The sequence below is a fragment of the Eubacterium sp. 14-2 genome (assembly GCF_000403845.2).
Classification (GTDB): domain Bacteria; phylum Bacillota; class Clostridia; order Lachnospirales; family Lachnospiraceae; genus Petralouisia.
The window spans coordinates 288,356-403,698 of record NZ_KE159568.1 but is presented as its reverse complement, the minus strand read 5'-3'; the positions used below and the strand labels follow the sequence as shown (position 1 = coordinate 403,698).

Sequence of the window (115,343 nt, the reverse complement as noted above, 5' to 3'; positions counted from 1 at the left end):
GTTTAAAAACACTGCCCTGAAAAAAAGAAATCAGACTGCTGTGATAAGGGGTGAAAATTCTGTAACCTACGGTCAGCTGGATCTGATGTCAGACCGTGTGGCCGCAGCCCTTGTTTCTGAAAATGTAAAGACAGGCAGTTATGTGGGAGTGATTGCATCTCATACAATTGAGATGGTGGCCGCAGCCCTTGCCGTGCTGAAACTGGGAGCCGCTTATGTGCCTGTTGACGCCTGCCTTCCCATGGAGCGGATCAGGTATATTCTGAATGACTGCGGAGCAGTTATCGCTTTGTCGGATGATTCCGTTCCGGTACAGATGGAAGGCGTCAGAGTCATATCTGTCCGGAGTATTTCTGAGAACCCTCAGGGAGAAACGGTGGATCTGCCGGAGGTTACAGGCAGCTGTCCGGCATATGTCATATACACTTCCGGCAGCACAGGGTATCCAAAAGGAGTGGAGATTACAAATGAAAATCTGATGACTTATATCCGGGCATTTATGGATTATGTCGTAAAGAGGGAAGATTTTACAATGCTTCAGATGGCCTCCATATCTTTTGATGTTTCAGTGGAAGAAATCTTTGGCACCATTCTGTCGGGAGGCAGACTGGTGATGGTGTCAAAGGAAGAAATGTTTGATCTGGACAGGATAACCGCCATCATAAACTGCCAGGATGTGAATTACATGAGTACAAGCCCTCAGTATGCAAAAGTGCTGGGGGAAGCCATAACATCGGATACGCCAGAATGTATTGTTATCGGCGGAGATGTGTTTACGGTGCACTGTGCAAAAAAGCTGGCGGAACACGCAAGAGTCCTGAATTCCTATGGGCCCACGGAAACCACCATTGCCGCCACATACCATGAATATGACCCTTCCGTTTCCTATGAGAGAGTACCGGTGGGGCGTCCGCTGTACGGATATAACGTATATGTCATGGATGAGGCCGGCCGGCTTTGCGGCTTTGATATTCCAGGAGAGATATGCATATCCGGTCCGGGGGTATCCAGAGGGTATCTGAATTTATCGGAAGAAAATGCAAGGGTATTTTGCCGGGATCCCTTTACCGGCGAGAGAATGTACCGCTCAGGTGACTGCGGGGTACTTCGGCCGGATGGAAACATATATTTTATTTCCCGTCTGGACAAACAGGTGAAAATCAGAGGCTATCGGATTGAGCCGGAAGAAATTGAACGCTGTGCCGTAAGTTCAGGAATGGTTTCTGATTTTGCAGCAGGCGTATATACTTCTCCATCAGGCCAGAGTGTTCTGTTCGGCGCTTATATATGTGACAGGGAGGCGGGCAGAGATCTTCTGGATTACCTTGCAGAGCGCCTGCCTGCCTATATGATTCCGGAGACAGTCATCAGAGTTGATCATTTTCCGGAGAATGTAAACGGAAAACTTGACAGAGATAAGCTGGCGTTGCTGTGCAGCAGCAAAACAGTAGAACAGACAGCTGATCTGCCAGAAACCGAAGAAGAAAAGAAGCTGGCAGCGTTATGGCAGAATATTCTCCATTGCAGGACTGTTTCGCTGAGGGATAATTTCTGGTCGCTGGGAGGAAATTCCATTCTGGCCATTCAGATGGTCAGGGAGGCTCAGGAACAGGGATTTCACGTTACGATAAATGACGTATTTGAAAGTCTCACCTTATCGAAGATGCTGGAGAAGTCAGAAGCCAGGAAAAAAGATGATGCCGATTCCGGATATGTAAACGAAAGATTAAAAAACATCATGGATGGGAAGGTTCAGATGGTTCCGGGTGATTCAGGTTTTGTGATTCAGGCAGACCTGGAATATGATGGGGACACAGAAGAACAGATTCTGGAAGTGCTGCGCGGCTGTGGAGAGGTAAGAGGAGGAATATCACAGATTGTATGGAGAAATCAGACCGGCCCCGCAGCCGGCAGTCTGGAATTTCCGCCGATGCCGGTACAGAAAAAAGCCCCCGGCGCCCAGAGCCAGGAACTGCTCCCGGCCCAGTATTACTATATCAGGATGGATGAGCAGTATTGCTTTGATGAAATCCCGATAGAAGGCTGTTACAGCAGGCGGCAGATCTGCCGGGCCATGCATCAGGTGATGGAAGAACAGCCGGCCCTGAGCAGCGGATACACAGCCAGAGGGCATATTTTCCGCTGCATGGCTCTGGAAGAACAGGAAATACCCTACAGAGATCTGTCAGGGCTGGGCAGCCAGCAGAAAAATACACAGCTGGCCTTGTACAGGGAGGAACTGTGTTCTGTCAGACCGTCCGGCAATACGCCCTTCAGAATGCTGATTGTCCGGACAGAAGCCGGAAGCCACCGGGTTCTTTTGTATATCCATCATGCATTTTATGATCTGTACAGCGGAAAGGCCCTGTCACTGGCCATGGTGCAGGCGCTGGAAGGCAGGATGGCAGCTCCCGGAAGACAGCAGACGGAGCTTCTCCCCTTTGACCCACAGCAGATCCATATGGATGAATTCTGCGAATTGTCGGCTCAGCTGGCCAAAACAGCGGGGAAAATGGAAAAAGGCAGCCTGAGGGTTACCTGTACCTGTTTCCTGAAAGGCTCGTTGAATGAAATGGAGGTTATCGATCAGGCAGCGTCCCATATTGCCTCAGTGTTTGGCAGACTTTATCATATGGAAAAGCTGCCGGTATGGATGCTGTATCATGGCCGGGGAGAGGAAAGCAGCGTTGGGTTTTCAGCGATAGGTGCTTTTACGGATGTTGTACCCATGGTGGCAGACACAGCATGTACGCAGGGATTTGCGAAAGCCTTTGAAGAAAGCAGAAAGCTGCTGGCCCGGTCAGGCATAAGTATCGGTGGGGTGCTGATGGGAAAGGAAACCAGGTTAAAAGGAGAAAAATGGGTGAAATTCCTCCGCAGGCTGGCGCTCAGGCAATTTATAGTGATTAACTATCAGGGGACAGGGCCAGAAGAAAATCCTGAGGCAAAGGTGGGGACAGAACTGAACATGAACAGAAATATGGCGGTTGTCCGCCGGGATGGAGAACATATTGCAATTACCTATTCCCTGCCGGTTTATCCGGACAGGATTGACTGCAGTATATTCGGAAAGGATTACAGGGTGGAAATATAATGAACTGGGCCAATAAGCTGGGATTTGGAAGGGTGCCGGGACCTGTGCGGGGAATTTTTCTGATTACTTTAACGGTTAATATCGGGAATTATATGACGCCGTTTATGTCAGTATTTCTGACCGCCAATCTGGGAATCCGTTCACAGCTCAGCGGGATTTTTGTATCTCTTGCAGGAATGGCTTTTCTCCCAGGGTCGCTGCTGGGCGGAAAACTGGCTGATATATGGGGAAAGAAGCAGGTGTTCGTTCTGTTTCAGCTGCTGGCTGCCGCAGTAACTGTGATCAATGCTTTTGTGCTGGATAAAAACTGGTCGCCCTGGCTGTTTATATTAAATGCCATGTTCGTAGCGGCCACAATACCCGTATATAACGCCACCATCTTTGCTGCTGCCAGCGAAGATAATCTGAATGAGTCCCTTTCTTTGTTTTTCGTGGGAATGAATGTGGGAAACCTGTTTTCAGGCCTGATTGGCGCTGCCTTTTTTTCCAGGTATGTTACACTGATATTTTGCTTTGAAGGGCTGATTAAACTGCTTTCCGTTATCCTGTTTCTGAAATGTGTGGATGACAGACCGGCAGAATCAGAGCAGCCAGCCTGCGGATTAAAAGACAGTGACAGTGATGGCGAAACGCCCGTAAAGGGCGGCCTTGTGGGACAGCTGATAAAAAATCCGGTGTTACTGTTGTTCAGCGTTTCCTGTATGCTGTTTTCCATTGTGCTTTCTCAGAACAATTATTCTCTGCCGCTGCATTTGAACAGCGTATTTGGCGCTGCAAAGGGCACAACATATTATGGAATCATCCTGGGCGTAAATTCCCTTACAATCGTGACCCTGACAGGGACTGTGAGCCGGCTGACTGCCGGCAGGAAAAAAACGGATATGGTACTGCTGGCATGTGGGCTGTTGGGCACCGGTTTCGGGATGCTGTATTTTGGAAGGGTTCTGTGGGTAAACATTGTTTCAACTGTGCTCTGGTCCCTTGCTGATATTCTGAATACCCCTAATTCCAGCGCATATTTTGCGGAGTATGCTCCGGCGTCCATGTTCGGACGTTTTGCGGCATGGATAAAAATCGTAACGGGCGCAGGTTACGCAATCGGCCCCATATGCATGGGATTTATTATGGAACAGTACGGGATTCGTGTAATATGGCCTGTACTGGCGTCCCTGGCATGCTTCAGCGCCGCAATACTATGCATGGTAAAAATACTGGAAAAAAAGAAGAAACAAGGTAGTGCAACGTAGAGAAAAGTATATTAAGGTGAATAAACGATGGAAAAACTAAAGCTGCATATTCTTAATGAAATAAAAGAGAACAGACTGGATGTAAAGACCGGTTCGGAATTGCTTGCTGAATTGTCAGATGGCGCGGAAAACAGAGAGCCGGTTGCGGTGGTGGGAATGGCATTGCGCTGTCCCCAGGCCGATAATCTCAGGCAGTTCAGATGCAATCTGCTTAATAAAACCGACTCTGTACGGGAATTTCCGGAAACACGCAGAAAGGAAATTGCCCACTGGCTGCCGGATGAGTTCTGCGAAACCGACGATCCATACCAGATTCAGGGATACCTTGACGATATCAGTCTTTTTGATGAAAGTTTTTTCGGCCTGTCAGCAGCAGAAGCAAAGAAAATGCATCCCATACAGCGCCTGTTTATGATGTGCGCTTTTGAGGCGCTGGAAGACGCCGGATATGTGCCGGATGAAGGGATGAAAACAGCAGTGTATGTGGGCAATGCACAGCTTGGAGAGCCAGGTTACAATGATTTTATGCAGGAAATGGACGGAACCGGATTTATCGGCGCGGCTGCCAGTATGATTCCTGCACGTATTGCGTATTTTCTGGGACTGAATGGTCCCGGAATGGTGATTGACAGTGCCTGTACGTCCGGTCTTCTGGGCGTGCACATGGCATGTGAGGCTCTCCGGAAAAAAGAGATTGACTGTGCCATTGTCTGTGGCGCCGCATTGAATCTTATGCCGCTGGTAACAGAACGCATTACTTTTATGGAATCTCCGGAATATGTGATTTCCCCCTTTGACGAGAGGGCAGACGGTACTGTCTGGGGAGAAGGCGCAGGCGTTGTGGTACTCAAAAGAGCAGGTACGGCTGCAGCCTCAAAAGACAGGGTATATGCACTGATACGGGGAAACGGAGCAAACAGTAACGGCGCCTCTGCCTCCCTTACAGCCCTGGACGTCAACGCACAGTCGGACCTTATGGACAGTACCTGGAAACGTTTTTCCATTCAGCCGGAAAATTTCAGATATTTTGAGGCCCACGGGACAGGGACTGCAATCGGCGATGCCATTGAGGTTAAGAGCATATCCCAGTCCCTGGCAAACTATACGGACCGTAAACAGTTTTGCGGCCTTGGAACGGTAAAATGCAATATCGGACATACCACAGGGGCGTCCGGTGTTATTTCAATGATAAAAGCGGCTCAGGCCCTGAATACGGGAGAAGTGCCTCCTGTGGGCCGCTTTTCCTCCCCAGGCATCCATATGGACCTGGTGAATACGCCGCTGTTTATTGCGGATGAGAAACTGGTGTTAGATCCGAAGGACAGAGAAGCCCTGATTGGAGTAAACAGCTTTGGCATCAGTGGAACCAACGTGCACGTTGTGCTTGGGCGTCCGGAACCCTGCGAGGGTCCCGTCAGGGTGAGAGAGGGCAGTTATCCCCTGCTGCTGTCTGCCAGAAACGTACATTCGCTGACGGAACTTCTGCTCCGTTATGCCCACAGAATGCAAAAGGGTGATGCAGACCTTGAGGATATCTGTTTTACAGCTTATAAGGGGCGGATGCACCATAACTTACGGGCCGGCGTGTATGGTTCGGACAAAGAACAGATGGTTCTGCGGCTGAAAGGCCTGCGGGAAGCTGTTCTCTCAGGTAAAGAGCTTCCGGAAGGGTGTTTTTATTCGGAAAGAACGGAAAAAAATACCGGGTTCTCTGAACCCTGGGCCCGTGTCTGTGCAGAATATGCTGCAGGCAGCCTGCCGGATGCGGGCAGCCTGTTCCCCGGCGGAGTAAAGGTCTCACTGCCGGGCTATCCCTTTGAATTAAACAGAAGATGGGCGGACAGCCCCGAAAAAATTCCGCACCACCCGGTAACCGGAAGGGTAATTTATTCAGGAAATGAAGAAGATATGTATGAAACGGTCCTGGATCCCCGAAGCTGGCGTTTTGCCGGGGGCAGTATTTCCGCTCTGTCGCTCCTTGAGATGATCTGCCAGACAGCAGAGATATACTATCCAAAGGAGGCTGTTCTCATAAAAAATATACGGGTGGAGCATACGGTCAGCAAAGAGAAAACCGGGAGAATCAACACGGTAGCTGTGAAGCGGGAGGATGGCATTGCCATGGAGCTTTCGGCAGTTTCCCTGAAAGATGGCAGGACCGTAAAACTGGCAGAAGCAGAGGCTGTTCCGGCTTTATCTGCCCGTGAAAAAGTACAGATTCCGGAACAGGAGAAACAGTGTTTTACCAGAGAGGCAGGAAGGCGCTGGCATTATCATCTGACAGAGGAAGGCCGGGAATGTAAAATTGAGCTGAAACTGGATCAGAGATACTCCGGGGATATGGAGCTGCATCATTTTCATCCCGATATGCTTGAGACCCTGTCTGACGTGCTGGGAATGAAGGAAAATACCGGCTGGTGCCTGAAAGAATGTGAAACCATAATCCTTTATGGAAATCTTCCGGAACATGTCCATGCAGAAGTGGCACAGGAAGCTCATACAGAAGGGCATACCACCTGGAATATCCGTATCTGCAGTGAAGAGGAAGTGATTGCGGATATAAAAGGCTTTGTTTTGGGCAAAGTACCAGGAGACGATTCGGATGAAAATGACGTATGGACAGAAGCAGATGACAGGGGGCTCACAGGCAGGCCGGATCACAGTTATACCCCCTGTGAGAGAGCAGTCGGCCAGGTCTTTCGGGAAACGCTGGGCCTGGAGGAAGTCCATATAGACCACAGCTTTTTTGAACTGGGCGGCGATTCCCTTATGGCCATTTCCCTTGTGAATCAGCTGGAAAAACGGTTCGGATATAAAGCTGACTTTTTAAAGGCAGCCGAAGCGCCTTCCATACGGTCCCTGGCGGCGGCAGTTACTCAAAATGACAGGGAAGAAAATGTGCTGGAAAAGGCGCCGGAGATGGAATATTATCCATTGTCTTTCTCTCAGAAACAAATCTACAGCGCATGTATGCTGAATCCTGAAATTTTGACATATAATTTTATCATTGTGCTGGAACTGAATGGAATCGCAGACCGGGAAAGGATAGAAAAAGCCTTTCATCAGACAGTGCAGGATAACCCTTCTTTACGGACGAAATATACGGTGGTTGATGCACAGCCTGTTCAGTCTGTGTGTCCCGGCGGCTGTGAATTTAACTGTATTGAAATGGAAGAGAGGGTGGACAGGGATTCTCTGGAGGCCATGATTCATTCTTTTCACAGGCCCTTTGATCTTTCGGAGGGCAGGCTTTTGAGAATTACCCTTGTGAAGGATGGAGAGGAACATGGATATATTCTGGCCGGAACACATCATATAGCGGCCGACGGATATTCCATGGCTCTGCTGTTTGAACGATTTACCGCATATTATATGGGCGGTGAGGTGACGCGTCCGGAACTGGAATACACAGATTATGCGTACAATTTGGCTGATTTGCCTGAAAGTGTAATTGCGCCCTGCCGCAGATACTGGCAGAGCCAGTTTGCGGACGAGATCCAGGCCCTTAATCTGCCCGGGGATTACGAGGCTGCCTCTAACACCGGAAAAGGTGCGGTAACGATGGTTACCCTGGATGAGGCTGTTTCTTCTGAGATAAAAAAACATGCGGCCAGAGCCGGGGTAACGCCGGGGTCGTTTTTACTCACTGCTTTTTTCCTGGCCCTGCGCAAGTTCAGCGGACAGAATGATATTGTAATCGGAGTGCCCTTTGCAGGACGAAAGAGACATGAACTTTCCGGCGTGATCGGAATGTTTGTGGAAACCCTTCCCATAAGACTGAGAACAGAGGGAGGGATGGAGCTGGAGCAGCTTGTCAGAAATGTACATAAATGCTGTATGGACGGTATCACGTATTCCGGAGCAGACAGTGACAGGCTTGCCCGTGAAGGGGATGGAGTCACCTGTCTGGCCAGAGAGCCACTGTATCGTGTCATGTATACCTTTCAGAATTTAAAGGGCGATATTGAAATTACAGATGTAATTTCACCAAAGCTGCAGATGGATCTGGGAGATTTACACGCTGAAAGCACAGAGTTTTTGCGCAATACAGCCCACTGTGACCTGATGATGGAAACAATCGAGCGGGACGGAAAGTATCTTTGCTGTTTCGAATACAGTACGGATCTGTTCCGGGAAAATACCGTTCAGCGGTTTGCAGAGTATGTCAGAAACATCATTCACAGAATGGCGGGGCCGGAAAAATTATCGGTAAGTGAAGCGTCAGTGGTCAGCGAAACAGAAAAGAAACGTCTGCTGGATACATTCTGCGGGAACAGGGTCAGCCTTACCTGGGAAGACGGCGTTATTCCCTCTTTCCTGCGGGCGGTAAAAAAATATCCTGAGCGTACTGCCCTCATATACGGAAACCGGCATATAAGTTATGCAGAGCTTAATGCCATGTCGGACAGGATCGCCTGTCAGTTTGCAGATTACGGAATACAGGAAGGAACCGCAGTTGTTCTTCGCATCAAAAGATCACCGGAGCTGATCGCAGCTGTGACTGCCCTCTGGAAAACAGGTGCCGTATACGTTCCGGCAGGGGTGGACTATCCTCTGGAACGCATCCGGAACATTTTTGAAATGTCAGAGGCGTCATGTATTGCAGTCTGCAGTGACAGTCCGGAAGAAGAACTTGCTGAAGTGACAGGTGACAGGCTGATTTATCTTGATCTGTCATATCCTGCCAGGACGGTGACCGTGGCCGAATACAGTAAGGAGCGGCCGGCTTATATTATCTTTACCTCTGGCTCCACCGGCCGGCCCAAAGGCGCGGTGGTTGCTCACGGAGGAATGACCAATCATATCAGCGCCAAAATAAATGATCTGGGGTTATCTCACAGGGATGTTATGGCTGTTACCGCATCTCCCTGCTTTGATATTTCCATATGGCAGTTTTTCTGCCCTCTTATGGTGGGCGGAAAAGCAGTAATATTTGATGAGGAACATATTGTGGATGCTGACATGTTTGTCAGAAAAGTGACAGAGCAGAAGGTAAGCATTCTCGAAGTGGTGCCGGCATATCTGCTGGCAGTGCTGGATTCCATGAACGGCCGCCCGGCAGATTTTCATAAGCTGAGATATCTTCTGGTCACCGGTGATGTGGTAAGCGTGGGCCTTGTGAACCGCTGGCTTACCCTGTTTCCGGACATACCTGTGGTAAATGCGTACGGACCTACCGAGGCTTCCGATGATATCACCCACTATGTGATAAAAGATAAGCTGGAGCGAAACAGCGTTCCTGTGGGAAAAACCATTCAGAACCTTGCAATTTATATTCTGGATGAAGATGACCAGCTTTGCCCGGTGGGAGTCCATGGGGAAATCGTCGTGTCCGGTCCGGGTGTGGGCCATGGTTACATCAACGACCCGGAACAGACCAGGAAAGCCTTTGGCAGAAATCCCTTCAGACCGGAATACGGCAGGATGTACCGCACCGGGGATCTTGGCCACTTTATGGAGGACGGTACGCTCTGTATTCATGGACGGAAAGACCATCAGATTAAGCTCAGGGGATTTCGAATTGAACTGAATGAAATAGCCATGGTGGCAGAGAGCTGCGATGGCGTCCGGGAAGCTGCTGCAACAGTCTGCGGCAGCGGGGATTCCGGATACATCTGCTGTTACTATACCAGTGAAACAGGAGAAATGGATCACAGAATCATGAAATGGCTGGAGGACAGGCTGCCTTCCTGTATGCTGCCCTCTGTCCTGATGCGGCTGGAAGAAATGCCTCACAATAACAACGGAAAGATTGACCGTAAGGCTTTGCCGGTTCCGCAGCAGGCGCCGGCCGCCTCTGAAATCAGAAGGGCAGAAAGCCCGGCCGAACTGGCGGTGGCAGCTTCCATGAGCCGGCTCCTGGGCCTTAATGAAATCAATATGAATGATACTTTTTTTGGCCTGGGAGGAGACTCCATCAGAGCCATACAGCTGGCCTCCACACTCAGGCAGTTCGGGTATTCCACAGACGTTCAGAGTATTTATGCCGCCGGTACCATCGGGGAGATTGCAAGAACCGCCCGGCCGGTCTCACGGGTGGACCAGTCTGACAGAACAGGGGAATTTGCCCTCACCCCCATGCAGAAAAAATATATTTCAGCCTTTGATTTGAAACATTCCGGCTGGAACCAGAACCTGACGCTGATTTTTACATATAAACTGGATGAAGAAATACTGAAACAGGCAGTTGGGTTTGTGGCGGAATCCTACAGTTCTCTGCAGCTTGTGTTTACCGGAGAACTGCAGCATTACGAAGAAGGCTCTGAGGTACACTGGATATGCGGCAGAAGTGAGATGGCAGCCTGGGAAGCGGCAGAATGGCTGAATCGTCAGGTGTCTGTTCAGAGCGGAATTAATTTTGGAGGAACTTTGTCATACGACGGAACCCATGACAGACTGATACTGGCAGCCAGCCATCTGGTGGTTGATTCTGTGTCTTTCCGTCAGCTGGCCGGGGATATTTACCGCGCGTATACATCCTTTGCCGGCGGCCGGAAACCGGAAGCAATTGTTGAGACCGGTTCCTTTAAAACATATTCACAGGTGATGGAGCGTCTTTTTGCAGAAGGCAGCCATCAGGACCATTACCGGTATTACAGAAAATATCTTGCAGGATGCCAGTCTGTCTTTGGCGGCAGAGAACGGGGGACGTATGCGCAGGCAGTTACCGAACGCCTGACAGCAGACCGGGAACTTACAGATGCAGTTCTGGGCGGGGCCTGCAGGGCATACGGAACCAGCGTGGAACATTTGCTGTTGTGCGCACTGGTAATGGGGGTATATAAAATATACGGAATCCACAATATCTGTGTTTTCTGTGAACATGATATGAGGCTTTCCGGGCTTCCCTCCCTTGATCTGTCTCAGTCTGTGGGATGGCTGGCAGCAGAGTATCCCCTGGTATTTCATACGGAAGGCTGTGATATGGAAAAAGTAATTATTCAGGTAAAAGACCAGTCTCTGCTGGTTCCCTGGAACGGCGCATGTTATATGTATGCGCGGGACAGGCTGGCAGCAGAAGGCCTGTCTGCTCCTGAAGATATACTGTTTAATTATATGGGCAGTTTTGACGGGGAGGAAGAAAAAGGAGCCTTTGACACAGACGAAGAGATGAGCGGACTCTGGAATGATACCAATGAGAAAATGCCCTTTGTGCTGGAAGTGAACGCAGGGATGAAATCAGGACATCTTATCCTGGACATCACCTGCGACAGCAAAGCCGCAGGTGCGGAGGCTGCCGGGAAACTGGCGGGCATACTGAAGGAATCCCTGAAGGAAATTACAGACCACTGCGTTGAAAAGAAAACAGTCACGGAAACACCGGGTGATTATAATAATCGTTATCTGAGTATGGATGACCTGAAGTACCTGGAAAATGCAGTAAGCAGAATAACAGACTGATACAGATGATATAAGAAGCAAGTTTGAGACAAGGAGACAGGAAAACATGAGTGACAGAATTTCCAAAATATATACGCTTACACCAGTACAGCAGGGGATGCTGCTGGGATGGCTGAGAAATCGTAATTCAACGCAGTATTTTGAGCAATTTTCCATACTGGTGGAAGGAAGGCCGAAGAAGCAGAAGTTAGAGGCATGTTATCAGGAACTGATTGACCGATATGATATTTTACGCACCATATTTGTGGGTGAGGGAGTGTCATGCCCCCAGCAGGTGGTTCTCAGGCACAGGCAGGGGAAACTGATTACAGTTGACCTGAAGGATACAGGCGCGGAAAACATAAGCCAGGTATGCGCATACTATCTGGAACAGGACAGAAAAAAAGGGTTTGATCTGGAAAGAGATATACCCCTTCGCCTGTCCCTGGCAGAGCTGCCTGAAAACAAAAGCATGCTGGTGTGGAGTTTTCATCATATTGCCCTTGACGGCTGGAGCTTTGGAAACCTTGTGAAAGAGTTTATGGCAGGATATGCCGCTGCAGAACCGGTTGTACTGCCTCCGGTTCCCCAGTTTGGAGCATACATACGCTGGTGCGAACAGCGCTGCAGAGAGATTTCCACCGGGGAGCTGGCCAGGTATCTGGAAGGGTTCAGTGAAACAGCACATTTGCCGGGATTTTGTGAGGGGGCGTCGGAGGGGGAGTATCGCGGTGAACTGACCGGCAGGCTGAAAAGGGCAACCTGCGCCGGAATCCGTGCCTTTGCTTCCGGATTCGGCTGTACCCTTTATTCCTGTATTGCCGCTGTGATTCTTAAATTAATGCATATTTATAATCAGACTTCCGATGCTGTAATCGGAAGCGTGGTATCAGGCAGGCAGGCGCCGGTCAGCGGTGTGGAGCAGATGGCGGGCATGTTAATCAACACCCTTCCCTTAAGGGCATGTGCGGCAGAAGGAGAATTGTTTTCAGAGATGATGAAACGCACAGCTGAGGGGATAAATTTCCTGGAGGAAAATGCCGACGCTTCCCTTTCAGAGCTGCAGAGCGGATTTTCTGCAGAATTGTTTGACTGTATCATTGCCTTTGAAAATTATCCGTATGGAGAACAGTTTGTAAAAATAATCAACAATATCGGGGATTTGCCCTTTACCGTACTGGAAACAGATTATTATGAACAGACCGACAGCAATATGTATATCAGCATTTTTCCATCGGATGAAGAAATTGCCTTTTCATTTCGGTTCAACGAAAAAGCATATACAGAAATGGATGCGGCATGTTTTCTGGAACAGCTTGACGATATGCTGTACCGTCTGGAAACAGAAGGGGACTGTCTCCTGGAGGATCTTTACATTACATGTGACAGGGATTACCATCTGCTGGATGCTGTAAATGACAATGCAGCTGATTATAATGAAGACGAAACGATTGTCACCATGTTAAAAACAGCGGCTTCTGAACAGAAAGACAAAACAGCCGTAATCTGTTCCGGCCAGCAGTTATCCTTTCAACAGCTGGATGATCTGTCAGATAAACTGGCCGGCCGGCTGCTGTCCCTTGGCGTAAAACAGGGAGAACCGGTAGGCGTGATGATGAAACGGTCCGTCAGGCTTCCGGCAGCGCTTTTTGCAGTAATGAAGGCAGGGGGAGCCTATGTTCCCCTGGGGCTTTCTTTTCCGGCCGAACGGCGGAATACCATGATTGCTGACAGCGGGATGCGTTTTATGATAGCAGATGAGGGGGCAGAGGGTGCGGAACATGTGCAAATCATAACGCCGGGGACGGAGGCCGCAGAGGAACGGGAGGTTCCTGGGCCTGTGATTTCAAAAGCCCGGTCTGATCTGCCGGCCTATATACTTTATACATCGGGCACAACAGGAAAGCCAAAGGGAGTGATAATTCCCCATAAGGCAATTTATAATTTTATCTGTTCCATGGAGGATGTTTTCCGGGACAGTAACTGCAGGGCCATGCTTTCAACAACAGACTATACCTTTGATATATTCGGGCTTGAATTGTATTTCTCAGTAAAATGCGGCATGACGATTGCAATGGCAGATGAGGAGGAAAGGCTGGAACCTTCCGCTCTGGAACGTATCATCAGAGAAAACAGCGTTGATATGGTTCAGATGACCCCATCGGGCATAAAAATGCTGCTCCCGGGTAAAAACAGGAACAATTCCCTGAAAAGTGTGAAATATGTACTGACGGGAGGAGAGGCTGTTTCAGACAGTCTGCTGTCGGAACTGAAAGGCAGTACCGAAGCGCGGATCTTTAACGTTTACGGCCCCACGGAAACCACAGTCTGGTCCACAATATGCGAACTGACCAACAGAGAACATGTGCTGATTGGGAGGCCTCTGGCCAATCAGCAGGTATATGTGCTTGACGGGAAAATGAGGCGTCTGCCTGTGAATGTTCCGGGAGAGCTGTACATTGCCGGTGCGGGCGTGGGGTACGGCTATCTGGGGCAGGCGGAACTTACTGCGGAGAAATTTCCCGACAATCCTTTCGGAACAGGAAAAATATACCGTACCGGCGACATAGTCCGCATGAACCGGGAAGGGATGCTGGAATTTATCGGGAGGAAAGACCTTCAGGTAAAAATCAGGGGACATCGGATAGAGTGTGACGAGGTTGCGGTAACCATTTCTTCCTGCCCCGGCGTTTTGCAGGCGGCCGCCGCAGGACGAAAAGACAGTTACGGAAATGATGTGCTGGCAGGTTACTATGTTGCGGACGAAAATATTGATATATCCGTATTGAAGCATCATGTCGGATCAAAGCTCCCTGAGTATATGGTACCGGATGTTTTCATGCGGATTGACACTATTCCCCTGACCACAAGCGGGAAACTGAATGTATCCATGCTGCCGGATATCACAGGTGACGGGGCAGGAGGCCGGAAAACCTCCGCTGAAAATGAAAAGCAGCTTGGATTAATAAAAATATGGCAGGATATTCTGGACAGTGACAGGGCAATCGGCATAGATGATAATTTTTTTGAAATCGGCGGGCATTCTCTGCTGGCTGCAGGTCTGGCTGCGGAAGTCAGCAAATTTTCAGGGGCAGCTTTTTCCGTCCGTGATATATTCACGTATCCCACAGTCCGTCAGATGGCGTCTGTTCTGGAGCACAGGGAAAAAGCGGATGAAACAGTCATACCCCATGTGGAAAAGAAGGAGCATTATATGGTGTCCGACGCCCAGAAGAGAATTTATCTCATGTCAGCGGCAAGCATGGGAGAGGAAGGCTGGCATATATCCTTCTGCGCAAAGATGAAGGAAAAGCCTGATATTGCAGGTCTGGAAAAAGCGTGTGCCCGGATGATCGACCGTTATGAGATACTGCGCACAACCTTTCATGTAAAGGATTCCAGAATTGTCCAGCATGTGCATGAAACGGCCGAATTCCATATAGATATCTTGGATGCGGGAAATCGTAATCCGGATCCGGTTATCGAAGGGTATTATGCCGGGGAATATGAGCTGGACAGGCTGTTTCTTTTCAGAATCGGTGTGATTTATACGGAAAAAGAGGCGTTTCTTGCAGTTGATTTCCATCATATTATTTCAGACGGGATATCCATGCGGGTGTTTATTTCTGAATTATATGCCCGCTATATGGGCGTATACCAGAGCAGTGACCTTTTGCAGTATAAAGATTATGTATATTATCAGAAGGAACGGATGAAGTCAGAGGAGTATGCACAGAAACTTAAGTTCTGGCGGCAATTAATGGCTCCGCCTCACGATACTGCGTATATCCTGCCTGATTACCCCAGAGGACTGAAAAAAAGTTATAAAGCCGGTTCCGTGGGATTTTTCTTTCATGACGAAGAATATGCGCTTCTTACAGAGTATGCGGTGCGGCACAATGTAACCCTTTTTATGCTGCTTGGTTCTCTGCTGGCGGTGACACTGGCAAAAATGACAGGAAAGCAGGATGTTGTGATCGGAACCCCCGTATCGGGCAGACAGCATGGAGCCTTTATGAATGCCATGGGTCTGTTTATCAATACGCTGCCCCTCAGATATCAGGTGGAAGACGATATGGAAACGGATAGTTATATGGAAAAGTCCCGCAGTATGGTGCTGGACTGCCTGGAGCGTCAGGAAATCGGGTTTGAGGACATTGTAAAGGTGTCGGAATGCAGAATGGAACAGGGGAGAAATCCTCTGTTTGATGTAACTTTTATCATGCAGAATACGGGACTGACAGAGACCGGAGAAAAAATGGAGGGACTTAAGAGGTATGAGACCGGGGTGAGAACCAGCAATCAGGATCTCTTGTTTGAGGCGGAAATTATAAGCGGCCAGCTCTGTCTTACCCTTGAGTACGTCAAAGATTTATATACGGTGCAGACTGCAGAAGTGCTGCTGAATAACTTCCGTTCTGTTGTAATGGAAGCTGTAACCGGAGACAGCAGAAAGCTGGGAGAGCTTCTGCCTGGCATGACGGATTTCATACAGGAGGATCTGACCGTGGATCTGGATGATATGTTTTAAGCAGGATACAGAATTTATGGAGAGAAAAAATGTGCGGTATAACTGGTATATTTGATATGAAGGGTGAAAATCGTATCAGGCCGGAAATTATGGACAACATGATACAGGCTGTGGCTCATCGCGGCCCGGACGGGCAGGACAGATATATGGATTCCCGTGTGGGACTGGGATTTGTACGGCTGAGTTTTCTGGACCCTGAAGGCGGTATGCAGCCCATAACCAACGAAACCTCAGATCTGGTTCTCGTCTGCAACGGTGAAATATTTAATTTTTTGGAACTGCGAAAAGAACTTGAAGGCAGGGGGCACCGATTCAGAACAGAGGTGGATGTGGAAGTGATTCTGCATTTGTATGAAGAATATGGCACAGATGCAGTGAAGCGGCTGAACGGACAGTTTGCCTTTGTGATATATGACAGGAGAGACAGGAGTATCTTCTGTGCCAGGGATCATGTTGGAATAGCCCCTTTCTTTTATACAGTGTATGACGGTTTCTTTATTTTTGCTTCGGAGATTAAGGCGATTCTGCAATATCCAGGGATAACAGGGCGGCTTAACATGCATGCGGTGGATCAGCTGCTGACTTTTCCCGGATGCCGTGCGCCGAATACTTTTTTTAAGGATATTTATACCCTGGAAAATGGTCATTTTATGAAATTTTGTACCGCAAAATCCATCCGGCAGCAGGAATACTGGGACGTGCGCTACCCGGAAATAACAGAGGACCGGGGCGAAGATTACTACGCAGAATCTTTACTGGAAAGGATAGAACAGGCGGTGAAGATCAGGCTTCATGCCCAGGTGCCCATTGGATTTTATATCAGCGGCGGACTGGATTCTTCTGTGATTGCAGGCCTGATAAACCGAAGTGCCAGAACACCGTACCATTCATTTTCCATAGATTTTGCGGACAGAAGCGTGTCGGAGTCGCGGTTTCAGCGCTGTGTTCAGAGGAATGTAAAATCCCTGCATCATAAGAAACTGTTTACGCAGCAGGATATGGCCCGGTATTTTAAACCGGTAATATACCATGGGGAAACGCCTTTGCGTGAAACGTATAATACAGCGTCAATGGCCCTTTCGGAAATGGTTCATGAAACAGGTGTAAAGGCTGTGCTTACCGGAGAAGGCGCAGATGAATTTTTTTCAGGTTATGTGGGATACAAATTTGACGCTGCCAGGAAGAAAGAACGGGGGATGATATTAACAGACGAAGAAAAAGCGGTAAATGATGTGGTGTACGGAGATCCTGATTTCTTCTATGAACGTTCTCTGACAGAGCTGGAAAACATAAAGCCTCAGATTTATTCGAAAGATGTCGGGGCGTCCTTAAAGGAGTTTACCGCTGTGGGCCGGCCTGTCCTGAAACCAGGAGTGATTAGAAATCTGGATGAGCAGCAAAAGCGCAGCTATGCTGATTATAAGCTGCGGCTGCCGGAACATCTGCTGGCTGACCACGGAGATCGGATGACCTTTGCAAACGCAATAGAAGCCAGATATCCGTTTCTGGATATCAATGTGTTGGATCTGGCAGTCAGAATGCCTTCCAGGTATAAACTGGACAGCAGCTTGAATGAAAAGTACATTGTAAAAAAGATGGCGCGGGGAATTGTGCCGGATGAAATCATATCCCGCACGAAGTTTGCCTTTGTTGCGCCGGGAGTTTCAGAGCTGCTGAAGTGTAAAGATGAATATGTGGAAACCCTTCTGTCTGAAAAAAGCATAAAAGGACAGGGGATATTTAACTGGGATTATGTGGAGGCGCTGAAGCGCAGATATCAGACAGAAGGATTCAGGCTTAACCTCCCCTTTGATACGGATTATCTTATTATTGTCCTGACAGTGAGTGCATTCTACGATATATTTGACCTGAGTTTATAAAAAAACAGGTCAGCGGGCGGATTTATCCCTTTGTTTTCGCCCGCAGCCGCTGTCCGATCCCCAAACCGCCGGGATTTTTGCAAAAATATATCAGTAAATGATTGCATAATGGTGGGAAAACCATGTATAATAATGCCTGAAATAAAATACCCCGTGGAAAACTGCGGGAATTGCAACATTAATCTGCGGCAGGAAGCGGCAGAAAGCAGGACAGAAAGAAAGAGGATGAAAAAATGGGCGGTTTTTTTGGCGTGGCATCACAGCAGGATTGCGTATTTGATTTGTTTTTTGGCATTGACTATCACTCTCATCTTGGAACAAGACGGGGCGGAATGGCAGTATATAGTGAAAAAGGCTTTAATCGGGCAATCCACAATATTGAGAACGCTCCCTTTCGGACAAAGTTTGACAAGGACGTCAGTGAGATGAAAGGATGGTTCGGAATTGGATGTATTTCAGATTATGAACCTCAGCCATTGATGATACGGTCCCACCATGGAACTTATGCGATTACTACAGTAGGAAGAATAGATAACAGTGACCAGCTGCTGAATCAGCTGTTTGAAGGAGGCCACTCCCATTTTATGGAGCAGAGCGGCGGAGAAATCAATGCCACGGAGCTGGTGGCGGCTCTGATTAATCAGAAGGAAAATCTCATTGAAGGAATTCGCTATGCACTGGATTCTGTGGAAGGTTCTCTGTCCCTGATTCTGATGAATCAGAAAGGACTGTACGCTGCCAGGGATAAATACGGCAGAACTCCGGTGGTGATTGGAAAAAAAGAAGACGCATTCTGTATTTCTGTTGAAAATTTTGCTTATCACAATCTGGGATATTCTGATTATAAGGAACTGGGGCCGGAGGAGATTGTCCTGGTAACGGATAAAGAATGTATTACGCTGTCGGAGCCTGGAAGTGAAATGAAAATCTGCACCTTTCTCTGGGTATATTATGGATATCCCGCCAGCTCTTATGAGGGGATGAATGTGGAGCAGATGCGTTACCGCTGCGGAGAGAAAATGGCAAAACGTGATGATGTGAAACCGGATATCGTGGCAGGAGTTCCGGATTCCGGCGTTCCTCATGCTATCGGATATGCCAATGAATCCGGTATACCTTTTACCAGGCCTTTTATCAAATATACGCCCACCTGGCCCAGGTCTTTTATGCCCACCATCCAGAGCAAACGTGACCTGATTGCCAGGATGAAGCTGCTGGCGGTGAAAGACCTGATTCAGGGGAAACGTATGATTTTGATTGATGATTCCATTGTAAGAGGGACTCAGCTTCGGGAGACGGTGGAATTTCTTTATCAGAGCGGGGCAACAGAGGTGCATGTCCGTCCTGCCTGCCCGCCTATTTTATATGGATGCAAATATCTGAACTTCTCCCGTTCCACCTCGGATATGGATTTGTTTTCCCGCCGGGTTATTGACAAGCTGGAAAATGGAAACGTGACGGAAGAAATCCTGGCGGAGTATGCGGATCCGGAGTCAGAAAGATATGAAAAAATGGTAGAAGAGATGTGTAAGGAACAGGGCTTTACTTCACTGCGGTTTAACCGGCTGGACGATATGCTGGATGCCACGGGGCTGGACAGATGTAAGCTCTGTACTTACTGCTGGAATGGAAAAGAATAGAAAATGGAATAGTTTCAGGGAAGTGCGGGAAAGATAAGTCAGTAACAGGCAGAAACTTGTCGAATGTACGGACAGAGTCTTTGCAAACAATACCCAAAAAAGTGCAAAGCATACCAAAATTCTTGAAATAAGGGCAGATTATGGTATATCATATCGAAAAATTGCTTATTTCAGGGAGGAATTAAGGTATGCTGGGAGGTTCATTCTGGATTGCTGTTTTGCGCAATGCCATGAGTATGGGACTGATGATGAGTTTTTTTCTGATGTTGGACCGGCCCAGGTATTTAATGAAAAAAACCATCGGATGCTATGTGATTTTCGGGTGTCTTACTGTTACAGGTTACAGCCTCTGGTATCTTAATGCACCAGAGAGTTTTGTAAAATTTGCCGGTCTTTCATCTATTGTTGTTACCGGACTTTTCTGTGGACTGATGAGCAGCGACAGAGTCTATCTGTCTCTGTATAAAATGGCGGTGTCGTTTTATCTGCTGTCAGTATGTGTTTTCTGCGGCGTGGATGTGGCACGCTGGTGGTTTGACGCAAATGTATGGGTGGACATTCTGGTCAGGTTTGTCTGCACTGTGATAGTTCTTGTATTTACCTGGAAAAAGCTGCGGCGGCAGTTTCTGGACGGAGTGGATTTTCTGATGGAAGAAATGGATCTGTTCAGTTCGGTAACCCTTCTTATTTCGGTTATGATTGGGGCGGTGGTGGCTTACTGGCCGAATCTGCAGGGTTTTTCCATATTTAATATGGTGCGTGCATTTGTGACTTTGTTTATGGTAGGAATTCTGCAATATACAATTCTCCATTTGTATATCCATCTTGGGCAGGAGCATTATTATCAGAGGGAGAAAGAACTTCTGGAAATTAATGAGCAGCTTCTGTACCGGCAGATGGAGCTTATGAGAGAGTCGGAAATGGAAGCGGCCAGAATCCGTCATGATGTGCGTCACCACACCCTTCTCATCAAGGAATATGCGCAAAAAGGAGAAATTGAAGAACTTCTGGAGTATCTGAATCAGTATGATGAGGATATAGAGAATCAGAAAATAAAATATATTTCCAGAAACCGGGCGGTCAACAGTATACTTTCCGTTTATGCCAGGAAGGCCAGGAGCCGGGGTATTCAGGTATATATGGATGTGAAAATAGGGGAACAGCCTGCGATCCGGGATATTGACTGGATTGCGATTCTTGCCAATGCCTTTGAAAATGCAATTCATGGCTGCGAATCTTCGGGAGTGTCCCATCAGGAAATCAGTATCTATATTGCCCGGAAAGGAAATAAAGTGGTTATCCGGTTTTCCAATACAAGTGCCGGAAACGTGAATTTTCATAAGGGGCTGCCCACATCAGAAAAAGGCACAGGACTGGGAGTGCCCAGTATAATGAAAGCAGCTTCCCGTTATGATGGAGAAACAGATTTTGAACTGCAAAACGGAGCGTTCGTGACCAGAATTCTGCTGAATATTCCCTGCTGTATGGAGAACAGGGCGTAGCTTTCTCTGTTGTTCTGGAATGATACGCGAAAAACGCTCTGAAAATCCAGGTCGCTGAGGCAGGCCTTGCCCCGGCGATCTGTGCGAATGGAAAATGTAACTGCGGCGGGTATGAATATGCCGCAGAAAGGACTTAACTCAGGCAAAGAATCCTGCATTGCAGGATTCTTTTTTTATCTTACAGGAAATACCTTGTCACACTAACGTGTGAAAGTATTTCCTATAAGACAAAAAACAATGATGCGCACTTGTTCTGTTCAAATGTGAAATCGGTTTCAGTATTTTGCACAAAAAAGTATGAAAGAATTGTTAAAACTGACTATTTACAGGAAAAATATGAAATAGTATTATAGTACCAACATAAAACCGATAACATAATTTCCGGAAAATGTATCAGAAAAATTCTTAACAAAACCAGGATAGGAGATTCAGGGAGGAATACTTATGCAGCAGGTGAATGTAAGATTTCGTGATGTGGAACAGATCAGACAGTTTGTGAACATTATTGACAAATGTGATGCTAATTTCGATTTGGGTTCCGGCCAGAGAATTGTGGACGCCAAATCAATTCTGGGAGTAATGGCACTGGATTTTTCAGGCCCTTTGTGTCTGAAATACGATTCGGAGGATTCGGCTATTAAAGAAAAAATAATGTCTTTCATCTGTTAAAAAGGAGCAGTTCGGATGAATATTGCAGAGATTGCGGAACTGGCCGGAGTATCCAGGGCAGCAGTTTCGCGCTATTTTAACAATGGTTATATTTCAGAAGAGAAGCGCCAGGCTATCCGCAGGGTGGTAGAGGAAACAGGCTACCGGCCTTCGGTACAGGCTCAGACCCTCAGGACCAGGAAAACGAAAATGGTGGGCGTGATTGTACCGAAGGTAGCTTCTTCTGCCATTGGAAAACTTGTGGACGGCCTTCTTTCCGTACTGGATGAGACGGAGTTCCGTCTGCTTCTGGCAGTAACCCGAAGCGAGCCGCAGAAAGAGCTGGATTATCTGTCCGCCTTTCATGAAAAGCAGGTGGATGGTGTGATATTTGCAGCTACGGTGCTGACGCCGGAGCATAAGCGTGAGTTGAAGAACATAGATGTTCCGGTTGTAATCGCAGGCCAGAAGCTGAAAGGCTATTGCTGCGTTTACCATGATGATTACCATGCCGCTTATGACCTTACACGTTTTTTCTGGGAAAAGGGAAGAAAGAAGCTGGGATATATCAGCGCCCGGATGCAGGATAAAGCGGCAGGAGAGGAGAGGTGCAGAGGATTCCAGGATGCGGTGCAGGATTTCGGCTGCAGAGAACTGGCTGAAAATGTGGTGATCGCCGATTTTTCCTTTGATTCCGGCCGGGAAAAGGCAGGCGAGCTGTTGGAAAAATGCGGTAATCTGGACGGAATTATCTGCGCAACGGATACTATGGCGGCAGGAGCCATGCAGTATCTCTGCCAGCATAAAATAAAAGTTCCGGACCAGATGCTGGTGGCCGGACACGGTGGTTCTGAACTGGCAAAAGTAACGATGCCGCCTCTGGTTACCGTTCAGTATTTTTATGAGAAAAGCGGGGAAATTGCCGCCCGGATGCTGCTTGATCTGATGGAAAAAAGAGAAGCGGCCCTACAGGAGGTGAAGCTGGGGTACCGTATTGTAGACGGTTTCGGTGAGGAATGGTCTGCCTGAAAAAATGCTGAAATAGAATAAAAATTTAGCAGACAGAGGACTGTCCTGAAAATATATTTCAGAGGCAGTCCTTTTTAGGTGCATCCGGTATGAGCGCAATCCCGTTGCAAAATCCTGTTGTAAAAATACAGCAAAGCCTTTGGTTATCAAATAAAAAGAGTTTGACGGATAAAGTAAAGCAACAGGCATTGGATATTGACTGGTACAAAGGGAAGCTGCTGGAACAGGCGAATATTGCAGAGAAATATATAGGATGGAAATTGAAAACTTTGCTTCTGTGCCGTTAAAAAGTATGAATCGGTAAAAATTTGTCGAAAACAGGCGAATAACCATAAGAATGAGAACCCTTGTAAGTGGTGTGGGAATGCCATTTGCAGGGGTTTTAATATGTGCTATAAAAGTGATAATGGATATTTTTTATAGAGTATGGTAGAATATACAAAAATAAAATTTGGGAGTTGATTTTATGCTGGTCAGTACAGATAAAAAATGGGATTATGCATTAGGTATGATTAAAGTAGACGGGTTAGAACCATCCCCGGAATTTAAAGAATTAATTGAAAAAGAAAGTCGTGGAGAGATGACTACAGAGGATATGCGTAAAGTTTTAGACAAAAAATATAAGATGAAAGAATAAGGACAATATTATGAAAGATCCATATTTATATCCTCATACAGATATTCTGAAGAATCTTGCTGATATACGGGACAGGGAAATGTTATCGTGCATGGAAGCAGAATATACGAGTATACGGCTTGCGGAACCTGTGACAGGAGAATCCGTCAGCCGTTTTGATTTTGCATTCGTAAGATTGTATATTGGAATCGTTTAGAGCGGTATGAGCATGGAGAGTGGGATGTTAGATTATATTTATTACAAAATGAGGAAAGCGAATAAATGGCTTATAGAACAAAGTGGGCAAGCCCACTTCAACTCCCCTAACCCCTCACTCATGAGGGGCTTGCACATTTTGCTGCGCCATTTGCGGTGCGTCAGAGTATACGCAGTATGCTGAACGTATCGCGTTTTAGCACAATTGCGAAGCAATATCTTACCTCTTGTGCGAGAGCGCATATTATTTTTTGTCTTATAGGAAAGATACTTTCACACTTTAGCGTGGCAAGGTCTTTCCTATAAGATAAAAAACTTCCCTTTGTCGAAACGACAGGCAATCACATTTCGTATTATCTGCCGCACGATGGCAAAAGAAAAAAGCCATCGTACAGAAGAGGTATTTACACACGTCTGTTCTTACACGATGGCTTTTTGAGAAATCAAAGCCTCCAATTCCGAATAATTGTAAAGTTCACAATTAATATCCTGTATTTTGTACACTTTTGAGATTATGTCAATTTACATAAAGAGAACTTACCTGGTAAAATAAAAGTAGAATAGTATACCCTGCAGAGGAATTTTTCAGAAAAGGAGGGGTGTTATGGCTGCAAAAATTCTGGCAGTGGCCGGAAAAGGAGGCGTAGGAAAAACTTCTCTGGCGGCTGCAATGGTGAAAGTGCTGGTATCTGCTTTTCCTGAAAAAAAGATACTGGCCATTGATGCAGACCCGGCAGTGGGACTTTCCACGGCCCTGGGCCTGGAAACGGAAGTGACGGTGGATGATATCCGCAGAGAGGTAGTGGACCAGGCGAAACGAGGTGACGCCGCGGGAGCCATTGAACTTCTGGGAGAAGCAAGGTATCGGATTTTTGACGCACTGGTGGAACAGGACGGATTTTCCTTTATAGCCATAGGAAGGCCGGAAGCGGCAGGATGTTACTGTAAAATCAATGGTTATCTGAAAGAAGTGATAGGGATCCTTTCCGGGAACTTTGACTATATTGTGATTGACGGAGAAGCAGGAATTGAACAGATTAACCGGCGGGTGATGGAGAAGGTAACCCATCTGCTTCTGGTTACAGATTCCAGCAGAAAAGGGACTCAGGTGGTGCAGACCATCAAAAAGGTAGCGGATGAGCTTGTGATGTACGAGGATGCGGGCGTGATTTTCAATCGTCTGCCCAATCTGGAAACAGCTTCTTACATGGATGTGGGCGATCTTCCGGTTCTGGCCAGAATACCGGATGATGCAGCCCTGGCAGAATTCGATTTAAAAGGCGAGAACGTATTTTACCTGCCTGAGGATGCGCCCATTGTCCGGGGTATCCGGGAAGCCCTGGAAAAGATACATATTTTATCTTAGGGGGAAAATTATTTTACGAAAATCTGAAAAAAGGAGGGTACATGAAAGATTTAAAATATTTATATGAATTTGAACGGTTGCTGGATGAAGCCAATAACGGGCTGGTCCGCAAAGCCCAGGAGGAGGGAAGAGTCTGTATCGGAACTGTGTGCAGCCTGGTGCCGGAAGTGCTGCTGGAACTGCCGGGGGTTTTTACCGTCCGGCTCCGTGCGCCCCGGACAGGTTCCATGGATATGGGAACCTACTATATGACCAGCTTTCTGTGCGAATACAGCAGAGCGCTGCTGGAGCGGGCCATTGAGGGCGGTTACCAGTTTCTGGACGGTCTGATTGCTCCGGATGCCTGTTCCATGATTAACCGTGCAGTGGAGAACATGGAACTTCTGAAGACCATGTCCAAAGAGAAGTTTTTCTACCGTTATATGGAAATTCCCATGAAAGCTGACGACAACGGCCTGTCAGTGTATGTGTCAGAGTGCAGAAGCAAGATTCTTAAGCCCCTCCGGGAGGCATATGGCATTGATATTTCAGAAGAAGCTCTGAGAAAAGCAGTGGAGAACCACAATAAGGTCTGCCGGCTGCTCACGGAAATCGGGGATTTCCGCAAGGAAGAAAATCCCCGGATTACAGGATATGAATACCATATACTCACACTGGCTTCCTATGTGTGCCCGAAAGACATGCTGGTGGATAAACTGGAAGAAACTCTGGAGGAGTTAAAGAACAGAGAGCCGGATGACAGGAAACGGTTCCGGGCCAGAGTGGTGGTGGCAGGTTCTGAGATTGATGATGTGGATATGATAAAACTCATTGAAGAGGCGGGAGCGCTGGTGGTGGCAGACCGTTTCTGCTTTGGAGCATTGCCGGGCAGAGAGGTGATCCCCTTAAATGACAGTGAGGATATTGTAACCCAGGTGTGCCGCCATTATATGTATATCAGCGCCTGCGCCCGCTATATGAACCGGGAGAAAATAGAAGAACGCCGGGCTTATGTGGATAAACTGGCCAGAGAATACCATGCGGACGGGATTATTTACGAGCAGATGAAATTCTGTGATTACTGGGCTTACGAGCGTATGGTGGGAACCCATGTACTGCGGGAAGAATACGGGTATCCGGTACTTTCTGTGGACCGGCCCTATGCGGTGGGCAGTTCCGGCCAGCTTCGCACACGGGTACAGGCCTTTGTGGAGAGCATTGAAATCAAAAAACTCCGGAAGAACAGGGGAGGTGAGAGGTAATGGGCAGGAAAATCGGAAGCGAACGGCTGGGAGATTTGTACCAGCCTGGAAAAAAGGTCCGAAAACGCCGGGAATGGAGGGGCGTAAAAGATACTCTTTACGATTACAGCCGCTGGCTTCATACCATGGGCGTACTGGGAAAATTTATGCTGAATAAAAATAATGTAAAGGCATTTTTCCGTTACCGCTGGATGCTGAATTATCTGGCAGTTCCCATGATGGTGGACCGGCATACCGCCGGACTCCGGGGAAATCAGCTTCGGATTGCCCATACGGAATACGATCTGGTGGTGGAAGACATTGCAAAACTGATGGCAAACATGTTTCGTGCCGATAAAAATACCGGAAATGATCAGGAATTTTCCAGGAAACTTGTGATTCTGGATGAAAATGAAATGTCCCATCTTCTGTGCGGTTTTCCCAACCTCATTGGTGTGGGCCGGGAGATTCCCGCGGTGTATGTGAGCGTGCTGCTGCGGCAGGACGCAGTGTGCCATTACATAGATGTGGCCCAGGAATACGGACTGTCAGGAGATGTATGCCCCATGCCGGAGGCAGAAGTGGGGGTGTCCATTGACGACGACTATCCCATATTCGGCGCCTGTGCCATTCAGTGCAATACCACATGCGATGGCAGCCTGATGGGAAATGGCGTGGTGGCAAGACGTCTGGAAGGAGAACATGGCATACCATGCTTCCAGCTGGCGGCTCCCATCCGCCATACGGAAGAAGGAGTGCAGGAATATGCGGCCCAGGAAATCCGCAATGCCATTAAATTTATTGAGGACTGTACCGGAGAAACCTGGGACTGGGACGCTTATTTTGAATGTGCGAAACGGTTTAACGCAGAAACCAGGGAACGGATGGAATGGCTGGATCTGAGCACCACGGAATATCCCCAGGTTATCGGGGCCAATCTGGCGCTGTACACCGAGACAGTTTATATGGCCATCGGCGGAAAAGTACCGGCCTTTCTGGAGGCGGATAAGAAAATTACCAGACTGGCCATGGACTCATATAATAAGAAAGAAATGATTGTGCCCCAATACCGTCACCGGGCCATAATCTGGGGCGTGCAGGCCCAGTATTACACGGATTTTCTGCCCTGGCTGCAGAACTGCTGGGGAATTCTGCCGCTGGTGGATATGCTGAGCCTGGTGTCCACGAAAATGATTTCCGAAGACGACCCGGAACAGGCCATTTACGATATGGCCCATCTCTACGAAAATATGATTATGCGCAACCGTACCCATGGAGGATATAAAGTGCTTTTGGATGATCTGTGGAGATTTTGTGAGCAGTTTCATGCAGATATGGTGATTCTCTGGGAACATATGAGCTGCAAAGCTCTGGACGGAATGCACGGACTGTTTGAAGAACAGGCCAGAGAGCACGGAATCCGGCTGATTTGGGCAGTCCATGATTTGATGGACCCCCGTGTGGTGCCGAGGGCGAGCCTCAGACAGGACGTAAACCGCTATATGAGAAGCGTGCTGAGGGAAGAGCCTCTGGATCCCAGCCTGGAAGAAATTGACGATGCTTCTTCCTGGTAAAAGGAAGGGAGCCGCTTTGCAGTGAAAGTTTTTCCTGCAGACATGGCCGGAACACAGGCCGGGAAACAGTCATGAGACAGAAAGGACAGGAATATGAAATATTTTGGAGGCTGCGATTCAGGCAGCACCTATACCAAATGTGTGATTATAGATGAGACCGGAAAAATAGCGGCAGACGTCACCCTGAAAAGCCGCATCAATTCTGTGCTGAGTGCGCAGGCGGCATTGGATGAAGCCATTGCGCAGGTAGAAGGACTTAAGAGCGCCGAAGACCTGGCTTACCTGGTGGGAACCGGATATGGAAGAAATAAAGTCCCCTTTGCCGATGAAAATATTTCCGAGATAAGCTGTCATGCCATGGGCGTTCATGTGGCGGACCCTACGGTAAGATCCATCATTGACATTGGAGGACAGGATGTAAAGGGGATTGGGGTGGATACCGACGGAACCGTGCAGAATTTTGCCATGAATGACAAATGTGCGGCAGGAACCGGGCGTTTTTTTGAAGCCATGGCAAAGGCCTTTGAAATGGATTTGCCGGCGTTTTCCAGGCTGTCCCTGAAAGCAGAAAACGTTATTCCCATCACCTCCCAGTGTACAGTGTTTGCAGAGAGCGAAGTAATTTCCCTGGTGGGAGAAGGAAAACCCATGGACGAGATTGCGGCCGGCATTGAACTGTCCGTGGCCAAACGGTGCTTTGTTATGGCCAAAAAGGCAGGAGCGGTGGACAGAATTACCCTGACAGGAGGCTGCGCCAAAAACGACGGGCTGAAAGCCGCCATTGAAAAAGTGCTGAAACTGAAAGTCATTGAACTGCCCGTTGACCCTCAGTTAATCGGAGCCCTTGGGGCGGCGGAATTTGCAAGGCAGAAGGGAATGCATAAGGGGGACAGAATATGACATATATCAGAAAAGCAGCGGTAAAAACAGTAAAAGCGGCCGCAGTGTCTGCTGTTTTGTTTTTTGTAATTTCCTTTACCATATATTTTTTTAATCTGGATATGAAGCTGACTGCGGCAGCAGAGCCTTATCTGGAAAAGTGGCATGACCGGGTGAAACGGGAGCGTAAACTGTAATGATGAAGCTGTATGATCCCATCCTGAGAGAACTGCTGGCCGGACTGGAGACATATCCTGTCCGGAGGCTGAATAAGGAGAAAGGCAGCAGCTGGAAGGATGCGGGCAGGGAGGCCATGATTCTCCGCAGCGATATGGCTTATGAGCTGGGCAAAGGGACACTGCCGGCTCTGGGGAGTACCATTCTTACCATGGATAAAGAACTGGTGCCGGAAGATGAAATTTTACTGTACGGAGAAGATCTGAAAGAAATCCGTAAAGACCGGCCCTATGCCAGAATTGCAGCGGTTCGCATGAAACAGGGAAGTCTGGGAGAAGGAAATGAGCTTTACAATGAGGTACGGAAAACAGAATACACCAGATACCGCCTGTTTCCGGAAGGATTTATGATGCGGGTTTCCGCTTCCCAGGAGCGGGAGGCGGTACGGGTGGGCAGACAGGCCCTGGAAAAAGGACTGGGCTTTGCCCAGGTGGGCAGTATGTTTCTGACAGCGTATCACAGGAATCCGAAAGTGGAAGCGGTAAAGTTGATTTTTATCACCAGAAAGGAATTTCCCTGGCCAGAACTGGGAGGATATATCCGGAAAGCAGAACAGATTACCAGAGCCATTGACCATGTATTGAAAAATCTTTCCATGGACTGCAACGCCTGCAGTCTGAAGCAGATTTGCGATGAAGTGGAAGGTCTGAAGGAACTGCACAGAGCCCCTTCAGAGAACGGAACGTGTATCGGATGAGAAAAACGAATCCATCGGATGAGAAAGAAAGGAGAACATTATGCCGGAAATGAGCAAAGCGGTTATCCCGCCTCATATGAGCGACAAAGCGCCCAGTGAAAAAATAATGAAACTTGGAAGAAAGATTACCGACGTGGCACTGCACAAGCTGAAAGGACTGACAGTGGCCGATCCGGAATACTGGGGACTGGCGGAAATCGTCACAGAAGAAATGGCAGATATTGCCCTGACCATGAAAGTACGCCGCCATTACAGAGTTGAAGAACTCTGGAAAATGAATAAAGTGGAGAAAGAGGACAGGGAGCATTTTCAGGAAGTGCTGGATGAAATGAGCTATATCGGCCTTCTGGAATATGACTACGGCAATAACTACGACCACTACGGTTCCATTCCTGGGCCCACAGACCGCAGATACTGTCTGCCCATGTTCGTGCCGGGCTCCGCGGAGCTCTTTAATATGGAAGAAGGGCCGGAAGGCAATAAACGTCTCCGGGAACATCCGGCGCTGGCCAGTTTCTTTGAGCGCATGACCTTTATCCCCCTGGACGGGATTACCCATATGGTGCCGCCGGGAGGAGCCGGAATCGGTATGCACGTGATTCCTGTGGAACAGGCCATCTCCATGGAAAATGGAACCATTGACCTGGAACATATTTCCTACTGGCTGAAAAAATACGAAGGACATATCGGCGTGGGCCAGTGTTCCTGCCGAATCAGCCGCCAGATTCTGGGCGAAGGCTGCGGCGATGATGAGATGAACTGGTGTATCGGTGTGGGAGATTTTGCAGACTACTGCCGGGAGACAGGAAAGGGCCATGATATTACATACGAAGAGGCCATGGAAATTTTCCGTAAAGCAGAAGACAACGGATTTGTACATCAGATTACCAATATTGACGGAGAAAATAAAATATTCGGTATCTGCAACTGCAACGTGAATATCTGCAACGCGTTGAGAACCTCCCAGTTATTTAATACGCCCAATATGAGCCGAAGCGCATTTACCGCAAAGGTGGAAAAGGAAAAATGCGTGGCCTGTGGAAAATGTGTGGAATACTGTCCTGCCGGTGCGGTGAAGCTGGGACAGAAACTCTGTAAGAAAAACGGAAAAGAAGTCCGCTATCCCAAACATGAACTGCCCGACAGGCTGGTATGGGGTAAAGACAAATACGATGAAGATTACCGGGACAACAACCGGATTAACTGCTATAAGACAGGTACCGCACCCTGTAAGGCAGCCTGTCCGGCCCATATTGCAGTACAGGGCTACATCCGCAAGGCAAAAGAGGGCAAATACCAGGAAGCGCTGGCATTGATTAAAAAAGACAACCCGTTTCCGGCAATCTGCGGCCGTGTCTGCAACAGACGCTGTGAAATGGCATGTACCAGAGGAACCATTGACGCTCCGGTGGCCATCGACGATATTAAGAAATTCATTGCGGAGCAGGATCTTAAGGAAGAAACCAGATACATCCCGCCGGTGGTTATTGCGTCTAACCGGCTGACTCAGTGGGAGCAGAAAATTGCCATTATCGGAGCAGGCCCCGCCGGATTATCCTGCGCTTATTATCTGGCAACCAGAGGCTATAAGCCCACAGTATTTGAGAAAAATGCGAAGCCGGGCGGAATGATGACTTACGGCATTCCTTCCTATAAACTGGAAAAAGATATCATTGAGGCGGAAATTGAAGTAATCCGTGAACTGGGCGTTGAGATAAAATGCGGCGTAGAAGTGGGCAGAGACGTGACGCTGGATGACCTGCGCAAGGAAGGATATCAGGCGTTTTATCTTGCCATCGGCTGTCAGGGCGGCAGGATTCCGCCGATTCCCGGAAATGACGCGGAGGGAATTGACATTGCGGTAAACTTCCTTCATCATGCAGCGGAAGACCAGGAGCAGAAGATGAAAGGCAGGGTCATTGTAATCGGCGGAGGCAACGTGGCCGTTGACTGTGCCAGAACTGCTTATCGTTTCGGCGGAAAAGAAGTGGAAATGTTCTGCCTGGAATCCAGAGAAACCATGCCGGCTTCTGAAGAGGAGATTCAGGAAACACTGGAAGAAGAAATTAAAATCAATAATGGCTGGGGACCGAAGGAGATTATAAAAGATTCCAGTGGAAAGGTACAGTCTGTGGTATTTAAGAAATGTATCAGCACACTGGATGAAGCAGGTAAATTCAATCCTCAGTACGATGAAAACCAGCTGATGACGGTGGAATGTGCACAGGTGATTTTTGCCATCGGACAGAGCATCGAATGGGGCGGCCTGCTGGACGGAAGCAAAGTGGAATTCTGCCATGGCAATTACCCGGCAGCGGACGCACTGACATATCAGACGGCAGAACCTGATATTTTCGTGGGCGGAGATGTGTACACAGGCCCGCAGTTTGTTATTGACGCCATTGAAGCCGGCAAAAATGCCGCTGTGTCCCTGCACCGTTATGTACATCCGGGCACCAGTATGACCATTGGGCGGAACCGCCGGGATTTCCATGAGCTGAACAAAAAGAACATTAAGGTGGAAGGATACGATACCATCGGCCGCCAGGAAGCAGGCATGGATGAAAAAATTGATTATAAACACTCTTTCCGGGACGCACATAAAACTCTGACAGAGGAACAGGTACATCTGGAAGCAGGGCGCTGCTTAAGCTGCGGTGTGTCCGTTGTGGATGAAAACAAATGCATCGGCTGCGGCGTATGTACCACCAAGTGCGAGTTTGACGCCATTAAGCTCCACCGGGATCACCCGGAATGTTCAAAGATGAGCAGATCCGAGGATAAATTAAAAGAAATCGGAGCTTATGCGGCGGGAAAAGCCTTTAAAAGCATGTTTACCGGGAAACCCGCAGTGAAAAAAGCCGGGAAAAAGAGCAAAAGACCTGTGAAAACCGCCGGGAAGCAGGCCGCAGGAAAAAAACAGAGACAGAAATAATAACGGGACAGAGAATGGAGAGCAGCCGTGCATGAATTAGGAATTGTGTTTCATATTGTGAAAACCGTAGAGCGTGTGGCGGAGGAAAATCAGGCAGATAAAATCACAAAGGTGACGCTGCAGATTGGAGAAGTTTCCACTGTCATTCCGTATTATCTGAAGGACTGCTGGAAATGGAAATGCTCCAAAAGCGAACGGATGGACGGATGCGAACTGGTGATAGAGACCATCCCGGCCATTACTTACTGTGAAGCCTGTGAAGAAACCTACCCCACAGTGGAGCACGGGAAAATCTGCCCTTACTGCGGCAGTGAACACACTTATCTGATACAGGGAAATGAACATCAGATTAAAGAAATAGAAGTGTCTTAAGGGATATCTGCCGATGGAAAGAAGCAGACCTGACGCAAAGATACTTTCAAATTCAGGGAAGCAGAGTGTCTTTTAGCCCTCTGCTGTCCCATGGAGAAGGAGGTGTGGAATGAAGAAAAGAAAAATCAGGTATTTCAGCCTGTTGCTTGGGGCAGCCATGCTGCTTATGAGCCTGCCTGAAACAGCTCTGGCCCGGAGCACGGAAACAGTCCCGCTCCATACGGAAAGTTATGGAACGGTCAGAGAAGGCGGAGTTACAGTTTATACAAGGGAAGACTTTATGGCAGCACTCCAGCAGAAACAGAGTCCCATTACCATAAACAACCTGATTACCATTGGACAGGAGGCAGAAGCAAGCGGACGGATGATTCCTGTGAAAATCCCGGCCGGAACGGTGATCCAGGGTTCTGGCACCGAGAGTCATCTGAACTGCCGAAGTCCCCTTCAGCTGGAAGGAGACAATGTTGTCTTCCGGAATATGAAACTCACCATGGAATCTTCGGATGCGCTGGGGAGTGTTCCTCACAGGGAGATTTTCCTGGCGGGCCACAGCCTGACAATGGATAATGTGAATACTTATCTGGCAGGCGGCGAAGAGGGAATGGGAGGTACAGAAACGGAGCTGCTGCCCACCATCTATGCCGGCGGTTATCCGGGAACGGCAGTTGGCAGCAATGCTTCCCTGACGGTTCAGAATTCCAATGATAAAACAATTTTTCAGGCAGTTTATATGGGCCATGAAGCAGTGGATGGAAACGTGCCCTATAAAGGCAGGGCATCGGTGAATCTGGATACCAGAGTAAGGGTGAGGGATTATGTGGATACCAGTCTGACCAGTCAGGCCGAAATTCAGGTTACAGGAGCAAAGAACAGTTCGGCGTGGACTCGGCAGTATCGCGGAAATGGGCAGACCACTCTGACAGTAAAAGGAATTATGATTTCTGAGGCTTCTGTGGAGCATATTGGAAATCTGGTGCTTGCAGATGGGGGAACACTTGGTTTCAAGTCGGGGACCCTGGAAAATGTTACGCTGCGTAACGGGGGCGGTCTGGACTTAAGCAAAGTCAAAACAGCGGAAATCACAGGCAGTTTTATCGGTACCGGCTCACAGGATGGGGAACCAGGCGTTCTGATTCTGGGACAGGAAACGCAGGCAGTTATCCGCGGAACGGTGACAGGCACAACGGAAGTATGTCCGGGAAACCGCATGGGTACAGGAATTATATATGCAGGAAGAGATTATATTATAGCAGATCCTGCCAGAGCAGTCCGGAGTAATTTTGTGCTGACCCAAAGAAGTGTTGAAAATGGTTTCAGCCTGAATTATGACAAAGGGGTGTGGAGTGTGGTCAGAGGAACTGTGTCAGCAGATCCTCTGGTGGGAAAGATTTCCATCAACTCCGGGCCGAAAGAAGTGGATTTGAACAGAATCAGAAGTAATCAGGAGGATACAATACCGGATGAGAACGTCTTTTTTGAACTGGTGTGGTACGATGAAAACGGAACGCCTTATACCAGTGAAGAGGCGGAAGAACTGGGACTTTATGAAGCAGATTATGTACTTAAGATAAAGGCAGAATACTGGGAAGGAAGCAGCGGAGCTATCCTTTCACAGACTGACTGGAGCAATGAAATTACCCTCAGGTCCGATTCGGCACATCCGGGCAGATATTATCTGCAGGCAGAACCGGAGGCGAAAGCAGGAGAATATACGTTCCTGTTTCTGTCTGAGTATTATACGGAAGATTTGAATACAGTGGCAGATGTAAAGAATCTGAAAGACAATGTGCTGGCGGAGCAGAAGGTATTGTTTAAAGACGGGACGCAGGTTATTCCCCCGGAAGAAAAGCCGCCGGTAAATCCGCCTGTTACGCCGCCGGAGGAGAAGCCGCCGGTAAATTCGCCCGTTACGCCGCCGGAAGAAGAAAGTCCGGAAGAAGAAAGTCCGGAAGAAGATCCGGAAGAAGAAAGTCCGGAGGAAGAAGACCATGTCCACGATTTTAAACCTGTGGTGCAGCAGGCCACACCTTCGCAGGACGGATTTCGGATGGAAGCGTGCAGCTGCGGAAAAACCACGGCTCAGGAAATGATTTACCGGCCTGAAAAAGTCGTACTGTCCATGGAACGCACCGTTTATAACGGAAAAAGCAAAAAACCGCAGGTATGGGTGAGAGACCGGTCAGGTAAAAATATTAACAGCAGACAGTATCAGGTTTCTTACCGGAATAATGTTTCTGTGGGAAAAGCGGAAGTAACAGTCCGGCTCAAAGGGAATTACACCGGAATTCTGAAAAAGAATTTTGTGATTGAACCGGGAAAAACAGAACTTACAAAACTGACAGCAAAGACCGGAGGATTTACGGTAAAATGGAAAAAGCAGAGCACCCAGACCAGCGGGTATGAAATCCAGTATTCCACCAGCGGGAAATTCACCGGAAAATCCACAGCAAAAGTGACAGTGAAAAACAGCCGGACCACATCCAAAACCATTTCCAGGCTGAAGGTCCGGAAAAAGTATTATGTCAGAATCCGAACTTATAAAACAGTAAAATCAGACGGAAAGCAAACGAAAATTTATTCCGGCTGGTCAAAAACGAAGTCTGTCACAACCCGAAAACAGTGAGGCGGTAAATCAGTTGGTCAGAAGAATTTATACAAGTACAAGAAGATTAAAAGAAGGAATGAGAATTGATCAGGCCATTGTGGACCGGTCAGGCAGAGTATTAATTGCAAGAGGGGCTCCTCTGGATGATTATCTGATTGAATCCCTGCTGAAAATGGGCATTATGGGCGTGTACATCAGAGAAGGCGAAGAAGATCCAAAGGAGCCGGGCAGTCAGGAACCGGTAATACCGGAATCCGTTCAGAAAGTCATTGAGAAGACCCGGAAATCAGATCCTGCCAAAGTAAAATTATCGGAAAGTGTGAAACAGCGGGTATCTGAGGGGATTCAGTATTTGTACAGCAATACGGATGCGGAAAATTTTGCAGATACCACGGACGCCATTACCCGGAACCTGATGAGGGCCATTACAGATAATCAGGCCATTGCGGTGGACATCAGCGCTCTGAAGGTAAGCGATGAATATACCTTTAAGCACAGCGTGGATGTGGCCACCATGGCGATGATTGTGGGGAAGAAGCATGGACTGTCAGACAAACAGGTGTACGATATCGGGATTTCCGGTCTGCTCCATGATGTGGGAAAGTCACAGATTCCCAATGAAATTCTGAATAAAGCGGGCAAACTTACAGACGGGGAATTTGCAGTAATGAAAAAGCATTCCCTGTTTGGATATACCATACTGAAAGACAAAGAAGATATTTCGGAGCCCATTGCCATGGGAGTGCTGCAGCACCATGAGAAAATCAATGGAAGAGGCTATCCCATGGGGCTTCCCGAAGAAAAAATACATCTTTTTGCCAAAATCCTGTCTGTGGCGGATATCTACGATGCACTGGTGACGGAACGGGTATACAAGAAAGCCTATTCCCAGAGAGACGCGGTGGAAATGATTATGTCCATGACCGGAGAGCTGGACATCAATGTGATGAAAAGTTTTATGGAAAGCGTGATTCTTTATCCGGTGGACTGTATTGTGGAACTGAGCAACGGGGAAAAGGCAAAGGTAGTGGCCAACAAGCCCGGTTATATTTTAAGGCCTACGGTGGTCGGGCTGAAATCCGGCAAAGTTTACAATCTGGCAGAGGATATGAACTGTGCCAGCATCATTATAAAATAGTAGCTGTCAGATAAGGATATGGTGAAGTTGTATGGAATGGAAAACAAAGATAAGACGTATAATATCTGGCTGTTATGCTGGCTGCGTAGTGACAGTATTTTTCTTTTTTCTCTATCTTTCCGCAAACATAGCCAGTCATGCGGTACATAACCAGATGAACACCAGTTTCGGTGAATTTAAGGAATATAAAATGGTCCATACAGAGGATGAAAATACTCCGCTGGGAGTGAAAGATGTGTATACCATGCGGATTTCCGATGTGTCTGAAGGAGGCAGCAGTCTGGCTTTTTACAGCATTCATCAGAATGTGGAGGCATACATTGAGGAAGAATGTGTATTCACTTATCGGCCGGAAGAAACCAATGCTTTCGGCAGGACGCCGGGAAGCAACTGGAACACAGTGCTGATTAATGCGGCAGACGCCGGAAAAGAGGTTCAGGTGGTACTGGCTCCCGTGTATGAAAGCTCCAGGAATATTATACCGGAATTTTATGTGGGCTCCAAATATGGCATCTGGCTGCATATTATCAAAGAAGATTTACTGCCCCTGCTGCTGAGTCTTGCGGCTATCATAATGGGACTGGTGTTTATCTTTTTTACCGTGTCTATTTATCATACGGCAGAGGTGGATAAAAGCCTGTTTATGCTGGGCATGTTTTCCCTGAATATCGGACTGTGGAAAATAACGGATATCACTTCCATGTCGCTGATTTTTCCTTTTTCCATTCCGCTGGCCAACCTGCCTTTCCTGTGTCTGATGCTGGTGGTAGTTCCTTTTATTTTGTATGTAAAAGAGCTTTATTCCACCAGAGACAGTATCATATGGTATATTCCCTGTGCAGCCAGTATGATGATTTCTCTGCTGGAACTGGGGCTTCAGATAAAGGGGATTGCAGACTTAAGAGAGACGTTGTGGATGACCCATGCATCCATGGTATTTCTGGCGCTGGTTTTTGTTTTTATGTCAGTACGGGAGCTGCGCACCGTTGGATGGAATAAGAAACTGCAGACATTGTTAGGGTGCGGCTGTGCCTGTATTCTGGGAATGGCCGTGGATATTGTGGTTTATTATGTATCCAATGGGACTTCCATGATGGTTCTGGGCATGGTTGGATTTCTTACATATATCATTGTGCTGGGCGTCCGCTCTGTAAAAGAAACCAGGCGGCTGATGGCCATCGGCATACAGGCGCGGAAATACGAAGAAATGGCCTACCATGACCAGCTGACAGGAATCTTAAACCGGACAGCCTATGCCGAATATATTGAACAGAAAGATTTTTCTCCGGAAAACAGCATTGTGGTTATGTTTGATCTGAATAACCTGAAAAAGTGCAACGATACTCTGGGACATGAGAAAGGAGACCGATATATCCGGTGCAGTGCAGAGCTGATAGAAAAAGTATTCGGCGATATCGGAAAATGTTACCGTATGGGCGGCGATGAATTCTGTGTGCTTCTGAAAGGGGTATCTCTGGAAGAATGCGGAAAGCGGGTGCAGAGACTGAAAGTGGAAGTGGACAGATGTAATCAGAGCAATCCGAAAGAATACCCCATTCAGATTGCCTGTGGCTACAAACTGTATGACAGCGAGGTAGATTATGATCTTGGTGATACCCTGCGCAGGGCGGACAAAATGATGTATCACGAGAAATTTGCCATGAAGCAGAAAGCTGTACCTCTCTCATAAAAAATTATATGGAAATTTTTGTCAGAAATCGTGTTCCACAGCTTTTTTAATGGCTGCAAAGCTCTCACGACTGATAACATGTTCCATGCGGCAGGCGTCTTCTGCCGCAGTTTTTTCGTTTACTCCCAGACTGGTCAGCCAGCCGGAGAGAAAACGGTGGCGTTCGTAAATCATTTCCGCGATTTCACGTCCTGATTCCGTTAAAGTGATAAAGCCCGCTTCAGAAACAGTAATGTGGCCTTTTTCCCGCAGGTTTTTCATGGCCACGCTGACACTGGATTTCTTAAAGTTCAGTTCCACCGATACGTCTATGGAACGGACCACGGGCAGCTTCCGGCTCAGGATCAATATGGTTTCCAGATAATTTTCTGCAGATTCACTGGTTTTCATTATAAAATACCCTCCCTGGTTTCGCTCAGTATGCTGATAGATCCAGTATACTGGAAAAGACAGAAGTTGGCAAATATTTTGAAAGCTGGAAGTAGTAAAAAATGTAAGTACACGGAAAGGAAGAGCCGGACCCGGTTTCCCTTTCCGGAATACTTTCCGGTTCTGATAAAAATTTCCATTTGGTTATTGACAACGAATAAATGTTAGTATATACTAACTAAAGAAATCAAATGAGAATCATTATCAAAAAGAAGAAAGAAGTGATGAAAATGCCTTTAACTATGGCGTTGCCAGGAGAAGTGAATACCATCCGAAAAGTGGGAGGAAAAGAAGAGACCAGGAAGTTTCTGGAAAATCTGGGGTTTGTGGCCGGCGGACAGGTAACCGTAGTGTCACAGAACAGCGGCAATATGATTGTGAATGTGAAAGAATCAAGAGTTGCCCTGGACAGAGATATGGCAGGCAAAATACAGATTTAACCTGTAAAACAGAGAAAGGAAAGGATATGAGAACATTAAAACAGATTTCATGCGGGAAAACAGTAAAAGTGGCAAAATTACATGGAGAAGGCCCTGTAAAACGCCGGATTATGGATATGGGAATCACCAGAGGGGTGGAAGTGTCTGTCCGGAAGGTGGCCCCTCTGGGAGATCCGCTGGAAGTAACAGTGCGGGGGTATGAACTGTCTCTGCGGAAGGCGGATGCGGAAATGATAGAAGTGGAGTGAGGCGGTTTTGCCGGATAAGAATATGAAAGAAGTTTCAGAAGAAAAAACGGGCGGGATTATTTTTTTGCCCATGGGTTAGCATAGACTAATCTTAATAAGTTGTATAAAACAAATGGTCTGATATGTAAAATAGTAAATGAAAAGCGCCGAAAGGCAGGAGGTGGGAAAATGTCTGTAAAAATAGCATTGGCAGGAAATCCAAACTGCGGAAAAACCACATTGTTTAATGCACTGACCGGTTCCAGCCAGTTTGTGGGGAACTGGCCCGGAGTCACAGTGGAGAAAAAAGAGGGAAAACTGAAAGGCCATAAAGATGTGGCTGTTATGGATTTGCCGGGAATATATTCCCTTTCTCCCTATACACCGGAGGAAGTGGTTGCCAGAAATTATCTGATGGAAGAACGCCCCGATGGGATTTTGAATATTGTGGACGGAACGAACCTGGAGCGGAATCTTTATCTTTCCACCCAGTTGATGGAGCTTGGGATTCCTCTGGTTCTGGCTGTAAATATGATGGATATCATGAAAAAAAACGGAGTTCAGATACATGTGGAGAAGCTCAGTGAGAAACTGGGCTGTCCGGTGGTGGAAATCTCTGCCCTGAAAGGAGAAGGTGTGAAAGAGGCAGCGGAACAGGCATTGCGTGCTGCAGAGAGCCAGAGAGCGGTAAAGGCAGCTCCTGCATTTTCTCCGGAGCTGGAAAAGGCGTTAAAGGCTGTGGAAGATAAGCTGGGAAATGAAATACCAGAAGAACAGAAGCGGTTTTTTGCTGTGAAACTTCTGGAACAGGATAAGGGGATTGCAGAGAAAATGAAACATGTGCCTGATGTGACAGCAGAGATTGCAGCTCTGGAAAAAGAAATGGATGACGATGCGGAGAGTATTATCACCAGTGAACGTTACCTGTATATTTCTTCTGTGGTAAAAGAATGCTGTATCAGACAGCAGAAAGAGAAAATCACAGTCTCTGATAAGATTGATAAAATTGTCACGAACCGGATTCTGGCGCTGCCTCTTTTTGCGGCGATAATGGCATTTGTGTATTATGTTTCCGTGACTACGGTGGGAAGCCAGGCCACAGACTGGGTGAACGACGGAGTGTTTGGAGAAGGATGGAACCTGTTTGGTGTGGAGAGCCTTCATGTGGCGTCAGTTCCGGAATTTCTTTCCGGCGTGCTGGATGGGGCTGGCTGTGCTGCCTGGCTGCAGGGGCTGATTTTGGACGGAATTGTGGCCGGTGTGGGTGCAGTGCTGGGATTTGTACCCCAGATGCTGGTACTGTTTGTTTTTCTGGCATTTCTGGAGTCATGTGGATATATGGCCAGAGTGGCCTTTATTATGGACCGTATTTTCCGCAGATTCGGTCTTTCCGGGAAATCTTTTATTCCCATGCTGATTGGAACAGGCTGCAGTGTGCCGGGAATTATGGCCTCCCGAACCATTGAAAACGACAGGGATCGAAAAATGACCATTATAACCACTACCTTTATTCCCTGCGGTGCAAAACTGCCCGTTATCGCACTGATTGCAGGCGCATTTTTCAACAATGCCTGGTGGGTTTCCTGGAGTGCGTTTTTTGTGGGAATCGGGGCGGTGATCTGTTCCGGAATTATTTTGAAGAAAACAAAAATGTTTGCGGGAAATCCGGCTCCTTTTGTAATGGAGCTTCCGGCCTGGCATATGCCCACGGCCGGGAACGTGCTCAGGAGCATGTGGGAGAGGGGATGGTCCTTTATCAGAAAGGCTGGGACAATTATCCTGTTGTCTACGATTTTTATATGGTTTACTACATATTTCGGCTGGGTGGACGGTCAGTTTTGTATGCTGGAAGATATGGAAACTGACCACAGCATTCTGGCCTCCATTGGAAATATGTTTGCATGGCTCTTTCTTCCCCTTGGCTGGGGCGACTGGAAATCAGCAGTTGCAGCTGTGACTGGCCTGGTGGCAAAAGAAAATGTAGTGGGTACGTTTGGAATTCTGTTTGGATTTGCGGAAGTGGCAGAAGACGGAAAGGAAATACAGGAAATGCTGGCAGGTCATATGACAGCTGCCGCCGCTTATTCCTTCCTGATATTTAACTTGCTGTGCGCACCCTGTTTTGCGGCCATGGGCGCTGTCAGACGGGAGATGAACAACATAAAATGGTTCTGGTTTGCCATTGGATATCAGTGTCTGCTGGCTTACGCTGTGTCGCTGTGTATTTATCAGATCGGAACCTGGCTTACCCTGGGAACCTTTGGAGTCGGGACAGCGGCTGCCCTGATTCTGATGGCAGGATTTGTTTATCTGCTGTTTCGTCCCGACAAAAAACAGGCTTTCGGGAAAATGAAAGGTATGGTCGGAGCCAGATAAGGGGTGTAAGAATCTTTTTTCGGGGAATACTGACGGTAAGCCAGGATGGGCGGTTTTGCATATGAGGGCCGCACGCACATCTGTACGGGCTGAAATTTTTACAGAGACAGGAGAAATAAAGATGTATATTTTAGCTGGCCTGCTGATCCCTTTTCTGGGAACAGCCCTGGGAGCGGGAAGTGTGTTTTTTCTGAAAAAAGATGAACTGAAACCTCTGGTACAGAAGGCGCTGCCGGGATTTGCCTCCGGGGTGATGGTGGCGGCCTCTGTCTGGTCCCTTCTGATTCCTGCCATGGATGCTTCGTCGTCCATGGGGAAACTGGCTTTTCTGCCGGCGGCAGTGGGATTTGCCCTTGGAATCCTCTTTCTGCTGGGGATGGACCGGATGGTGCCCCATCTTCATCTGAATCCGGAACAGCCGGAAGGCCCCGGAAACAAACTGAAAAAAACCACCATGCTGGTACTGGCCGTTACCTTGCACAATATCCCGGAAGGCATGGCGGTGGGCGTGGTGTTTGCGGGACTGCTTTCCGGAGAACAGACCATTTCCCGAACCGGGGCGCTGGCATTGTCCCTGGGCATTGCCATTCAGAATTTTCCGGAAGGAGCAATTGTTTCTCTGCCTTTGAAAAGAGAGGGCGGAAGTCGCCGGAAAGCATTTTTTCAGGGACTCCTTTCCGGTATTGTGGAGCCTGTGGGAGCAGCAGTCACCATTTTGCTGACAGGTCTTGTGGTGCCCCTTCTGCCTTATCTTCTTTCTTTTGCGGCAGGCGCCATGATTTATGTGGTGGTGGAGGAACTTCTGCCGGAATCTTCTCAGGGCAGCCATTCCAATGTGGGTACCCTGGGATTTGCCCTTGGTTTTCTGATTATGATGGTGTTGGACGTGGCCCTTGGATAAGGGCAGAGGATTCGGGGAGTTGAAATTTACTGCTTTGAAGTCCCTTCATCTGAAGCTCTCCGGGGCCGGAGAAAGCCCGTACCCGCCCTTTTTCAGGATTCCCGGATGCTGCTTAGAAATGCAATCAGCGGTTCTGCATAGGCTTTGTCCGAAATATCATAGGAAGATGAGATTGCTCGTTCAAATTCCAGATCCTGGGCAGTCTTGTTTTTCTTCTTTTTCATCATCTTTGCTGCAACCTTCATCATCAGTCTGTCCGACAGGGACATTTTTTCATAGCACAGGCCGCCGGGCATATAAAAATGCGGAATGTCTGCCAGCTCTTCTTCGGTGAGGTTCTGAGCCCAGAATTCATTTATGGTGCCGCTGGCGGCAGCAGGCGTGGCTCCTGTGACAAACAGCAGGAATCTGCGGGCAGTGCTTTTGTGAAACATCTCTCTTATTTTCTTATAGCCGTCAATTCGGCCTGCATGGGCGCGGCTTCCGAAAATAACCAGATCGCAGCCGGACATCAGCTCCGGGGATGCTTCTTTAAAATCCACCAGTCTGGCTCCCGTTTTCCGGGAAATCAGACTGGCATATTTTTTTGTGAATCCGGTACTGCTTTTGCAGATAATTATAATTTTATTTTCCATGAAAATCTTCCTCCTTCTGATTTAAAATCTGTGCCAGAAATGCCTGGCAGGCCAGCTCCTGCTGAGTATGGATTTCACTCAGAGGAATGCCAGGCGTTGTCATGGCGAAAATGGTTCCCATGCCGATGGTGTAAATCAGCATGTTCAAATGCAGCTGCTTTGCCTGAGAGATGCTGATTTTTAATTCCTCTGCAATGTATTCCGAAACTTTCGGACTGGTTTCTTTCTCATATAAATCCTGCAGAGAGGAAATACTGTCTCGCCTGTGCAGGATAAATATTTTAAAGAGATGGGGCTCCTCCTCGGCCAGCCGGATATAGGCTTTTCCGGTACTGCGAAACAGGTCTTTTGGGTCAGTGTGGGCTCTGATATACTTCCGTATAAAGTCACTGGTCTTTGCGGCTACCTCCTGCCGCAGGCTGTCCATATTCTGGCAGTAGCTGTAAATGGGCTGTACAGAACAGCCGATGGTATCTGCAATGGTTTTGACCATAACACCTTCCATTCCATGTTTTCTGGCTATTTCAAACCCGGCGTTAATAACCATTTCTCTTGTGATTCTCTGTTTTGGCATGGTTACCTCCATATAATCCAGTTATATAAATAGTTTATATAATTGGATTATATATTATGAAAGCAGGGAGTGTCAATGGGAAAATTCTGATGGAAAAGTGGACGGAACCGACAAAATGTCCATAAGCAGCGTCCGGAAGGTATATATTTTTCAGAATGGGATATACTGACAGAAAAAGGAAAAGGAGAATGAAAAATGGATAAATATCTTTGTGAGCCCTGCGGCTACGTTTATGATCCCAAAGAAGGAGATCCGGACAACGGAATTGCGCCGGGGACTTCTTTTGAAGATTTGCCGGAGGACTGGGTATGTCCTCTGTGCGGACTGGGAAAAGATGTATTTGTAAAGGAAGAAGCATAGCCCATCAGGCTGTGCTTTTTTGGTATGTAGTTTTTTAAGAAGGAAATAGAAGATTATCTGTTGATATGTTATAATTCCTGTGACTGTGGCAGCAGGTGTGGTTTGCACCTCATCAGCAAATGGCTGGGCAGGCACCATAAGGACAGCAGATGGCCTGGTGGGCGCTTTGCCTGCTGGCATTATAGCATATGCAAATTTTAACTGCAGGATATAAAATCAGGATTGACCGCTGTAGCAGATATTTTGAGGAGATGTCAGAGATGGATGCTTTAAATGATTTACTGAAAAGTTTTGTCACACAAAGTCAGAAAATATCAGGAGATAATCTGATTGGGATTTATCTTCATGGTTCTGCTGTTATGGGATGCTATAATGAGAAAAAAAGTGATATTGATTTGCTGGTTGTAGTAAAGGAAACTATTCCGGACAACATAAAACATCGCTTCTTGGATATGGTTGTAGAATTAAATACATATGCTCCTCCAAAAGGAATCGAACTAAGCATTGTTAAAAGAGAGGTATGCAATCCGTTTGTTTATCCGACCCCTTTCGAATTGCACTTTTCTATTGCACATTTAGAATGGTATAAAACGAATCCTTCAGATTATATTGATAAAATGAAGGGAACAGATAAAGATCTGGCAGCTCATTTTACTATTATTTATCACAGGGGAAAATGTCTTTATGGAAACGATATCAAAGATGTCTTTGGAGCAGTCAGTAAAGAAGACTACTTTGACAGTATTTGGAGTGATATTAAGGAAGCTGAAACGGAAATAATGGACAATCCCACTTACATTATTCTAAACTTATGCAGAGTATTAGCATACAAAAAAGAAGAACGTATCCTGTCAAAACAGGAAGGTGGTAAATGGGGAATATGCAATGTCCCTGAAAAGTATCAAACTTTAATAGTACAGGCACTGGATGAATATTTATCTGATAAATCAACAGAATGGGATGAAAATAATGCCCTTGAATATGCTGCATATATGATAACACAGATAAGGAATTAGATAAATTTCCTGTTCTGGCATTGAAAAAAAGAAAGAATCTGGCTCTGTAAAATTTTTCTCATAAAGGGTATGATACGGATAAAAATCAAAGGTCCGTACAGAGGACAGAAAGAAGGAAAAATTATGTATAAGATTATGACGCCGGGACCCACCCAGGTAAAGGAAAATGTTCGTCTGGCCAGAGCCAGGGAGTGTACCAACCCGGATCTGGATGAAACTTTTGTAGAATTTTACAGAGAGACCTGCAGGCAGATCAGCCGTCTGCTTCACACCGAAAATGAAACGCTGATTCTGGCCGGGGAGGGAATTCTGGGGCTGGAAGCCGCCTGTGCCTCCCTGACGGAGCCCCAGGACAGGGTGCTGGTGCTGGATAACGGAATTTACGGAAAAGGATTTGCAGATTTTGTATCCATGTACGGAGGCCGGCCGGAGTTGTACACGGTGGATGACAGAAGGCCCATAGACCCGGAAGAACTGGAAAAATTTCTGGAGAAAAACCACGATTATAAATACGCCACACTGGTGCACTGTGATACGCCCAGCGGTATGCTGAATGATATTCATGTTCTCTGCCCTCTGCTGAAAAAGTACGGACTTCTGACGGTAGTGGATTCCGTTTCTGCCATGTTCGGGGAACGGGTGGATGTGACAGAAGCACAGGTGGACATTCTCTGCGGCGGTTCTCAGAAAGCAGTTTCCGCACCTCCCGGACTGACCTTTGTAACGGTGAGCCAGGAGGCAAAAAATGCCATGCACGAACGGAAAACACCCATTGCGTCTTTCTACGCCAGCCTGAAAATATTTGACGGGTATTATGAGAAGAAGTGGTTTCCCTATACCATGCCCATCAGTGACATTTACGGGCTGCGGGCAGCTTTTGATAATATTGAACAGGACAGGGAGATGATTTCCCGCCATGCTGCAATCGGAACCGCCTGCAGACAGGCCCTTGAAGAAGCAGGGCTGCAGCTTCATCTGAAACAGGGATTTTCCAATACAGTTACGGTATTTGATGTGCCGAAAGGAACCACAGCTCAGGAGATTCTCACAGCCATGCGCAAGGAGCACAACATTATGCTGGCCGGTTCTTTTGATAATCTTGCCGGGCAGGTGATCCGAATTGGGCATATGGGAACCAACGCTGACTTTACAGATATGACAGAAACCATGGAGGCGCTGGAACAGACGTTGAAAAAACTGGGGATTACTCTGGCCGTTTCCCTGAAAGAACGGTTCCGTGAATTATTTCTTCTCTTGACAGAAAAGTAATATTATGAGATAGTAAGCAGAAAGAAAAGCATGGTGAAATGTTATTATTGGAAAGGAAAGCGGGAGAAGATATGTCAGTTACAGACAAAATCAACCAGTTGAAACAAGAGCGGGATGCGGTGATTCTCGCCCACTATTATGTGGACGATGAAGTGCAGGAAATTGCTGATTATGTGGGAGATTCCTTCTATCTCAGCAAAATTGCCACAATGGTAAAGGCAAAGACCATTTTATTCTGCGGAGTGTCTTTTATGGGGGAAAGCGCGAAAATTCTCAATCCGGAGAAAACGGTTATTATGCCGGATATGGGGGCGGACTGTCCGATGGCTCATATGGCGGATGTTGAGAAAATCAATGAGGTTCGGAAACAGTATGAAGATCTGGCAGTTGTATGTTATATCAATTCAACTGCAAAACTGAAGACATATTCTGATGTGTGCGTCACTTCATCCAATGCGGTGAAAATTGTAAAGGCGCTGCCAAATAAGAATATTTATTTTATTCCCGATGAAAATCTGGGACGGTTTGTGGCCTCCCAGGTACCGGAAAAAAATTTTATTTTCAATGACGGATACTGTCATGTACATACGAGCATTCTGGCCAAAAATGTGCAGATTGTGAAAGATATCCATCCAAGGGCAGAGATTCTGGTACATCCGGAGTGCACCATGGATGTGATTGCTATGGCGGATTATGTGGGCAGCACTTCAGGCATTATCAAACATGTGACAGAGAGTAAGGCAAAAGAATTTATTGTCTGCACAGAAATGGGCGTGCTCTATGAGCTGCAGCTGAAAAAGCCTAAAAAACTTTTCTTTGACGCAGGCCAGAAAAAATGTTCCGATATGAAGCGGGTCACACTGGACAATGTGGTGGAAGCACTGGAAAATATGACAAATGTGGTGGAAATGGACGAAGAACTCCGGATCCGTGCTAAAAAACCTCTGGAGCGTATGCTGGAACTGGGATAGGAAACCTGACATATATACACGCTGCTGGGGCGTGGGAAAACATATCATGACTGATTTTAAGGGGGAAGAAAACAGGAATGGCTCGAAATAAGAATCCGGAAGAAACGATTCAGCTGATTCTGGATGTATCCACCCGGCTGTTTATGGAAAAAGGCTACGAGTATACTTCTGTGCAGGATATTATTAATCATCTGGGAGGACTCAGTAAAGGTGCTATTTATCATCATTTTAAGTCAAAGGAAGATATTCTGATTGCAGTGACGGAAAGGATGACTTCAGAGTCCAATTATCTTCTGGAAAAAATCAGAGATCGTTCCGACCTGAGCGGCAGAGAAAAGCTGAAAGCAATTTTTCGAGAATCCATCTGCCGGCCCGTACAGGATGAAATCTTTGCGGTGGCTCCAAATTTTCATAATAATCCAAAACTGCTGTTCAGTCTTCTGGATGAGACGGTAAATGAGGTGGCGCCTCATTACATTGAGCCCATTATCCGGCAGGGAATAGAGGATGGTTCCATACAGACGGAATATCCAAAAGAACTGGCAGAACTGATTATTCTTGTGGCCAATGCCTGGATGAATCCCATGATACTTGACGATACTCCGGAGGAGTCTTATCGTAAGTTCATGGTGTTCCGGCAGATGATGGAAGGCTTCGGCCTGGATATTGTGGATGATAAACTGCTGAACAGACTGCAGGAACTGGTAGTTATTTATGACAAAAAGAAACAGGGGAGCGGGAGATGAAACACCCAAAATGGGAATACAGGTGTTTTATCTCCCGGTTTTCATCCTGAAGATAAACAGGTCTTGCTGAAAAATCTGTCTTCATGATGCGGAAACATTCTTCATAATTTTGTACACGTTCTACCTGTTTTTCCCGGATGGTCTTCTGATAGAGCGCCCATTCTTTTTTTAATTTTTTGACTGGCCGGGTAACGGTGAAAACACGCTTACCCATATGATTATAAACTCTGATATCTTTTGAACCGGGTCCGGCATCACTGCAGTAAATAAATTTCCGGCATCCGAATTCACCCAGCACTTTCTGTTCCAGGGGTTTTAAGGATGTCTGTTCGTTTGGATTACCTGGAAAAAGGGAAAATGCAAGTGTTTTTTCTCTCATTCAACTGTCAAACTCCCGCGTAAAGACAGTAAGCGTATAAAAATAAAATTTTTTATAGTTGACATCCTGGGTTTTGCGGAATATAATTTCAATACAACTGAATAGACAGTTCGGCCCGATTAATCGAGCGTACCATCCTGTCGTTAAACAAAACTAGGGAACCCGATTTTATTGAATCCTGCGTTTTGCGGGATTTTTTTTGCTTTTTTGTACGGCTGAACTGTGATTGGAGGAAAATGTATGAAAGTACTGGTGTTGTCAAGCGGCGGCATTGACTCGACAGTCTGTCTGGCGCTTGCCGTAGAGAAGTATGGCTATGAGAATGTGCTGAGCCTGTCTGTTTCTTATGGGCAGAAGCACAGCAATGAACTGAAAGCGGCACGGAGGATTGCGCAGCATTATCATGTGAGACATAAGGAACTGGATATGGGGATGATATTTGCGGGTTCAGACTGTACATTACTGGAGGGAAGGGGAGAAATTCCCAGGGGCACATATGCATCCCAGCTTCAGGAGAGTACTGGAAAACCGGTTTCTACCTATGTTCCGTTCCGGAACGGGCTGTTTCTGGCGGCAGCGGCGTCTGTTGCGCTGGCGGATGGATGTGAGAAGATCTATTATGGGGCGCATGCGGATGACAGCGCGGGAAATGCGTACCCGGATACTTCAGAAGCATTTCATGAAGCAATTAGCCGGGCAGTGTATGAAGGGAGCGGAAAGCAGTTGGAAATTGAGGCTCCATTTCTGTACAGCCATAAGGCAGATGTCGTCCGGACAGGGATGGGGCTTCAGGCGCCCTTTGCATTTACCTGGTCCTGTTACGAGGGTGGAGAAAAGCCTTGTGGAAAATGCGCCACCTGTATGGACAGGAGGAAAGCGTTTGAACTAAACAAAATCCAGGATCCGGCGGAATATGAGGAGGAGAAGAAATGACAAATTCTGTTTTGTTTATACTTTCAATTGGTTTTTATCTTTTTTCGGTAGTGATTGCCTACAAAATGTTTGGAAGGACAGGGCTGTATGTGTTTACGGCAATTTCAGCGATTCTTGCCAATATACAGGTGTGTAAAAATGTGGATATTCTTGGGCTTTCAACCACTGCGGGGAATACGCTTTATGCGGCAAGTTTTCTGGTGACGGATATCCTGTCAGAAAAGTATGGAAAGAAAGCGGCGCAGAAAGCAGTCTACATCGGTCTGTTTACAACTGCTGTTTTCCTGGTGGGAACACAGGGGCTGCTCAGGTTTGTCCCGAATGAAAACGATATCATGAATGAGTCTATGACCATGCTGTTCGGTTTTGTACCGAGGGTGGTTTTAGGAAGCACACTGGGATATATCTGCTCACAGACGATAGATGTTGCGCTTTATCATTTCATCTGGAAAAAAACGGGCGACAATGAGGGAAGGTTATGGCTTCGGAACTGTGGTTCGACTCTGACTTCCCAGGCTGTGGATACGCTGGTGTTTACGTTTGCCGCTTTCTGGGGTGTGTATGACACGGAGGTGTTTGTGAGTATTCTGCTTACAACGTATCTGTTTAAGGCAATTGTTGCTTTCTGCGATACACCTTTCGTATATCTGGCAAGAAAGATTAAAGTGAAGGAGGAACATTAAATGTCTGAGTTACATGCACTTGGAAAACAGACAAAATACCAAATGGATTATGCGCCGGAGGTACTTGAAAGTTTTGAAAATAAACATATGGACAATGACTATTTCGTGAAATTCAATTGTCCGGAGTTTACATCTCTCTGTCCGATTACGGGACAGCCGGATTTTGCGACGATCTACATATCTTATGTCCCGGATAGAAAAATGGTTGAGAGCAAATCCCTGAAACTGTATCTCTTTTCTTACAGGAATCATGGAGATTTTCATGAGGACTGCTGCAATAAGATTATGAAAGATTTGATAAATCTTATGGAACCGAAGTATATTGAAGTCTGGGGGAAATTTCTTCCAAGAGGAGGCATTTCGATTGATCCGTACTGTAATTACGGAAAGAAAGGGACAAAATGGGAGGAAATGGCTTATGACCGTCTCGCCCATCATGACATGTATCCCGAAAAAGTAGATAACCGATAACAGATTTGGATGCCCCGTGGTCTTACGGGGCATCTGGCGTATCCGAAAATTTATTATAAGTGATAAGATTTCCGGGCGGAAGACAGGGATAGATATCTTCATAAGATTCCGGTTCTGCTTCGGTTTCAGGTGTGAAAGGGATCAGTCCGGTACAGTCCTGGAAGGAACATCCAGAGCCTGGGATTGCCAAAGCAGGTATTATGGAGCCTGCAAGTGTTTTTTTAATCATTCAGCTGTCAAACTCCCGTGCATTTGCAAGAGAAAAGTTTGGGCCGGAAGAAATATACCCCTTATTTTTCAGCGGACAGTTGCATTTTTGGGAAAAGAAAATTATAATTAAAATATATTTACCCAATAGCCTGCAATAGCAGACTGTAAATAGCAGAAACAGAACATAGAACGGTATTACCGGCAGGAGATTTATGGAACAGAATTCAAGGCAGTCCGGCCATTTGCAGGAAACCGGACTGGAAAATTACTGCAAAATTTCAGAGGGAAGAAGGCTGCAGTTTGGCTATACCACCGGGAGCTGTGCCGCCGGGGCAGCCAGGGCTGCAGCTTTTATGCTGCTCACAGGGGAACGGGCGGATTATGTGGATCTGCTGACGCCGAAGGGAATCCGCCTGCACCTGGAAGTGCTGGATATCCGGAGGGAACGTGAGTTTGTGTCCTGCGCCATTGCAAAAGATGCGGGGGACGACCCGGATGTTACCGACGGTGTACGGGTGTACGCCAGGGTTTCCCGCCGGCAGGAGCCGGAAATTGTCATTACCGGCGGGACAGGCATTGGCATTGTGACAAAACCGGGCCTGGAGCAGCCGCCGGGGGCCTATGCCATCAATTCTGTGCCAAGGCAGATGACAGAACAGGCGCTGGAACAGCTCTGCCGGGAACAGGGATACGAAGGCGGGCTTACGGTGGAACTTTCCGTGCCGGAGGGAGCAGCCCTGGCAGAACATACCTTTAATCCCAGGCTGGGCATAGAAGGAGGCATTTCCATTCTGGGCACCACAGGGATTGTGGAACCCATGAGCGAGGCGGCGCTGATTTCCAGTATCCGTCTGGAAATGAATCAGCAGGTGGAGCTGGGGAGAAAGAGCCTTGTGGTGACGCCGGGAAATTACGGGCAGGAATTTTTAAGACAGTCAGAATTACTGTCCCTGGAGGAAGCGGTAAAATGCAGTAATTTTATTGGAGAAACCATCGACCTGGCAGTGGAGCTTGGGGTGGAACATCTGCTCTTTGTGTCCCATATCGGTAAATTTATCAAGGTGGCCGGAGGGATTTTTCAGACCCATTCCCGGAATGCAGACGCCAGGCTGGAGATTCTGACTGCCAACGGAGTGCTGGCCAGAGTGCCGGAGCCTCTGCTGCGGAAGGTAATGGAGGCGGTCACCACAGAAGAAGGGGTGCGTCTGTTAGAGGAAGGCGGTTATCTTGAGATAACCATGAAGCGTGTGATGGAGCGGATACAGTATCATCTGAACCGAAGGAGCCTGGGCAGAACCCTGGTGGGAGCCATTGTATTTTCCAGTGAATACGGCAGGAGAAATCACTCTCACGGAGAACTGGGTCGCACAGAGAATGCAGAGCTGATTCTGGAAAAAATATACGGAATTTAAAATACGGTTCTGAACAGTCAGAAACAGAAAATATGGAGGAACTTATGAGAGGAAAATTATATGGTGTGGGCGTGGGTCCGGGCGACCCGGAGCTTCTGACACTGAAAGCAGTCCGCATAATTCAGGAATGCGGGGCTCTTGCAGTGCCGGGACGTGAGAAAGAGGAAACCGTGTCTTATAAAATTGTCTGCCAGGCAGTGCCCGAAGCGGCAGAGAAAATGTGTCTGGAACTGGAAATGCCCATGACAAAAGACAAAGAGAAGCTGGAGCAGAGCCATGAGGCAGCGTTTGCGCAAATCAGAAAAGAGCTGGACGAAGGCAGAAACATTGCATTTCTGACCCTTGGAGACCCCTGCATTTATTCCACTTACATTTATATGCACCAGCGGGCGGCGGCAGCGGGATATGAGACGGAAATTATCAATGGAATTCCGTCATTTTGTGCAGTTTCCGCAAAACTGAATCAGGGGCTGGTGGAAAATTCCCAGATGCTGCATATTATCCCTTCCACTTACGGAATTGAGGAAGGGATTCATCTTTCAGGCACGAAAGTGCTGATGAAACCAGGCAGGAAGCTGGGACAGATTCGAGAAGAGCTTTCCGGACTTTCTTCCTGCCAGGTATCCATGGTGGAAAACTGCGGCATGGAGGAAGAACATATTTACCGGCGGGCAGAGGATATTCCGGAACAGGCAGGATATTATTCTCTTTTGATTGTAAAGGAGCAGAAATTATGATTTATTTTGTAGGAGCGGGAAGCGGAGCGCCGGATTTGATTACTGTCCGGGGACAGCGCCTTCTGCAGCAGGCAGATGTGATTATTTATGCGGGTTCTCTGGTAAACCCGGCGCTGCTGGAAGAAAAAAAGCCGGACTGTGAAGTTTATAACAGTGCACAAATGACGTTAGAAGAAGTAATGCAGGTGATGAAAGAAGCAGAGCAGGCAGAAAAAATGACAGTTCGCCTCCATACAGGGGACCCCTGTGTATACGGAGCGGTGCGGGAACAGATGGATATACTGGAGCAGGAGGGGATTTCCTATGAAAGCTGTCCCGGAGTCAGTTCCTTCTGCGGCGCTGCCGCTGCCCTGAATCTGGAGTATACTCTGCCGGATGTGTCCCAGAGCGTGATTATCACCAGAATGGCGGGGCGGACTCCCGTGCCGGAAAAAGAGTCAGTGGAAAGTTTCGCGGCCCATCAGGCCACCATGGTAATTTTCCTGAGTGCGGGAATGCTGGAGGAACTGGCAAAACGTCTGACAGAGGGAGGATACCGGGAAGATACCCCGGCAGCCCTTGTATACAAAGCCACCTGGCCGGAGGAAGAAGCACATATCTGTACTCTGGGAACCCTGGCGGAAACCGGCCGGAAATATGGAATTTCCAAAACAGCGCTGGTGATTGTGGGAGATGCGGTAACCCACAGCAGCTATCAGAGAAGCAGGCTGTATCATCCTGAGTTCGAGACAGAATTCCGGAAAGCAGACAGGAAGTAATCCCATGAAAAATTCCAGAGAACAGACAGGAAATAAGTCCATGAGACAGGACAGGGAACGGAACCGGGCCTCTGTTATTTATTTCACGGAAAGGGGAAAAGCCCTTGGAGAAAAGATACGGGAAAAACTGAAAAACGCCAGGCCAGAACTGTCTCTTCGCATGGGCAGAATGCCGGGACAGTCTCTGCAGGAATGGTGCCGGGAAGCCTTTGAGGATTCACAGCTTCTGATTTTTGTGGGGGCTGCGGGAATCGCAGTCAGGGCCATCGCACCTTTTGTCAGAGATAAATTTACAGATCCGGCAGTGCTGGTGCTGGATGAACAGGGAAATTATGTGATTCCCATTCTGTCCGGCCATGTGGGCGGCGGCAACCGGTGGGCTGCTTTTCTGGCAGAAGAACTTCCGGCAGTCCCGGTGATTACCACAGCCACGGATTTGTATGGAAAATTTGCCGTGGATGTCTTTGCGGCCGGAAACGGACTGGTACTTTCTGACCGCAGGCTGGCAAAAGAGATTTCCGGCGCGGTGCTGCGGGGGAAAAAGATTGAATTTTACTGTGAAAAGCCGGGAATTTTACTGCCTGGGAAATCCTCTGGCAGCGCCGCTGCCCCGGTGGGAAATTTTCCGAAGGATCTTTTGTGGAAGGAATGGAATGAAGCTGAAGATGGCTGGCCGGAAGAAAAGAATACGCCGGAAACATCCGTTCCCGGAGACGGAAGGGAAAAGCCGCAGCCGGAGAGGGGAAACTACCGGATTTACACGGGAATTCATGATTTCAGGGAACAGGAGGGTACACTGTGCCTGTTTCCCAAAGCAGTGGTTATCGGTATCGGCTGCCGAAAGGGCAAATCAGCAGAGGAAATCGAAAGATTCGTGAAAAAGGTGCTGAAAGAGCAGAGGATTGCTCCGGAGAGCGTCTGCTGCCTGGCGTCGGCGGACCGGAAAAAAGAAGAAGGAGGAATTCTGGCGTTTGCTGAAAAATACCGGATTCCTTTTTATACTTTTTCCGCGGAGGAATTAGCTCAGGTGCCGGGAACTTTCACGTCCTCGGAATTTGTGAAACAGACCATGGGAATTGAAAATATATGTGAACGGGCGGCAGTAAAAGCCGCCATGGAAAGAAGCAGAAGAGAATATATGCCGGCCCTGCTGCAGAAAAAAACTGCAGAACATGGCATGACGCTGGCGCTGGCAGAACAGGAATGGAGTGTTGTATTTGAGTAAATTATATGTGGTGGGCATTGGCCCCGGAGGCTATGAAGAAATGACGGTGCGGGCAGCGGAAACATTGAAAAGCTGTCAGGTTATTGTGGGATATACGGTATATGTGGAACTGGTGGAAAAGCATTTTCCGGACAAAGAATTTCTCACTACCCCCATGCGGCAGGAAGTGGAGCGGTGCCACCTTGCTTTTGCCAGGGCACAGGAAGGAAAAGATACTGCCATGATCTGCAGCGGAGATGCAGGAGTTTATGGAATGGGCGGCGTGATTCTGGAACTGAGCAGCCAGTATCCCCAGGTGGAAGTGGAGATTGTTCCGGGAGTGACCGCGGCAATGAGCGGAGCAGCCGTACTGGGAGCCCCGCTGATGCATGATTTTGCAGTTATCAGCCTCAGCGACCTGATGACTCCCTGGGAGCAGATAGAAACAAGGCTGAAAGCAGCGGCTCAGGCGGATTTTTCCATCTGTCTGTATAATCCTTCCAGCAAAAAGCGTGCAGATTATTTAAAGCGTGCCTGCCAGATTCTTTTGAAACACAAAAAGGACGACACGGTATGCGGAACCGTTTCCAATATTGGGCGGGAAGGGGAATGCAGCAGAGTTTATACCTTAAAAGAACTGCAGGATGTGCAGACCGATATGTTTACCACGGTGTTTGTGGGAAATTCTGATACGAAACTGGTCAACGGAAAAATGGTGACCCCCAGAGGTTATCAGCTCGGCAGGAAATGAGGGACAAAAAGGTTTTGGAAAACAGGAAAAATATGCAGGAAATCCTGATATTTTCAGGAACAGGGGAAGGAAGGAAGCTGGCGGAACTGCTGGCGGGCCGGAACCGGAAAGTAACCGTCTGTGTGGCCACGGAATACGGGGAGGAACAGATGGAGGAAAATCTTTCTGAATTTCTCACCGTACATACCGGACGTCTGGACGAGGATGAGATGGAAATGCTGCTTATGGAAAAAGAGTGGCAGGCGGTGGTGGACGCCACCCATCCTTTTGCAACGGAGGTTTCGGAAAATATTGCGGCGGCCTGCAGCCGTCAGGGAAGAAAACCGCTGCGTCTGCTGCGGCAGGGCAGCTGCAGGGAACCGGACCAGGAATTCTGCCGCAGAAATAAAATTCTTTTTGTGGATACCCACAGGGAAGCCGTTGCTTATCTGAATCAGACCACGGGAAATATATTTCTCACTACCGGGGGCAATTCCCTGGCGGAATATGCAAAAGGCGTTGAGGATATCAGCCGGATTTATGTACGGCTTCTGCCAGGCAGCCAGCAGGTGGAACAGTGCAGAGCCCTTGGCCTGAAAGGAAAGCAGATCATCTGTATGCAGGGGCCTTTCAGTGAAAAATTAAACATTGCCATGATGGAGGAACTTAAGATTTCCATTCTGGTGACAAAAGAAACGGGAGAGGCCGGCGGATATCCCCAGAAGCTGGCGGCAGCCCGGCAGACGGGAGCGGAGACAGTGGCCATACGCCGCCCCAGGGAGCAGGGCTGTTCCATGGAAGAAGTGCTGCGGAAACTGGGCCTGGAGTATGCGGAAGAATCTGCGCAGGAATCTGTTCCCGTATATACCGGAAAAAATTTACAGAAAGCGGATATGGAGCAGAAACCGGATTCATCCGATATAATCAGCAGAAGGGTTACCATTGCCGGTATGGGCATGGGCAGCGTCTCTAATATGACCGGAGAGGTGTACAGTGCCTGTGAACATGCGGATGTGATTATCGGCGCGGCCCGGATGCTGGAAACGGTGAAAGGGTTTGGCAGGCCCATGGAAAACAGGTATAAAAGTTCGGAAATTGCAGATTTTATTCTGGAACATCCGGAGTACAGACAAATTGTGGTGCTGCTGTCCGGGGATGTGGGATTTTACAGCGGAGCGAAAGGCCTGTTTCAGGCTTTTGAGGAAGCAGGCATTACGGAAGAACATCAGTACGAAATAAAATCCCTGTGCGGAATTTCTTCCGGGCCTTATATGGCTTCGCTTCTTCGGATTCCCTGGGAGGATATGGTTTTTATGAGCCTCCACGGCAGGCAGCAGAACGTAATCGGGACTCTGAATATTCATGAGAAAGTATTTGTTCTGATGGACGGGGCAAGCAGTGTGCAAAAGCTGAGTCAGGAACTTATACAGTATGGAATGGACGCAGTGGAAATGCATGTGGGCTGGCAGCTGAGTTATCCGGAAGAGAAAATTATTTCCGGGAAGCCAAAACAGTTTCTGGATTTTGACCGGGAAGGGCTGCTGGCAGTTCTGCTTATCCATAAGAGAGCCGGAGAAATTCCTGTTTCCCATGGAATTTCCGATGAAATGTTTGTACGGGGCAGGGTACCCATGACAAAAGAAGAAGTGCGCAGCGTCTCTCTGGCAAAACTGGCTCTGCAGCGGGACTCCGTTGTCTACGATATCGGGGCCGGAACCGGAAGCATTGCAGTGGAATGCGCACGGATTGCTCTGCAGGGCAGAGTATGTGCAGTTGAGAAAAATCCGGAAGCACTGGAGCTGATTGAGAAGAACAGAAGATGTCACCGGGCATGGAATGTGGAAATCACAGCAGGAGAAGCGCCAAAAGCGCTGGAAGAACTGCCGGCTCCCACCCATGCATTTATTGGGGGAAGCAGCGGAAAACTCAGGGACATTCTGGACATTTTGTGGAGAAAATCTCCCGGAGTGCGGATTGTTCTGAATGTAATATCGCTGGAAACCTTAAGAGAGGTGATGGAAGTGATGGAGGAGCATGAATTTGCCCGTCAGGAAATCGTGCAGGTGACGGTAGCCAGGGCAAAAGAACTGGGAAGCCACCATCTGATGATGGGGCAGAATCCCGTGTATGTAATCACTTTGCAGAAATGAGGTTGTTATGGTAGACAGAATCAACAATCAGAGATTTTATGATTATTCCAAAGTAAGCCAGCAGAAGCGTGAAACCACAGAAGCGGCAGAGTTTAACCTGAACATGGGAAAAGACGGAGTTACCTATGAGAAAAGCCAGCCAAAAAAGCCTGAAAAATCTCAGGAACTTTCCATGGAGCCGGAGGAACAGAAGGGAACCGCAGGAAGCAATGGAGTAAAAGTGGAAATTTCCAGTCAGGGCTATGAGAAATCCATCCGGGAAAAAAGAAAAATATCCCTGATGGAGGAAGTGAAAAAATATGCCGCCCTGGCAGTGGATTTCCTGAAATCTGTCTGGGATAAAATCTGGAACGACCATCCCAAAACTGCAGAAGGAGAGTTTCCTGAGATTCTGGAGGATAAAATATCAGAACAGGAAGAATTCTCCGGAGAGACCGGGTTGTCTCTGCCGGAGCCCGTTCCGGTTTCCGAGGGAATACCGGGAGGACTTTCCAATATAAAGTTTTCAAATCAGATTGCGGAGTCCATCTATACCCAGGAGGAAATCCGGCAGCTGTTCCGCCGGGGAAATCAGCAGGAAATAGAGGATTTTCTGTCTCACCACGGAGAAAAACATCTTGCACGGAACACGGAGCTTCTGACCAGGTATGACAGGAGCGGCAGTATTACGGCCCTTAACAGCTCAGACCGGGATCTGATTCTGCATGGAAGCCGCAACCAGATAAAACTGTAATAATTTTCCTGATTCCACGATATACTGAATTGTATGTAAAAATCAGGAGTGTGCTTTTATGTGTGGAATTGCAGGATTTTATCACAGAGACAGGGACTATGGAGAAAACGAATCCTATTACCGTACTCTGCTGACGGGAATGCATCAGGAACTGTGGCGCAGAGGGCCTGACGACGCAGGGATTTATCTGGCAAAGCGCTGTGGATTTTCCCACAGCCGCCTTTCCATTATTGATCTTTCCGGCGGTCACCAGCCCATGGTGCGCACAGCCGGGGGAAAGACCTGCAGCATTGTATATAACGGAGAACTTTACAATGGAAAAGAGCTGCGGAAAATGCTGCAAAACCGTGGATGGACTTTTGGGACCTCCTGTGATACGGAAGTGATTTTGCTGGGCTTTATGGAATTCGGGCCGGAATTTGTCAGGCAGCTCAATGGCATTTTTGCCTTTGGGATATACGACTCCGGCCTGGAGGCGCTGTATCTCTTCCGTGACTGCGCAGGTGTAAAACCGCTGTTTTATACAGTCTGTGAGGGAGAACTGATTTTTGCCTCAGAGCTGAAAGGCATTCTGGCCCATCCTGCAGTAAAACCGGAGATTGACCGAAAGGGCCTGAATGAGATTTTCGGTATCGGTCCGGCCAGAAGTCCGGGCTGCGGTGTTCTGAAAAATATTTTTGAAGTGTGTCCGGGAGAATATCTGACCTGTACCAGGGCAGGAGGAATACAGAAGAGTCTGTACTGGAAACTGGAAAGCCATCCCCATGAGGATAGCTATGAGAAAACCGTGGAAACCGTATCTTTTCTGGTGCAGGATTCCATCAGCCGCCAGATGGTGTCGGATGTGCCCATCTGTACTTTTCTGTCCGGCGGCGTGGACAGCAGCCTGGTATCGGCCGTGTGTGCTCTGGAGCTGAAAAAACAGGGAAAGAAACTGGCCACTTTTTCCTTTGATTTTGTGGATAATCAGAAAAATTTTAAGGCAAATGCATTTCAGCCCTCCCAGGACAGACCTTATGTGGAAGAAATGGTGGAATACATCGGCTCTGACCACACCTTTCTGGAATGCGATAATCAGCATCAGATTGCCATGCTGTACGATTCGGTGAAAGCCCATGACCTTCCGGCCATGGCGGACGTGGATTCTTCCATGTTGTATTTCTGTTCCCAGGTCAGTAAAAAGTATAAGGTAACTCTGACGGGAGAATGTGCGGATGAAATTTTCGGCGGATATCCCTGGTTTCATAAGAAAGAGTGCCTGGAGGCAGAAATGTTTCCATGGACCATGGATTTGTCTCCCAGAAAAGAACTTCTGTCAGAGGAATTTCTGGATTATCTTAAAATGGATGCATACGTTCTGGAATGCTATCATCGCTCCGTTAAGGAGACGCCCCGGTGGGAGGGGGACAGCCCGCAGGAACAGAGGCGGCGGGAGATTTCCTGGCTGAATCTGCGGTGGTTTATGCAGACCCTTTTAAACCGGATGGACCGGACCAGTATGTACAGCGGCCTGGAGGCCCGCGTGCCCTTTGCAGACACCCGGATTATTCAATATGTGTGGAATGTACCCTGGGAACTGAAAGCCAGAGACGGTGTGGTCAAACACCTGCTTCGGGAATCCGGCAGGGGCCTTCTGCCGGAAGAAGTTCTGTTTCGCCGGAAATCCCCTTATCCCAAAACCTACGATCCCCGCTATGAGAACCTTCTGAAAGATATGGTGCGTGAAGTTATCCTGTCCGGAGGTTCCCCGTTATTACAGTTCCTGGACCGGAAAAAAGTGGAACAGTTCTTAAACCGTTCGTCTGATTATGGAAAACCCTGGTACGGACAGCTGATGGCCGGACCTCAGATGCTGGCATATCTGCTGCAGGTGGATGAATGGATGAAACGGTATCAGATTCGGGTAGTGGATTTGTAAAAATCTGGAAGTTGAGTTGGAAGAATCATATGAAAATGCCGGGTGGTTTTGCGCCACCCGGTGTTTATGTAAAAGTTTTTATTCTTTTTTTTCTTTATTAAGATATAAAATAGCGAATAAAAACATCAAACTAAGAAGAACCCAGGGGAATGCTCCGTTTATAAAATCAATAAATGGATTCCCTTCAAATATTTCTCCGGCAATAATCAGTATAGTTCCTGTTACAATAGATATCCATGCAAATTTTATGATTTTTTTCTCCGCCTTAACAACCCTGACATCTTTTTCTATTTTCTTCAACAATGCTTTATCTCCTTTCATCAATTCATCAAGACTTAATTCATATAGCTCGCTCATCCGAATAATACTTATAATATCAGGTAATGATTTTCCATTCTCCCAATTAGAGACAGTCTGTCTTGAGACCAGAAGATTTTCTGCTGCTTGTTCCTGTGTATATTCTTTTTGTATGCGAGCGTTTTTAATTCTGTCCGCTATTTTCATTGTGTGTCCTCCTTCATTTATAAGTTTACAAAATTGCGGTATGTCTGTCTGTCAAATGTCTTTTACAAAAGGGGAAATTCATGTAAAAAGACTTTTACATGGTATAAAATTAAAGAATAAATTCCGTCTCCGTTATTATACTGTGAATAGTATAGCTGTTTAAACGAACGGTATCAAGGATATTATTCTCCCTGCAATTCATACTTACTGCCAGGCTAACAATATCACGCCTGAGGATTCAGGCGATAAATGTATGGATGTAAGGAAAAGTCCCGGACTTGAATAATTCTTAATGGCTGATTTTTACATCAAATTCTAAAGTATTGCAGACAGGCAGGAGCAAGGATACTTGTTTTGTCTCATTTATATTTTTTTGGAAATATGACAATTTATCTGCTATAATTATTTGAGAAAACGAAGGGAGAGAAGGAAGATGCCAAAAGAAAGTTACCCTGTATGTTACATTGATTTTCAGGAAAAGCAGGCGTAATGATTTGTTGCAGAATTACACTTGAAAAATTTTAACAAAAGAAAGGACGTAACAGATGACAGACACCATACAACAGTTTTCCTCCCTGGACCAGGCATTGCATTCCCTGTTTGGAAATAACGTGAAAATTACAGACAGGAAACAGGTTGCAGGTGGAGACATCAACGAAGCGTACCGGCTGACCCTCAGTGACGGAATGCATATTTTTATGAAATCCAACCAGGGAAAAAGCGTGTCATTTTTCCAAAGGGAAGCGGAAGGCCTTGCAGCCATTGCAGAAACAGGAGCCATTTCCACGCCCCAGGTTTTCGGCTGTGGAACCGGAGAAAACGGAGGTGCTTTTTTACTGCTGGAGTTTGTGGAAAGCAGGCGCCCCGGAAAGGATTACCAGGAAATCCTGGCACAGCAGTTAGCCCGGATGCACCAGTCCCGGACAGAGAATTTTGTCACCGGAGGGATTTATGGATTTGCTCAGGACAATTATATCGGTGCAAATCCACAGGTAAATACACCATGCAAAAGCTGGACGGAGTTTTTCCGGGACCGCCGGCTGAAACCCCAGTTCCTGCAGGCCTCCGACTATTTCGGGAAAGAAGAATGGAAAAAGATAACAGAACTGCTGGAACGGACAGGGGAGATTCTCACAGAGCCGGAATACCCCTCCCTTGTCCATGGGGATTTGTGGGCAGGAAATGTAATGACGGGGCGTGACGGACTGGCATGGCTTACGGACCCGGCGGCCTGTGTGGGGCACCGGGAGGCAGACCTTGCCATGACAGAGCTGTTCGGCGGATTTTCCGGGAAATTTTATGAAGCATACCGGGAAGCTGCGCCTCTGCAGCCGGGGTATGAGAAACGGAGAGATTTTTATAACCTTTATCATTTGCTGAATCATCTGAATCTGTTTGGCAGGAGCTACCTGTCCTCTGTGAGGCGCATTGTGGAGGAATATGTTTAAAACAGGCCCTGTGATGATTTTTTTCCTCTGTTTCTGCTGCACCGTGCAGAATGAAAAATAACCGGTACATAAATCACAGTAGCAAAATCATCGTTCCTGTGGTAAACTGATAAGCAGAAGAAACTGAAAACAGGTGCGCAGCTTTGCACGAAGAAAAGGAGAATCAGAATGTTGGAGACAGGAATCAAAGGACATCAGGAACTGACAGTAACTGCAGAGGATACTGCAAAAGTACATAAAAGCGGCACGCTGGACGTGCTCGCCACACCCCGTATGGCGGCCCTTATGGAAGAAACTGCCTGGAAAAGCGTGGCAGAATATCTGGAGCCGGGAATGGGAACTGTGGGAATAAAACTGGATCTGGAACATCAGGCTCCCACGCCGGTGGGCATGAAAGTATGGTGTGACAGTGTTCTGACGGAAGTGGAAGGACGGAAACTGACATTTTCCATTACTGCCTTCGATGAATCAGGAAAAATCGGAGAAGGATTTCACCAACGCTTCATTATAGAAGAAACAAAATTTCAGAGCAAGGCTGACAGGAAAAAGCAGGGATAGTGTGGGAAGATATGAAAGGAAAAGGTCAGATGTCAGAATCGCCGGCTGTGGTGGCAGTCCTGTGTATTTCCGGAGGATTTCAGGATGCTTATACCTACAACTGCAGGGACGAGGTATTTGCCAATGCCCAGACAGGAAATATGGTACTGATGGGCCAGAATTTTGCTATGGGGAACTGGCACCTGGGGGTACGCTATCTGCTGCCGGTAGCTGCTTTTGCAGTGGGGATTTACGGAGCTGAGAAAATCCGCAGGCAGTTCGGCCGGTCAGACGCCATTCACTGGAGACAGATTGTGGTTCTGTTAGAGGCTGTGCTGCTGTTTGCCGCAGGATTTTTTCCCCGGCAGATGAATCTGTGGGCCAATATGCTGATATCCTTTGTGTGTGCCATGCAGGTGCAGAGCTTCCGGAAATTAAATGGAAATGTTTACGCCACCACCATGTGTATTGGGAATCTGCGGGCGGCAACGGAGCTGTGGTGCAGTTACCGTTCTACCGGGAACCGGGAGCTGAGACAGAAAAGCCTTTTGTATTACGGATTTATCGGAATTTTTATTGTGGGGGCTGCCCTGGGAGGCATACTGACCGGGATTCTGGCAGAAAAAGCCATCTGGATTTCCAGTGTGCTGCTTCTGGCAGTTTTTGCAATGATGTTTCAGAAGGAAGATATACTTTAAATTCCAGGCGCATACAACTTCCGTAAGGGGCGGCAGACAGGAGTGGAACAATGGTAGAAAAAGATTATATTATGCGTATGATTCATGAAATGGTGCGCACCATACTGAAACTGATTTTTCATATAGATGAGGAAAAACAGGAGCTGGTGTTCCTGGAAGGGAAAGACCAGGATTTTTATCAGCGGCTGTGTCTGCTGGCAGACCAGGGAAAAATAAACGAAGCGGAAAATATGCTGTACGAACATCTGGAGGACGAGTTTGGGCAGGAAGAAACAGAACATCTGGAAAATCTGAAATTGTCTCTGGCATTTTATGATTATCTCAATGAGAAAACCGGTGATTTTCTGGAAGATCATGATTTTTCCAGAGAGGAAGTGGCAGAAGGGATAAAAAGCGTAATGAAACGTTATGGATACAGCGGGCTGGCAGAGACATTGCTGGAAAACCAGTGAAGGAGGAAAATATGAAACTGCCCAGAATTATGATTGCCGCACCCTCCAGTGGAAGCGGGAAAACACTGATTACCTGCGGGCTGCTGCAGGTATTTGCAAACCGAGGCCTGAAAGCAGTTTCCTTTAAATGCGGCCCGGATTACATTGACCCCATGTTTCACAGAACCGTGCTGGGAATTCCGGCCCGGAACCTGGATACTTTTTTTACCGGGGAAGAAATGACCAGGTATCTGCTGGGAAAAGCAGCAGCCCAGGGGGATATTGCCCTGCTGGAAGGTGTAATGGGATTTTATGACGGAGCGGGAGGCGTGACCACCGCTGCTTCTTCTTATGAACTGGCAAAGGTTACGGATACGCCGGTGATTCTTGTGGTAAATGCCAGAGGCATGAGCCTTTCTGTGGTTTCTCTGATACAGGGATTTCTGGGATTTCGGCCGGACAGTAAAATTGCCGGAGTTATTTTAAATCAGGTATCAGCTTCCTCTTATCCCATGCTGAAACAGGAAATTGAAAAGACACTGCCGGTATCGGTATTCGGTTATGTACCCGGATGTCAGGAACTGGCACTGGAGAGCCGCCATCTGGGCCTTGTCATGCCCCAGGAAGTGGAGGGATTTCAGGAAAAACTGAAACGTTTTGCCGGCGTGCTGGAGGAAACCCTGGAGGTGGAAAAAATCCTGGGATGCGCGCAGGCTGCCAGGGAATTGGCCGCGGCAGAGCCGGAGAACCTGAACACGTCAGAATACGGCTCAGAGATGGAATGTCCGGATTCTGAAAAAAAGACCCGTATCGGCATTGCCAGAGACGAAGCATTCTGTTTCTGTTATGAGGAAAATCTGGATTTACTGAGAGAACTGGGAGCAGAACCGGTGTTTTTTTCTCCTCTTCACGACAGAACCCTGCCGGAGAAGCTGCAGGGCATGATTTTCTATGGAGGTTATCCGGAACTTCATGCTGCCGGATTAAGCGGCAATCAGGAAATGTGCCGGCAGATTTCTTCCCGGTTAAAAGGGGGGATGCCTTTTCTGGCAGAGTGCGGAGGTTTTATGTATCTGCAGGAATCCATGGAGGACGGGGAGGGAAACGTATGGCCCATGGCAGGAGTTTTTTCCGGAAAAGCATATCCCACAGGAAAGCTGGGGCGTTTCGGTTATCTCACCCTGACTGCCAGAGAGGAACATCAGCTTTTACCGCCGGACGAATCTGTGAAAGGCCATGAATTCCATTATTTTGACTGTACGGAAAACGGAAATGCTTACCATGGGAAAAAGCCTGTGGGCAGCCGGGAATGGGACTGCATTCAGGGAGGCCGGACGTATGCGGCGGGATTTCCCCATCTTTACTATTATTCCAATCCCCGGTTTATTCAGAGATTTTTACAACAGTGCAGAAGGAATTACGGAAAGGAAGAAAAGAATTATGAAACTGGAAGAATGTCTTGAACAGATCCGTCCTCTGGATGAGGAAGCATGTCTGGCATGTGAAAAGCGGTGGGACAGTATTGCGAAACCTTTAAAAAGCCTGGGAAAACTGGAAAGCAATCTGATACAGATTGCAGGAATTCAGCGGACAGGACAGATTCATCTGGGAAAAAAAGCGCTGGTGGTTATGTGTGCGGATAATGGAGTTGTGGCAGAGGGCGTGACTCAGACCGGACAGGAGGTTACCGCCATTGTGGCGGAGAATTTTCTGGATGTAAAATCCTGTGCGGCTATTATGTGCAAAGATACCGGAACAGACATTTTTCCCATTGATATAGGCATGGTTACGGATACGCCCAGAGTGGAAAAACGAAAGATTGCCTATGGCACTAAAAATATGGCAGTGGAACCGGCCATGACCAGAGAAGAGGCCCGTCAGGGTATTGAGGTGGGCATAAATCTGGCAGAAGAACTGAAAGACAGAGGCTATGATGTAATGGCCACCGGAGAAATGGGAATCGGAAATACCACCACCAGCAGCGCGGTAGCCAGCGTTTTGCTGGGAAGACCAGTGGAAGAGATGACCGGGCGCGGGGCAGGCCTTACCACAGCGGGATTGCACAGAAAAATTCAGGTTATCCGGAATGCGGTTGCCTTACATAAGCCGGATCCACAGGATCCCCTGGATGTGCTTGCTAAAGTGGGAGGACTGGACCTGGCGGGGCTTACCGGGATTTATCTGGGAGGAGCGGCTTTTGGGATGCCGGTGATTGTGGACGGATTTATTTCCGCAGTGGCGGCTTTGCTTGCAACACGTTTCAGTCCGCTGGCCGGAAACTATATGATAGCCTCCCATGTTTCCAAAGAGCCTGCTGGAGCCGCCATACTGGAAGCTATTGGAAAATCCCCCAGTCTGATGTGCGATATGTGTCTGGGAGAAGGGACCGGGGCAGTGGCATTGTTCCCTCTGCTGGATATGGGACTGGATATCTATGAGAAAATGAGTACCTTTTCTCAGATTCAGGTGGAGGATTATGTACCCCTGGATTAGCTGCCCCTTAAGAGCCGGACGGAGCAGACCGTAACGGGTAACTGGGAACCGAAGCGGGACAGGCAGTAACTGACATTTGGATGAAAGGAACAGACAGGGGGCAGCGGATGATAGTTTTTGTAACTGGCGGCAGCGGCAGCGGAAAATCGGAATTTGCGGAAAATCTTGCGGTAACGTTAAAGGAGCGGGAAGAAGAACAGTTAGTCTACGTTGCCACCATGAAGCCGGGGGATGAGGAGAGCCAGGCGCGGATTCGCCGTCATCGGAAACAGCGGGCCGGAAAAGGATTTGAAACCAGGGAGTGCTATATGGATTTGGAAAAACTGTCAGTGAGGCAGCATGAAGTTATATTGCTGGAATGCCTGTCAAATCTGACTGCCAATGAGATGTTTTCTGAAAACTGCAGGAAGGAATCTGTATCTGGAAAAATTTGGAAGGGAATCCTGCATCTGGCGGAAAACTCCCGCCATCTGGTCATTGTGGGAAACAATGTTTTTGAGGATGGAATGGAATACGACAGGATGACCATGGAATATCTGGAGCAGATGGCAGAGGTCCATCGGAATCTGGGCACAGTGGCGGACCGTGTGGTGGAGGTGATCTGCGGTATTCCTCTGGAATGGAAAGAAAATACGGAATGGAGGAAATTATGAACTATCTGAAAGGCTGGATGATTGCTTTTGCCATGTACTCTAAAATTCCCATGCCCGCTGTGGAATGGGAACGGGAGAATATGAAATATGTGATGTGCTTTTTTCCCTGGGTGGGCGCAGTCAGCGGCCTGTGTTTTTATCTCTGGGGCAGTTACGGGAAGTCCGTCCCGGTGGGAGAAACTCTCTATGGGGTAATTTTGACCATAATTCCGGTTCTCATCACCGGAGGTATCCATGTGGACGGATTCCTGGATACCATGGACGCTCTGAGCTCCTGGCAGCCAAAAGAGAGGCGTCTTGAGATTTTGAAGGATTCCCACGCGGGGGCTTTTGCTGTGATTGCCGGATGTCTGTATTTTCTCACCTGGTTTGGTTTTGCAACGGAACTGGACAGTCAGGGAATTCCGTTGGTTTCCCTTGGATTTTTTCTCAGCCGGTGTCTCAGCGGGTATGCAGTTACTGCTTTTCCCTGTGCAAAAGACAGCGGGCTGGCAGCCATGTTTTCAGAAAAGGCGGAGAAGAAAAAGGCGCAGGCTGTGCTGCTGGCGGAAACGGGAGCAGTGCTGGCTGTTATGCTGTGGACGAACTTATATCCGGGAATTGCAGTGGCAGCCGTATCCGGGCTTGTATTTTTCTGGTATTATAAGATGTCCCGGAAGAAATTCGGGGGAATTACCGGAGATCTGGCGGGCTGGTTCCTGCAGGTCTGTGAACTGGCCATCCTGATTACAGCAGTTGCAGCAGAAAAATTTTAATCGTTTTAGGTAGAGGAACAGATATGATACTGATTACAGGCGGCGCTTTCCAGGGAAAACTGGAGGCGGCAGAACAGATATATAAGATACAGAATCCCGGAAAACAGCCGGTGGTGGCAGAGGGAGAAAGGGCAGAGACAGGAGAACTGCACAAGGCAGATATTATCTGTCATTTTCACCTGTGGCTGAAGAGAATGCTGCAGGAGGGCAAAGACCCATATCCCATGGCAGAAACATTGCTGAAAGGGAATCCGGATGTGATACTTGTCATGAATCAGCTGGGCTGCGGTATTGTGCCCATGGACAGGTTTGACCGGGAATACCGGGAGCTGACGGGACGGATGGGATGTGTGCTGGCCAGGCAGGCGGAGGAAGTGTATCTGGTGAACTGCGGGATTGCAAAGAGGCTGAAGCAGGAACCGGGCAGAAGCTGACCATAGCAAGCCACAGAGAGGAAATAAGAGATGAAAAAGATAATCCCTTTTTTCCTGCATATACGGGAAAAATATCGTAGCATAAAGCAGCGCTTTGGCAGCTACAGGATGAAAAACTGGCAGGATACCGGCACTCTTCTGTACTGGGCTGCCATTTTTTTATTCAGTCTGTGTGTGGGCCTGATGTCCGGTACCTTTATGCAGCCGGTCTGGCTGGGAACTGTTATTACAGCAGTTTTGACCGTTCCCGCTGCCATGGCCGGGCTGTGGCTGTCCGGGAAACTCCTGGAACTGTTTCTCAGAAACGGAGTCCGGGAATTCCTGTCCTGGCTGCTGCTTTGTATGGTCTGTATTCTGGTAATGACAGGAGATGCTTTCCATGCAGGGCTGAAAGAAAGTGTGCTGACTGCGGCAGTTTTCAGCCTGGTGCTGGCCCTGCTGCTGAAAAGCCTGTGGGCAGCATTCCATTATAAAGTACGGACCAGGACGATTGCAGCAGCGCTGGCGCTGACCGGGATTTTTACAATGGCCCTGCTGGTTCTGCTGGCAGGCAGAGGATTTGAGGATACTTATATTGAAATCTATGGAAACCTGAGAAATCAGAACCGGGAAAAAGATGTTCTTACGGAACAGGAGAAAGAAGCCTTTGAGGAGGGGCTGAAACAGGGCCCCTGTACCGTGAAAGCCCTTACCTATGGAACAGAAAATTCCGGTATCCTTCCTGTACGGACGGTAAATATCAGCAGGTTTGCTGAAAATGAAGGGCTGGATGGTTTCATGAAAGAACACTATCAGGGGTACTCCCTGGATGAGGTGCCTCTGTCCGGCATGGTCTGGTATCCGGAAGAACAGTCTGACTGCCCGGTGCTTTTTATTGTTCATGGAAATCATAACTGGGTTACAGATTCTTACCTGGGGTATGAATATCTGGGTACTTATCTGGCTTCCCATGGTTATGTGGTGGTATCGGTGGATGAAAATGCCTGCAATGGGCTTTCCGGTGAAAATGACGGCCGGGCGGTGCTGCTTTTGGAACATATGGATTACATCTTATCCGAAAGCCGCCGGAAAGACAGCCCGCTGTATCAGAAAACAGATGAAAACAATCTGGCGCTGGCAGGACATTCCAGGGGCGGAGAAGCAATTGCCGCAGCATATCTGTTTAATGAGCTGGATTATTATCCGGATAATGGCAACCGTACCTTTGACTATCATTTTTCCATCCGGTCACTGATAGCCATTGCACCTACCTGCGGACAGTATCTGCCATCCGGGCGAGATGTGGAACTGAAAGATGTAAATTATATGGTGCTGCACGGGGCAAACGATCAGGATGTTGCCGCCTTTATGGGAATGGAACAGTACGAAAATGTTACTTTCAGCGGAGAAAAGGACTGCATCAAAACGTCTCTTTATGTGGCGGGGGCCAATCATGGCCAGTTTAATTCTCTGTGGGGAAGCTATGATCTGATGGAACCTTTGAACCGGGCCCTGAATGTGAAAAATTTTATTTCCGTGCAGGAACAGCAGCAGATTGCCAAAGTTTTTATCCGGGCGTTTCTGGAGGAAACCCTTAAGGAAACAGCAGAAACAGAGTCAGAACAGAATTTTTCCGGAATGCTGCTGACAGATTACAGCAGGTATGAGGAACTTCTGCCGGAAACACTGTATATTCAGTCTTATCAGACCTCAGATTTGCGCATACTCTGTAATTTTGAAGAGGATACCCGTCTGGAAACGGGAACCGCTGCAGATATAAGGCTGGAAGCGGAACATGTAAACAGCTGGAGGGAAGAACTTCTGTATTTTTCAGACGGAAATCCCAGAGGAAATTATGCAGCAGTTTTGAAATGGGAGCCTGAAGAGGGGGAAGAGGCTGGCAGCAGCAAAAAAGAACCGGCGGAATTTTCCATTTCCATGCCGGAAACAGATTTGACCGGAAAACACCTGCAGTTTGATGTGATGGATCTTAAGGAGGACTTTCCGGAAGAAGAAGGGGAGCTTCCAAAACTGGAGATTATTGTGGAGGACAGTCAGGGGCAGGAAGCGGTTCTGAAGGCCGAAGATTATGCCAGCCTGTATCCGGCTTTTCCGGTGCGGCTGAATAAGCTGCAGTATCTGTGGAAAGCGGCGGAATATAAGCATCAGTTTCAGACAGTTTCCATTCCCATGGAAGATTTTACAGGCGTGGACAGAAGGAAAATCAGCAGAATTACCATTTGCTTTCTGACAGAAAAAGGGAAAACAGCTATTGATAATGTGGGAATCAGATAAACAGACTGCTGACAGTATGAAAATCAGACAGAAATCAGTTACAGAGAGGGCGGAAACCAGGTGAGTGACGTTGAAGGAATATATATTAATTGCAGAGGATGATAATGACATAAATCAGATGTTAAAGGAGCTGCTGGAACAGCATGGCTATGAAACTGTCCAGTCCTATGCCGGAACGGAAGCATTGCTTTACATGCAGCAGCGTCAGCCCGCCGCAGTGATTCTGGATCTGATGCTGCCGGGAAAGTCCGGAGAAGATGTACTCAGAGAAATCCGGGAAAAATATCCAAAAACCGGTGTGATTGTGGCTTCAGCCAGGGATGAGGTACAGGCCAGGGTGTCGCTGCTTCGCCAGGGGGCCGATGACTATGTGGTAAAACCTTTTGATACGGAGGAACTGCTGGCCAGGCTGGAGGCAGTTCTAAGACGCAGAGAAGTTTCGCCGAAAGAAGGAAATGGTATTGAAAAAGGGAAGGCAGGACGGATACTGGAATATAAAGATATCCGTATTCTGCAGGATGATTTTCAGGTTCAGGCAGGCGGGCGGGAACTTGCCCTTACAAAGCGGGAATATCTGATACTGGAGCTGCTTATGAGCAATCCCGGAAAAGTATTTACCAAAAGCAACATTTATGAATCGGTGTGGAATGAGGAATTTCTGGGAGAGGATAATGCGGTAAATGTGCATATCAGCAATATCCGTCAGAAACTGGCGAAAGCACATCCGGGCGAAAGCTATATCAGGACGGTGTGGGGCATTGGATTTAAAATGGACTGACTGCCGGCAAAACTTTATGTTTTTTTTATACTTTTTCTAAAGTTTCTGAAAACCCTGCTGATATACTGAATGCATAAAAGCAACACCCCTTTGGGACAGATAAGAAAGATGTTCCTGGAAAGCAGCAGGAGGAAAAGTATGGAATATGTATTAAAAACAGAGGGACTTACCAAAAAGTATGGAAAGCATACGGTGGTGGATCATGTGGGCATGCATGTGAGAAAAGGAGACATCTATGGGTTTATCGGAAGAAACGGAGCCGGGAAAACCACTTTTATGCGTATGGTGTCAGGCCTTGCGTCGCCGGCAGAAGGAACCATGGAGCTGTTCGGTTCCCATGAACTGGAGCAGCAGAGGGTGCGTATCGGGAGCCTGATTGAGCAGCCGGGTCTCTACCGGAACATGACTGCCAGGGAGAACATGGAAGTGGTGCGCCGGGAACTGGGAATTCCGGAGAAAAGGGCAGTGGATGATATGCTGGAATTTGTCAGATTGTCCGGGACAGGAAAGAAAAAGGTGAAAAATTTTTCCATGGGCATGAAACAGAGGCTGGGCATTGCCATTGCACTGTTTCATAATCCGGATTTTCTGATTCTGGATGAACCCATCAACGGACTGGACCCGGCAGGAATTAAGGAAATCCGGGATTTGCTGCTGAGACTGAATGAAGAAAAGCAGATTACAATTCTGATTTCCAGCCATATTTTAGGCGAACTGTCTAAAATAGCCACCCGGTACGGGATTATCAAAGACGGAGTTCTGATCGAGGAATTTGACAGAGAGGAACTGGAACATCGCTGCCGGCGCTGTCAGAAGCTGGTGGTGGATGATGTGGAGCGGGCTGCCGCCATTCTGGAGGAGTGCCGGATTAACAGTTACGATGTACCGGAACCTGGAATGCTGCGGGTCTTTGAAAACCTGGAAGAATCCTGGAAAGTAAATCAGGAATTAATAAACGGAGGCGTGAAGGTCATGGAAAGTTATCTGGTGGGACTGGATCTGGAAGGCTATTTTATGGATTTGCTGGGAGGTGGCAAAAATGCTTAACATATTAGGCGGTGAATGCTATAAGGTTCGTAAAGAAAAGACGTTTTATGTATGTCTTGCGTCGGTGGTTATTCTTGTGGGGCTTTTGTATTTCACCCTGTTAATGGTGGATGAAATCAAAAACCAGATGCCGGCGGAAGGGGCAAACGGAATTTACGTTTATCATGAAGGAGAAGAACTCGGCGAAGGGCCTTATATACAGCAGGTGGGAATTATGGGAGTTTTGCAGCAGATGCTGAACGGCCATTTTACCGGTTTTATTATGGCTGTGTTTGCCAGTATTTTTGTGATCAAAGAATATACAGGCGGTACGGTAAAAAATATTGTGGGAAAAGGCTATCCCAGAGCTTCTGTTTTTCTGAGCAAACTGCTGGTTACACAGCTGGCTGCAATGGCGATTCTGGGAGTGACCTTTGTGTGCTGCATTCTGGCAGGCGGATTGTTTATGGGAAAAGAAGGGATTGAGTCCATGAACTGGACGCAGACGGCATCTTATATGGGAATGCAGATGGTAATCAGTATGCCCGTTACAGGAACAGCGGTACTGGTGGGAGAGTTTACCAGGAGCCTGGCAGCAGGTATTTCCATCAGCGCAGGAATTATCATATTTTCCACCTCTCTGCTGGCGGGAGCAGATACGCTGCTTTCTCATCTGAGCATACAGCCTTCCCTGTACTGGCCGCTGAGCCTGCAGATGGAATGTCCTGTCAGCGGGATGGAGCAGGAATTTGTGATACGGGGAATCCTGGTGTCGCTGGCGTGGCTTTTCTTTGTAACTTTTCTGGGAGCGCTTCATTTTCAAAAGGCAGATATAACATGAATTTGTGGATTATCATTGTAATACTGGCAGCCGGGACAGGTATTCTGGTCATATGCCTTATCTGTTATGAGAAACAGGTCAGGCATTTGAAAAAACAGTTGGAATTTCTGAAAGCAGAGGACAGCAATCAGTTGCTGACCTCTGTTTGTGCCGTGGGGCAAACGGGAGAGATGATTAATGTTATGAATCAGGTGCTGGAAAAAATGCGGGAGGAGCAGTGGAAACTGTACCGGGCGAACCGAAGCTATCGGGAGAGTATTACAGGCATTTCCCACGATATCCGTACCCCTCTGACTTCAATGAAAGGATATGTGCAGCTGCTGGAACATCCGGGAACCCCAAAAGAGAAAAAAGAACAGTATCTGAGAACAGTGGAGAGACGGATGGAGGATCTGACAGAGCTGTTAAACCAGCTTTTCGAATATGCCAGGCTGGAGGCCGGAGAACTGGAGCTGAACCGGGAAAAACTGAATGTGACGAATCTGTTTGCAGAAACAGTTTCCATGTTTTATGAAGATTTTGCAAAAAAAAGCTGTGATCCCGCAGTGGAGGTCTCCAGGGAACCGTGCTTTGTGTACGGAGACGCCCATGCATGGCAGCGGGTGACGGAGAATCTGATCAAAAACGCACTGGTGCACGGAACTGGCGGATATGCCTTTTCCCTGCTCCGGGAACAGGGACAGGCAGTTATGCGGATAGCCAACGAGACAAAAACCATTCAGGAGCGGGATCTGGAACAGATTTTTGAACGTTTTTATACCACCGACCAGTCCGGAAACCGCAGGAGTACCGGGCTGGGACTTGCCATTGCCAGAGAATTCACCGAAAAAATGGGCGGAAGAATACAGGCCAGTCTGAAACAGGGTATATTTGAGGTGGAAGTGCGGTTTGAAACAGGATAAACGGAAGTGGAAATGCCTGTTTCTCTATGATATCGGTCAGGATATGATTTTTCTCCCTGGGGAGGAACGAAAGAAGGGTATCTGAGGGGAGTTTTCAGAAATTTTGTCTGTGAAGATAATTTTACATAATTTTAAGATTTTTTATCACATTTTTTTATATCTTTTTGCCTGAGGTCTGGTATAATTTACCCATAATATAGAGGAGGAACAACAGAAACCAATGACGAATGAGGAATATTATACGTTTATTCAGCCTTATGCAGATGCCAGCGAGGTGCTGCTGGCCCGGTTAAACGTTTTGAAACATAATCTTTACAGTGAATCTTCCGGTCAGCCTATCCATAATATCCAGAACCGGATTAAGGAAAAAGAAAGCATGGAGGAGAAACTCAGGAAGAAAGAAAAGGAACCCACGGTGATGAATGCCAAAGACTATCTGCAGGATATTGCAGGCGTACGCGTAATCTGCTATTTTGTGGAGGACATTTATAATCTTGTGGATGCGCTGAAGCGACAGGTGGATCTGATTGTCATCCGGGAATGTGATTATATATCTGAGCCGAAACCCAACGGATACCGAAGCTACCATATTATTGTGGGGATTCCGGTGTACTGTCTGGACGGAATGGAATACTTTCCGGTGGAAATTCAGTTCCGCACCATGTCCATGGATTTCTGGGCCAGCATGGAGCATCGGATACTTTATAAAATGGAGCGGGATGACAGGGAAAAGCTGGCGGCGGAACTGAAAGAATATGCGGAACACCTGGTAAGAATTGAGAGCAGGTTTGAGCAGTACAGCGACGGACATGCGGTTTTGCTGGAACACTGAGTAAGGGGAGGAGAAGAAAATGAATCTGTATATCTGTTCTGCTGCCGCGTTATTTGTGGGGATTCTGCTGGATTTTATCATCGGTGACCCTCCTGGGTGGTATCACCCGGTACAGGCCATAGGAGCGCTGATTTCCAAAACAGAGGGCTGGCTTCGGAAATTATTTCCCCGGACTCCGAAAGGGGAGCGGGCAGCCGGAGGAATCCTGGTGGTCCTGGTGACCGGATGTTCCACACTGATCCCCCTTGGCCTGCTGCTGGCCTGCTACCATGTCCATATTCTTTTGGGTATCGGGGTGGAAGCTGTCATATGCGGTGCCCTTCTGGCAGCAAAGTCTCTGAGGAAGGAGAGTGGAAATGTCCGGATAGCTCTGGAAACAGAGGGAGTTGAGGCAGGAAGAAAAGCGGTGTCCATGATTGTGGGAAGGGATACGGATACGCTCAGCGAAGAAGGAGTGGTTCGGGCAGCGGTGGAAACTGTGGCGGAGAATACCTCAGACGGAGTGATTGCCCCCATGTTTTATATGGTCCTGTTTGGAGGTGCGGGGGGATTTTTCTATAAGTCCGTCAACACCATGGATTCCATGGTGGGGTATAAAAATGACAGGTACCGTTATTTCGGCACAGCGGCGGCAGTTCTGGATGATGTGGTTAATTTTATTCCTGCCAGAATCAGCGCCCTGTTGATGATACTGGCCTGTCCTTTCTGCGGGCTGGATATCTGCGGGGCTTTCCGGATTTTCCGGAGGGACCGGTTCTGTCATGCAAGCCCTAATTCTGCCCAGACGGAAGCTGTCATGGCAGGAGCTTTACAGGTGCGTCTGGCAGGGGATGCCTGGTATTTCGGCAAAAAGCATGAAAAACCTTCAATCGGAGATGATATCCGTCCGGTGGAACCGGAGGACATCAGAAGAAGCGGACGCCTGATGTATGCTACGGCAGTTTTATGTGCTGTGTTTTTGCTGGGCATAAAGGGATTTTTGATTGCGGTGATTTTTTAACGGAGAGTTTCCGGCTGTTGATTTCGGAAATAAGTTATGATATAATCGGGGCATATAGGAGTAATTGCGGCAAAGGAGAAGTCATGGAAAGGAACACTTTATTAATTGTTGATGATGTAGATATAAACCGTGAGATGCTGAAGTTTATTTTTGAAGAACAGTTTGAGATTCTGGAGGCAGAAGACGGAGACGGGGCCATAGAACTGCTGGAGGAAAAGGGAGATCAGATTGTACTGATGTTTCTGGATGTTATCATGCCGGGCAAGTCCGGGCTGGATGTGCTGGAATATATGGTGGAGAAGAACTATATGGAATATATTCCGGTGGTCATCATTACAGGAGAAGCATCTGTGGATACGGAGTTAAAGGCATATGAATACGGTGCCTCTGATATAGTATACAAGCCCTTTACACCCAAAGTGGTTATGCGGCGTGCCATGAATATTATAGAGTTGTTTTCCCACAGGATTGATATTGAAAAGAAACTGGAGAAGCGTACCAGACAGCTTCGGGAGAGCAGGGAGAAGCTGAAGCGGAACAATGATTTCCTGGTAAATGCTCTCAGTTCTGTGGTGGAATTCAGGAGTCTGGAATCCGGAGAACACATACAGCGGGTGAAATATTATACGGAAGTACTGCTGAAATATCTGGTGAAATTTTATCCGGAGTACGGGCTGTCAGAGGAAGATGTGGAGCTGATTATCAGCGCCTCCGCACTGCATGACCTGGGTAAAATTGCCATTCCGGACAGCATTCTTCTGAAGCCTGGAAAACTGACGAAGGATGAATTTGAAGAGATTAAGAAACATACCATATATGGCTGTGAGCTTCTGGAGAATTTCAAACAGGAGGAAGATGCTTTTTACCGTTACTGTTATGAAATCTGCCGGTATCATCACGAGCGGTACGATGGAAAGGGTTATCCGGACGGTCTTTCAGGAGATGAAATTCCCATCTGGGCTCAGGTGGTCTCCGTTGCGGATGTATATGACGCGCTGGTCAGCAAGCGTGTATATAAGGCACCCTATGAAGTAAACGAAGCGGCACGCATGATTACAGATGGAGAGTGCGGTACTTTTTCACCTACGGTTCTGGACTGCTTCGGACTGGCAAAAGAAGAATTTTTTCACGCAACAGAGACGAAACTGTCCTTTGCAGATGTGAAAAATTAACGAGACAGAGAATCCTGCCAGGCGGGATTCTTCGTCTGCAGCGGGCTGTTTTGCGGTATATTTCGCATCCGCTGCAGTGTGATAAGGACTGTTCTTCTGGAGAAAATCCAGGATTTTCCTGCAGAAGAACAGAATCACCCCCGGAAGATGTCTCTGTCTTCCGGGGGTGTTTTAAAAAGCAGAGTGCCTGCAGGAAATCAGGGAGGAAAATCTGGTGATAAGAAGAAAAAAATCGTTACAGGGAATGGCATACGTTTTCGTTCTGCTGATTGCTGTTATTATACTGTTTCAGTGGTTTACAACGAACAACAGCAGGCGTATGATAGAGCGAAACAAGAACTATGCTGCGGATTCGGCTCATCTGACGGCTGATAAAGTAGATGAGAAGCTGAAAAATGCCCGCAGTCTGATTACCGCTTACGCGTATTTTCTGGAGGAAAGTCTGCAGGAACCTGTGGTGTCTGCGGAAATGCTGAAGAGAATCGAAGATAATTCCAGCCATCTGTTTAACGCTTTGATTTATACAGATGCGGAAGGAAAGGACCATTCCTCGGACGGGCGGATTGCGGATGTTACCCAAAGGGATTTTTACCAGAACGGTATCAAAGGAAGAAGCGGGATGGACATCATATTTGACCCGTATCTGTTTGATGAACCCATGGCCTGTTTTTACTCGCCGGTGTACTATTATGGCCAGATTATCGGCGTGCTCCGGGGAGCCTTTCTGGCAGAAGAGAATCTGAAAGAAATGTTAAAGACCACCTATTTCGGAGAGGACGCCTGGGTTTATCTCTGTATGCCGGACGGAAGTGTGATTGCCAGCTCAGATGACAGGGAATATACAGGAGATGTACTGGAAATTCTGATGAGTGAAAATGTAATTGACCAGAAGACGGCGGAGGATGCCCGAAAGGTCTTTACGGAAAAGGGAGAAGGGGTTTTTGTCTGTGATTCCCAATGTAAAACAGATAATATCTGCGTGATGTATCTTCCTGAAAGCGAATATGTCCTTGTGCAGACGTTTCCCAAAACGGTGACGCAGGCCATGATAGACGATGAAAATCTGGTAGGAATCCAGCTGGAAATCATTCTGATTATCATGTTTGCCATTTATATTGTGGCGCTGTTTTTCCGTTCAAAGCGGGAAAAGAAACTGCTGAAACAGGAAAATCAGGAAATGGGTTATATTATTAAGGGGATTAATACGTTGTTTCCCCGTTTTGTCATGGTGGATTTTGAAAAAGATACCTATCGCTATCTGGCAGGAAGCCGGCCGGAGGACAGTAATCTGGCAGAGACAGGAGCGTACAGGGATTTTTATGAATATCTGTACAATGCGCTGACGGAAGAAAGCGAACGTGAGGAATTTGCGGAATTTATGGACAGAGAATCCATGATTCAGTCCCTGATGGAGCATGAGGACCTGCGCCATGAATGTCAGGTGATGAAAGAGAACCGGGTAGAATGGGCACATATCAATGTGGTGTGTCTGGAAAGAAAAGAGGGCCGGGCTGTCAAGGTTCTGTTCAGCCGCCAGAATATTACGGAATTAAAGGAAAAGGAACTGCTTATACAGGCGGAGATGTCCCTTGCAAACCGCAAGGAAAGGCAGTATCGGATAGCCATTACCTCCAATGCACTGTGTACCTTTGATTTTAACCTTACCAGAGACATGATAGAGAATGATATTATCCGAACCATCCATGGAAAGAAAATTTCCATGCTGAAGGAGGCAGGTCTTAAAGCGCCCTGCAGAGCTTCCGAATGTTTTGCCTCCTGGAGGAAGTTTGTACTGCCGGAATCTCTGGAAAATTATGATGCCAGGACGTCTCTGGAATACCTGAAAGAGTGTTTTGCCCAGGGAGAAGGGGAAGCGGATGTGGAATACTGGGAACAGGATCCCACCGGTGCACAGGTCTGTGTCCGCCAGTCCTTCCTTATGGTACAGGATGATGATACGGGCGATGTTATGGTGATGGTTGTGACAAAAGACATTACCGAGAGTGAAAAGAAACAGAGGGAACAGACCCAGGCGCTGCAGGATGCCCTGATGCAGGCACAGCATGCCAACCGGGCAAAGACAACATTCCTGTCTAATATGTCCCATGATATCCGTACTCCCATGAATGCCATTATCGGGTTTGCAACTATAGCGCTGAGCCATATTAACAGCAAAGAACAGGTGCATGACAGTCTCCAGAAAGTGCTTTCTTCCAGTAATCATCTGCTCAGCCTGATTAATGATATTCTGGATATGAGCAGGATTGAAAGCGGAAAAGTGCAGATTAAGGAGCAGGAGTGCAACATTTCCGAGATGATGCATAATCTGGTAAATATCATTCAGCCCCAGGTAAAGGCGAAACAGTTAGAACTGTTTATTGATACCTTTGAAGTGGTCAATGAAGATGTAATTGCGGATTCCCTGAAAATGAATCAGGTATTTATCAATCTTCTGAGCAATGCGGTGAAATATACGCCGGCGGGAGGAAGCATTTCTTTCCGGATTACCCAGAAAAGCACGTTCCGTCATGGGTACGGCGATTATATTTTTACAATTAAGGACAATGGAATCGGTATGGCGCCGGAATTTGTGGCACATATTTTTGAACCTTTTGAGCGGGAAGCAAGCGCCACCCAGTCGGGAATTCAGGGGACAGGCCTCGGTATGGCCATTACGAAAAATATTGTGGAAATGATGAACGGTACCATCAGAGTGGAAAGCGAAGTGGGGCATGGAAGTACCTTTACGGTGGAATTCACTCTGAAACTGCAGGATGTGGAAAAAGATGCGGAGCTGATTAAAGAACTGGAAGGCCAGCGTGCGCTGGTGGTGGACGATGATATCAATACCTGCGACAGCGTAAGCAAAATGCTCAAGGAAATCGGTCTGCGGGCGGAGTGGACCACTTCCGGCAGAGAGGCTATTTATCGTGCCAGAAGCGCATATGAAGATGAAGATGCCTATCATACTTATATTATTGACTGGCAGATGCCGGAAACCAGCGGTCTGGAAACTGCCAAAAGAATCCGCAGCGTAGTGGGAAATGACGTACCCATTATTATTCTGACAGCCTATGACTGGACGGATATCGAAGAAGAAGCTATGGAGGCCGGCATAACAGCTTTCTGTGCAAAGCCTCTCTTTATGTCTGATTTGAAATCTGCTCTTCTGTCTGCTAACAGTCCGTCTGAAAAGGAAGAAGAGACAGCTGTATGGCAGCAGGCTGATTTCAGCGGAAAGCGGGTATTGCTGGTAGACGACATTGAGCTGAACCGGGAAATTGCAGAAATCATTCTGACAGAAGCAGGCTTTGTTGTGGAGTCGGCGCCGGATGGAACAGACGCGGTGGCTATGGTAAGAGATGCGCAGGAAAATTATTACGACGTGGTTCTGATGGACGTGCAGATGCCCATTATGAACGGTTATGAGGCTACCAGGACCATTCGTAACATGCAAAGAAAAGATGTAAAAGACCTGCCCATCATTGCAATGACGGCCAATGCGCTGGAAGAAGACAAGGAAGCAGCTTTAAAAAACGGTATGAACGCCCATATCGCAAAGCCGCTGGATATGGATATTTTTATGGACATGCTGAAAAAATTTCTTGGATAATCGGAATGTGGAGTCTGGCAGAATATATTGCAGCAGCTTCCGCTGATAAATAAGGAGAACAAGAAGAATCCTGCCAGGCAGGATTCTTCTTGTTCTGAAGGGAAGTCTTTTTGAATCTGTGATCCCGAAACTTGCCAAATTGAAAAATATATCATATAATAAAACGAGTATGCTTTTGGAAGAGAGGAATTACAATGGAAAAGTTAAACAGGCTGTTGGAACATCTGAACTACACGGTAGTGCAGGGAAGAACGGAGTTGGAAATTACAGAACTTGTATATGATTCCAGAAAAATAACCAGAGGCTGTCTTTTCGTATGTATTAAGGGAACCGTTGCAGACGGACACACATACGTTGCAGAAGCGGCAGAGAAAGGGGCAGCAGCAGTGCTGGTACAGCAGGATGTGGAAGCGCCGGACTCCCTGACAGTGATAAAGGTAACAGATACCCGGTATGGTCTTGCGGTGACTTCTGCGGCCTGGTTTCATCATCCGGCAGAGAAGCTGAAAGTAATCGGAATCACCGGGACAAAGGGTAAGACCACCACTACCTATATGGTGAAATCCATCCTGGAACATGCCGGCTATAAAACAGGTCTTATCGGAACCATTGAAGCTATTATCGGAGATGAGGTGATTCCGGCGAACAATACCACTCCGGAGTCCTATATTCTGCAGGATTATTTTCGCCGAATGGTGGAAAAGGGATGTCAGTGCGTGGTGATGGAAGTGTCTTCTCAGGGGCTGATGATGCATCGCACTGCAGGCTTTACCTTTGAAATCGGTATCTTTACCAATATTGAACCGGACCATATCGGGCCCAATGAACATGCTTCCTTTGAAGAATATCTGGCATGCAAACGTATGCTGTTTCGTCAGTGCAGGAGAGGGATTGTCAACAGGGACGATGAACACTGGGAGCAGATTCTGGAAGGCCATACCTGCGAAGTTGAGACCTTTGGATTTTCTCCGGAGGCAGATTTGCGTCCCGTGGATATCAGCCTTGTGAAACGTCCCGGATATCTGGGTGTGGCCTATACCACAGAAGGACTGGTGGAGCTGGACGTGGAGATTGATGTGCCGGGCAGATTCAGTGTGTACAATTCTCTGACTGCCATAGCTGTCTGCCGCCATTTTCAGGTGTCGGGAGAGTATATCAGACAGGCATTGAAAGTGGCCAGAGTAAAAGGCAGAATTGAAATGGTTCCGGTATCGGATGAATTTACCCTGATGATTGACTATGCCCACAATGCCATGAGTCTGGAAAGCCTTTTAACTACGCTGAAAGAATATGAACCACGCAGGCTGGTCTGCCTGTTCGGCTGCGGCGGCAACCGCTCGAAGCTGCGCCGCTATGAGATGGGAGAAGTGTCCGGCAGACTGGCGGATCTTAGCATTATCACTTCCGATAATCCAAGATTTGAGGAGCCTCAGGCAATTATCGACGACATTAAGACCGGGATGGCAAGAACCAGCGGAGCGTATGTGGAAATTATCGACCGGAAAGAGGCCATCAGATATGCCATTGTGCATGGCCAGCCGGGAGATGTCATTGTGCTTGCAGGAAAAGGCCATGAGGATTATCAGGAGATTGCAGGCAAAAAGTACCCTATGGATGAACGCGTGCTGATTCAGGAAGTTCAGGATGAACTGGCACAGGAAAAAGAAAACAGGTGATGCAGGGATGGCAGAATATGCCAATATTGTAATTGATATTTCTCATGAAAAACTGGATAAAGTGTTTCAGTACAGGGTACCGGAGCATTTGCAGCAGAAACTTGCGGTGGGGATGCAGGTGGAAATTCCCTTTGGAGCCGGCGGACGTAAAACCACAGGTTATGTGGTGGAACTGACGGATACGCCGGAGTATGATACTGCGAAAATCAAAGACCTTGAGGGCCTGGTGGAAGGGAGTATCCCCATTGAATCCCAGCTAATTGCCCTGGCGGGCTGGATGCGGAAAAATTACGGGGGAACCATGAACCACGCACTGAAAACAGTGCTTCCCGTCAAACAGAAGGCAAAAGAAAAAAAGCAGCGTTTTGTGGTACTGGAACTGAGCAGTGAACAGGCGAAAGAACAGCTTGCCCTGTTTGAAAAAAAGAACCACAAAGCAAGAGCCAGGCTTCTGGGAGCGCTGATGGAACAGAGCCCCCTGCCTTATGAGGTGGTAACAGGCAAACTGAATATGACAGCTTCCGTTATCCGGGCCATGGGAGAGCTGGGAATCCTTCATGTGGAAGAAAAGAGGATGTACCGGAACCCCTTTGAGGGAATGAAAAAAGAGAACAGATCCATTAAACTGAATGAGCAGCAGCAGGAGATTACAGACCGTATCTGGCAGGAATTTGAACAGGGACATCATCATACCTGGCTGATTCACGGTGTGACCGGAAGCGGTAAAACTGCTGTTTACATAGAGTTAATTGAGAAAGTGACGGCCAGCGGCAGGCAGGCGATTGTACTGATACCGGAAATTGCTCTGACTTATCAGACCGTCATGCGTTTTTATCAGCGCTTTGGAGATCGGGTTTCCATTCTGAATTCCAAAATGTCCCCAGGAGAGCGTTACGACCAGTTTGAACGGGCAAAACGGGGAGATGTGGACGTGATGATCGGTCCCCGTTCCGCCCTGTTCACACCATTTTCAAATTTGGGTATTATTATCATAGACGAGGAACACGAAACCAGCTATAAAAGCGAGACACTGCCCCGCTATCATGCCAGAGAAACAGCCATTGAGCGGGCAAAAATGGCGGGAGCCAGCGTGGTGCTGGGTTCTGCCACGCCTTCTCTTGACAGCTATTACAGGGGAATGACAGGGGAATATATCCTTTTGAAGCTGGAAAAAAGAATTGAAGAAAAGCCGCTGCCCAGGTGTGAGATTGTGGATTTGCGGGAAGAATTAAAACAGGGGAACCGTTCTATTTTAAGTGAACGGCTTCAGGAGCTGATGAAAGACCGTCTGGAACAGAAACAGCAGATTATGCTTTTTATCAACCGCCGGGGAATGGCGGGATTTGTGTCCTGCAGGGCCTGCGGCCATGTGCTCACATGTCCTCACTGCGACGTGGCCTTAAGCCAGCACAACAACGGGAAAATGGTGTGCCACTACTGCGGCCATGAGGAGGCAGCGCCAAAAGTATGCCCGGAATGCGGGTCCGGATATATCAGCGGATTTAAAGCGGGCACCCAGAAAATAGAAGAGATTGTAAAAAAGAAATTTCCGGAAGCAAGGGTACTGCGGATGGATTTTGATACCACCCGGAATAAGGAAGGCCATGAGAAAATCCTGTCAGCCTTTGCAAATCAGGAGGCAGATATTTTAATCGGTACCCAGATGATTGTCAAGGGCCATGATTTTCCCAATGTGACGCTGGTGGGGGTACTGGCAGCAGATTTGTCCCTGTATGTCAGCGACTATCACGGGGCGGAGCGTACCTTTCAGCTTCTGACCCAGGCAGCGGGCCGGGCAGGCCGGGGTGCTCTGCCCGGAGAAGTGGTGATTCAGACGTATCATCCGGAGCATTACTGTATTGAACTGGCAAAAGAGCAGGATTACGTCCGGTTTTATGAGACGGAAATTGCGCTGCGCAGTATGATGAATTATCCTCCCTGCGGCCATATGATGGTAATGCTGGTGGCTTCCGGGGATGAGATGACAGCAGCTTTAAGCGCGGAGCTTCTGAGTAAAAAGGTACGCAAGGCGCAGGAAGACGGAAAAATATCGGGACTGTCGGTAATAGGGCCGGCCAGCGCCTCTGTGGCAAAGGTGAAGGATATTTATAAAAAAGTGATATATTTTAAACATGCAGACTATCAGGAACTGGTAAAAATCAAAGACGTACTGGAACGGTTTGTCAGCACTCACCGGGAATTTGCAAATATGGTGATACAGTTTGACTTTAATCCCATGAGTGGATTTTAAAAAAGGGTTAAAAAAGGAGGAAGGAACATGGCACTGAGGACTATCCGCCAGATGGGCGATGAAATACTGACGAAAAAATGCAGGGAGGTAAAAGAGGTAACTCCCAGAATGAAAGAACTGATTGAAGATATGTTAGAGACCATGTATGAAGGAAACGGTGTGGGCCTTGCGGCGCCTCAGGTAGGGGTTTTAAAACGTGTGGTAGTGATTGATGTGGGAGAGGGCCCCCTTATTCTGATCAATCCGCGGATCACAGCCTGCCGGGGGGAGCAGACCGGAGACGAAGGCTGCTTAAGCCTGCCTGGGAAGGCCGGTGTGGTTACAAGACCCAATTATGTGAAAATTGAAGCCTGGAATGAGAACATGGAGCGGTTTGAACTGGAGGGAGAGGGGCTTCTGGCAAGGGCTTTCTGTCATGAAATAGACCATCTGGAAGGCCGCATGTATGTGGAAAAGGTAGAAGGGCCTCTCCATGAAGTGGAGGAGGAAGAAGAGGAAGAAGCATAGCACAGACATTGGAAAGGAGCTGGATGGAATGAAAGTGATTTTTATGGGAACACCGGATTTTTCCGTGGGAACGCTGGAACATCTGATACAGGCAGGCCATGAAATTGTTCTGGTGGTGACTCAGCCCGATAAACCAAAAGGGCGCGGCAAAGCCATGCAGTTTCCGCCTGTGAAGGAAGCGGCGCTGGCCCATGGTCTGGAAGTATACCAGCCCGCAAAAATCAGGGAGCCGGAGTGCGTGGAGTATCTGAGAGAAAAAAATGCAGATATTATGGTAGTAGTGGCCTTTGGTCAGATACTGCCGGCAGAAATACTGGAAATGCCCAGGTACGGATGCGTCAATGTCCATGCTTCCCTGCTGCCGAAATACCGGGGCGCAGCTCCCATTCAGTGGGCAGTTATCAACGGAGAAAAAGTGACTGGTGTAACCACCATGCGTATGGACCAGGGGGTGGATACCGGGGATATGATTTTGAAAGAGGAAGTTGTGCTCCGGGAAGATGAAACAGGAGGGAGCCTGTTTGACCGTCTGGCAGAGACAGGAGCAAAGCTGTGTGTCCGGACGCTGGAAGCCATAGAGCAGGGAACAGCAGAGTATATCCCTCAGAATCATGAGGAGGCCACCCATACCTCCATGATTACCAGGCAGTTCGGAAACATTGACTGGACGAAACCGGCCTGTGAACTGGAACGTCTGGTGCGGGGGCTGAGCCCCTGGCCCGGCACTTACACTCAGTTGGACGGTAAAACGCTGAAAATCTGGAGGTCAGCCCTTGCAGAACCGGAAGAAACCTTTGAGGCGGCAGAGCCGGGAACTGTCACAGCAGTCACCGGGAATGCCATCCATGTTAAGACAGGTCAGGGAATCCTTGCACTGAAGGAAGTTCAGTTAGAAGGGAAAAAGCGGATGACAGCGGATGCATTTCTCCGGGGATTTCCTCTGGAGCCGGGAAAATCCCTGGGCGGACAGCAGAAAGAGGGCTCAGGCCTGTCATTGTAAAACTTAACCATGAACAGAATTTCATGTACAGGAAGGAGTGTTGCATATGCCATATTATGGATATTATTTTGACCCAACCTACATTTTAGTGGTAATCGGTGCAGTTATCTGTCTGATTGCTTCTGCCAGAGTGAAAACAACCTTTAACAAATACGACAGAGTCAGGAGCATGTCAGGCATGACAGGAGCTCAGGCTGCAGAGCGGATTTTACATGCAGCAGGTATTCATGATGTGATTGTCCAGCATATTTCCGGAAATCTGAATGACCATTATGATCCCAGAAATAAAACCTTAAGCCTTTCGGACAGCACCTACAGCTCCACCTCTGTGGCAGCGGTGGGAGTGGCAGCCCATGAGTGCGGCCATGCCATTCAGCATCAGCAGAATTATGGGCCTCTGACTGTCCGGGGCGCCATTGTACCCCTGGCAAATTTCGGTTCCTTTGCAGCATGGCCTCTGATTATCATCGGGCTGTTTATTACCAGCAATACCGGAACGATGCTGGTCAATATCGGAATCCTTTGTTTTTCACTGGCAGTTCTGTTTCAGCTTGTCACCCTTCCGGTGGAGTTTAACGCCTCCGGAAGAGCAATACGGATTCTGGGAGAAACCGGAATTCTGGGAGAAGAGGAACTGCGGGGCACCCGGAAGGTTCTGAGTGCGGCAGCGCTGACTTATGTGGCAGGAGCAGCCGCTTCGATTCTGCAGCTTCTGCGTCTGGTTCTGATTGCATCCAGAAGAAACGATTAAAACGAATGACAGATGTTTCAGAAGAAAGCAGCTGATACCGGAGGAAGTAATGAGCAGTACCGTAAACAGCAGAGAGTTGGTGTTGGAAATTTTACTGGCAGTTATGGAAGATGGCGCATACAGCCATGTGGTGATCCGGGATACCCTGAACAAATACCACTATCTGGAAAAGCAGGAGCGGAGCTTTATCAAACGTGTATGTCAGGGGACACTGGAGAATCTCATATTGCTGGACTATATAATCAGCCGGTTTTCCAGCGTGAAAATAAATAAAATGAAGCCGGTGATCCGATGCATTTTAAGGAGCAGTGTCTATGAACTGAAATTTATGGACGCTGTTCCTCCTTCCGCTACCTGCAATGAGGCTGTGAAGCTGGCCCAAAAAAAAGGTTTTTACAGCCTGAAAGGATTCGTAAACGGGGTTTTGCGCAACATCAGCCGGAATCTGGACAGGATTTCTCTGCCGGACCGGGAAAAAGACGTCATGGAGTATCTGTCTGTGGCTTATTCCATGCCCCGGTGGCTGCTGGAACTGTGGCTGAAATCTTATTCCCTGGAAGAAGTGGAAGGATTTCTGGAAGCATTTTCCGGGAAAATGCCCACTACTGTTCGGGTAAATCCATGGCGTACCACAAAAGAAGACCTGATAAGAGAACTGGAATCCCAGGGAATTTCTGTCAGGGAAGACAAAGAGTGGTCCGGCGTCCTGTTTCTGGAAAATTATGATTCTCTGGAAAGAATTCCTGCCTTTGAAGAGGGAAAATTTCAGGTGCAGGATTTAAGTTCCATGCAGGCAGCTCTGTGGGCCAGCCCTGGGAAAGGTTCTTTCGTGCTGGATGTATGCGCGGCCCCTGGAGGAAAAAGTATTCATGCGGCAGAACTGATGGAGGGAACCGGACAGGTGGAAGCCAGAGATCTGACGGAGTACAAAGTATCTCTGATTCAGGAAAATATCAGGCGCAGCCGCCTTTCCAATGTGAAGGCGGTGCAGGCAGACGCCAGAATACCGGACAGAGACAAAACAGAAAAAGCAGATATTGTCATGGCAGATCTGCCCTGTTCCGGACTGGGCGTACTGGGCAGAAAGGCAGATATCAGATATCGGATCACAGAAGAAGAATGCATAAAGCTGGCCGGGCTGCAGCGGGAAATCCTGAAAGTGGTGCGGCAGTATGTAAAGCCCGGTGGAATCCTTCTGTACAGTACCTGTACCATCAATCCTGGTGAAAATGAGGAAAATACCGCATGGTTTCTGTCAGAATTTCCGGAATTCTGTCTGGAAAGGCAGCAGCAGATATTGCCTCAGAAGGGAAGGAACGACGGATTTTTTCTGGCCAGGTTCAGAAAAAAAGAAGACAGTCAGAGATTTCAGGGTACGGAAGCGGAAAATCCGGATAGAAACGAGGGCTGAAACAGGAATGTAATTTATGGAAAAGAAAGATATCAAGTCATGGAATCAGAAAGAACTGGAAGAATATCTGGTATCACTGGGAGAAAAACCCTTCCGTGCAAAACAGATTTATTCCTGGATACATGAGAAACAGGCGGCTTCTTTCGATGAAATGACGAATATTTCAAAAAAATTAAAAGAAGATTTAAAAAACACCTGCCGCCTTGTGACTTTAAGGCAGGTAACAGTACAGCGCTCAAAAGTGGACGGGACGGAGAAATACCTGTTTGCACTGGATGACGGAAATATGGTGGAGAGTGTCCTTATGCGTTACCATCACGGCAACAGTGTGTGCATTTCTTCTCAGGCAGGCTGCCGCATGGGGTGCAGATTCTGCGCCTCCACGCTGGACGGGCTGGTGCGTAACCTCACCCCTTCGGAAATGCTGGACCAGGTGTACCGGATTCAGCGGGCTGCAGGTCAGCGGGTGTCTCATGTGGTGGTGATGGGGACGGGAGAGCCCCTGGATAACTATGAGAATCTTCTGAAATTTATCCGGCTTCTGACGGATGAGAAAGGAATGCATATCAGCCAGCGCAATATTACGGTGTCCACCTGCGGAATTGTGCCGAATATGGCCCGGCTGGCAGAAGAAAAGCTGCAGATTACACTGGCACTCTCCCTTCACGCTTCGTCTCAGGAGCAGCGGCTGGCGCTGATGCCGGTGGCTAAAAAGTATGAGATTCATCAGGTGGTGGATGCGTGCAGGGATTATTTTCAAAAGACAGGACGCAGAATTACCTTTGAATACAGCCTGGTGGCCGGTGTGAATGACAGGGAAGCAGACGCAGCCCGGCTGGCGGAGCTGATTGCAGGGATTAACTGTCATGTAAATCTGATTCCGGTCAACCCCGTCAAAGAGCGGAATTACCGTCAGCCGGAACCCCGGATGGTTTTGAATTTCAAAAATAAACTTGAAAAATATGGAATAAATGTTACTATAAGAAGGGAAATGGGCCGGGATATAGACGGGGCCTGTGGACAGTTGAGAAAAGGATTTTCAGAAAGGCAGGGAGAGGTATGAGGACTTTTTCCGGAACAGATACAGGAAGAAGACGCGATATGAATCAGGATTACATGTACATCTCGGAAACACCGGTTGGGAATCTGCCGAATCTGTTTATCCTGGCAGACGGTATGGGCGGCCACAATGCGGGAGATTATGCTTCCAGATATACCGTGGAAGTAATTGTAAATGCGGTAAGAACCAGCAGCGAGGTTTCTCCTGTGGCCGTAATTCGGAAAGCAATTGTACAGGCCAATCAGGCAGTGATGGAAAAGGCCCGGACAGATATAGATCTGGAAGGTATGGGGACTACTGTGGTAGTGGCAACCATGCAGAACAGAGAACTGTGCGTGGCCAATGTGGGTGACAGCCGCCTGTATATACTGGGAAATAGTATGGAACAGATTACAAGGGATCATTCCTATGTGCAGGAGATGGTGCGCAGAGGGGAGATTTCCCCGGAAGTGGCCAGAATTCACCCGGACCGGAATATTATCACCAGAGCCGTCGGCGGAGGCCGGGAGATTGAGGTGGATTTTTTTGAGGTGGAGTTAAAAGACGGGGACAGGATTCTGATGTGTTCCGACGGATTGACGGATATGCTGGAAGATGATGAAATTTTTGAGATTATAAATGAAAATCAGGACATTGGGGAAGCCATGCAGGAGCTGATAGATGCTGCCAATGAATATGGCGGAAATGATAATATCACAGTGATTTTGACAGAACCATTTTCAGGTGAGGTGAAAGCATGTTAAAAGAGGGAATCTATCTGGGAGACAGATATGAAATAGTGGGAAAAGCAGGGTCCGGAGGAATGGCGGATGTCTACAAAGCGAAAGACCATACCCTTGGCCGCTTTGTGGGAATCAAGGTACTGAAACCGGAATTTTCCGAGGATGTGAACTTTGTCACAAAGTTCCGGACAGAAGCTCAGTCTGCGGCGGTACTGGAACATCCGAATATTGTGAATATTTATGATGTGGGAAGTGAAAATTCCGTCCATTATATTGTTATGGAATATGTGGAAGGAATCACCCTGAAAACATATATCGAGAAGAAAGGCCAGATTTCCTTTAAAGAGGCTGTCAGCATTGCCATTCAGGTAGGCCGGGGCATTGAAGCAGCTCATAACAAACATATTATTCACCGGGATATCAAGCCTCAGAATATTATTATTTCCACAGAAGGCAAAGTAAAAGTGACAGATTTCGGCATTGCCAGAGTTGCAAATACCAATACCATCAATTCTGACGTGATGGGTTCGGTGCATTATGCTTCTCCTGAGCAGGCCAGAAATGGATTTGTTGACGGAAAAAGCGATATCTATTCCCTGGGAATCGTTATGTATGAGATGGTAACCGGACGGGTGCCCTTTGACGGAGAATCCACGGTGGCGGTGGCCATCCAGCATTTGCAGGAGGAAATGGTGGTGCCCAGCGCCTATGCGCCCAGTCTGCCGGTGAGCATTGAGAAAATCATTCTGAAATGTACCCAGAAAAGTCCGGACAGGCGTTACAACAGTATCAGCGATTTGCTGATGGATTTGAAAAAGGCCCTGATCAGCCCGGATGAGGACTTTGTGGTAATGGTGCCTTTAGGCCAGCAGGATAAAACAAGGGTTATGAAACCCGATGAAGTGGAGAGCATCAAAGAACAGACCAGAAGCATTTATTACCAGGACGAGGAAGAAGAGGAAGACGAAGAAGAACCGGAAGAAGAGGAAGATGACGAGGGATTTCTGAATCCCAAAATGGAAAAAGCGGTGACCATTATGGGAATTGTGGCTGCTGTTATTATCGTTATGATTATTGTGTATATCGGCGGCAGTTTTATGGGCCTGTTTAAATTCGGCGACCGGAAAAAAGAAGAAGAAAAGAAACCGGTAGAAAATGAGACACAGCAGGAAGAAGAGTCCGAAAAGGTGGAAATGATAGATCTGAAAGGCTACACTTACGACGAGGCAATGGAGGAGCTGAAGAAAATCCAGCTTGGCATTGAGAAAGGCGGAGAAGAATCTTCCGAGGAATATCCGGAAGGCCAGATTGTGTCCCAGAGCGAGGAACAGGGAGCCATGGTGGATAAGAATACCACCATACGGGTAATAATCAGCAGCGGTGTGGGAGAATTTGACGTACCGGATGTAAAGGGAAAGTCCAAAAGTGAAGCGGAATCCACCCTGCGCAGCGCCGGTCTGGTACCTGTGTTCGATTACCAGTTTGACGACTCCATCCCCAATGACCAGGTAATATCCCAGAACCCGGATGCGGGAGGAAAGGCGAAAAAAGGCGATACGGTTACTGTAATGCTCAGTAAGGGCCGGGAAACTTTCCAGGTGCCGGATGTGCGGAACAAGCCGGAGGCAGAGGCCAGAGAAGAACTGAAAGCGGCAGGCATTGAGGTGGTAAGCACATCTTCCGACTATGCAGACGATATTCCGGAGGGTAATGTAATCAGCCAGAGCCTTACCCCTGGAAAAACAGTGGAAAAAGGTACGCAGATTACACTGGTCATCAGTCTGGGCAAAAAGATAACCACCACATATTATTCGCTGAATAATTATTCCATTGAGCTTCCGAATTTCATTCCGGATAATGCAAGCCGCGTGGAGGCCAGAATTACACTGTATAAATCAGAGGGAGAAGATGTAATCAGCAGCTGGAAAGCCACTTCTTTCCCCTATACGGTAAATGTGTCCAATATTGAAAACTGCAGCCAGGGATATTTTGTGATTGACTGGAAATGGACGTATCTGGATGAAGACGATGCGGAAATCACAGAAGAAGACCAGACCACGAAAGACGGTATTGCATTTACACAGAATTGATGCGGGAAGTGGAATATGCAGGGAAAAATTATAAAAGGGATTGCCGGCTTCTATTATGTACATGTAAGGGAAGCCGGAATCTTTGAGTGCAGGGCAAAAGGAATTTTCAGAAAAGAGAAAATAAAACCCCTGGCAGGGGACAATGTGGAAATTGATATTATCAGCCAGAAAGAGCAGACCGGAAATATCATCAGGATTCTGCCCCGGAACAATGCACTTGTGCGTCCGGCCGTGGCCAATGTGGATCAGGCCCTGGTGATTTTTGCGGTGGATAAGCCAAAACCCAATTTTAATCTCCTGGACCGGTTTCTGATTATGATGGAACAGCAGCAGGTGGAAACGGTAATCTGTTTTAACAAGCAGGATCTGGCAAAAGAGGAGGAACTTCACAGGCTCAGGCAGATGTATGAGAGCTGCGGCTATCGTATTCTCTTTGCCAGTGCTGTGAACAGGCAGGGACTGGACCAGCTTTTTCAGGTGCTGGATCAGAAAACCACTACGGTGGCAGGCCCTTCCGGTGTGGGAAAGTCTTCCCTGATTAACCTGCTTCAGCCAAAGGCAGCCATGGAAACAGGGGCCATCAGTGAAAAAATTGAGCGGGGCAGGCATACCACCCGCCATTCCCAGCTGATTTACATTCAGGACCGGACGTATATGATAGATACGCCGGGATTCAGCTCTCTGGACCTGACCGGAATAGAAGCACAGGAACTGAAAGACTATTTTCGGGAATTTGGAGAATATGAGCCCTGCTGCAGGTTTCAGGGCTGCAGTCATGTAAAGGAGCCGGACTGCGGAGTGAAGCAGGCTCTTGAGGAAGGGAAAATCAGCCTTTCCCGTTACGAAAATTATACGATACTTTACGAAGAACTGAAAAACAGAAAGAAATATTAGAAAATCGAAGGAGAAAATGTATGAACTGTTTAGCGCCGTCTATACTGTCAGCGGATTTTTCCCGTCTGGGCCAGCAGGTAAAGGAACTGGAGGAAGCAGGAGCGGAATATCTTCACATTGATGTGATGGATGGAACATTTGTACCAAATATTTCAGTGGGTATGCCGGTAATCCGGTCAATTCGTCCCTGTTCCGGACAGGTTTTTGACGTTCATCTGATGGTGGAAGAGCCCATACGTTATATTCAGGACTTCGCAGACTGCGGAGCCGATGTGATTACCATTCATGCAGAGGCCTGCCGCCATCTGGACCGGACTCTGGAGAAAATCAGGGAACAGGGCGTGCGTACTTCTGTGGCGCTGAATCCGGCCACAGATCTGAGCGTGCTGGAATATCTGCTTCCCGGACTGGATATGGTGGTGCTGATGGCAGTAAATCCGGGCTTTGGAGGTCAGCAGTTTATTCCCTATGTGCTTGAAAAAATCCGGAATCTGCGCCGCATTCTGGACCGCAGAGGGCTTAATACAGATATCGAGGTGGACGGAGGGATTACTCTGTCAAATGTGGGAAAGGTACTGGAGGCCGGCGCGAATATTGTGGTGTCCGGAAATGCAGTTTTTCAGGGAGACATCTCTGAAAATGTGAGAAAATTTCTGAAACAGATGGGAGAATAAGAGATGGAAGCACTGATTGTCAGCGGCGGGTATCTGGACAGAGTGTTTGCCGCTTCTTATATGCAGCAGCATTCCTGTGATATTACCATTGCTGTGGATTCCGGCATGGGATTTTTTTATGGGCAGAATCAGGTTCCGGACTTTATCGTAGGAGATTTTGACTCAGTGAAACCGGAAATCCTTCTGAGTTTTAAAAAGCTGCCAAAGACGGATGTTTCAGAAAATGTTCCGGAACTGCAGCCTGAAGAATCGGAACATTTGAAAAAGCAGCAGGAAAAGGAACAGAAGAAGCCTGTAATCTTACAGTTTCAGCCGGAAAAGGATGAGACAGATACGGAAATTGCCATCCGCACAGCTATCAGCCAGGGCTGCACAACCATACATATTCTGGGAGCCACCGGAACCCGGGTGGATCATATGATGGGAAATATCCATCTGCTGGGGATGGCCATGGAACAGGGCGTGGACTGTATGCTGCTGGATCCGCATAACAGAATCCGCATGATCAACAGAGGGCTGGTGCTGAAAAAAGAAGAACAGTACGGGAATTATGTGTCTCTTCTGCCCTTTACCCCTCAGGTAACAGGCCTTACGCTCACCGGGTTTAAATATCCGCTGGACGGGTATACACTGGAATGTTACCATTCTCTGGGAGTCAGTAATGAAATTACGGAAGAACAGGCGGAAATATCCTTTCGGGATGGGGTGCTGCTGGTGGTGGAATCCAGGGACTGAGTGTGCTCAGAAAGAACAACGCCCTGGTTTTCCGGATTTTTATGATAGATATAAAGCCTTATGTGGTAAGATATAGAAATTACGAAAAGTGCCTGGTTTAAGGCATTTTCAAGGAGGTATATAGAAAAATGAAACTGGGAATCGTAGGTTTGCCAAATGTAGGAAAAAGTACATTATTTAATTCACTGACAAAAGCGGGAGCGGAATCCGCAAATTACCCCTTTTGTACCATAGATCCCAATGTGGGAATCGTAACTGTGCCCGATGAACGGTTAAAGAAGCTGGGAGATTTGTATAAATCCAGAAAGGTGACGCCGGCAGTCATTGAATTTGTGGATATTGCCGGACTGGTGAAAGGGGCCAGCAAAGGCGAGGGGCTGGGCAACCAGTTTCTTTCCAACATCCGTGAAGTGGACGCCATTGTCCATGTGGTGCGCTGTTTTGAAGACAGCAATATTGTCCATGTGGATGGAAGCATCAACCCGGTACGGGATATTGAAACCATCAATCTGGAACTGATTTTTTCTGATATTGAGATTCTGGAGCGGAGGATTGCCAAAACAGGCAAAGGCGCCCGGATGGACAAGACCCTGGCAAAAGAGCTGAATCTGCTGGAGCGGGTAAAGGCCCATCTGGAAGATGGAAAGCTGGCCAAAACCTTTGAACTGGAAGACGAAGATGAAGAAGGCTGGTTCAGAGAGTATAACCTGCTTACCGCAAAACCTGTGATTTATGCGGCAAATGTGGCGGAGGATGAGCTGTCTGACGATGGAGCAGGCAATGCATTTGTACAGGAAGTGCGGAAAAATGCAAAAGAAGAACACTGCGAGGTGTTTGTCATCTGCGCTCAGATTGAGCAGGAAATTGCAGAACTGGACGAGGAGGAAAAGGCCATGTTTCTGGAGGAGCTGGGCCTTGCGGAATCCGGTCTGGAGAAGCTGATTAAAGCAAGTTACAGCCTTCTGGGGCTCATCAGTTACTTAACATCAGGTGAAGACGAAACACGGGCATGGACCATCAAAAACGGCACAAAGGCGCCTCAGGCTGCCGGGAAAATCCATTCTGATTTTGAGCGTGGATTTATCCGGGCCGAAGTGGTAAATTACCAGGATTTGCTGGACTGCGGTTCTCTTGCGGCGGCAAAAGAGAAGGGTCTGGTAGGTCTGGAAGGCAAGGAGTATGTGGTGAAAGACGGTGATGTGATCCTGTTCCGGTTTAACGTATAGGAGGAAACATGAAAGCAGAGAGCAGGCGTTTTTATCATGCACTGGCGTCGCTGGTGATACCGATTACCATTCAGAATTTTATTACCAATGCGGTCAACTCCGCAGACGTATTTATGCTGGGCTATGTGGGGCAGACTGAGCTGTCGGCGGTATCTCTGGCCAATCAGTTCCAGTTTCTTCTGTCCGGCGTTTTTTTCGGAATTTCTTCCGGAGTCACCATGCTGGCGTCTCAGTACTGGGGGAAGAAAGATACCAATTCCATACAGGCTGTCATGGGAATTGCCATAAAAATTGCTTTTGTGATTACCACTGTTCTGGCAGTGGGAGCATTGACTGTTCCGGCGGCTCTTATGCGGATTTATACCAACGATGAGGTGCTGATTTCCATTGGAGCGGGGTATCTGAGGATTATCGGCGTTTCCTATATCTGTATGAGCTTTTCCCAGGTATACCTGTGCGCGCTGCGCAGTATGGAGCGGGCGCCTTTAAGCACCCTTATCAGCACCACGGCGCTGCTTATGAATATTGTACTGAACGCAGTGTTTATTTTTGGAATCGGCGGTGCGCCGAAGCTGGGAGTGATGGGTGTTGCCATCGGAACGGTGACAGCCCGTATTGCGGAACTGTTGCTGTGTCTTGCGGATGCTGTCCGGGGAAAAGTATTTTCCATAGACCTTAAAATCATGTTTGGCCGCCATAAGCTGCTGTTCCAGGACTTTTTTAAGTATGCTGTTCCGGCACTGATTAACGACTGTGCCTGGACCGTGGCTTTTTCCCTGTATTCGGCTATTATGGGCCATATGAACGCGGATGTGGTGGCGGCCAGTTCTGTGGCTTCCACTGTACGCAATCTCTGTACCATTCTGTGTTTTGCTCTGGGAGCCGGGGCTTCCGTACTTCTGGGAATCGAGATTGGAGAGGGAAAACTGGAAGTAGTGAAACGGGACGCCAGACGCTCCTGCCTGGTGACTCTGGCAGTGGGCATACTGACCGGGATTGTGTTGCTGCTGATCCGCCCTCTGGTGTTTATGTTCTTCTCTCTGACGGAGCGGGCCAGCGGGTATCTGGATTTCATGCTTCTGATAAGCGCATATTATGTGGTGGGACAGGCTATGAATACCCTGCTGATTGCAGGTATTTTCCGGGCGGGAGGGGATTCCCGGTTCGGCATGATCTGCGACATTATTGTGATGTGGGTTATCAGCGTGCCGCTGGGATTTATATCGGCTTTTGTGCTGAAACTGCCGCCCATGGCAGTGTATTTTATCCTCTGTCTGGATGAATTCTGGAAAATTCCTGTGGTGTACCGCCATTATAAGAGCTTCCGTTGGCTGAAAGATATTACCAGAGAGTGGGAGGGGTAGGAAAACCGAACCTGTACCGGTATAAGACAGAGGTGCAGAGTTATGAAATTTATTTAAAGGGTGAATACTGTAAAAGAGGCTGTTGCAAAATTTAGATTATATACAGTATATGGAAGAAACCTGTAGAGTTTGAAACCATATCCTGTACATAGCCGTTGTTTTGCGACAGCCCCTGAAAAATCCTGGTTATCCCATATCAAAGAGTTCATCAAAGGTGATTTTAAAATCCGGAAACATCACAAGCTGCAGTTCTTCTTTATTTGCTTCCGTGATGGTTTTATAAAGATAAGGATAGGAGGAACCGTCTTCTTTCCAGTCAAACATATAAATTTCAACCTGCTTTTTACGCCAGTCTGTAATCCAGTATTCGGATACTCCTGCCTTGCAGTAAATTTCCATTTTTTCAGTTCTGTCGTACGGTTCCGTGGAATCAGAAAGAACTTCCATGACAAAGCGGGGAATGCCTGTAAAGGATATATTTTTCCGGTCTCTCATATTACAGATGATGGAGACGTCAGGTATGATGATCTTATCGTCATTTTCACGCCACTGATACTGTACACTGTCGCCGAATACACGGCACAGGCTGTCTTTGATCTGGTTTCCGATTTTTATAACGAAGTTGTGAATTACCATGGAATGTTCCAGGTATGTGTTACGCATATCTTCTGCTGGTAAAGCGTTCATCGTATATGCTCCTTTCCCCGAAAATTCCGGCCCATTGTGAACTGTTATTTTGTTATATTATAAGATTCCGGAGTGGAAAAATCAAGCTGCGGATGATATGGAATTTCCCTGTTTTTTGTCTTAACAGGATTAGGGTGTCAAAAGCACCTTTGGTGAAAATGTTCATACCAATATAAGACAAATTATGCCACACCTGGCAATACCTTTCTTTTTTCTCATGTTCTATAATATGTTTAAGGCGTCAGAAGCACCTTAAGGGTATTATAGAACAGAAGCAGAGGAAAAGGGAAGGTATTTTTATGCAGTATGGACATTTTGACGATGAAAAAAGAGAATATGTAATTGACCGGGTGGATTTGCCCGTATCCTGGACAAATTATCTGGGCCTCCGGGACATGTGCGTGGTAGTAAACCACACAGCCGGAGGCTATCTGTTTTACCAGTCTCCGGAATATCACCGGGTTACCAGATTCCGGGGAAATGCGGTGCCCATGGACCGTCCGGGCCACTATGTGTATCTGCGGGATACAGAAGACGGAGATTACTGGAGCATTTCCTGGCAGCCGGTGGGAAAGCCTCTGGACACAGGGAAATATTCCTGCCGCCATGGTATGAGCTATTCGGTGTATGAGTGCGGTTATAAGGGAATCGAGGCCAGCCAGACGCTGGTGGTGCCCATGGACGATCCGGTGGAGCTGTGGGACGTGAAGCTGAAAAACACCACGGACAGAGAGCGGAAGCTCTCGGTGTTCTCCTATCTGGAATTTTCCTTTCACCATGTGATGATTGATAACCAGAATTTCCAGATGAGCCTTTACTGTGCCGGTTCTTCTTATGAGGATGGAATTATTGAGCACGATTTGTTCTACGAAGAATTTGGGTACCAGTATTTTACCGGCAGCTTTGAGCCGGACGGATATGACTGTCTGCGGGATAAATTCCTGGGCGGCTACCGGACAGAAGACAATCCCATTGCAGTGGAGCAGGGGCGCTGCAGCGGCTCTCAGGAACTGGGCAATAACCACTGCGGCAGCCTGCAGAAAGATCTGACGCTGGCGCCGGGAGAAGAAGTGCGGCTGGTTTTCATGCTGGGAGAAGGAAACCGGGAAACAGGCAGGAAAATCCGTGAAAAATATTCTGATTTTTCTGTCGTGAACCAGGTTTACCGGCAGCTTGCAGACTACTGGGAAGATAAATTTGCAAAACTTCAGATACAGACGCCCAGCCAGGGAATGAATACTATGATTAACACCTGGAACCTTTACCAGGCGGAAGTAAACATTATGTTCTCACGGTTTGCCTCCTTTGTGGAGGTGGGCGGAAGAACGGGGCTTGGCTACCGGGATACGGCTCAGGACGCCATGACCATACCCCATTCCAATCCTGAAAAATGCAGACAGCGGATTGTGGAGCTTTTAAGGGGCCTGACCGGCAGGGGATACGGGCTGCACCTGTTCCAGCCCGAATGGTTTGACCCGGACCGTGAGAAAAAGAAAAAACCTTTCAAGTCTCCTACGGTGATTCCCGGTGTAGCTCAGGCGGATATTGTTCATGGAATCGAGGACGCCTGTTCTGACGATGCCCTCTGGCTGATACCTGCCATTACAGAATATATCCGGGAGACAGGAGAGGTGGAGTTTGCAGACCAGACAGTTACTTACGCCGACGGAGGTGAGGGAACGGTCTATGAGCATATGAAGCGTATTCTGGATTTTTCCGCGGAGCAGGTGGGAGCTTCCGGAATCTGCAAAGGTCTCCGGGCGGACTGGAATGACTGCCTGAATCTGGGCGGCGGAGAAAGCGCCATGGTGTCATTTCTCCATTACTGGGCCCTGGGACATTTTATTACACTGGCAGAGTATTTCAATCGGGAAGAAGATGTGGTAAAATATAAGAAAATCAGAGGACAGGTGCACAGAGTCTGCAATCAGGTGCTCTGGGATAAAGAGTGGTTTATCCGGGGCGTAACGAAAAACGGGAAGAGAATCGGCACTTCAGAGGACCGGGAAGGAAAGGTACATCTGGAATCCAACGCCTGGGCGGTGCTTTCCGGTGCGGCAGACGAAAGCAAGGGCAGGATGGCTATGGACAGTGTGGAGCAGTATCTGTTTACCCCTTACGGGCTGATGCTGAACGCACCCTCCTATACGGAGCCGGACGACGACATTGGATTTGTTACCAGGGTTTATCCGGGGCTGAAAGAAAACGGTTCCATTTTCTCCCATCCCAATCCCTGGGCCTGGGCGGCAGAGTGTATGCTGGGCCGGGGAGATAAGGCCATGAAGTTTTACGACGCCCTCTGTCCCTGTTATCAGAACGACAGCATTGAGGTCCGGGAATCAGAGCCTTATTCCTACTGCCAGTTTGTGATGGGAAAAGACCATTCAGCCTTTGGCCGCGCCCGCCATCCTTTTATGACAGGCAGCGGCGGCTGGGCATATTTCTCAGCCACACGTTACATACTGGGCATTCAGCCCGGACTGGAAGAACTGGTGATTGACCCGTGCATTCCCGCAGAATGGGAAGGATTTTCGGCGGTGCGCAGGTGGAGAGGCGCAGAATATCAGATTACCGTGACCAATCCGGAAGGGGTGATGAAAGGGGTAAAGGCCATACGGCTGGACGGACAGGAAGTAGAACACATTCCGGTAATGGAAGCAGGAACGAAACATCAGGTAGAGGTACTTATGGGAACAGGCAGCGAACAGAAAAGAGGGTAAAAGAATGGTAAAATTTGGAACAGGCGGCTGGAGAGCTGTAATCGGAGATGAATTTACAAAAGCAAACATACAGTTGCTTTCACAGGGACTGGTAAACAAAATGAAAAGTGAAGGAGTGGCGGAGCAGGGCATTGTTATGGGATATGACCGGAGATTTCTTTCCAAAGAGGCCATGCAGTGGGCGGCCGTGGTATTTGCAGCAGCTCACATCAACGTATACCTGATTAACAAATCCTCCCCCACTCCGCTGGTGATGTTCCATGTGATGAAGCATGAGTTTCCCTATGGAATGATGATTACTGCCAGCCACAATCCGGCTATTTATAACGGGATTAAAGTGTTTACTGCCGGAGGCCGGGATGCGGACGAGGTACAGACCAAGGATATCGAAGATTATATCGGAGATCTGAAGCCGGAAGATGTACAGGAAACAGAATACGAAACGGGCAAACAGGAAGGTTATATCCGGGAAATCTATCCTTTGAATGAATATCTGGACAATATTATTGATTCCGTGGATATGCAGGCGATTCGGAATGCAGGGCTGAAGGTTGCGCTGGATCCCATGTACGGTGTCAGCGAGACGTCCCTGAAGATGATTCTCATGACTGCCCGCTGTGAGGTGGCAACCATCCACGACAGGCACGACACTCTCTTTGGCGGAAAGCTCCCGGCTCCTTCGGCAGCCACCCTCCATTCTCTGCAGAACTATGTGGTGGAAAAGAAATTCGATATCGGCATTGCCACAGACGGAGACGCAGACCGGATCGGCGTTATTGACGACCAGGGGAATTTCCTGCATCCCAACGATATTCTGGTGCTGCTGTATTACTATCTTGTAAAATTCAAGGGCTGGAGCGGGCCTGTGGTGCGGAATATTGCAACCACCCATATGCTGGACAAGGTGGCGGAGCAGTTCGGAGAAAGCTGTTATGAGGTTCCCGTAGGTTTTAAGCATATATCGGCCAAAATGCAGGAATCCGGGGCCATAATCGGCGGAGAATCTTCCGGCGGGCTTACCGTGCGGGGACATATCAACGGAAAAGACGGAATTTATGCGGCAGCGCTCCTGATTGAGATGATGGCGGTAACCGGAAAAAAACTTTCCCGGATTATGGAAGATATTTACCGGGAATGCGGCGCCATCCATATGGAAGAACGGGACTATCAGTTTACACTGGAAAAGAAGAAAAACATGCACAAACTTCTGATGGAGGATAAACTTCTGCCGGATTTGCCGGAAGAAATCGACCATATTTCCTATCTGGACGGAAGCAAGGTTTATTTCAAAAACGGCGGATGGGTGATTGCCCGGTTCTCCGGTACGGAACCGCTGCTTCGTATTTTCTGTGAAATGCCGCAGGCCTCTCAGGCAGCGGAAATCTGCGGCATATATGAGAAGTTTCTGGAGCTGTAATTTCTGCAGGGCAGTGCTCTTTGCGGACAGAATTCAGAGGACAGAAGGCGGCTGGAAGCCAGAGCCGCCTTCCTCCCTTCTGAGTTTATGCAGGATTATGGATGCAGCCGGAGGAAGGTATGAAGAAAAAAACGAAATCACTGAACAAAAAAATACTGCTGTTTCTGATACTGTGCTGGGGTGTGCCGGTTACAGTATTTTTTGCATTTACAACCTTTTCTTACCATCAGCGGATTGTGGAAAAAGCCGAGGGGCTGATGGAAGAAGAGCTGTACAATGCGGCTTCTTTTGCCTCTATCCGCATAGGGGATGCCATTACCCTCTGCCAGAGGCCTTCCTATGAAAAGACCTGGGAGGTGGCCTGGAAAGATTACGAAAGGGGGAGCTGTACCAGGACAGAATATCTCCAGGAGGTAAATGCAAGCCTGAAGGGGAAATTTTATCTGGATGAGCGGTTTAACATGTATGCCTATTACTGTTACGGCTATGAGAATCCGGAGTGTTTTTCTTCCCGGACAGGCATTTCCTACCACAGTTATCTGACAGAGATTCAGCCGGCGATTGAGGACATTATGGAAGGGGATTCTTCCTATGCCTTTGTGCGGGTGGTGGAAGGGCGGATGTTTATTATCCGGAACCTTTATACCACAGCAGATTATGAAAGGTACGGAACCCTGGTGGTGGAACTGAATAAATATAAAATTTTTCAGGATGTTTCTCAGGATATTCGGGAAAATATGGTGGTCTGCATTGGGAACGGACAGGATGTGCTGGATTTTACCCACAGGGCTGAGGGAGACACCAGGGAAAAACTCCAGTCTCAGCTTGCACAGAAATATGACGGGGTCAGCCGGCGGCGGATAGACCGGGTGGCAAACAGGGAATACAACGGATATCTCTATCAGGAGCAGTACGACAATTACCATACGGGGATTATCCTTTTTGCCAGAAGGAGGGATCTGTATGCCAGCCTGTATGAGTTTTATTCCATAGTTGCCATGCTGCTGGTGCTGTTTGTGCCCTTTTTCTGTTATGGCGCCTGGTTTCTGCGCAGGCATATCCAGATTCCCATTGAACAGATTATAGCGGCTTCCAAAAAAATGGAAGACGGAGAAATGGGTGTCAGAGTGGAAGGCCGGGAAATGCCCAATCTGGAATTTCAGTATATGAAAGAGGGATTTGAAAGTATGTCTGCCCAGGTGAAATATCTGTTCGACTATGTGTACGAGGAAAAACTGGTCCGCAAAGACGCTCAGATTCAGGCGCTGCAGGCCCAGATTAACCCGCATTTTCTGAACAATACGCTGGAAATGATGAACTGGCAGGCAAGGATGTCCGGAGATACCGTGGTGCCCAAAATGATAGAGGCGCTGGGGACGGTACTGGATTACCGGATGAACCGGGCCGATGTCCGGGAAATCCATCTGTCTCAGGAACTTCAGTGTGTAAACGCCTATTTCTATATTATGTCCATGCGTTTCGGACAGCGGCTGCGGATTGAGCGGGATATTGACGAGGAACTGCTGGAGCTGATGGTACCGCCGCTGATTCTGCAGCCTCTGGTGGAAAATGCCATTGTTCACGGAGTGGAAGCCATGGCCAACGGCACCATAGGGTTAAAGGTGTACCATGACTCCTGCTGCATTTATCTGGAAGTGCGGAATACGGGAAAAGAGATTACAGAAGAAACGCGGCAGAAAATACAGGCCATTCTGGAGGGGAACGAAGCCCAGATACCAAAGGAACCGGGAAGACACACTTCCATCGGCATTCAGAATGTGAACCGGAGAATCCGTCTGGTATACGGAGAATCCTATGGCCTGACCATTACGCAGGAACAGGGGAAGGAGACCATATCAAGGATTACCATACCCTACCGGAAAGAGCCGGAACAGAAAACGGCAGAAGAACGGGAAAGTGTGGAAGAAGAGCTGAAGAACATGGCAAGATTAAACAAATAATGACAGGTCAGTCTAATGCTTTTTGTGCGGTTTGCTCCTATAATATGAGTATAACAACGGAAACAAATTGTGAAATCATATGAAGGAGGATTTACTATGAAGAAAAAACTTTTATCCATGCTGCTGGTTGGGGCGATGGCAGTATCTGTTCTGGCAGGATGCGGGGGAAATGCAGGAGGTACGGACAAAGGAAGTACGGACGGAGGAAAGGATACAAAAGAAGCATCCTCAGAATCATCAGGAGGAGACAATGCGGTTACCCTGAAAACGGTATCCATGTTTGGAGGCACGGACCCCAATAAAGAGGCCTATGAGGCAATCAATGCGGAATATATAAAGGAATACAGCAATGTTACCATTGAAGATAACTCACAGACTTCAGATGAAGAATGGAAAGCGGCAGTCAATGCAGACTTTTCTGTTGGAAATGAGCCGGATGTCATCCAGTTCTTTACGGACGCAACTGCAGACAGCATTGTTGCCACAGATAAACTGGTAACCGTAGAAGAAATCTGTGCGGAATATCCGGATTATGCCAAAGATACACTGGGAGACGCACTGGATGCGGCAAAAAATACGGATGGCGTTTCCAGAGCAGTGCCTACCACCGGATACTGGGAAGGGCTGTTCTGCAATAAGGATTTATTTGACCAGTATAACCTGGAGCTGCCCACAGACTGGGCTTCTCTGGAAAAGGCAATCACCACCTTTAAGGAAAATGGCGTGATTCCCATTGCCTGCTCTCTGAATAACGTACCCCATTACTGGGTGGAATTTTTAATGCTTTATTCGGCAGGTGTGGAAGAATACACTTCTGTTCCGGAAACAGCGCCGGAAGGCTGGGTAAAAGGTCTTGAAATGTTCAAAACCCTCCGGGATATGGGAGCTTTTCCGGAAGATACGGACACCGTGGACGATGCTTATGTGGGACAGCTGTTCCGGGATAAAAAAGCAGCCATGCAGCTGGAAGGTTCCTGGTATTCCGGAAATATTGAAGATACGGATAATACGGTAGTCGTTTCCTTCCCCGGAGTTCCGGATCAGAAAGCAGAAGCAGGCACCATGGTAGGCGGCATTTCTTCCGGATTCTATATCACCAAAAAAGCATGGGATGATCCGGACAAGAGAGAAGCAGCAGTGAATTTTGTAATGGCTCATACCTGCCAGGCAGGCGTTCAGAAATACTGGGAAGCTACCGGCGCCGTATCCCGTGCGGCAGTGGAGGTGACTCCTGTAGAAGGTGCGACTCCGCTGGTTGATTCCATTGCGGTATGCACAGATGCCAAAAATACGGTTGTGGCGCCTACAGATGCAAGAATCGGCGATGCATACAAGACACTGATTTCAGAAATTGTAAAAGTATCCACAGGTGCGGTTTCAGCAGAAGATGCCATTAACGAGGCGCTTTCAATCAGACAGCAGTTACAGTAAAAAGGTGGGAGAGAGATGTTATATAAGAAAAAATGGCCCCTGCTGGTGTTCCTGGTGCCCGGCTTACTGTTTATGGTGATTTTTCTTTACATCCCATTTCTGGAAAATATTAAGAACAGTTTTTACGATATGCCGGCAGTAGTAAAGATGCCGGGAACAGAATGGAGATTTCTGGGGTTTGAAAATTATAAAAGGCTGTTCACGGACCCGGATGTGAGAACAGCGCTGATAAATTCTGTGAAAATGATGGTGCTTACCGTAATTTTCGAGGTGGGAATTGCATTTGTGCTGGCAGTAATGGTGTCTCAGGTGAAAAGGCTGCAGCAGCTGTTCCGTACTGTGTACTTTTTTCCGGTGGTAATTTCCGCCACTGCAATCGGTTTGCTGTTCAAGCTGTTTTACAACTACAATGGCGGCATGCTGAACCAGATTCTGGAATTTTTCGGAGGAGAGCCAGTGAACTGGCTCTCACCGGAACTGGCCTTTATCATGGTATGTATTCCCACATTGTGGAGCTATATCGGATTTTATTTCGTCATTCTTCTGACGGGAGTCAGTGATATTCCCGACGACGTGTACGAGGCGGCTTCCATCGACGGATGCAACCGTCTGATGCAGGTGTTTTATATTACCTTTCCCATGATGAAACCGGTATTTTTCACCTCGGTGACACTGGCGGTTACGGGAGCTCTGAAAGTATTTGACCTTCCCTGGGTAATGGTTCCCAACGGAGCGCCGCAGGGAACCACTCATTTTCTGGGTACTTACATGTATCAGCAGACCTTCGGACTGAACAACTATGATTATGGCTCTACCCTTGCAGTGCTCATTGTGCTTCTGGGAATTCTGGTATCCAGGGGCGTGGGATTTCTCACAGAGGATAAGGAAGAGCGAACGGCCCGGAAGGAAAAACGTCTCAGAGAGAAGGCACAGAGAAAGGGGGCGTCATAGATGGATACAGCAGTACAGAGCGCTGCGACGGAAAAAAAGAGAAAAGTAAAGACCAGTACCATCGTAATTTATACCATACTGATTCTGTGGGCTCTTCTGACCATCTTCCCCTTTGTGTGGGTGGCCCTGAATTCCTTTAAGCCCTCAGCGGAGGTACTTCGTTCTTCCTTTTCACTGCCTGCGCCTCCTACCATGATGAATTATGAAAATGCATTTGGCAAACTGAATGTGCTGCAGGCTTACGGACACAGTTTTGCCATTTCCGGTACAGTAACCATAGGAGTTATGATTCTGGCGTCCCTGATGTCCTTCGCGCTGACCAGATATGACTTTAAGGGAAAACAGTTCGTGCGCAGCCTGATTGTGGCCAGTCTCATGTTCCCGGTATTTGCCACCATCATTCCGGTCTTTAAAATGATGGTACAGTGGGGGCTTCTGAGCAAAAATATTGCGGTAATCCTGCCTCAGATTGCAGGAAACCTGAGTTTTGCCACCATTGTCATGACGGGATTTATGCAGAGCATTCCACTGGAAATGGAAGAGGCTGCCTATATGGAAGGAGCCAATGTATTCCAGGTATTTACCAGAATCATTGTTCCCCTCTGCCGGCCCTCTCTGGCTACGGTAGCCATTTTCAGCTTCCTGTGGTCCTATAACGATTTGTTTGTACAGAAAATTATGATACGAGATTCTACCAAATACCCCATATCCTCTCTGCTGGAGGAAATCAGTTCCCAGTATGGAACAGATTTCGGGTTAATGGCCGCTTCTGTGACGATTATTGTGATTCCGGTTATGATTGTCTATATATTACTGCAGAAAAATATTATCAAAGGATTGACAGCAGGAGCAGTGAAAGGATAATATTCTGTTGATTGACCGGGTTTATGGCTTCCCGGCCGGGTTCCGGCTGTGGGGGCCATAAGTTGCATGGAAAGGGTGTGAAATTATGTACAGGGTCATACTTGTGGACGATGAGCCGATTATTGTGGAAGGGCTGTCAAGAAGCGTTCCATGGGAGAAATGGAACTGCCGGGTGGTGGCAGCTGCCCACAACGGGCTGGAGGGAAAACAGGTTATTGAAAAAGAAAATCCGGATATTGTTTTTATGGACATCTGTATGCCGGAACTGGATGGCCTTGCAATGATAGCAGCTATCAATTCCCAGTTTCCGGATCTGGAGGTGTGCGTACTCACCGGATACCGGGATTTTGAATTTGCCAAAGAAGCAATTCGTCTGGGAGTGACCCGCTTTTTGCTGAAGCCCTCTAATATGGAAGAACTGGAAGAAGCCATAGAGAAGATGTGTGAAAATCTGAAAAAGAAAGGAATCACAGGAGAAGAACCGGAAAAGGTTCCGGAGGGGGACAGCGGGGAAGAGAACCTTTCGGAGGGCGGAGAAGAAAGCCCTTCCGGCAGCTTTATTGTGAAACATGCCCTTGCTTATATAGAGGAACATTATGAGCAGAAACTGACCCTGGGGGAAGTGGCGGAAAAAACCTATGTGAGCCAGTGGCATCTGAGTAAACTGCTGAACCGTCATACGGGACAGAGTTTTTCCGATATTTTAAATCATGTACGGATGGAAAAAGCCAAAGAACTGCTGAAAGATCCGGCTCTGCGTATCGGTACTATTTCCGAACAGGTAGGATTTCTGGATATGGCCCATTTTTCCAGAGTTTTCAAAAAGCAGGAGGGCGTGACAGCCAATGAATACCGGAATAAAATTCTGGGGAAGCAGAAAAACAGCAGCAGGAAAAGAAATGGAGAGAAATAAGAATATGAGGATTATCAAAGCCAGAGATTATCAGGATATGAGTCAGAAAGGAGCCGCAGTGATTGCAGCTCAGATAATTATGAAGCCGGACTGTGTGCTGGGCCTTGCCACAGGCTCCACGCCGGTGGGGATTTACGAACAGCTTGCCAAAGGTTACCGGTCAGGAGCGCTGGATTTTTCCGGGATTTCCACGGTCAATCTGGATGAATACTGCGGTCTGGACCCGCGGGACAGGCAGAGCTATTACTATTTTATGCAGGAGCACCTGTTCCGGTATGTAAATATACGTCAGAATGCAGTTTATGTTCCGGACGGCAGCAATCCGGATGAAAAAGAGGCATGTGAAAAACATGAGACAATCATCCGTGCGCTGGGCGGACTGGATCTGCAGCTTCTGGGCCTTGGAAGGAACGGCCATATCGGATTTAATGAGCCAGGGCCTGTATTTGAAAAAGAAACACACCGGGTAGCTCTGACTGAGAGCACCATTCAGGCCAACGCACGTTTTTTTGATTCCCCTTCACAGGTTCCAACCCACGCATATACCATGGGGATCGGCACTATTTTTAAGGCGAAAAAGATTCTGGTGGCAGTCAGCGGAGAAGATAAGGCCCAGGCAGCAGCGCAGGCCTTCCGGGGGCCGGTAACACCGGAAGTTCCCGCTTCCATTCTGCAGTTCCATCCGGACGTAACAGTCATCGGAGATGAGGCTGCCCTTTCTGGCATATCTGACCTGTAGGGTACCGGTTTCTGTCAGCCTTCCGGCAGAGAACGGTTTTCCACTCCCCGCTGATAGAGGAAAGCGCCGGTGGCCGAGAGGCAGACCGCTCCTGCCAGAATGGCAAGATGAATCACCGGGGAATCACCGCTGTAGAAAAGAATATCCGGTGCAAAGGTTCCCCAGAGGTTGAACAGGATGTGGAACAGGATGGACAGATAAATGCTGCCGCCTTTGAGACAGACGTAGCCGCAGAACAGGCCCACTGCAAAGGCATAAACACCCTGTATCACATTGCCATGAAAGATGCCGAATAAAAGAGCCTGAAGGGTATTTGCCAGGAAAAGGGGCATTGCCCTGACGGCGTATTTCAGCGTAACGCCCCGGAAAATCAGTTCTTCGCTGATGGGGGCAATCACAACGGAATACAGGGCCAGAAGCAGTGTGACGTCCCCGAATCCCACGCTTTTGAGCAGTTCCTCATAAGTGTAATACCAGGCAGGATTGATTACAGCCAGGATAGTTACCAGAAAAGTGGAGATATACTGCATACCGGCCATCAGGAGCACCAGGCCCGCTGCCATTGCGGGATTGATGATGGCGGAAATTTTCCGGCGGGGACGGTTTTTCGGGACAAACCGTTTCCGGTACCAGAAACCCATAATCAGTGCGGCCATCACCGCATAAGCTGCCGACAGGCCCGCCAGAAACTGGCTGTCTGAGGTCAGCTCCATGAGGAAAGCCGGACTGGAAAGCTCATTTACCAGGGAAGGGTCTTTTTGAATCATAAACAGAATTCTCACAGCCAGCCCGGCAACAGTGACAAGAAGCTGAATGCCCAGGGCCAGAAAGAACGGAAGCAGACAAAACAGGATGCTTCCGGTTTTTTTGAGTATTTTCATAATGTAATCCTTTCTTTGATGAAATATGTTTTTCTGTTATTATAGAGCTGCCGGAGGGAAAAATCAAGGCGGGGCTGACAGGAATAAGAGTTGCAGCCTCTGAGCGTATGTGCTAGAATAATACGAAAAAGAGGGTCGTTCTTCTACAGGAAACCTTGTCTTCCTGTAGAAGAACAATTAAGATGCGCAGCTCGCGGAGATGAGTTTATTGCTGCGCAATCCCCTCGCGCGCAAAGAATGCGCAGACGCATTCTTTTTAAAAAGGAGCAGGTATGGGATTATTTAACAGTAAGAAGAAAAAAGAGAATGAAACAGAAGACGTAAAACCGGAAGTCAGAAAACCGGAAATAAAGCAATATATAGAAGGAGCGGGAGAATCTATTGTGAGCCGCTCCATTCTGGAAGGCAGTTCCAGGCTGAAATGGTTTTTCCGTCAGAATAGCGGACACGGGAACGGCTGGATAGCTTTCGGAGACAGGGACACGCAGGAATATGTGGATAATCCGGACAATATGGCAGTTGTGGACTTTAATGTGCTGGCAAATCTGGAGCCGGCTGTGGTCAATGTGTTTCATATGCCCTGCGGAGCAGATCTGGAATTCAGGTCTGATGCTTCCGGTTCTTATTTTGTGGATACCAGAACCGGGGAAGAAATCAGAGAGCAGGTAAAAACGCCTTTGCAGGCAGTGTTTGAGGAAAATCTGAAATTTCTCAATAAAGAGACATATCCGGAAGACTTTTTTCAGGGGCTGTTTCAGAACAGGGGCAGAACGGAAATTTATACGGTGGGAAAGGCAGATTTTCCAACGGGAGAAATCGTTCTTGCAGACCCCATTGTATATCTGGGAAGCAAATACATGGTCACACTGGAGCAGAAAATTCCGGCGGGAAGCTACCCTGTGGAGCTTTCCATCTGTCATTCGGACAAAGTGGGGCTTCGGGTTGCGGCGGCAAGGCTTCGGGTCAGCAGCAAAACAGCAGTCCATCATGAAATTGCCATGCCAAAAGGAAACAGCAGAGAAGATCTGGGCAAACCCGGAGTATGGGCCTTTTTCGGAGTGGATGCAGGTCTGGCCTGTATTTCAGACGCGGAAGTGGCCGCGAAATACCGTGCGTTTATCACCAGATGGAAACAGGAAAATCCGGATAAAAACGAGTATTACGACTATTTTGCCGCTCTCTTCCGGAAAAGCTATGAAATGTGTCCCGGCCTTCAGCGGGAGAGCGGAGATTTCCTGCTCTGGCAGATACCGGATACGGGAGAAAAAGTAGCCATGTTTGCAAGCGGTATGGGAGACGGAATCTACAGCGGTTACTGGGGGATGGATGAGAAAGGGCAGCCTGCAGAGCTGGTGATTCCTTTCCTGAATCCGGAGTATATGTAACCATGATTGTTCTGCAATCCATGGTATGCAGCCCATGCCCGTTGGGGCGGTATAGCATCGGGCGATATGATACCTTACAGGAAGGATAAAGAATTATGTCATTTGCACATCTTCATGTCCATACGGAGTACAGTCTTCTGGACGGCTCCAACAAGATTAACGAATATGTAGCCAGAGTGAAAGAACTGGGCATGACTGCGGCGGCCATTACGGACCATGGAGTGATGTACGGAGTCATTGATTTTTACCGGGCGGCGCTGGAAGCAGGTATCCGGCCCATTCTGGGATGTGAAATCTATGTGGCTCCCGGTTCCCGGTTTGACCGGGAGAAAGTGGAAGGGGAGGACCGGTATTTCCACCTGGTTCTTCTGGCTGAGAATAATCAGGGGTACAGCAATCTGATGAAAATTGTGTCCAGAGGTTTCACGGAAGGTTATTATTACAGGCCCAGGGTGGACCGGGAGGTACTGGAGCAGTACCATGAGGGGCTTATTGTGCTGAGCGCCTGTCTGGCGGGGGAGGTGCAGAAACTCCTGTCCAGAGGCACTTATGAAGAAGCCAGAGAAGCGGCCCTCTGGCATGAAAAAACCTTCGGACATGACAATTATTTTCTGGAACTTCAGGACCATGGCCTGCCGGAACAGCGCAATGTCAATCAGCAGCTCTTAAGGCTGAGTCAGGAGACAGGCATTCCGCTGGTGGTTACCAATGATGTTCATTATACCTATGAGAGCGACGTGGATTCCCACGATATCCTTCTGTGTATTCAGACCGGAAAAAAACTGTCAGACGAGAACAGGATGCGCTATGAAGGGGGGCAGTTTTTCGTTAAGTCGGAAGAACAGATGGCCCGGCTGTTTCCCTATGCAATGGAAGCGCTGGAAAATACACAGAAAATTGCCGACCGCTGTAAGGTGGAAATTGAATTCGGCGTCACCAAACTGCCGAAATTCGATGTGCCGAAAGGATATACCTCCTGGGAATATCTTAAGAAGCTGTGTTTTGAAGGGCTGGAGGGCAGATATCCGGTAAGGGACGGCAGAGTTTCCATTCCCGGAAAAGGAGATATCCTGCTGGATGAAATCAAAAAGCAGCTCCGGTATGAACTGGATATTATCAGGCAGATGGGATATGTGGATTATTTTCTGATTGTATGGGATTTTATCCGTTTTGCCAGAGAAAACGGGATTGCAGTAGGGCCGGGACGTGGAAGCGCTGCTGGCTCTCTGGTCTCCTATACCCTGAAAATTACCAATATCGACCCTCTGCGCTATAACCTGATTTTTGAACGTTTCCTGAATCCGGAGCGTGTCACCATGCCGGATATTGATATTGATTTCTGTGTGGAGCGCAGACAGGAAGTGATTGACTATGTAAGCGGGAAATACGGCAAGGACCGGGTGGTGCAGATTGTCACCTTCGGTACCATGGCGGCCAGAGGTGTCATCCGGGATGTGGGAAGAGTAATGGACCAGCCTTATGCCTTTGTGGACAGTATCGCAAAGCAGATTCCCACGGAACTGGGGATTACCATTGACAAGGCTATGGAGAAAAACCGGGAGCTACGTGTTCTCTATGAAAGCGATGAAAATGTAAAGCGGATTATCGACATGTCCAGACGTCTGGAAGGTCTGCCCCGGCATACCTCCATGCACGCGGCGGGAGTGGTGATCAGTTCCAGGGAAATTGACGAATTTGTACCTCTTTCCAGAGGAAGTGACGGAGCTGTTACCACTCAGTTTACCATGACTACTCTGGAAGAACTGGGACTTCTGAAAATGGATTTTCTGGGGCTGCGCAACCTGACCGTTCTGCAGGAAGCGGTAAACCTGATTCAGGAAAGCAGAAATATCAGCCTTGATATTGACAATATTGACTTTGCGGACAAAAACGTGCTGGAGGCTCTGGGAACGGGGAAAAATGAAGGAGTGTTCCAGTTAGAAAGCGCCGGGATGAAAAACTTTATGAAGGAGTTAAAGCCCAGAAGCCTGGAGGATATTATTGCGGGAATCTCCCTGTACCGTCCGGGCCCCATGGATTTTATTCCCGCTTATATCCGGGGGAAAAACAATCCTGATTCCGTAACTTATGACTGTCCGCAGCTTGAACCCATTCTGGCGCCCACTTACGGCTGTATCGTGTATCAGGAACAGGTGATGCAGATTGTCCGGGATCTGGCAGGATACACCCTGGGCCGCAGCGACCTGGTACGCCGGGCCATGTCCAAGAAAAAAGCCTCTGTGATGGAAAAGGAGCGGAAGAATTTCGTATACGGCAATCCGGAAGAAGGAGTTCCGGGCTGTATCAGCAACGGAATTGACGAAAAAACAGCCAATAAAATATATGACGACATGACAGATTTTGCAAAATATGCCTTTAACAAATCTCATGCGGCAGCCTATGCAGTGGTGGCTTATCAGACTGCATATCTGAAATATTACTATCCCCTGGAGTATATGGCTGCCCTGATGAGTTCCGTAATGGGACATATCGGCAAGATTTCTGAATATATTTTTACCTGCCGCCAGATGGGGATTCAGGTGCTTTCCCCCAGCGTCAACGAAGGAGAGAGTGATTTTTCCGTAGCCGGCAGTCAGGCCATACGCTATGGTCTTTCCGCCATTAAAAGCGTCAACCACGCTTTTATCAAAAATCTCTGTCAGGAGCGGAAAGAACGGGGAAGATTTACCAGCCTGAAGGATTTCCTCACCCGTATGGCAGATCAGGAAATCAATAAACGGGTGGTGGAAAATCTGATAAAGGCAGGCGCCCTGGACAATCTGGGAGCCACCAGAAAACAGAGCATGATGGCCTATGCCGGAATGATGGACGCCATTGCCCAGGATAAGAAAAATACCATGGCTGGCCAGATGACATTGTTTGACCTGGCAGGAGAAGAAGAAAAAGCAGAATTTGAAGTGAAGCTCCCGGATGTGGGAGAGTATGCCAGAGAAACTTATCTGGGGTTTGAAAAAGAGGTGCTGGGTATCTACATCAGCGGCCATCCGCTGGAAGAATATGAAGAAAAATGGAAAAAAAATATAACCAGAGTGACTACGGATTTTATACTGGAAGAAGAGAGCGGCCAGACCAGGGTGCGGGACGGGGAATCTGCCATGGTGGGAGGAATGATTGTGGATAAAACGGTGAAATACACCAGGAATAACCAGACCATGGCCTTTATTACACTGGAAGATCTGGTGGGAAATCTGGAAATCATTGTGTTTCCCAAAGTGTATGAAAAAAACAGCCGGCTGCTGAATCTGGATGAAAAAGTATTTGTAAAGGGACGTGCAGTGACGGAGGAAGAAAAGAATGGAAAGCTGATCTGCGATAAAATCTATTCCTTTGACGATACCAGAAAAGAACTCTGGCTCCAGTTTCCCTCCAGGGATTCCTACAACCGGAAAGAAGAAGAACTCCTTCGTCTGTTAGAATCCGGAGACGGGAATGACCCGGTGGTGATTTACATTGCAGATGAAAAACTGATGAAACGCCTGCCGCCGAACCGGAATATCGGCATTTTACCGGAAATTGTCAACAGATTAACTAACTTTTTGGGAGAAAATAATGTAAAAGTTGTAGAAAAGAGCATTGAAAATCATGGAAAAAGAGATTAGAATGTAAGAGATTAGACAATCAGGACAGGAAAACAGGAGGGACGGTTATGGCAAAAGAAGTTCAGACAATTGGCGTGCTTACCAGCGGCGGTGATGCGCCGGGTATGAATGCTGCAATCCGTGCGGTAGTGCGTCAGGGCCTTGCACGGGGCAGAAAAGTAAAGGGAATTAAACGAGGATATGCCGGGCTGCTTCAGGGTGAAATTGTGGATATGGAAGCAAAAGGCGTTTCAGATACGATTCAGCGGGGCGGTACTATTCTGC

At 47.9% G+C, this 115,343-nt stretch carries 91 protein-coding genes (2 of these 91 running past the window's edge); 84 read left to right on the top strand and 7 right to left on the bottom strand.

The genetic code is table 11. From position 1 onward, the window contains the following. From C805_RS19015 to C805_RS18915, 21 genes are all read left to right on the top strand, one after another. Positions 1–3,094, top strand: the 3' end of a protein-coding gene (locus C805_RS19015) for a non-ribosomal peptide synthetase (protein WP_016215601.1). The gene continues 3,173 nt to the left of window position 1, outside the view; the window shows 3,094 of its 6,267 coding nt (coding positions 3,174–6,267); its start codon lies beyond the left edge, outside the window; it ends in the stop codon at positions 3,092–3,094. Beyond that, the gene (locus C805_RS19010; RefSeq protein ID WP_016215600.1) at positions 3,094–4,341 is read left to right on the top strand and encodes an MFS transporter; all 1,248 of its coding nucleotides are present in this window, start codon (positions 3,094–3,096) and stop codon (positions 4,339–4,341) included. Before C805_RS19015 ends, C805_RS19010 begins: the two co-directional genes overlap by 1 nt. Positions 4,342–4,368: 27 nt before the next feature. After that, positions 4,369–11,742, top strand: coding sequence for a non-ribosomal peptide synthetase (locus C805_RS19005; protein ID WP_016215599.1), 7,374 nt, complete (start codon positions 4,369–4,371; stop codon positions 11,740–11,742). Between the two features lie 46 nt (positions 11,743–11,788). Continuing rightward, positions 11,789–16,252: a non-ribosomal peptide synthetase gene (locus C805_RS19000; protein ID WP_016215598.1), complete on the top strand. Its 4,464-nt coding sequence runs from the start codon at positions 11,789–11,791 to the stop codon at positions 16,250–16,252. Positions 16,253–16,281: 29 nt separating this feature from the next. Then, complete coding sequence (asnB, locus tag C805_RS18995; protein ID WP_016215597.1) at positions 16,282–18,132, top strand: asparagine synthase (glutamine-hydrolyzing); 1,851 nt, start codon at positions 16,282–16,284, stop codon at positions 18,130–18,132. A 233-nt stretch (positions 18,133–18,365) separates the two neighbouring features. After that, entirely contained in the window at positions 18,366–19,772 is a 1,407-nt protein-coding gene (locus C805_RS18990) for an amidophosphoribosyltransferase (RefSeq protein WP_016215596.1), read from the top strand. 188 nt (positions 19,773–19,960) lie between these two features. Continuing rightward, positions 19,961–21,274, top strand: a complete 1,314-nt coding sequence (locus C805_RS18985) for a sensor histidine kinase (RefSeq protein WP_016215595.1) — start codon at positions 19,961–19,963, stop codon at positions 21,272–21,274. Positions 21,275–21,718: 444 nt separating this feature from the next. Continuing rightward, positions 21,719–21,943 carry an HPr family phosphocarrier protein gene (locus tag C805_RS18980; RefSeq protein ID WP_016215594.1) on the top strand — a complete coding sequence of 75 codons (225 nt, stop codon included), beginning with the start codon at positions 21,719–21,721 and terminating at the stop codon, positions 21,941–21,943. 15 nt (positions 21,944–21,958) lie between these two features. Continuing rightward, positions 21,959–22,951: a LacI family DNA-binding transcriptional regulator gene (locus tag C805_RS18975; RefSeq protein ID WP_016215593.1), complete on the top strand. Its 993-nt coding sequence runs from the start codon at positions 21,959–21,961 to the stop codon at positions 22,949–22,951. 466 nt (positions 22,952–23,417) lie between these two features. Next, entirely contained in the window at positions 23,418–23,588 is a 171-nt protein-coding gene (locus C805_RS26795) for an antitoxin VbhA family protein (protein ID WP_016215592.1), read from the top strand. 799 nt (positions 23,589–24,387) lie between these two features. Continuing rightward, positions 24,388–25,149, top strand: coding sequence for an ATP-binding protein (locus tag C805_RS18965; RefSeq protein WP_016215590.1), 762 nt, complete (start codon positions 24,388–24,390; stop codon positions 25,147–25,149). A gap of 41 nt (positions 25,150–25,190) precedes the next feature. Beyond that, positions 25,191–26,390 carry a 2-hydroxyacyl-CoA dehydratase family protein gene (locus tag C805_RS18960; protein WP_016215589.1) on the top strand — a complete coding sequence of 400 codons (1,200 nt, stop codon included), beginning with the start codon at positions 25,191–25,193 and terminating at the stop codon, positions 26,388–26,390. Then, entirely contained in the window at positions 26,390–27,943 is a 1,554-nt protein-coding gene (locus C805_RS18955; protein ID WP_016215588.1) for a 2-hydroxyacyl-CoA dehydratase family protein, read from the top strand. Before C805_RS18960 ends, C805_RS18955 begins: the two co-directional genes overlap by 1 nt. A gap of 93 nt (positions 27,944–28,036) precedes the next feature. Then, complete coding sequence (locus tag C805_RS18950; protein ID WP_016215587.1) at positions 28,037–28,843, top strand: acyl-CoA dehydratase activase; 807 nt, start codon at positions 28,037–28,039, stop codon at positions 28,841–28,843. Next, entirely contained in the window at positions 28,840–29,019 is a 180-nt protein-coding gene (locus C805_RS18945) for a hypothetical protein (protein WP_016215586.1), read from the top strand. Before C805_RS18950 ends, C805_RS18945 begins: the two co-directional genes overlap by 4 nt. Continuing rightward, positions 29,019–29,756: a hypothetical protein gene (locus C805_RS18940; RefSeq protein ID WP_016215585.1), complete on the top strand. Its 738-nt coding sequence runs from the start codon at positions 29,019–29,021 to the stop codon at positions 29,754–29,756. Before C805_RS18945 ends, C805_RS18940 begins: the two co-directional genes overlap by 1 nt. A gap of 40 nt (positions 29,757–29,796) precedes the next feature. Next, on the top strand, positions 29,797–32,691 hold the full coding sequence (locus C805_RS18935; RefSeq protein ID WP_016215584.1) for an FAD-dependent oxidoreductase: 2,895 nt from the start codon (positions 29,797–29,799) through the stop codon (positions 32,689–32,691). A gap of 27 nt (positions 32,692–32,718) precedes the next feature. After that, positions 32,719–33,063 (top strand): hydrogenase maturation nickel metallochaperone HypA, encoded by a 345-nt coding sequence (locus C805_RS18930; RefSeq protein WP_016215583.1) that lies wholly within the window; start codon positions 32,719–32,721, stop codon positions 33,061–33,063. A 109-nt stretch (positions 33,064–33,172) separates the two neighbouring features. Continuing rightward, positions 33,173–35,686 (top strand): fibronectin type III domain-containing protein, encoded by a 2,514-nt coding sequence (locus C805_RS18925; RefSeq protein WP_016215582.1) that lies wholly within the window; start codon positions 33,173–33,175, stop codon positions 35,684–35,686. A gap of 58 nt (positions 35,687–35,744) precedes the next feature. After that, on the top strand, positions 35,745–36,806 hold the full coding sequence (locus tag C805_RS18920) for an HD-GYP domain-containing protein (RefSeq protein WP_031201455.1): 1,062 nt from the start codon (positions 35,745–35,747) through the stop codon (positions 36,804–36,806). 31 nt (positions 36,807–36,837) lie between these two features. Then, on the top strand, positions 36,838–38,496 hold the full coding sequence (locus C805_RS18915) for a GGDEF domain-containing protein (protein ID WP_016215580.1): 1,659 nt from the start codon (positions 36,838–36,840) through the stop codon (positions 38,494–38,496). Between the two features lie 21 nt (positions 38,497–38,517). Here C805_RS18915 and C805_RS18910 read toward each other — a convergent pair whose 3' ends face one another. Continuing rightward, positions 38,518–38,886: a metal-dependent transcriptional regulator gene (locus C805_RS18910; protein ID WP_016215579.1), complete on the bottom strand. Its 369-nt coding sequence runs from the start codon at positions 38,884–38,886 to the stop codon at positions 38,518–38,520. Positions 38,887–39,155: 269 nt separating this feature from the next. Here C805_RS18910 and C805_RS18905 point away from each other — a divergent pair, with 269 nt between their 5' ends. From C805_RS18905 to C805_RS18890, 4 genes are all read left to right on the top strand, one after another. After that, positions 39,156–39,365 (top strand): FeoA family protein, encoded by a 210-nt coding sequence (locus tag C805_RS18905; RefSeq protein WP_031201454.1) that lies wholly within the window; start codon positions 39,156–39,158, stop codon positions 39,363–39,365. 26 nt (positions 39,366–39,391) lie between these two features. After that, on the top strand, positions 39,392–39,613 hold the full coding sequence (locus C805_RS18900; RefSeq protein ID WP_016215577.1) for a FeoA family protein: 222 nt from the start codon (positions 39,392–39,394) through the stop codon (positions 39,611–39,613). Positions 39,614–39,781: 168 nt separating this feature from the next. Continuing rightward, positions 39,782–41,968, top strand: a complete 2,187-nt coding sequence (feoB, locus tag C805_RS18895) for a ferrous iron transport protein B (protein ID WP_016215576.1) — start codon at positions 39,782–39,784, stop codon at positions 41,966–41,968. A 121-nt stretch (positions 41,969–42,089) separates the two neighbouring features. Further along, positions 42,090–42,869, top strand: coding sequence for a ZIP family metal transporter (locus C805_RS18890; protein ID WP_016215575.1), 780 nt, complete (start codon positions 42,090–42,092; stop codon positions 42,867–42,869). A gap of 92 nt (positions 42,870–42,961) precedes the next feature. Here the strand turns inward: C805_RS18890 and C805_RS18885 are convergent, their stop codons facing one another. Beyond that, a complete protein-coding gene (locus C805_RS18885; protein ID WP_016215574.1) occupies positions 42,962–43,504 on the bottom strand; it encodes a flavodoxin family protein in 543 nt (180 codons plus the stop codon). Next, complete coding sequence (locus C805_RS18880; RefSeq protein ID WP_016215573.1) at positions 43,494–44,078, bottom strand: TetR/AcrR family transcriptional regulator; 585 nt, start codon at positions 44,076–44,078, stop codon at positions 43,494–43,496. The genes C805_RS18885 and C805_RS18880 overlap by 11 nt, the downstream gene beginning before the upstream one ends. A gap of 195 nt (positions 44,079–44,273) precedes the next feature. Between C805_RS18880 and rd the strand changes: the two genes are divergently transcribed. The 5 genes from rd to C805_RS18855 all read left to right on the top strand — a co-directional run bounded on the left by rd (position 44,274) and on the right by C805_RS18855 (position 48,440). Continuing rightward, positions 44,274–44,438, top strand: a complete 165-nt coding sequence (gene rd, locus C805_RS18875) for a rubredoxin (protein WP_016215572.1) — start codon at positions 44,274–44,276, stop codon at positions 44,436–44,438. A gap of 260 nt (positions 44,439–44,698) precedes the next feature. Continuing rightward, positions 44,699–45,454: an aminoglycoside adenylyltransferase domain-containing protein gene (locus C805_RS18870; protein ID WP_016215571.1), complete on the top strand. Its 756-nt coding sequence runs from the start codon at positions 44,699–44,701 to the stop codon at positions 45,452–45,454. A 123-nt stretch (positions 45,455–45,577) separates the two neighbouring features. Beyond that, positions 45,578–46,723, top strand: coding sequence for a pyridoxal-phosphate-dependent aminotransferase family protein (locus C805_RS18865; RefSeq protein ID WP_016215570.1), 1,146 nt, complete (start codon positions 45,578–45,580; stop codon positions 46,721–46,723). 71 nt (positions 46,724–46,794) lie between these two features. Next, complete coding sequence (gene nadA, locus C805_RS18860) at positions 46,795–47,694, top strand: quinolinate synthase NadA (protein ID WP_016215569.1); 900 nt, start codon at positions 46,795–46,797, stop codon at positions 47,692–47,694. Positions 47,695–47,771: 77 nt separating this feature from the next. Next, positions 47,772–48,440, top strand: a complete 669-nt coding sequence (locus C805_RS18855) for a TetR/AcrR family transcriptional regulator (protein ID WP_016215568.1) — start codon at positions 47,772–47,774, stop codon at positions 48,438–48,440. Here C805_RS18855 and C805_RS18850 read toward each other — a convergent pair. Beyond that, positions 48,403–48,819 carry a hypothetical protein gene (locus tag C805_RS18850; RefSeq protein ID WP_016215567.1) on the bottom strand — a complete coding sequence of 139 codons (417 nt, stop codon included), beginning with the start codon at positions 48,817–48,819 and terminating at the stop codon, positions 48,403–48,405. The genes C805_RS18855 and C805_RS18850 overlap by 38 nt on opposite strands. Positions 48,820–49,059: 240 nt before the next feature. Between C805_RS18850 and queC the strand changes: the two genes are divergently transcribed. The 11 genes from queC to asnB (C805_RS18795) all read left to right on the top strand — a co-directional run bounded on the left by queC (position 49,060) and on the right by asnB (C805_RS18795) (position 60,758). Next, positions 49,060–49,752 carry a 7-cyano-7-deazaguanine synthase QueC gene (gene queC, locus C805_RS18845; RefSeq protein WP_016215566.1) on the top strand — a complete coding sequence of 231 codons (693 nt, stop codon included), beginning with the start codon at positions 49,060–49,062 and terminating at the stop codon, positions 49,750–49,752. Continuing rightward, complete coding sequence (locus C805_RS26495; RefSeq protein ID WP_016215565.1) at positions 49,749–50,435, top strand: queuosine precursor transporter; 687 nt, start codon at positions 49,749–49,751, stop codon at positions 50,433–50,435. Before queC ends, C805_RS26495 begins: the two co-directional genes overlap by 4 nt. Next, a complete protein-coding gene (gene queF, locus C805_RS26490) occupies positions 50,436–50,906 on the top strand; it encodes a preQ(1) synthase (protein WP_004061403.1) in 471 nt (156 codons plus the stop codon). A gap of 422 nt (positions 50,907–51,328) precedes the next feature. Continuing rightward, positions 51,329–52,528 (top strand): cobalt-precorrin-5B (C(1))-methyltransferase CbiD, encoded by a 1,200-nt coding sequence (gene cbiD / locus C805_RS18830; protein WP_016215564.1) that lies wholly within the window; start codon positions 51,329–51,331, stop codon positions 52,526–52,528. A gap of 44 nt (positions 52,529–52,572) precedes the next feature. Then, positions 52,573–53,265: a precorrin-2 C(20)-methyltransferase gene (gene cobI, locus C805_RS18825; protein WP_016215563.1), complete on the top strand. Its 693-nt coding sequence runs from the start codon at positions 52,573–52,575 to the stop codon at positions 53,263–53,265. Continuing rightward, positions 53,262–54,023 (top strand): precorrin-4 C(11)-methyltransferase, encoded by a 762-nt coding sequence (gene cobM, locus C805_RS18820; RefSeq protein ID WP_016215562.1) that lies wholly within the window; start codon positions 53,262–53,264, stop codon positions 54,021–54,023. The genes cobI and cobM overlap by 4 nt, the downstream gene beginning before the upstream one ends. 4 nt (positions 54,024–54,027) lie before the next feature. Further along, positions 54,028–55,248: a cobalt-precorrin 5A hydrolase gene (locus C805_RS18815; RefSeq protein WP_016215561.1), complete on the top strand. Its 1,221-nt coding sequence runs from the start codon at positions 54,028–54,030 to the stop codon at positions 55,246–55,248. After that, positions 55,241–55,978: a precorrin-3B C(17)-methyltransferase gene (cobJ, locus tag C805_RS18810; protein ID WP_016215560.1), complete on the top strand. Its 738-nt coding sequence runs from the start codon at positions 55,241–55,243 to the stop codon at positions 55,976–55,978. Before C805_RS18815 ends, cobJ begins: the two co-directional genes overlap by 8 nt. Before the next feature lie 14 nt (positions 55,979–55,992). Next, complete coding sequence (cobK, locus tag C805_RS18805; RefSeq protein ID WP_196811088.1) at positions 55,993–58,107, top strand: precorrin-6A reductase; 2,115 nt, start codon at positions 55,993–55,995, stop codon at positions 58,105–58,107. 7 nt (positions 58,108–58,114) lie between these two features. Continuing rightward, entirely contained in the window at positions 58,115–58,840 is a 726-nt protein-coding gene (locus C805_RS18800) for a hypothetical protein (RefSeq protein WP_016215558.1), read from the top strand. Positions 58,841–58,898: 58 nt separating this feature from the next. Continuing rightward, positions 58,899–60,758: an asparagine synthase (glutamine-hydrolyzing) gene (gene asnB / locus C805_RS18795; protein WP_016215557.1), complete on the top strand. Its 1,860-nt coding sequence runs from the start codon at positions 58,899–58,901 to the stop codon at positions 60,756–60,758. Between the two features lie 78 nt (positions 60,759–60,836). Here asnB (C805_RS18795) and C805_RS18790 read toward each other — a convergent pair whose 3' ends face one another. Then, a complete protein-coding gene (locus tag C805_RS18790) occupies positions 60,837–61,262 on the bottom strand; it encodes a helix-turn-helix domain-containing protein (RefSeq protein WP_016215556.1) in 426 nt (141 codons plus the stop codon). Positions 61,263–61,807: 545 nt separating this feature from the next. Here C805_RS18790 and C805_RS18785 point away from each other — a divergent pair. The 32 genes from C805_RS18785 to C805_RS18630 all read left to right on the top strand — a co-directional run bounded on the left by C805_RS18785 (position 61,808) and on the right by C805_RS18630 (position 97,510). Then, positions 61,808–62,710, top strand: a complete 903-nt coding sequence (locus C805_RS18785; protein WP_016215555.1) for a fructosamine kinase family protein — start codon at positions 61,808–61,810, stop codon at positions 62,708–62,710. Between the two features lie 168 nt (positions 62,711–62,878). Next, positions 62,879–63,268, top strand: a complete 390-nt coding sequence (locus C805_RS18780; protein ID WP_016215554.1) for a thioesterase family protein — start codon at positions 62,879–62,881, stop codon at positions 63,266–63,268. Between the two features lie 29 nt (positions 63,269–63,297). Then, on the top strand, positions 63,298–63,945 hold the full coding sequence (locus tag C805_RS18775; RefSeq protein ID WP_016215553.1) for a YoaK family protein: 648 nt from the start codon (positions 63,298–63,300) through the stop codon (positions 63,943–63,945). A 50-nt stretch (positions 63,946–63,995) separates the two neighbouring features. Then, complete coding sequence (locus C805_RS18770) at positions 63,996–64,397, top strand: DUF6483 family protein (protein ID WP_016215552.1); 402 nt, start codon at positions 63,996–63,998, stop codon at positions 64,395–64,397. Between the two features lie 11 nt (positions 64,398–64,408). Further along, the gene (locus C805_RS18765; protein WP_016215551.1) at positions 64,409–65,839 is read left to right on the top strand and encodes a cobyrinic acid a,c-diamide synthase CobB; all 1,431 of its coding nucleotides are present in this window, start codon (positions 64,409–64,411) and stop codon (positions 65,837–65,839) included. Next, positions 65,817–66,869: a nicotinate-nucleotide--dimethylbenzimidazole phosphoribosyltransferase gene (gene cobT, locus C805_RS18760; protein ID WP_016215550.1), complete on the top strand. Its 1,053-nt coding sequence runs from the start codon at positions 65,817–65,819 to the stop codon at positions 66,867–66,869. Before C805_RS18765 ends, cobT begins: the two co-directional genes overlap by 23 nt. A gap of 107 nt (positions 66,870–66,976) precedes the next feature. Next, a complete protein-coding gene (locus tag C805_RS18755) occupies positions 66,977–67,522 on the top strand; it encodes a bifunctional adenosylcobinamide kinase/adenosylcobinamide-phosphate guanylyltransferase (protein ID WP_016215549.1) in 546 nt (181 codons plus the stop codon). Continuing rightward, on the top strand, positions 67,519–68,277 hold the full coding sequence (locus C805_RS18750; protein WP_016215548.1) for an adenosylcobinamide-GDP ribazoletransferase: 759 nt from the start codon (positions 67,519–67,521) through the stop codon (positions 68,275–68,277). The genes C805_RS18755 and C805_RS18750 overlap by 4 nt, the downstream gene beginning before the upstream one ends. 23 nt (positions 68,278–68,300) lie before the next feature. Further along, positions 68,301–68,711 carry a bifunctional adenosylcobinamide kinase/adenosylcobinamide-phosphate guanylyltransferase gene (locus C805_RS18745; RefSeq protein ID WP_016215547.1) on the top strand — a complete coding sequence of 137 codons (411 nt, stop codon included), beginning with the start codon at positions 68,301–68,303 and terminating at the stop codon, positions 68,709–68,711. A gap of 30 nt (positions 68,712–68,741) precedes the next feature. Continuing rightward, complete coding sequence (locus C805_RS18740) at positions 68,742–70,985, top strand: poly(ethylene terephthalate) hydrolase family protein (RefSeq protein ID WP_016215546.1); 2,244 nt, start codon at positions 68,742–68,744, stop codon at positions 70,983–70,985. A 70-nt stretch (positions 70,986–71,055) separates the two neighbouring features. Next, on the top strand, positions 71,056–71,763 hold the full coding sequence (locus C805_RS18735; protein WP_016215545.1) for a response regulator transcription factor: 708 nt from the start codon (positions 71,056–71,058) through the stop codon (positions 71,761–71,763). 138 nt (positions 71,764–71,901) lie between these two features. After that, positions 71,902–72,810, top strand: a complete 909-nt coding sequence (locus tag C805_RS18730) for an ABC transporter ATP-binding protein (protein ID WP_016215544.1) — start codon at positions 71,902–71,904, stop codon at positions 72,808–72,810. Next, the gene (locus tag C805_RS18725; protein WP_016215543.1) at positions 72,803–73,630 is read left to right on the top strand and encodes an ABC transporter permease; all 828 of its coding nucleotides are present in this window, start codon (positions 72,803–72,805) and stop codon (positions 73,628–73,630) included. The genes C805_RS18730 and C805_RS18725 overlap by 8 nt, the downstream gene beginning before the upstream one ends. After that, a complete protein-coding gene (locus C805_RS18720; protein WP_016215542.1) occupies positions 73,627–74,532 on the top strand; it encodes a sensor histidine kinase in 906 nt (301 codons plus the stop codon). Before C805_RS18725 ends, C805_RS18720 begins: the two co-directional genes overlap by 4 nt. Positions 74,533–74,752: 220 nt before the next feature. Beyond that, positions 74,753–75,364 (top strand): GTP pyrophosphokinase, encoded by a 612-nt coding sequence (locus C805_RS18715; RefSeq protein ID WP_016215541.1) that lies wholly within the window; start codon positions 74,753–74,755, stop codon positions 75,362–75,364. A 19-nt stretch (positions 75,365–75,383) separates the two neighbouring features. Next, complete coding sequence (gene cbiB / locus C805_RS18710; protein WP_016215540.1) at positions 75,384–76,364, top strand: adenosylcobinamide-phosphate synthase CbiB; 981 nt, start codon at positions 75,384–75,386, stop codon at positions 76,362–76,364. Between the two features lie 83 nt (positions 76,365–76,447). Continuing rightward, positions 76,448–77,536 (top strand): HD-GYP domain-containing protein, encoded by a 1,089-nt coding sequence (locus tag C805_RS18705; protein WP_016215539.1) that lies wholly within the window; start codon positions 76,448–76,450, stop codon positions 77,534–77,536. 214 nt (positions 77,537–77,750) lie between these two features. After that, positions 77,751–81,149, top strand: coding sequence for a hybrid sensor histidine kinase/response regulator (locus C805_RS18700; RefSeq protein WP_016215538.1), 3,399 nt, complete (start codon positions 77,751–77,753; stop codon positions 81,147–81,149). Between the two features lie 194 nt (positions 81,150–81,343). Next, a complete protein-coding gene (locus C805_RS18695) occupies positions 81,344–82,825 on the top strand; it encodes a UDP-N-acetylmuramoyl-L-alanyl-D-glutamate--2,6-diaminopimelate ligase (RefSeq protein WP_016215537.1) in 1,482 nt (493 codons plus the stop codon). Next, positions 82,794–85,076, top strand: coding sequence for a replication restart helicase PriA (gene priA / locus C805_RS18690; RefSeq protein ID WP_016215536.1), 2,283 nt, complete (start codon positions 82,794–82,796; stop codon positions 85,074–85,076). Before C805_RS18695 ends, priA begins: the two co-directional genes overlap by 32 nt. Before the next feature lie 27 nt (positions 85,077–85,103). Continuing rightward, positions 85,104–85,583 carry a peptide deformylase gene (gene def / locus C805_RS18685; RefSeq protein ID WP_016215535.1) on the top strand — a complete coding sequence of 160 codons (480 nt, stop codon included), beginning with the start codon at positions 85,104–85,106 and terminating at the stop codon, positions 85,581–85,583. Between the two features lie 28 nt (positions 85,584–85,611). Beyond that, positions 85,612–86,583 (top strand): methionyl-tRNA formyltransferase, encoded by a 972-nt coding sequence (gene fmt / locus C805_RS18680; protein ID WP_016215534.1) that lies wholly within the window; start codon positions 85,612–85,614, stop codon positions 86,581–86,583. A gap of 46 nt (positions 86,584–86,629) precedes the next feature. Next, the gene (locus C805_RS18675; protein WP_016215533.1) at positions 86,630–87,334 is read left to right on the top strand and encodes a zinc metallopeptidase; all 705 of its coding nucleotides are present in this window, start codon (positions 86,630–86,632) and stop codon (positions 87,332–87,334) included. A gap of 49 nt (positions 87,335–87,383) precedes the next feature. Then, complete coding sequence (gene rsmB / locus C805_RS18670) at positions 87,384–88,745, top strand: 16S rRNA (cytosine(967)-C(5))-methyltransferase RsmB (RefSeq protein WP_016215532.1); 1,362 nt, start codon at positions 87,384–87,386, stop codon at positions 88,743–88,745. A gap of 16 nt (positions 88,746–88,761) precedes the next feature. Further along, positions 88,762–89,808, top strand: coding sequence for a dual-specificity RNA methyltransferase RlmN (gene rlmN, locus C805_RS18665; RefSeq protein WP_016215531.1), 1,047 nt, complete (start codon positions 88,762–88,764; stop codon positions 89,806–89,808). Further along, the gene (locus tag C805_RS18660) at positions 89,805–90,548 is read left to right on the top strand and encodes a Stp1/IreP family PP2C-type Ser/Thr phosphatase (protein WP_016215530.1); all 744 of its coding nucleotides are present in this window, start codon (positions 89,805–89,807) and stop codon (positions 90,546–90,548) included. Before rlmN ends, C805_RS18660 begins: the two co-directional genes overlap by 4 nt. After that, positions 90,542–92,617, top strand: coding sequence for a Stk1 family PASTA domain-containing Ser/Thr kinase (gene pknB / locus C805_RS18655; protein ID WP_016215529.1), 2,076 nt, complete (start codon positions 90,542–90,544; stop codon positions 92,615–92,617). Before C805_RS18660 ends, pknB begins: the two co-directional genes overlap by 7 nt. A 15-nt stretch (positions 92,618–92,632) precedes the next feature. Next, positions 92,633–93,511: a ribosome small subunit-dependent GTPase A gene (gene rsgA / locus C805_RS18650; RefSeq protein ID WP_016215528.1), complete on the top strand. Its 879-nt coding sequence runs from the start codon at positions 92,633–92,635 to the stop codon at positions 93,509–93,511. 20 nt (positions 93,512–93,531) lie between these two features. Continuing rightward, complete coding sequence (rpe, locus tag C805_RS18645; protein WP_016215527.1) at positions 93,532–94,185, top strand: ribulose-phosphate 3-epimerase; 654 nt, start codon at positions 93,532–93,534, stop codon at positions 94,183–94,185. 3 nt (positions 94,186–94,188) lie between these two features. Then, entirely contained in the window at positions 94,189–94,920 is a 732-nt protein-coding gene (locus tag C805_RS18640) for a thiamine diphosphokinase (protein ID WP_016215526.1), read from the top strand. A 128-nt stretch (positions 94,921–95,048) separates the two neighbouring features. Further along, positions 95,049–96,146, top strand: a complete 1,098-nt coding sequence (gene ychF, locus C805_RS18635) for a redox-regulated ATPase YchF (protein ID WP_016215525.1) — start codon at positions 95,049–95,051, stop codon at positions 96,144–96,146. A gap of 8 nt (positions 96,147–96,154) precedes the next feature. Continuing rightward, on the top strand, positions 96,155–97,510 hold the full coding sequence (locus tag C805_RS18630; protein ID WP_016215524.1) for an MATE family efflux transporter: 1,356 nt from the start codon (positions 96,155–96,157) through the stop codon (positions 97,508–97,510). A 186-nt stretch (positions 97,511–97,696) separates the two neighbouring features. Here C805_RS18630 and C805_RS18625 read toward each other — a convergent pair whose 3' ends face one another. After that, positions 97,697–98,197 (bottom strand): Uma2 family endonuclease, encoded by a 501-nt coding sequence (locus C805_RS18625; RefSeq protein ID WP_016215523.1) that lies wholly within the window; start codon positions 98,195–98,197, stop codon positions 97,697–97,699. A gap of 299 nt (positions 98,198–98,496) precedes the next feature. Between C805_RS18625 and C805_RS18620 the strand changes: the two genes are divergently transcribed. The 8 genes from C805_RS18620 to nagB all read left to right on the top strand — a co-directional run bounded on the left by C805_RS18620 (position 98,497) and on the right by nagB (position 109,193). Then, on the top strand, positions 98,497–100,917 hold the full coding sequence (locus C805_RS18620; protein WP_016215522.1) for a glycoside hydrolase family 94 protein: 2,421 nt from the start codon (positions 98,497–98,499) through the stop codon (positions 100,915–100,917). A gap of 4 nt (positions 100,918–100,921) precedes the next feature. Further along, a complete protein-coding gene (locus C805_RS18615) occupies positions 100,922–102,334 on the top strand; it encodes a phosphoglucomutase/phosphomannomutase family protein (RefSeq protein ID WP_016215521.1) in 1,413 nt (470 codons plus the stop codon). Positions 102,335–102,453: 119 nt separating this feature from the next. Then, positions 102,454–104,295 carry a sensor histidine kinase gene (locus C805_RS18610; RefSeq protein ID WP_016215520.1) on the top strand — a complete coding sequence of 614 codons (1,842 nt, stop codon included), beginning with the start codon at positions 102,454–102,456 and terminating at the stop codon, positions 104,293–104,295. A gap of 96 nt (positions 104,296–104,391) precedes the next feature. Next, the gene (locus C805_RS18605; protein ID WP_016215519.1) at positions 104,392–105,726 is read left to right on the top strand and encodes an ABC transporter substrate-binding protein; all 1,335 of its coding nucleotides are present in this window, start codon (positions 104,392–104,394) and stop codon (positions 105,724–105,726) included. A 15-nt stretch (positions 105,727–105,741) separates the two neighbouring features. After that, positions 105,742–106,677 (top strand): carbohydrate ABC transporter permease, encoded by a 936-nt coding sequence (locus C805_RS18600; protein WP_016215518.1) that lies wholly within the window; start codon positions 105,742–105,744, stop codon positions 106,675–106,677. Continuing rightward, entirely contained in the window at positions 106,678–107,541 is an 864-nt protein-coding gene (locus C805_RS18595) for a carbohydrate ABC transporter permease (RefSeq protein WP_016215517.1), read from the top strand. A gap of 85 nt (positions 107,542–107,626) precedes the next feature. Then, the gene (locus tag C805_RS18590; protein WP_016215516.1) at positions 107,627–108,454 is read left to right on the top strand and encodes a response regulator transcription factor; all 828 of its coding nucleotides are present in this window, start codon (positions 107,627–107,629) and stop codon (positions 108,452–108,454) included. A 4-nt stretch (positions 108,455–108,458) separates the two neighbouring features. Beyond that, entirely contained in the window at positions 108,459–109,193 is a 735-nt protein-coding gene (gene nagB / locus C805_RS18585) for a glucosamine-6-phosphate deaminase (RefSeq protein ID WP_031201427.1), read from the top strand. A 14-nt stretch (positions 109,194–109,207) separates the two neighbouring features. On the opposite strand, the gene C805_RS25415 is transcribed toward nagB, so the two are convergent. Further along, positions 109,208–110,074, bottom strand: a complete 867-nt coding sequence (locus tag C805_RS25415; RefSeq protein ID WP_016215514.1) for a CPBP family intramembrane glutamic endopeptidase — start codon at positions 110,072–110,074, stop codon at positions 109,208–109,210. A 272-nt stretch (positions 110,075–110,346) separates the two neighbouring features. Here C805_RS25415 and C805_RS18575 point away from each other — a divergent pair, with 272 nt between their 5' ends. The 3 genes from C805_RS18575 to pfkA form a co-directional block, all read left to right on the top strand. Then, positions 110,347–111,459, top strand: coding sequence for an immunity protein Imm33 domain-containing protein (locus C805_RS18575; RefSeq protein ID WP_016215513.1), 1,113 nt, complete (start codon positions 110,347–110,349; stop codon positions 111,457–111,459). Between the two features lie 95 nt (positions 111,460–111,554). After that, entirely contained in the window at positions 111,555–115,079 is a 3,525-nt protein-coding gene (locus tag C805_RS18570; protein WP_016215512.1) for a DNA polymerase III subunit alpha, read from the top strand. Between the two features lie 47 nt (positions 115,080–115,126). Beyond that, positions 115,127–115,343 carry the 5' end (the start) of a 6-phosphofructokinase gene (gene pfkA, locus C805_RS18565; RefSeq protein WP_016215511.1) on the top strand. 758 nt of this gene lie beyond the right edge of the window, so the window shows 217 of its 975 coding nt (coding positions 1–217); the start codon lies at positions 115,127–115,129; its stop codon lies off the right edge, out of view.

Excerpts from the sequence above, each read along its gene's own strand:
- C805_RS18575 (WP_016215513.1), top strand. The coding sequence starts at position 110,347 with ATGGGATTATTTAACAGTAAGAAGAAAAAAGAGAATGAAACAGAAGAC.
- C805_RS25415 (WP_016215514.1), bottom strand. The coding sequence starts at position 110,074 with ATGAAAATACTCAAAAAAACCGGAAGCATCCTGTTTTGTCTGCTTCCG.
- cobM (WP_016215562.1), top strand. The coding sequence starts at position 53,262 with ATGATTTATTTTGTAGGAGCGGGAAGCGGAGCGCCGGATTTGATTACT.
- C805_RS18775 (WP_016215553.1), top strand. The coding sequence starts at position 63,298 with ATGTCAGAATCGCCGGCTGTGGTGGCAGTCCTGTGTATTTCCGGAGGA.
- C805_RS18605 (WP_016215519.1), top strand. The coding sequence starts at position 104,392 with ATGAAGAAAAAACTTTTATCCATGCTGCTGGTTGGGGCGATGGCAGTA.
- C805_RS18715 (WP_016215541.1), top strand. The coding sequence starts at position 74,753 with ATGACGAATGAGGAATATTATACGTTTATTCAGCCTTATGCAGATGCC.
- C805_RS18640 (WP_016215526.1), top strand. The coding sequence starts at position 94,189 with ATGGAAGCACTGATTGTCAGCGGCGGGTATCTGGACAGAGTGTTTGCC.
- queC (WP_016215566.1), top strand. The coding sequence starts at position 49,060 with ATGAAAGTACTGGTGTTGTCAAGCGGCGGCATTGACTCGACAGTCTGT.
- cobI (WP_016215563.1), top strand. The coding sequence starts at position 52,573 with ATGAGAGGAAAATTATATGGTGTGGGCGTGGGTCCGGGCGACCCGGAG.
- C805_RS18925 (WP_016215582.1), top strand. The coding sequence starts at position 33,173 with ATGAAGAAAAGAAAAATCAGGTATTTCAGCCTGTTGCTTGGGGCAGCC.
- rsgA (WP_016215528.1), top strand. The coding sequence starts at position 92,633 with ATGCAGGGAAAAATTATAAAAGGGATTGCCGGCTTCTATTATGTACAT.
- C805_RS18920 (WP_031201455.1), top strand. The coding sequence starts at position 35,745 with ATGAGAATTGATCAGGCCATTGTGGACCGGTCAGGCAGAGTATTAATT.
- C805_RS18745 (WP_016215547.1), top strand. The coding sequence starts at position 68,301 with ATGATACTGATTACAGGCGGCGCTTTCCAGGGAAAACTGGAGGCGGCA.
- C805_RS18780 (WP_016215554.1), top strand. The coding sequence starts at position 62,879 with ATGTTGGAGACAGGAATCAAAGGACATCAGGAACTGACAGTAACTGCA.
- C805_RS18960 (WP_016215589.1), top strand. The coding sequence starts at position 25,191 with ATGAAAGATTTAAAATATTTATATGAATTTGAACGGTTGCTGGATGAA.
- C805_RS18725 (WP_016215543.1), top strand. The coding sequence starts at position 72,803 with ATGCTTAACATATTAGGCGGTGAATGCTATAAGGTTCGTAAAGAAAAG.
- C805_RS18675 (WP_016215533.1), top strand. The coding sequence starts at position 86,630 with ATGCCATATTATGGATATTATTTTGACCCAACCTACATTTTAGTGGTA.
- C805_RS18740 (WP_016215546.1), top strand. The coding sequence starts at position 68,742 with ATGAAAAAGATAATCCCTTTTTTCCTGCATATACGGGAAAAATATCGT.
- C805_RS18595 (WP_016215517.1), top strand. The coding sequence starts at position 106,678 with ATGGATACAGCAGTACAGAGCGCTGCGACGGAAAAAAAGAGAAAAGTA.
- C805_RS18720 (WP_016215542.1), top strand. The coding sequence starts at position 73,627 with ATGAATTTGTGGATTATCATTGTAATACTGGCAGCCGGGACAGGTATT.
- nadA (WP_016215569.1), top strand. The coding sequence starts at position 46,795 with ATGTCAGTTACAGACAAAATCAACCAGTTGAAACAAGAGCGGGATGCG.
- queF (WP_004061403.1), top strand. The coding sequence starts at position 50,436 with ATGTCTGAGTTACATGCACTTGGAAAACAGACAAAATACCAAATGGAT.
- C805_RS18610 (WP_016215520.1), top strand. The coding sequence starts at position 102,454 with ATGAAGAAAAAAACGAAATCACTGAACAAAAAAATACTGCTGTTTCTG.
- cbiD (WP_016215564.1), top strand. The coding sequence starts at position 51,329 with ATGGAACAGAATTCAAGGCAGTCCGGCCATTTGCAGGAAACCGGACTG.
- C805_RS18570 (WP_016215512.1), top strand. The coding sequence starts at position 111,555 with ATGTCATTTGCACATCTTCATGTCCATACGGAGTACAGTCTTCTGGAC.
- cobT (WP_016215550.1), top strand. The coding sequence starts at position 65,817 with ATGAAACTGGAAGAATGTCTTGAACAGATCCGTCCTCTGGATGAGGAA.
- C805_RS18915 (WP_016215580.1), top strand. The coding sequence starts at position 36,838 with ATGGAATGGAAAACAAAGATAAGACGTATAATATCTGGCTGTTATGCT.
- C805_RS18950 (WP_016215587.1), top strand. The coding sequence starts at position 28,037 with ATGAAATATTTTGGAGGCTGCGATTCAGGCAGCACCTATACCAAATGT.
- C805_RS18765 (WP_016215551.1), top strand. The coding sequence starts at position 64,409 with ATGAAACTGCCCAGAATTATGATTGCCGCACCCTCCAGTGGAAGCGGG.
- C805_RS18620 (WP_016215522.1), top strand. The coding sequence starts at position 98,497 with ATGCAGTATGGACATTTTGACGATGAAAAAAGAGAATATGTAATTGAC.
- C805_RS19010 (WP_016215600.1), top strand. The coding sequence starts at position 3,094 with ATGAACTGGGCCAATAAGCTGGGATTTGGAAGGGTGCCGGGACCTGTG.
- C805_RS18910 (WP_016215579.1), bottom strand. The coding sequence starts at position 38,886 with ATGAAAACCAGTGAATCTGCAGAAAATTATCTGGAAACCATATTGATC.
- C805_RS18755 (WP_016215549.1), top strand. The coding sequence starts at position 66,977 with ATGATAGTTTTTGTAACTGGCGGCAGCGGCAGCGGAAAATCGGAATTT.
- C805_RS18905 (WP_031201454.1), top strand. The coding sequence starts at position 39,156 with ATGCCTTTAACTATGGCGTTGCCAGGAGAAGTGAATACCATCCGAAAA.
- asnB (WP_016215597.1), top strand. The coding sequence starts at position 16,282 with ATGTGCGGTATAACTGGTATATTTGATATGAAGGGTGAAAATCGTATC.
- asnB (WP_016215557.1), top strand. The coding sequence starts at position 58,899 with ATGTGTGGAATTGCAGGATTTTATCACAGAGACAGGGACTATGGAGAA.
- C805_RS18730 (WP_016215544.1), top strand. The coding sequence starts at position 71,902 with ATGGAATATGTATTAAAAACAGAGGGACTTACCAAAAAGTATGGAAAG.
- C805_RS18885 (WP_016215574.1), bottom strand. The coding sequence starts at position 43,504 with ATGGAAAATAAAATTATAATTATCTGCAAAAGCAGTACCGGATTCACA.
- C805_RS26495 (WP_016215565.1), top strand. The coding sequence starts at position 49,749 with ATGACAAATTCTGTTTTGTTTATACTTTCAATTGGTTTTTATCTTTTT.
- C805_RS18770 (WP_016215552.1), top strand. The coding sequence starts at position 63,996 with ATGGTAGAAAAAGATTATATTATGCGTATGATTCATGAAATGGTGCGC.
- C805_RS18955 (WP_016215588.1), top strand. The coding sequence starts at position 26,390 with ATGGGCAGGAAAATCGGAAGCGAACGGCTGGGAGATTTGTACCAGCCT.
- C805_RS18890 (WP_016215575.1), top strand. The coding sequence starts at position 42,090 with ATGTATATTTTAGCTGGCCTGCTGATCCCTTTTCTGGGAACAGCCCTG.
- feoB (WP_016215576.1), top strand. The coding sequence starts at position 39,782 with ATGTCTGTAAAAATAGCATTGGCAGGAAATCCAAACTGCGGAAAAACC.
- C805_RS18695 (WP_016215537.1), top strand. The coding sequence starts at position 81,344 with ATGGAAAAGTTAAACAGGCTGTTGGAACATCTGAACTACACGGTAGTG.
- C805_RS18625 (WP_016215523.1), bottom strand. The coding sequence starts at position 98,197 with ATGAACGCTTTACCAGCAGAAGATATGCGTAACACATACCTGGAACAT.
- C805_RS26795 (WP_016215592.1), top strand. The coding sequence starts at position 23,418 with ATGCTGGTCAGTACAGATAAAAAATGGGATTATGCATTAGGTATGATT.
- ychF (WP_016215525.1), top strand. The coding sequence starts at position 95,049 with ATGAAACTGGGAATCGTAGGTTTGCCAAATGTAGGAAAAAGTACATTA.
- C805_RS18590 (WP_016215516.1), top strand. The coding sequence starts at position 107,627 with ATGTACAGGGTCATACTTGTGGACGATGAGCCGATTATTGTGGAAGGG.
- rpe (WP_016215527.1), top strand. The coding sequence starts at position 93,532 with ATGAACTGTTTAGCGCCGTCTATACTGTCAGCGGATTTTTCCCGTCTG.
- rlmN (WP_016215531.1), top strand. The coding sequence starts at position 88,762 with ATGGAAAAGAAAGATATCAAGTCATGGAATCAGAAAGAACTGGAAGAA.
- C805_RS18945 (WP_016215586.1), top strand. The coding sequence starts at position 28,840 with ATGACATATATCAGAAAAGCAGCGGTAAAAACAGTAAAAGCGGCCGCA.
- C805_RS18965 (WP_016215590.1), top strand. The coding sequence starts at position 24,388 with ATGGCTGCAAAAATTCTGGCAGTGGCCGGAAAAGGAGGCGTAGGAAAA.
- C805_RS18940 (WP_016215585.1), top strand. The coding sequence starts at position 29,019 with ATGATGAAGCTGTATGATCCCATCCTGAGAGAACTGCTGGCCGGACTG.
- C805_RS18865 (WP_016215570.1), top strand. The coding sequence starts at position 45,578 with ATGTATAAGATTATGACGCCGGGACCCACCCAGGTAAAGGAAAATGTT.
- C805_RS18785 (WP_016215555.1), top strand. The coding sequence starts at position 61,808 with ATGACAGACACCATACAACAGTTTTCCTCCCTGGACCAGGCATTGCAT.
- C805_RS18980 (WP_016215594.1), top strand. The coding sequence starts at position 21,719 with ATGCAGCAGGTGAATGTAAGATTTCGTGATGTGGAACAGATCAGACAG.
- C805_RS18800 (WP_016215558.1), top strand. The coding sequence starts at position 58,115 with ATGGTAGACAGAATCAACAATCAGAGATTTTATGATTATTCCAAAGTA.
- C805_RS18855 (WP_016215568.1), top strand. The coding sequence starts at position 47,772 with ATGGCTCGAAATAAGAATCCGGAAGAAACGATTCAGCTGATTCTGGAT.
- C805_RS19000 (WP_016215598.1), top strand. The coding sequence starts at position 11,789 with ATGAGTGACAGAATTTCCAAAATATATACGCTTACACCAGTACAGCAG.
- C805_RS18815 (WP_016215561.1), top strand. The coding sequence starts at position 54,028 with ATGAAAAATTCCAGAGAACAGACAGGAAATAAGTCCATGAGACAGGAC.
- C805_RS18705 (WP_016215539.1), top strand. The coding sequence starts at position 76,448 with ATGGAAAGGAACACTTTATTAATTGTTGATGATGTAGATATAAACCGT.
- C805_RS18975 (WP_016215593.1), top strand. The coding sequence starts at position 21,959 with ATGAATATTGCAGAGATTGCGGAACTGGCCGGAGTATCCAGGGCAGCA.
- fmt (WP_016215534.1), top strand. The coding sequence starts at position 85,612 with ATGAAAGTGATTTTTATGGGAACACCGGATTTTTCCGTGGGAACGCTG.
- C805_RS18790 (WP_016215556.1), bottom strand. The coding sequence starts at position 61,262 with ATGAAAATAGCGGACAGAATTAAAAACGCTCGCATACAAAAAGAATAT.
- C805_RS18630 (WP_016215524.1), top strand. The coding sequence starts at position 96,155 with ATGAAAGCAGAGAGCAGGCGTTTTTATCATGCACTGGCGTCGCTGGTG.
- C805_RS18750 (WP_016215548.1), top strand. The coding sequence starts at position 67,519 with ATGAACTATCTGAAAGGCTGGATGATTGCTTTTGCCATGTACTCTAAA.
- C805_RS19005 (WP_016215599.1), top strand. The coding sequence starts at position 4,369 with ATGGAAAAACTAAAGCTGCATATTCTTAATGAAATAAAAGAGAACAGA.
- C805_RS18900 (WP_016215577.1), top strand. The coding sequence starts at position 39,392 with ATGAGAACATTAAAACAGATTTCATGCGGGAAAACAGTAAAAGTGGCA.
- cbiB (WP_016215540.1), top strand. The coding sequence starts at position 75,384 with ATGAATCTGTATATCTGTTCTGCTGCCGCGTTATTTGTGGGGATTCTG.
- C805_RS18880 (WP_016215573.1), bottom strand. The coding sequence starts at position 44,078 with ATGCCAAAACAGAGAATCACAAGAGAAATGGTTATTAACGCCGGGTTT.
- C805_RS18985 (WP_016215595.1), top strand. The coding sequence starts at position 19,961 with ATGCTGGGAGGTTCATTCTGGATTGCTGTTTTGCGCAATGCCATGAGT.
- rd (WP_016215572.1), top strand. The coding sequence starts at position 44,274 with ATGGATAAATATCTTTGTGAGCCCTGCGGCTACGTTTATGATCCCAAA.
- priA (WP_016215536.1), top strand. The coding sequence starts at position 82,794 with ATGAACTGGCACAGGAAAAAGAAAACAGGTGATGCAGGGATGGCAGAA.
- C805_RS18870 (WP_016215571.1), top strand. The coding sequence starts at position 44,699 with ATGGATGCTTTAAATGATTTACTGAAAAGTTTTGTCACACAAAGTCAG.
- C805_RS18850 (WP_016215567.1), bottom strand. The coding sequence starts at position 48,819 with ATGAGAGAAAAAACACTTGCATTTTCCCTTTTTCCAGGTAATCCAAAC.
- rsmB (WP_016215532.1), top strand. The coding sequence starts at position 87,384 with ATGAGCAGTACCGTAAACAGCAGAGAGTTGGTGTTGGAAATTTTACTG.
- C805_RS18660 (WP_016215530.1), top strand. The coding sequence starts at position 89,805 with ATGAGGACTTTTTCCGGAACAGATACAGGAAGAAGACGCGATATGAAT.
- nagB (WP_031201427.1), top strand. The coding sequence starts at position 108,459 with ATGAGGATTATCAAAGCCAGAGATTATCAGGATATGAGTCAGAAAGGA.
- def (WP_016215535.1), top strand. The coding sequence starts at position 85,104 with ATGGCACTGAGGACTATCCGCCAGATGGGCGATGAAATACTGACGAAA.
- C805_RS18935 (WP_016215584.1), top strand. The coding sequence starts at position 29,797 with ATGCCGGAAATGAGCAAAGCGGTTATCCCGCCTCATATGAGCGACAAA.
- C805_RS18990 (WP_016215596.1), top strand. The coding sequence starts at position 18,366 with ATGGGCGGTTTTTTTGGCGTGGCATCACAGCAGGATTGCGTATTTGAT.
- pknB (WP_016215529.1), top strand. The coding sequence starts at position 90,542 with ATGTTAAAAGAGGGAATCTATCTGGGAGACAGATATGAAATAGTGGGA.
- C805_RS18615 (WP_016215521.1), top strand. The coding sequence starts at position 100,922 with ATGGTAAAATTTGGAACAGGCGGCTGGAGAGCTGTAATCGGAGATGAA.
- C805_RS18600 (WP_016215518.1), top strand. The coding sequence starts at position 105,742 with ATGTTATATAAGAAAAAATGGCCCCTGCTGGTGTTCCTGGTGCCCGGC.